The organism is Microbacterium sp. NPDC086615 (genome assembly GCF_040686055.1).
In the GTDB taxonomy this organism is placed as follows: Bacteria; Actinomycetota; Actinomycetes; order Actinomycetales; family Microbacteriaceae; genus Microbacterium.
The window spans coordinates 52,441-167,783 of record NZ_JBFBJJ010000002.1 but is presented as its reverse complement, the minus strand read 5'-3'; the positions used below and the strand labels follow the sequence as shown (position 1 = coordinate 167,783).

The 115,343-nt window shown below is 69.9% G+C and carries 98 protein-coding genes and 1 pseudogene (2 of these 99 only partly in view); 64 read left to right on the top strand and 35 right to left on the bottom strand.

Annotated elements, in window-relative coordinates:
- Positions 1-1,283, bottom strand: the 5' portion of a protein-coding gene (locus AB0O24_RS03040) for a LuxR C-terminal-related transcriptional regulator (RefSeq protein WP_363372479.1). It extends 952 nt beyond the left edge of the window; only the first 1,283 of its 2,235 coding nucleotides appear in the window; its start codon is at positions 1,281-1,283; the stop codon falls past the left edge of the window.
- A gap of 185 nt (positions 1,284-1,468) precedes the next feature.
- Here AB0O24_RS03040 and AB0O24_RS03035 point away from each other — a divergent pair, with 185 nt between their 5' ends.
- From AB0O24_RS03035 to AB0O24_RS03015, 5 genes are all read left to right on the top strand, one after another.
- Complete coding sequence (locus AB0O24_RS03035) at positions 1,469-2,665, top strand: ABC transporter substrate-binding protein (RefSeq protein WP_363372477.1); 1,197 nt, start codon at positions 1,469-1,471, stop codon at positions 2,663-2,665.
- Positions 2,662-3,501, top strand: coding sequence for an ABC transporter ATP-binding protein (locus AB0O24_RS03030; protein ID WP_363372475.1), 840 nt, complete (start codon positions 2,662-2,664; stop codon positions 3,499-3,501). Before AB0O24_RS03035 ends, AB0O24_RS03030 begins: the two co-directional genes overlap by 4 nt.
- Entirely contained in the window at positions 3,498-4,175 is a 678-nt protein-coding gene (locus AB0O24_RS03025; RefSeq protein WP_363372472.1) for an ABC transporter ATP-binding protein, read from the top strand. The genes AB0O24_RS03030 and AB0O24_RS03025 overlap by 4 nt, the downstream gene beginning before the upstream one ends.
- Positions 4,176-4,251: 76 nt before the next feature.
- On the top strand, positions 4,252-5,106 hold the full coding sequence (locus AB0O24_RS03020) for a branched-chain amino acid ABC transporter permease (RefSeq protein ID WP_058594834.1): 855 nt from the start codon (positions 4,252-4,254) through the stop codon (positions 5,104-5,106).
- Positions 5,103-6,134: a branched-chain amino acid ABC transporter permease gene (locus tag AB0O24_RS03015; protein WP_275800133.1), complete on the top strand. Its 1,032-nt coding sequence runs from the start codon at positions 5,103-5,105 to the stop codon at positions 6,132-6,134. The genes AB0O24_RS03020 and AB0O24_RS03015 overlap by 4 nt, the downstream gene beginning before the upstream one ends.
- Here the strand turns inward: AB0O24_RS03015 and AB0O24_RS03010 are convergent.
- The 4 genes from AB0O24_RS03010 to AB0O24_RS02995 form a co-directional block, all read right to left on the bottom strand.
- Positions 6,076-7,023 carry a hypothetical protein gene (locus AB0O24_RS03010; RefSeq protein WP_363372468.1) on the bottom strand — a complete coding sequence of 316 codons (948 nt, stop codon included), beginning with the start codon at positions 7,021-7,023 and terminating at the stop codon, positions 6,076-6,078. The genes AB0O24_RS03015 and AB0O24_RS03010 overlap by 59 nt on opposite strands.
- 79 nt (positions 7,024-7,102) lie before the next feature.
- Positions 7,103-8,149, bottom strand: a complete 1,047-nt coding sequence (locus tag AB0O24_RS03005) for an alpha/beta hydrolase (RefSeq protein ID WP_275800135.1) — start codon at positions 8,147-8,149, stop codon at positions 7,103-7,105.
- A gap of 366 nt (positions 8,150-8,515) precedes the next feature.
- The gene (locus AB0O24_RS03000; protein WP_275800136.1) at positions 8,516-10,276 is read right to left on the bottom strand and encodes a Na+/H+ antiporter; all 1,761 of its coding nucleotides are present in this window, start codon (positions 10,274-10,276) and stop codon (positions 8,516-8,518) included.
- A gap of 213 nt (positions 10,277-10,489) precedes the next feature.
- Positions 10,490-11,953, bottom strand: coding sequence for a PLP-dependent aminotransferase family protein (locus AB0O24_RS02995; RefSeq protein WP_363372463.1), 1,464 nt, complete (start codon positions 11,951-11,953; stop codon positions 10,490-10,492).
- Positions 11,954-11,972: 19 nt separating this feature from the next.
- Between AB0O24_RS02995 and AB0O24_RS02990 the strand changes: the two genes are divergently transcribed.
- Positions 11,973-12,296, top strand: coding sequence for a hypothetical protein (locus AB0O24_RS02990; protein WP_363372460.1), 324 nt, complete (start codon positions 11,973-11,975; stop codon positions 12,294-12,296).
- Positions 12,297-12,330: 34 nt separating this feature from the next.
- On the opposite strand, the gene AB0O24_RS02985 is transcribed toward AB0O24_RS02990, so the two are convergent.
- Entirely contained in the window at positions 12,331-12,723 is a 393-nt protein-coding gene (locus tag AB0O24_RS02985; RefSeq protein ID WP_363372458.1) for a DUF3021 domain-containing protein, read from the bottom strand.
- A 259-nt stretch (positions 12,724-12,982) separates the two neighbouring features.
- Here AB0O24_RS02985 and AB0O24_RS02980 point away from each other — a divergent pair, with 259 nt between their 5' ends.
- Positions 12,983-14,803 (top strand): DUF222 domain-containing protein, encoded by a 1,821-nt coding sequence (locus AB0O24_RS02980; protein ID WP_363372456.1) that lies wholly within the window; start codon positions 12,983-12,985, stop codon positions 14,801-14,803.
- 362 nt (positions 14,804-15,165) lie between these two features.
- On the opposite strand, the gene AB0O24_RS02975 is transcribed toward AB0O24_RS02980, so the two are convergent.
- The 4 genes from AB0O24_RS02975 to AB0O24_RS02960 are packed head-to-tail and all read right to left on the bottom strand — an operon-like array spanning position 15,166 to position 21,783.
- Positions 15,166-16,299 carry a Wadjet anti-phage system protein JetD domain-containing protein gene (locus tag AB0O24_RS02975; protein ID WP_275800145.1) on the bottom strand — a complete coding sequence of 378 codons (1,134 nt, stop codon included), beginning with the start codon at positions 16,297-16,299 and terminating at the stop codon, positions 15,166-15,168.
- The gene (locus AB0O24_RS02970) at positions 16,296-19,637 is read right to left on the bottom strand and encodes an SbcC/MukB-like Walker B domain-containing protein (protein WP_307387177.1); all 3,342 of its coding nucleotides are present in this window, start codon (positions 19,635-19,637) and stop codon (positions 16,296-16,298) included. The genes AB0O24_RS02975 and AB0O24_RS02970 overlap by 4 nt, the downstream gene beginning before the upstream one ends.
- Before the next feature lie 5 nt (positions 19,638-19,642).
- On the bottom strand, positions 19,643-20,335 hold the full coding sequence (locus AB0O24_RS02965; protein WP_275800147.1) for a DUF4194 domain-containing protein: 693 nt from the start codon (positions 20,333-20,335) through the stop codon (positions 19,643-19,645).
- On the bottom strand, positions 20,332-21,783 hold the full coding sequence (locus tag AB0O24_RS02960) for a DUF3375 domain-containing protein (protein ID WP_275800149.1): 1,452 nt from the start codon (positions 21,781-21,783) through the stop codon (positions 20,332-20,334). Before AB0O24_RS02960 ends, AB0O24_RS02965 begins: the two co-directional genes overlap by 4 nt.
- Positions 21,784-21,861: 78 nt before the next feature.
- On the opposite strand from AB0O24_RS02960, the gene AB0O24_RS02955 reads away from it, so the two are divergent.
- Entirely contained in the window at positions 21,862-22,548 is a 687-nt protein-coding gene (locus tag AB0O24_RS02955) for a hypothetical protein (RefSeq protein WP_363372452.1), read from the top strand.
- 52 nt (positions 22,549-22,600) lie between these two features.
- On the opposite strand, the gene AB0O24_RS02950 is transcribed toward AB0O24_RS02955, so the two are convergent.
- From AB0O24_RS02950 to AB0O24_RS02930, 5 genes are all read right to left on the bottom strand, one after another.
- Positions 22,601-25,951 carry an SbcC/MukB-like Walker B domain-containing protein gene (locus AB0O24_RS02950; RefSeq protein ID WP_363372451.1) on the bottom strand — a complete coding sequence of 1,117 codons (3,351 nt, stop codon included), beginning with the start codon at positions 25,949-25,951 and terminating at the stop codon, positions 22,601-22,603.
- The gene (locus tag AB0O24_RS02945; RefSeq protein ID WP_363372448.1) at positions 25,948-26,655 is read right to left on the bottom strand and encodes a DUF4194 domain-containing protein; all 708 of its coding nucleotides are present in this window, start codon (positions 26,653-26,655) and stop codon (positions 25,948-25,950) included. Before AB0O24_RS02945 ends, AB0O24_RS02950 begins: the two co-directional genes overlap by 4 nt.
- Positions 26,648-28,123, bottom strand: coding sequence for a DUF3375 domain-containing protein (locus tag AB0O24_RS02940; RefSeq protein WP_363372445.1), 1,476 nt, complete (start codon positions 28,121-28,123; stop codon positions 26,648-26,650). The genes AB0O24_RS02945 and AB0O24_RS02940 overlap by 8 nt, the downstream gene beginning before the upstream one ends.
- Before the next feature lie 52 nt (positions 28,124-28,175).
- Entirely contained in the window at positions 28,176-30,152 is a 1,977-nt protein-coding gene (locus AB0O24_RS02935; protein WP_363372442.1) for a glycosyltransferase family 39 protein, read from the bottom strand.
- A gap of 99 nt (positions 30,153-30,251) precedes the next feature.
- Positions 30,252-30,875 carry a DUF1028 domain-containing protein gene (locus tag AB0O24_RS02930; protein WP_363372440.1) on the bottom strand — a complete coding sequence of 208 codons (624 nt, stop codon included), beginning with the start codon at positions 30,873-30,875 and terminating at the stop codon, positions 30,252-30,254.
- A 160-nt stretch (positions 30,876-31,035) separates the two neighbouring features.
- Here AB0O24_RS02930 and AB0O24_RS02925 point away from each other — a divergent pair, with 160 nt between their 5' ends.
- From AB0O24_RS02925 to AB0O24_RS02905, 5 genes are all read left to right on the top strand, one after another.
- Positions 31,036-32,565: an ABC transporter substrate-binding protein gene (locus AB0O24_RS02925; RefSeq protein WP_363372437.1), complete on the top strand. Its 1,530-nt coding sequence runs from the start codon at positions 31,036-31,038 to the stop codon at positions 32,563-32,565.
- A gap of 88 nt (positions 32,566-32,653) precedes the next feature.
- Positions 32,654-33,619 carry an ABC transporter permease gene (locus AB0O24_RS02920; RefSeq protein WP_363372435.1) on the top strand — a complete coding sequence of 322 codons (966 nt, stop codon included), beginning with the start codon at positions 32,654-32,656 and terminating at the stop codon, positions 33,617-33,619.
- Positions 33,616-34,575: an ABC transporter permease gene (locus tag AB0O24_RS02915; RefSeq protein WP_363372432.1), complete on the top strand. Its 960-nt coding sequence runs from the start codon at positions 33,616-33,618 to the stop codon at positions 34,573-34,575. The genes AB0O24_RS02920 and AB0O24_RS02915 overlap by 4 nt, the downstream gene beginning before the upstream one ends.
- A complete protein-coding gene (locus tag AB0O24_RS02910) occupies positions 34,572-36,197 on the top strand; it encodes an ABC transporter ATP-binding protein (RefSeq protein WP_275800163.1) in 1,626 nt (541 codons plus the stop codon). The genes AB0O24_RS02915 and AB0O24_RS02910 overlap by 4 nt, the downstream gene beginning before the upstream one ends.
- A gap of 61 nt (positions 36,198-36,258) precedes the next feature.
- Positions 36,259-36,852, top strand: a complete 594-nt coding sequence (locus AB0O24_RS02905) for an XRE family transcriptional regulator (RefSeq protein WP_275800165.1) — start codon at positions 36,259-36,261, stop codon at positions 36,850-36,852.
- Between the two features lie 91 nt (positions 36,853-36,943).
- Here the strand turns inward: AB0O24_RS02905 and AB0O24_RS02900 are convergent, their stop codons facing one another.
- The 7 genes and pseudogenes from AB0O24_RS02900 to AB0O24_RS02870 form a co-directional block, all read right to left on the bottom strand.
- Positions 36,944-37,480 carry a hypothetical protein gene (locus tag AB0O24_RS02900; protein WP_363372428.1) on the bottom strand — a complete coding sequence of 179 codons (537 nt, stop codon included), beginning with the start codon at positions 37,478-37,480 and terminating at the stop codon, positions 36,944-36,946.
- Between the two features lie 219 nt (positions 37,481-37,699).
- Positions 37,700-39,055, bottom strand: a pseudogene (locus AB0O24_RS02895) (APC family permease); the annotation flags it as partial.
- A 280-nt stretch (positions 39,056-39,335) separates the two neighbouring features.
- Positions 39,336-40,730 (bottom strand): aspartate aminotransferase family protein, encoded by a 1,395-nt coding sequence (locus tag AB0O24_RS02890; RefSeq protein WP_363372425.1) that lies wholly within the window; start codon positions 40,728-40,730, stop codon positions 39,336-39,338.
- Positions 40,727-41,197, bottom strand: coding sequence for an Lrp/AsnC family transcriptional regulator (locus AB0O24_RS02885; RefSeq protein WP_363372423.1), 471 nt, complete (start codon positions 41,195-41,197; stop codon positions 40,727-40,729). Before AB0O24_RS02885 ends, AB0O24_RS02890 begins: the two co-directional genes overlap by 4 nt.
- 150 nt (positions 41,198-41,347) lie before the next feature.
- On the bottom strand, positions 41,348-42,772 hold the full coding sequence (locus AB0O24_RS02880) for a gamma-aminobutyraldehyde dehydrogenase (protein ID WP_363372421.1): 1,425 nt from the start codon (positions 42,770-42,772) through the stop codon (positions 41,348-41,350).
- Positions 42,769-44,130, bottom strand: coding sequence for an aspartate aminotransferase family protein (locus AB0O24_RS02875; protein ID WP_363372418.1), 1,362 nt, complete (start codon positions 44,128-44,130; stop codon positions 42,769-42,771). The genes AB0O24_RS02880 and AB0O24_RS02875 overlap by 4 nt, the downstream gene beginning before the upstream one ends.
- 18 nt (positions 44,131-44,148) lie before the next feature.
- Entirely contained in the window at positions 44,149-45,636 is a 1,488-nt protein-coding gene (locus AB0O24_RS02870) for a CoA-acylating methylmalonate-semialdehyde dehydrogenase (RefSeq protein ID WP_275798167.1), read from the bottom strand.
- Positions 45,637-45,732: 96 nt separating this feature from the next.
- On the opposite strand from AB0O24_RS02870, the gene AB0O24_RS02865 reads away from it, so the two are divergent.
- The 3 genes from AB0O24_RS02865 to AB0O24_RS02855 all read left to right on the top strand — a co-directional run bounded on the left by AB0O24_RS02865 (position 45,733) and on the right by AB0O24_RS02855 (position 51,283).
- Positions 45,733-47,352: a PucR family transcriptional regulator gene (locus AB0O24_RS02865; protein ID WP_363372415.1), complete on the top strand. Its 1,620-nt coding sequence runs from the start codon at positions 45,733-45,735 to the stop codon at positions 47,350-47,352.
- Positions 47,353-47,465: 113 nt separating this feature from the next.
- Positions 47,466-49,070, top strand: a complete 1,605-nt coding sequence (locus tag AB0O24_RS02860; protein ID WP_363372740.1) for a cellulase family glycosylhydrolase — start codon at positions 47,466-47,468, stop codon at positions 49,068-49,070.
- 152 nt (positions 49,071-49,222) lie between these two features.
- Positions 49,223-51,283, top strand: coding sequence for a glycosyltransferase family 39 protein (locus tag AB0O24_RS02855; protein WP_363372414.1), 2,061 nt, complete (start codon positions 49,223-49,225; stop codon positions 51,281-51,283).
- A 69-nt stretch (positions 51,284-51,352) separates the two neighbouring features.
- On the opposite strand, the gene AB0O24_RS02850 is transcribed toward AB0O24_RS02855, so the two are convergent.
- Entirely contained in the window at positions 51,353-52,150 is a 798-nt protein-coding gene (locus AB0O24_RS02850; RefSeq protein WP_363372411.1) for an alpha/beta hydrolase, read from the bottom strand.
- Between the two features lie 57 nt (positions 52,151-52,207).
- Between AB0O24_RS02850 and AB0O24_RS02845 the strand changes: the two genes are divergently transcribed.
- The 6 genes from AB0O24_RS02845 to AB0O24_RS02820 all read left to right on the top strand — a co-directional run bounded on the left by AB0O24_RS02845 (position 52,208) and on the right by AB0O24_RS02820 (position 55,851).
- Entirely contained in the window at positions 52,208-52,774 is a 567-nt protein-coding gene (locus AB0O24_RS02845; RefSeq protein WP_363372409.1) for a mismatch-specific DNA-glycosylase, read from the top strand.
- Positions 52,771-53,193, top strand: a complete 423-nt coding sequence (locus tag AB0O24_RS02840) for a DUF2809 domain-containing protein (RefSeq protein WP_363372407.1) — start codon at positions 52,771-52,773, stop codon at positions 53,191-53,193. The genes AB0O24_RS02845 and AB0O24_RS02840 overlap by 4 nt, the downstream gene beginning before the upstream one ends.
- Positions 53,194-53,220: 27 nt before the next feature.
- Positions 53,221-53,517, top strand: a complete 297-nt coding sequence (locus tag AB0O24_RS02835) for a DUF1905 domain-containing protein (protein ID WP_275798179.1) — start codon at positions 53,221-53,223, stop codon at positions 53,515-53,517.
- Between the two features lie 8 nt (positions 53,518-53,525).
- Positions 53,526-53,984 (top strand): A24 family peptidase, encoded by a 459-nt coding sequence (locus tag AB0O24_RS02830; protein ID WP_275798180.1) that lies wholly within the window; start codon positions 53,526-53,528, stop codon positions 53,982-53,984.
- Between the two features lie 96 nt (positions 53,985-54,080).
- The gene (locus AB0O24_RS02825) at positions 54,081-55,145 is read left to right on the top strand and encodes a YhjD/YihY/BrkB family envelope integrity protein (RefSeq protein ID WP_275798182.1); all 1,065 of its coding nucleotides are present in this window, start codon (positions 54,081-54,083) and stop codon (positions 55,143-55,145) included.
- Positions 55,138-55,851, top strand: a complete 714-nt coding sequence (locus AB0O24_RS02820; protein WP_363372403.1) for an NAD(P)H-hydrate epimerase — start codon at positions 55,138-55,140, stop codon at positions 55,849-55,851. The genes AB0O24_RS02825 and AB0O24_RS02820 overlap by 8 nt, the downstream gene beginning before the upstream one ends.
- 167 nt (positions 55,852-56,018) lie before the next feature.
- Here the strand turns inward: AB0O24_RS02820 and AB0O24_RS02815 are convergent, their stop codons facing one another.
- The gene (locus AB0O24_RS02815) at positions 56,019-56,774 is read right to left on the bottom strand and encodes a glutamine amidotransferase (RefSeq protein ID WP_363372401.1); all 756 of its coding nucleotides are present in this window, start codon (positions 56,772-56,774) and stop codon (positions 56,019-56,021) included.
- A gap of 68 nt (positions 56,775-56,842) precedes the next feature.
- Here AB0O24_RS02815 and AB0O24_RS02810 point away from each other — a divergent pair, with 68 nt between their 5' ends.
- The gene (locus AB0O24_RS02810) at positions 56,843-57,070 is read left to right on the top strand and encodes a hypothetical protein (RefSeq protein ID WP_058596033.1); all 228 of its coding nucleotides are present in this window, start codon (positions 56,843-56,845) and stop codon (positions 57,068-57,070) included.
- Complete coding sequence (locus AB0O24_RS02805) at positions 57,067-57,711, top strand: CYTH domain-containing protein (protein ID WP_275798189.1); 645 nt, start codon at positions 57,067-57,069, stop codon at positions 57,709-57,711. Before AB0O24_RS02810 ends, AB0O24_RS02805 begins: the two co-directional genes overlap by 4 nt.
- Before the next feature lie 78 nt (positions 57,712-57,789).
- On the opposite strand, the gene lpdA is transcribed toward AB0O24_RS02805, so the two are convergent.
- Together lpdA and AB0O24_RS02795 are read right to left on the bottom strand one after the other, a co-directional pair.
- Positions 57,790-59,187, bottom strand: a complete 1,398-nt coding sequence (lpdA, locus tag AB0O24_RS02800) for a dihydrolipoyl dehydrogenase (RefSeq protein WP_275798191.1) — start codon at positions 59,185-59,187, stop codon at positions 57,790-57,792.
- A gap of 9 nt (positions 59,188-59,196) precedes the next feature.
- Complete coding sequence (locus AB0O24_RS02795; RefSeq protein ID WP_363372397.1) at positions 59,197-59,844, bottom strand: copper resistance CopC family protein; 648 nt, start codon at positions 59,842-59,844, stop codon at positions 59,197-59,199.
- A 356-nt stretch (positions 59,845-60,200) separates the two neighbouring features.
- Here AB0O24_RS02795 and AB0O24_RS02790 point away from each other — a divergent pair, with 356 nt between their 5' ends.
- From AB0O24_RS02790 to AB0O24_RS02780, 3 genes are all read left to right on the top strand, one after another.
- Complete coding sequence (locus AB0O24_RS02790; RefSeq protein ID WP_058596047.1) at positions 60,201-60,695, top strand: FHA domain-containing protein; 495 nt, start codon at positions 60,201-60,203, stop codon at positions 60,693-60,695.
- Positions 60,695-61,381 (top strand): MerR family transcriptional regulator, encoded by a 687-nt coding sequence (locus tag AB0O24_RS02785; RefSeq protein WP_275798195.1) that lies wholly within the window; start codon positions 60,695-60,697, stop codon positions 61,379-61,381. Before AB0O24_RS02790 ends, AB0O24_RS02785 begins: the two co-directional genes overlap by 1 nt.
- Positions 61,382-61,477: 96 nt before the next feature.
- On the top strand, positions 61,478-62,023 hold the full coding sequence (locus AB0O24_RS02780) for a MerR family transcriptional regulator (protein ID WP_013583216.1): 546 nt from the start codon (positions 61,478-61,480) through the stop codon (positions 62,021-62,023).
- A 285-nt stretch (positions 62,024-62,308) separates the two neighbouring features.
- On the opposite strand, the gene AB0O24_RS02775 is transcribed toward AB0O24_RS02780, so the two are convergent.
- Complete coding sequence (locus AB0O24_RS02775; protein ID WP_275798199.1) at positions 62,309-63,121, bottom strand: ParA family protein; 813 nt, start codon at positions 63,119-63,121, stop codon at positions 62,309-62,311.
- Positions 63,122-63,189: 68 nt separating this feature from the next.
- On the opposite strand from AB0O24_RS02775, the gene AB0O24_RS02770 reads away from it, so the two are divergent.
- From AB0O24_RS02770 to AB0O24_RS02760, 3 genes are read left to right on the top strand one after another with little or no spacing between them, the layout of a single operon-like run.
- Complete coding sequence (locus tag AB0O24_RS02770; protein WP_363372395.1) at positions 63,190-66,597, top strand: pyruvate carboxylase; 3,408 nt, start codon at positions 63,190-63,192, stop codon at positions 66,595-66,597.
- A gap of 46 nt (positions 66,598-66,643) precedes the next feature.
- Positions 66,644-69,220 (top strand): MinD/ParA family protein, encoded by a 2,577-nt coding sequence (locus AB0O24_RS02765; RefSeq protein WP_363372394.1) that lies wholly within the window; start codon positions 66,644-66,646, stop codon positions 69,218-69,220.
- Entirely contained in the window at positions 69,217-69,708 is a 492-nt protein-coding gene (locus AB0O24_RS02760) for a peptide deformylase (protein WP_275798201.1), read from the top strand. Before AB0O24_RS02765 ends, AB0O24_RS02760 begins: the two co-directional genes overlap by 4 nt.
- 143 nt (positions 69,709-69,851) lie before the next feature.
- On the opposite strand, the gene AB0O24_RS02755 is transcribed toward AB0O24_RS02760, so the two are convergent.
- Positions 69,852-71,678: an AMP-dependent synthetase/ligase gene (locus AB0O24_RS02755; protein WP_363372391.1), complete on the bottom strand. Its 1,827-nt coding sequence runs from the start codon at positions 71,676-71,678 to the stop codon at positions 69,852-69,854.
- A gap of 155 nt (positions 71,679-71,833) precedes the next feature.
- Between AB0O24_RS02755 and AB0O24_RS02750 the strand changes: the two genes are divergently transcribed.
- From AB0O24_RS02750 to AB0O24_RS02740, 3 genes are read left to right on the top strand one after another with little or no spacing between them, the layout of a single operon-like run.
- Positions 71,834-72,769: an ROK family glucokinase gene (locus AB0O24_RS02750; RefSeq protein WP_363372389.1), complete on the top strand. Its 936-nt coding sequence runs from the start codon at positions 71,834-71,836 to the stop codon at positions 72,767-72,769.
- A gap of 2 nt (positions 72,770-72,771) precedes the next feature.
- Positions 72,772-73,485, top strand: a complete 714-nt coding sequence (locus AB0O24_RS02745) for a lysophospholipid acyltransferase family protein (RefSeq protein ID WP_275801824.1) — start codon at positions 72,772-72,774, stop codon at positions 73,483-73,485.
- A 9-nt stretch (positions 73,486-73,494) separates the two neighbouring features.
- A complete protein-coding gene (locus AB0O24_RS02740; RefSeq protein WP_058596021.1) occupies positions 73,495-74,832 on the top strand; it encodes a class II 3-deoxy-7-phosphoheptulonate synthase in 1,338 nt (445 codons plus the stop codon).
- 209 nt (positions 74,833-75,041) lie between these two features.
- Here AB0O24_RS02740 and pknB read toward each other — a convergent pair whose 3' ends face one another.
- Positions 75,042-76,991, bottom strand: coding sequence for a Stk1 family PASTA domain-containing Ser/Thr kinase (gene pknB / locus AB0O24_RS02735; protein ID WP_363372387.1), 1,950 nt, complete (start codon positions 76,989-76,991; stop codon positions 75,042-75,044).
- A gap of 54 nt (positions 76,992-77,045) precedes the next feature.
- Complete coding sequence (locus tag AB0O24_RS02730) at positions 77,046-78,020, bottom strand: LysM peptidoglycan-binding domain-containing protein (RefSeq protein WP_363372384.1); 975 nt, start codon at positions 78,018-78,020, stop codon at positions 77,046-77,048.
- Positions 78,021-78,179: 159 nt separating this feature from the next.
- Here AB0O24_RS02730 and AB0O24_RS02725 point away from each other — a divergent pair, with 159 nt between their 5' ends.
- A complete protein-coding gene (locus AB0O24_RS02725; protein WP_058596018.1) occupies positions 78,180-78,524 on the top strand; it encodes an Rv2175c family DNA-binding protein in 345 nt (114 codons plus the stop codon).
- A gap of 42 nt (positions 78,525-78,566) precedes the next feature.
- Here AB0O24_RS02725 and AB0O24_RS02720 read toward each other — a convergent pair whose 3' ends face one another.
- A complete protein-coding gene (locus AB0O24_RS02720; RefSeq protein ID WP_275800854.1) occupies positions 78,567-79,658 on the bottom strand; it encodes a polyprenyl synthetase family protein in 1,092 nt (363 codons plus the stop codon).
- 64 nt (positions 79,659-79,722) lie between these two features.
- On the opposite strand from AB0O24_RS02720, the gene AB0O24_RS02715 reads away from it, so the two are divergent.
- From AB0O24_RS02715 to AB0O24_RS02625, 19 genes are all read left to right on the top strand, one after another.
- Positions 79,723-80,106 carry a DUF3040 domain-containing protein gene (locus AB0O24_RS02715; protein WP_058596016.1) on the top strand — a complete coding sequence of 128 codons (384 nt, stop codon included), beginning with the start codon at positions 79,723-79,725 and terminating at the stop codon, positions 80,104-80,106.
- Positions 80,107-80,651: 545 nt separating this feature from the next.
- A complete protein-coding gene (gene mraZ / locus AB0O24_RS02710) occupies positions 80,652-81,083 on the top strand; it encodes a division/cell wall cluster transcriptional repressor MraZ (protein ID WP_058596015.1) in 432 nt (143 codons plus the stop codon).
- Between the two features lie 98 nt (positions 81,084-81,181).
- Entirely contained in the window at positions 81,182-82,135 is a 954-nt protein-coding gene (gene rsmH / locus AB0O24_RS02705) for a 16S rRNA (cytosine(1402)-N(4))-methyltransferase RsmH (protein ID WP_363372738.1), read from the top strand.
- Positions 82,132-82,767, top strand: coding sequence for a hypothetical protein (locus AB0O24_RS02700; protein ID WP_363372382.1), 636 nt, complete (start codon positions 82,132-82,134; stop codon positions 82,765-82,767). Before rsmH ends, AB0O24_RS02700 begins: the two co-directional genes overlap by 4 nt.
- Positions 82,768-82,771: 4 nt before the next feature.
- On the top strand, positions 82,772-84,568 hold the full coding sequence (locus AB0O24_RS02695) for a penicillin-binding protein 2 (protein WP_363372380.1): 1,797 nt from the start codon (positions 82,772-82,774) through the stop codon (positions 84,566-84,568).
- Between the two features lie 64 nt (positions 84,569-84,632).
- Positions 84,633-86,045 (top strand): UDP-N-acetylmuramoyl-tripeptide--D-alanyl-D-alanine ligase, encoded by a 1,413-nt coding sequence (gene murF / locus AB0O24_RS02690; RefSeq protein WP_363372377.1) that lies wholly within the window; start codon positions 84,633-84,635, stop codon positions 86,043-86,045.
- Positions 86,042-87,148, top strand: a complete 1,107-nt coding sequence (gene mraY / locus AB0O24_RS02685; protein WP_058614029.1) for a phospho-N-acetylmuramoyl-pentapeptide-transferase — start codon at positions 86,042-86,044, stop codon at positions 87,146-87,148. Before murF ends, mraY begins: the two co-directional genes overlap by 4 nt.
- Positions 87,145-88,659 carry a UDP-N-acetylmuramoyl-L-alanine--D-glutamate ligase gene (gene murD, locus AB0O24_RS02680; RefSeq protein WP_363372375.1) on the top strand — a complete coding sequence of 505 codons (1,515 nt, stop codon included), beginning with the start codon at positions 87,145-87,147 and terminating at the stop codon, positions 88,657-88,659. Before mraY ends, murD begins: the two co-directional genes overlap by 4 nt.
- 5 nt (positions 88,660-88,664) lie before the next feature.
- The gene (gene ftsW, locus AB0O24_RS02675) at positions 88,665-89,903 is read left to right on the top strand and encodes a putative lipid II flippase FtsW (protein ID WP_363372372.1); all 1,239 of its coding nucleotides are present in this window, start codon (positions 88,665-88,667) and stop codon (positions 89,901-89,903) included.
- A 17-nt stretch (positions 89,904-89,920) separates the two neighbouring features.
- Positions 89,921-90,994 (top strand): UDP-N-acetylglucosamine--N-acetylmuramyl-(pentapeptide) pyrophosphoryl-undecaprenol N-acetylglucosamine transferase, encoded by a 1,074-nt coding sequence (locus AB0O24_RS02670; RefSeq protein ID WP_363372369.1) that lies wholly within the window; start codon positions 89,921-89,923, stop codon positions 90,992-90,994.
- Positions 90,995-91,046: 52 nt separating this feature from the next.
- Positions 91,047-92,453 carry a UDP-N-acetylmuramate--L-alanine ligase gene (gene murC / locus AB0O24_RS02665; RefSeq protein ID WP_275796436.1) on the top strand — a complete coding sequence of 469 codons (1,407 nt, stop codon included), beginning with the start codon at positions 91,047-91,049 and terminating at the stop codon, positions 92,451-92,453.
- An 86-nt stretch (positions 92,454-92,539) separates the two neighbouring features.
- Positions 92,540-93,409, top strand: a complete 870-nt coding sequence (locus AB0O24_RS02660) for an FtsQ-type POTRA domain-containing protein (protein ID WP_275796438.1) — start codon at positions 92,540-92,542, stop codon at positions 93,407-93,409.
- A gap of 151 nt (positions 93,410-93,560) precedes the next feature.
- On the top strand, positions 93,561-94,748 hold the full coding sequence (gene ftsZ / locus AB0O24_RS02655) for a cell division protein FtsZ (protein ID WP_058596004.1): 1,188 nt from the start codon (positions 93,561-93,563) through the stop codon (positions 94,746-94,748).
- Positions 94,749-94,812: 64 nt separating this feature from the next.
- Complete coding sequence (locus AB0O24_RS02650; RefSeq protein ID WP_363372364.1) at positions 94,813-95,496, top strand: YggS family pyridoxal phosphate-dependent enzyme; 684 nt, start codon at positions 94,813-94,815, stop codon at positions 95,494-95,496.
- Positions 95,497-95,527: 31 nt separating this feature from the next.
- Entirely contained in the window at positions 95,528-96,001 is a 474-nt protein-coding gene (locus AB0O24_RS02645) for a cell division protein SepF (RefSeq protein WP_058596002.1), read from the top strand.
- 6 nt (positions 96,002-96,007) lie between these two features.
- Complete coding sequence (locus tag AB0O24_RS02640) at positions 96,008-96,310, top strand: YggT family protein (protein WP_058596001.1); 303 nt, start codon at positions 96,008-96,010, stop codon at positions 96,308-96,310.
- 120 nt (positions 96,311-96,430) lie between these two features.
- Entirely contained in the window at positions 96,431-97,051 is a 621-nt protein-coding gene (locus AB0O24_RS02635) for a DivIVA domain-containing protein (RefSeq protein ID WP_058596000.1), read from the top strand.
- A gap of 9 nt (positions 97,052-97,060) precedes the next feature.
- Positions 97,061-97,648, top strand: coding sequence for a signal peptidase II (lspA, locus tag AB0O24_RS02630; protein ID WP_363372362.1), 588 nt, complete (start codon positions 97,061-97,063; stop codon positions 97,646-97,648).
- A 1-nt stretch (position 97,649) separates the two neighbouring features.
- Positions 97,650-98,573, top strand: a complete 924-nt coding sequence (locus tag AB0O24_RS02625; RefSeq protein ID WP_363372359.1) for an RluA family pseudouridine synthase — start codon at positions 97,650-97,652, stop codon at positions 98,571-98,573.
- 6 nt (positions 98,574-98,579) lie between these two features.
- Here AB0O24_RS02625 and AB0O24_RS02620 read toward each other — a convergent pair whose 3' ends face one another.
- Positions 98,580-99,062, bottom strand: a complete 483-nt coding sequence (locus tag AB0O24_RS02620; protein WP_363372356.1) for an NUDIX domain-containing protein — start codon at positions 99,060-99,062, stop codon at positions 98,580-98,582.
- Between the two features lie 133 nt (positions 99,063-99,195).
- Between AB0O24_RS02620 and dnaE the strand changes: the two genes are divergently transcribed.
- From dnaE to AB0O24_RS02595, 5 genes are all read left to right on the top strand, one after another.
- Positions 99,196-102,708, top strand: a complete 3,513-nt coding sequence (gene dnaE / locus AB0O24_RS02615; RefSeq protein WP_363372353.1) for a DNA polymerase III subunit alpha — start codon at positions 99,196-99,198, stop codon at positions 102,706-102,708.
- A 94-nt stretch (positions 102,709-102,802) separates the two neighbouring features.
- Positions 102,803-104,164 carry a hypothetical protein gene (locus AB0O24_RS02610; protein WP_363372351.1) on the top strand — a complete coding sequence of 454 codons (1,362 nt, stop codon included), beginning with the start codon at positions 102,803-102,805 and terminating at the stop codon, positions 104,162-104,164.
- Between the two features lie 71 nt (positions 104,165-104,235).
- Entirely contained in the window at positions 104,236-105,537 is a 1,302-nt protein-coding gene (gene hisD / locus AB0O24_RS02605; RefSeq protein ID WP_363372348.1) for a histidinol dehydrogenase, read from the top strand.
- A gap of 12 nt (positions 105,538-105,549) precedes the next feature.
- On the top strand, positions 105,550-106,041 hold the full coding sequence (nrdR, locus tag AB0O24_RS02600; protein ID WP_058595995.1) for a transcriptional regulator NrdR: 492 nt from the start codon (positions 105,550-105,552) through the stop codon (positions 106,039-106,041).
- A gap of 10 nt (positions 106,042-106,051) precedes the next feature.
- On the top strand, positions 106,052-107,077 hold the full coding sequence (locus AB0O24_RS02595) for a quinone-dependent dihydroorotate dehydrogenase (RefSeq protein ID WP_363372346.1): 1,026 nt from the start codon (positions 106,052-106,054) through the stop codon (positions 107,075-107,077).
- A 107-nt stretch (positions 107,078-107,184) separates the two neighbouring features.
- Here AB0O24_RS02595 and AB0O24_RS02590 read toward each other — a convergent pair whose 3' ends face one another.
- On the bottom strand, positions 107,185-107,757 hold the full coding sequence (locus AB0O24_RS02590) for a DUF3043 domain-containing protein (RefSeq protein WP_363372343.1): 573 nt from the start codon (positions 107,755-107,757) through the stop codon (positions 107,185-107,187).
- Between the two features lie 46 nt (positions 107,758-107,803).
- Between AB0O24_RS02590 and AB0O24_RS02585 the strand changes: the two genes are divergently transcribed.
- From AB0O24_RS02585 to AB0O24_RS02560, 6 genes are all read left to right on the top strand, one after another.
- A complete protein-coding gene (locus AB0O24_RS02585; protein WP_363372341.1) occupies positions 107,804-109,198 on the top strand; it encodes a dipeptidase in 1,395 nt (464 codons plus the stop codon).
- A 71-nt stretch (positions 109,199-109,269) separates the two neighbouring features.
- The gene (locus AB0O24_RS02580; RefSeq protein ID WP_275796952.1) at positions 109,270-109,635 is read left to right on the top strand and encodes an iron-sulfur cluster assembly accessory protein; all 366 of its coding nucleotides are present in this window, start codon (positions 109,270-109,272) and stop codon (positions 109,633-109,635) included.
- 165 nt (positions 109,636-109,800) lie between these two features.
- Complete coding sequence (gene coxB / locus AB0O24_RS02575; RefSeq protein ID WP_275796954.1) at positions 109,801-110,682, top strand: cytochrome c oxidase subunit II; 882 nt, start codon at positions 109,801-109,803, stop codon at positions 110,680-110,682.
- A gap of 2 nt (positions 110,683-110,684) precedes the next feature.
- Positions 110,685-112,448 (top strand): cytochrome c oxidase subunit I, encoded by a 1,764-nt coding sequence (ctaD, locus tag AB0O24_RS02570; RefSeq protein WP_363372338.1) that lies wholly within the window; start codon positions 110,685-110,687, stop codon positions 112,446-112,448.
- Positions 112,449-112,451: 3 nt separating this feature from the next.
- The gene (locus AB0O24_RS02565) at positions 112,452-112,868 is read left to right on the top strand and encodes a cytochrome c oxidase subunit 4 (RefSeq protein WP_275796958.1); all 417 of its coding nucleotides are present in this window, start codon (positions 112,452-112,454) and stop codon (positions 112,866-112,868) included.
- Between the two features lie 4 nt (positions 112,869-112,872).
- Positions 112,873-113,664 (top strand): protein phosphatase 2C domain-containing protein, encoded by a 792-nt coding sequence (locus AB0O24_RS02560; protein ID WP_275796960.1) that lies wholly within the window; start codon positions 112,873-112,875, stop codon positions 113,662-113,664.
- Positions 113,665-114,039: 375 nt separating this feature from the next.
- Here the strand turns inward: AB0O24_RS02560 and AB0O24_RS02555 are convergent, their stop codons facing one another.
- Positions 114,040-114,450 carry a rhodanese-like domain-containing protein gene (locus AB0O24_RS02555; RefSeq protein WP_363372334.1) on the bottom strand — a complete coding sequence of 137 codons (411 nt, stop codon included), beginning with the start codon at positions 114,448-114,450 and terminating at the stop codon, positions 114,040-114,042.
- A gap of 204 nt (positions 114,451-114,654) precedes the next feature.
- Positions 114,655-115,343, bottom strand: the end of a protein-coding gene (locus tag AB0O24_RS02550) for a cytochrome bc complex cytochrome b subunit (protein WP_363372331.1). 1,150 nt of this gene lie beyond the right edge of the window; only the last 689 of its 1,839 coding nucleotides appear in the window; its start codon lies beyond the right edge, outside the window; its stop codon occupies positions 114,655-114,657.

Below are 115,343 nucleotides of genomic sequence, written 5' to 3'. Positions count from 1 at the left end.
GGCGTCCGCCGCGACGCAGAGCCGCCGGCCAGACGCAGGAGGCGGCGGGTCCATCGCCGCCCCTCCGAGAGGAATCCCCCCACCGCCCAGTGGTAGCGGAGGTCGGAAAAGAACTCGAGCGCGATGTCGGTGTCGCTCGCCGCGGCCGTGCGCAGGGCGGCATCCAGTTCGGCGCGGTCGGCACGTTGACCGGCCAGGATCCGCCGCTGAGCCGGCCCGTACCAGTGCGTGCGCGCGAGGCGCGCGAGCCCGCGGTAGTACTCGAGGTGCCGGCGCACGAGATCGGGTTGTTCCCCCGACTCCTCGGCGCGGTCGCGCCCGTAGCCGCGGATCGTCTCGAGGAGGTGGAACCGGCCGGTCTCACGGTCGGCTTCGACGAGCGACTGGTCGATCAACTGCTCGAGGGTCTCGACGGTCGCGGCTTCGTCGCCGCCCGCGACGGCCGCCGCCGCGGGGAGGTCGAAGGGGCCGGCGAACACGCTGAGCGCCGCCCAGAGCGCGCGCTCGGGCGGTGTGCACAGCTCGTGGCTCCAGTCGACGACCGCGCGGAGGGTCCGTTGACGCGAGACCGGGGCCCGGGACCCCGCCCGCAAGAGGGTGAAACGCTGCGACAGGCGACGCGCGAGATCCGCGACCGAGAGGGTGCGCAGGCGCCCGGCGGCGAGCTCGATCGCGAGCGGCAGCCCGTCGAGCGCGCGGCACAGCTGGGCGGCGACGGCGTGGTCGGCGGGGGAGAGCTCGAACCCCGCGTCGGCGGCGCGGGCGCGCGCCACCAGAAGCTCCACGGCTTCGGCGGGCTCGTCTCCCGCGGTCTCCGTCCCCAGCGGGGGTACGGGGAAGACCTGCTCCCCGTCCACGTCGAGACGGCGTCGGCTGGTGGCCACGACCGTCAGGGACGGCAGGGCGTCGAGCAGCTCGTCGACCACGGAGGCGGCGGCGTCGATGACGTGCTCGCAGTTGTCGAGCACGAGGAGGGCGGTCTCATCGCTCAGCACGTCGACCACGAACTCGAGCGGTTCGCGGGCCGACAGGTCGCCGAAGGGGAGCGACTGCGCGATCGCGGCGACAACGCGACGTGGATCGCTCACGGCGTCGAGACCGACGAAGTAGACGTTCGTCGATGTGCGTCGCGCGTGGGCGTTGGCGAGACGCACCGCGAGACGCGTCTTCCCCACACCGCCGACGCCGGTGAGCGTGATGAGGCGGCTCCGTTCGAGCGCGTCGGCGAGGGCGTCCAATTCGCGCCGACGCCCGACGAATTCGCTGCGCGGCTCTCTGATCACGGGGGAGCTTCCTTGCGTCCGGGAATTCTCATTATCGGTCGGCGGTCGATTCACCGGAATGCTTTCCGCGCGGATTACGTGATTTCACGGATAGACGGGACCGTCGTCGTCCCCCGAACAATGGCGCCGGGCCCATCGGGTCCTCTCGTCCAACGATGTGTTCAACGACGAACCAGGAGAAGTCCATGCGCAGAACCGTCCCCGTGGTCGCCACAGCCGCTCTCGTCCTCGCCCTCACCGCCTGTTCGGGAGGGGGCTCCACCGCCTCGGGCAACGGGTCCGGACCCGTCAAGATCGGCATGGTCGTGCCGCTCACCGGCTTCCTCTCGGCCCTCGGTCAGGGCGACAAGGAAGCGGCCGAGCGCGTCGTCGCCGATCTCAACGCCGCCGGCGGCATCGACGGACGCCAGGTCGAGCTGACGGTCGTCGACGACAAGGCCGACGTGACCGAATCGGTCAAGCAGTTCAACCAGTTGGCATCCGATCCCTCGTACTCGGCGATGCTCGCGAGCAGCTTCGTCTCGGCCGCGACCGCCGTGGGCAGCACCGCGCAGTCCGCGAAGATCCCGACGATCGCCCTCGGACCGGTCGACGCCTTCGCCGACGGCAGCAACCCGTACGCGTTCACGTCGCCGCCCATCCCGGCGGTGTACGCGCGGGCGCTCGTCGACTACTGGCTCAGCCAGGGGGTGAAGACCCTCGCGATCGGCTACACCGGCGGCGACCTCTACGGAGGCAACGGCGACAAGGCCACGGCGGAGTACGCGAAAGAGGCCGGGATCGACGTCGTACTCGACGAGTCGTATGACCAGACCGCGACCGACTTCACCCCGCTCATCACGAAGGTCGTCTCGGCGAAGCCCGACGCGTTCGTCGTCTGGGGCGCGGGCCCCGCTCCCGTGATCATCACGAAGCAGATCGCGGGCAAGGGCATCGCGACCTACTTCACCGGCGCCGAGGCATCGGACCTGTACCTCCAGCCCGCGGGAGACGCCGCCGAAGGCGTGAAGGCCGCGGCGACCATCGCCCTGGGCGGCGACGCGTTGCCCGAGGGCGCGTACAAGACCAAGGTCATGGCGGTCGCGAAGCCCTGGATGGATGCCAACAACGGGGCGTACCCGCCCGAGTTCGCGTTCGGCGGGGCATCGGGTGTCGAGCTGCTCGCCGCCGCGATCGACGCGGCCGACTCGACCGATCGGCAGAAGATCCGCGACGCCCTCGAGAAGACCGACCTGCTGACCTCGAACGGGCGCTACACGTACAGCCCCACCGATCACATGGGACTCGATGCGACCTCGCTCGCGATCTTCGAAGCGAAGGACGGAACCTGGGTCCCGACCGAAGCCGCGACGAAGCAGTTCGCGACCGAGCTCCCGCAGTGAGCACGCCCACACCCGGGGTCGGCTCGGCGGCGCACGGGTCCGCCGAGAACTCCTCGGCCGAGAACTCCTCTGCCGGACTCGAGCTGGCGGGCCTGTCCCGCCGGTTCGGCGGGGTCTACGCCAACCGCGACATCTCGTTCCGGGTCGCGCCGGGCGAGCTGCGTGGCGTGATCGGGCCGAACGGGGCCGGCAAGTCCACCCTGTTCGGTCTGATCAGCGGACACGTCCGCGCTCAGGAGGGCGTCATCCGCCTCGACGGTCAGCGCATCGATCGCCTGCCTCCGCACCGCCGCGCCCGGCGCGGTGTCGCGATCGTCTTCCAGGGCGCGCGCCTGTTCCCGGGCATGACCGTGCTCGAGAACGTCGCCGTCGGAGCGCACGCCCGCACCCGTTCGGGGGCTCTCGACGCCGCCGTGCGTTCGCCCCGTCACCGCCGCGAGGAGAGGGAGATCAGGGCGGATGCCGAGGAGGCCCTCGCCCGCGTCGGACTCGCCGACTGGGCGGGTCGGGGCGCTGAGCAGCTCCCGCTCGGGCAGCAGCGTCGGCTGCAGGTCGCGAGAGCTCTGACCGCCCGCCCCCGGGTGCTCCTCCTGGACGAGCCGGCGTCGGGCCTGCGCGCAGACGAGCGCGACGATCTGCGCGGTCTCATCCGCGAGCTGCACGACGACGGCACGACGATCCTGCTCATCGAGCACGACGTGGCGATGGTGACGGCCCTGGCCGACCGGATCTCCGTGCTCGATCTCGGCCGGCTCATCGCCGACGGGACGCCCGAGGAGATCCGCCGCGACCCCGCGGTGATCGCCGCGTATCTCGGAAGCGAGGCCGCCGCATGATGCTCGAGGTCGATGACCTGGTCGTGCGCTATGGCTCGGCGACGGCCCTCGACGGCGTCTCGTTGCGGGTCGATCCGGGCGAGCTCGTCGCGCTCGTCGGACCCAATGGCGCCGGCAAGACCTCGCTCGTCAACGCCGTCAGCGGTCTCGTGCGTCCGGCATCCGGAACCGTCCGTGTCGACGGCACGGTCGCCCAGGTTCCCGAGGGACGTCAGATGTTCGGAGACCTCAGCGTCGACGACAACCTGCGCCTCGGCGCCTGGCGGCGGCGATCTCGGCGGACGGATGCCGTGTACGAGCTGCTGCCCGACCTGCAGCGCCTCCGTCGTCAGCGTGCGGACACGCTCTCGGGCGGTCAGCAGCAGATGGTCGCCGTGGGGCGGGCGCTCATGGCCGAACCCGACCTTCTCGTCGTCGACGAGCTGTCGCTCGGGCTCGCGCCGCTGATCGCCGCCGACCTCGTGCGCCACCTCGCCGCCCTCAACGCCGACCGCGCCACCGCGGTGCTGCTCATCGAGCAGGAGGTGGGCCTTGCGTTCGGCCTCTGCTCTCGCGCGTACGTGCTGGATGCCGGGCGCATCGTCGCCGAAGGGCCGACGGCGCAGCTCGCCGCCGCCCCCGCCGTGCGCGCCGCGTATCTCGGCGGCTTCGACGAACAGGAGAACCTCTCGTGAATCACCCGCCCAGCACGGGGGAGCGGGCCGTCCCCGCCCCGTTCTCCTCCCCGATCACACGTCAGGATGTGATCTCGTGAGCGATCTCGCCACCTACCTGCTCAGCGGTCTCGCCCTCGCGGGGTCGTTCGCTCTCGTCGGCAGCGGCATCGTCGTCGTCTACCGCGTGACCCACGTGCTGAACTTCGCGCAGGGCTCGTTCGTCGTCTTCGGTGCGTTCCTCTCGCAGACCTTCCGTCAGCTCGGGCTCCCGCCCGGACTCTCCGAGCTCGCGGCGGTGGTCGTCGTCGGTCTCATCGGCTTCGTCGTGGGGGCCGTCGCGATCGGCAAGCCCGGCACGCACCCGATGACGTCGCTGCTGATCACGCTGGGGATGTCGCTGGTCGCCGCTGCCGTCATCATCGCCGTCTGGGGGCAGAACCCCGTCTCGCCCGCGGGGATCTCGGGCACTGTCCGGCTGTTCGGTGCCGAGATCGAGACGCAGCGGCTGCTGACCCTCGCGGTGGCCGTCGTGACGCTCGCCGCGATGAGTCTGCTGTTCACGCGCACCGACATCGGTCGCGCGCTCACGGCCGCGGCATCCAATCCCCGGGCGGCCCGACTCGTCGGGATCGACACCCGCGTGATGGGCCTGCTGTCGTTCACGATCGCGGGAGTGCTCGGCGGTCTCGCCGGGGTGCTGATCGCGCCCACCACGGCGGTGTCGGTGACCTCCGACCTGCCGTTCGTGCTCAGCGCGCTCGCCGCCGCCGTGTTCGGGGGGCTCCGGAGCCCGTGGATGACGTTCGTCGGCGCCCTCGTCCTGGGGGTGACCGGGCAGCTCGTCGCGGGCTACGCGAACGGCTCGTACCAGACCCAGATCGCGCTCATCATGATGCTCGTCATCATGATCGCGCGGTCGCGTTCCTTCACCGCCGAGGAGGCGAAATGACCCGCATCGTCATCGCGATGGCCGCGATCGCCGCCGCCATCGCCCCGCTGCTGCTGACCGACCAGACGTTCTTCGTGCAGACCGCGCTGACCGCGCTCGTCGTCACGGGGCTGTCTCTGTTCATGGGCTACGCCGGTCAGGCCTCGCTCGGCCAGGGCGCTTTCGTCGCCGTGGGCGGACTCACCGTCGCGGTCGGGACGGTGACCCTCGGCATCCCGCCCCTCGTCGCGCTCGTCGCCGCTCCCGTGCTCGGGGCGCTCGTCGCCGCTCTCGTGGGCTGGCCACTGCTGCGGTTGCGCGGGCACTACCTCGCGTTCGGCTCGCTCGCGGTGCTGCTGATCATCCAGACGGTCATGGCCACAGCGCCCCTGTTCGGCGCGGGCGTCGGGATCTTCGGCATCCCTCCGCTCTCGGTCGGGGGTCTCGTCGTCACCGATCAGCGCGTGTACTCGTACGTCGCGCTGGCCGCGCTCGCCGCGGCGCTGCTGGTCTGCCACAACCTCGTCCGGTCGCGCTTCGGTCGGGGGATCCGTGCGCTCGCCGGGAGCGAGTCGGCGGCCGCGTCGAGCGGGGTGCCGATCCTGCGCAGCAAGCTCACCGTGTTCGCGGTGGCGGGCGGATTCGCGGGGTTCGCGGGGGCGCTGGGAGCGTTCTTCACCCCGTACGTCAGCCAGGACACCTACCCGCCGTTCGTCTCGTTCGGGTACGTCGTGATGGCGGTCGTGGGAGGTCTCGGGTCGGTGTGGGGCGGGGTCGTGGGGACCCTCGCGCTGAGTCTGTGGCTGCAGGTGCTGAGCGCGCTGAGCGCGACGCCCGGGATGCCGGCGGCGGCCGGGCCGATCCTGCAGTACGCCGGGTACGGGATCGTGCTGGTGGTCTTCCTGCTGTTCGTGCCGCGGGGGATCGTGCCGACGCTCGCGGGGCTGCGGGCGCGGCGCCACGGGGTACCGGCGGGAGCGCGGGCTCCCCTCACCCCAACCGCTGTAGCATCCGCGCCGCGAGGAACCGCGCACGACCGCGCGGGGTGAGCGGGTCGTAGCCGAGCTGCCGGGTCCAGCTCTCGTGCCGGGACTGCAGGCTGCTGTGGTGCAGCGAGAGCCGGGTCGCCGCGGCGCGGATGCTCTCGCTGTCGACGACCACATCGAGCGCCTCGAGCGTCCGGGCGTCGAGGGCGTCGAGCGCGGCGAGATCCGGATGCCGTGGACCCGACGGATAGAACGCGCGGGCGAGCTCGACGAGAACGCCGAGCTCGCCCGCATCGACCACGCGATGCCTGTCGTCGGCCAGCCGCAGGGCGAGGCGGGCGTCGGCGCAGGCGCGGGGGAGGTCGTCGAGATCGCGCGCGACACTCGTGCCCACGGGCCCCTCGGGCGGGACGACCTCGCCGAGGCCGATCCAGACCGCGCCCTCCGCGGTGGCGAGCACGGTGGAGGCCGTGGTCACGTGCCGCGAGTGGGGCGGCGCGGCCACGACGCGGACCTCCCCGTCGAGGCGGAGGCGATGCGCGGCCGCTTCGCGATCCACGCGCGAGACGGCGGCGTCGATCACACGCTCGACCGCGCCGGTGGTCGGGTCGGCGCGGGCGGTGATGATCGCGAGGGCGACCTGCGCGCGATCGACGATCATCGCGTCGTTGACGGCCGACCCGGTGTCGCGCTGGAGCCAGACGCACGGGGCGTCCGTGTCCGACAGGGACGCGGGCGGGGTCGGGGTGATCCGCGCGCCGTCGGCGTCGATGCCGAGCAGGCGACCGCGCACGCGGGCTCCCGCGGTCGTCCCGCCGAGGATCGCGGCCGCCCGGACCACCGACTCCACGCCCGCGCCGCCGGCGATGAGGGAGTCGAAGTAGTCGATGATCTTCACCGACTCGCTCGCCGCGGGATCGAGGACTCTCAGGCGTCCCGCGAGTTCCTGCATGGCGTCACTCCTTCGTCCCGCGCGGCCGTGTCGCACACAGCATAGGGCGGGGGATCGCCCCGCCGCCCGCGCGTCCGCCTCACCCCAGCAGCCGACGGATCCACCGGTCCCGCGCCTCGACGGCGTCGTGGGAGAGGGCCGCCTGCGGGGCGAATCCCTCGAAGGCGTGGAAGCCCCCGGGCCAGACGTGCAGTTCGGCCCGGCCTCCCGCCGCCCAGATGGCCGACGCATAGGCGACGTCCTCGTCGCGGAACACCTCCGCGCTGCCGCAGTCGATGAACGCGGGAGGGAGGTCCGACAGGTCGGTCGCCCGTGCGGGAGCCGCGTAGATCGACACCCCGTCGGTGCCGCGACGCTCGCCGAGGAGCGCGTTCCACCCGAGCAGGTTGCTCGCGCGATCCCACACGCCCACGCCCTGGATCTGATGCGTCGAGACGGTCGCGTCGCGGTCGTCGAGCATCGGATACATCAGCATCTGGCCGATGAGGTGGGGTCCCCGCCGGTCGCGCGCGAGCAGGGCGACCCCCGCTGCGAGCCCGCCGCCGGCGCTGCCGCCCGCGATGAGGAGCCGCTCGTGCTCGATGCCGAGCTCCTCCGCGTGCGCGGCCGTCCAGACGAGTCCCGCATAGCAGTCCTCGACCGGATACGGGTCGGGGAACTCGGGTGCCAGTCGGTACTCGACGGTCACCATGACGGCGTTGTAGCGGTGCAGCCATTCGGCGAAGCCCTCGACGCCGGTGAAACGATCGCCGAAGATCATGCCGCCGCCGTGCGTGTGGAAGATCCCGGGGCCGTGTCCGGTGCGTCCTTTCGCCTCGACGATCGAGACGACGATCTCCGCGCCCTCGTAGCCGGGGATAGTCACGTCGCGGGACTGCAGGTCGGCGGTGTCGAGGATCTCGTCGCGGGTCGGCATCCCCGGCACGCTCGCCGAGCGCATCACCGGCACCATCTCGGCGGTCAGCGTCGGGGGCACCATCTGCGAGATCACCCCCAGCATCGTCTCGAGTTCGGGATCGAAGGGAGGGCGGTTCGGGATGCCGTCGACGGCGAGGGTGGCCAGGTGGCCGTCGGTGGCAGTGATGACGCCGGCAGCCGATTCCTCGGGATGCGATTCGCGGGTCATGATGACTCCTTCGTCGGGGACGCCTCGTCGCGTCCGTCTCGATTGTGCGCGCGGCGGTGCGCCCGGTGCCCCGCCACGCGGCGGAAGATCACCGGGGGCGGGCCGACAGGTGGCGGGTATGCGGGTGTCCGGATGCCGAGCGCCGCCGGTGAGTCCCCGGCCCGCCCGTACGCGCCCCGCCCGCACGCGCCCCGCCCGTACGCGCCCCGCCCGTACGCGCCCCGCCCGTACGCGCCCCGCCCGCACGCGCCCCGCCCGTACGCGCCCCGGCCGCACGTGCCGTCCCGGCCCGCCCGCACGCCCCGCCCCGATGCGCCCCCGGGGCGCCCGCGATCACCGGCGGACTCCCGACCCACGGCATCCCGCTCAGTCGCTCGCCTTCTCGATCCCGCGCGTGCGGATCTCTTCGAGGTCGAGGTTGGCGAGGATCTTCCGCGCGACGAGGTCGTCGATCGTGCCTTCGCGTCGCAGCCGCAGGAGCACCTCTCGCTTGCGGTCGAGGATCGCCAGGCGCAGCCGGGTCGCCTCCTTGTGCCGGATGAGCGGGGAGCGCTGGGTCACGTCGATGTCGTCGCTCACGGCGATCATCTCGAGCCCGCCGAGGGTGCGTCGCCCTTCGTCGTCGGTGCCGGCGGGAGGAACCGGTCCCATCGTCGACGAGGTCGAACCGCCGCCGTCGTCGTCGACCGAGGAGTCGAGAGAGGCGTCGAGCTCGGCCAGATCGCGCTCCTCGATCGCGCGCTGGCGGGCGACGGCGCGGGCGTTGGCGAGCTCGAGGCGCTCGTATCCCTCGCGGCGAGCGCGGTCACGCACCCGATCGCTGATGCCGTGCTCGACGGCGAGGTCGTCGAGGGCGGCGAGCGCCGCTCCCGAGATCGCGCGCTCGGCGAGCTCGTACTCTTCGATCGCGGCATCGTCGTTCGGGAGCTTCGCCCAGCGGATGACCACGGGAAGCAGGGGCCCCTGCACAAGGAGTGTGAGGACGATGACCCCCGCCGTGACGAACACCACCGCGTCGCGTCCGGCGACCGGCGCGCCGCTCTCGGTCGTGATGGGCACCGAGAGTGCGATCGCGAGCGAGACGGCGCCACGGAAGCCGGCGACGGTGCTGACCATCCGGGAACGGTGTCGGAGCGAACGCGTCGACCCGGCCGCGGGGCGCGAGAAGGGGCTGAACAGCCACTGGAACAGATAGCGCACGAGGAAGAGCGCGATCCAGGCCGCCACCGTGATCAGCGACAGGATGCCGATCTCGGAGGGCGAGATCTCGTGCAGGACGAGCTGGACCTCGAGGCCGATCAACACGAACAGCGCACCGTTGAGCAGGTAGACGCCGAAGGGCCACGTGGCATCCGCGGCTCGACGAGACATCGCCGTGGTGATCCGGGGCGAGACCCAGGCCACGATGAGGCCCGCGAAGACGACCGCGAGCACCCCGGACGCGTCGATCAGCTCCGCGACCAGGAACGACACGAACGGCACGAGCAGCATCGTGAGGTTGATGGTGAGAGTGGACTGCATGCGCCGCAGGGCGAAGTAGGCCAGAGCGGCGACGGCGATGCCCGCGGCCGCGCCGCCGAGGTACGACAGCAGCACCATTCCGGTGATCGACCACGGGGTGACCTGGCCGCCGAGCAGCAGTGACACCGCGATCGCGTACAGGACGAGGGCCGTGCCGTCATTGGTGAGGCTCTCGGCCTTCAGCTTCATGAAGGTCTTCTGAGGGAGCAGCCGCCCGAGGGCGGCGACCGCCGTCGCGTCGGGCGGCGCGACCGCCGCGCCGATGACGAGCGCGGCCTCCCACGGCACGCCCATCCAGGTCGCGACACCCGCGACGGCGAAGGCGGATGCCACCACCAGCAGCGTGCTCATCGGGATGATGTACCGCAACGATCGGCGAACCGAGCGCAGTGACGTGGTCCACGCCTCGCGGAACAGCATGACGGGAAGGAAGAGCAGCAGCACGGTCTCGGGCGGGAGCTCGATCGCGCGCAGCTCGGGGATGAACCCCAGCGCGAGCCCGATGACGAGGAGGACGAGCGGCGTCGCCACCCGTAGACGCGGCGCGAGGATCGTCCCCACCAGCATCGCGAGTCCGAGCAGGACCGTGACCTCGAGTCCTTGCATTGTTACCGCCTTCCGCCGTGCCCTTCAGCAGACAGCGTAGAGAGGGGCCAGGACATTCCCGTCGCTCTTTTCGCGAGCTGCGGACAGCATCGCGTCCGGGCCTCCTGTGCAGGACGGGACGGGGCCCGCGTGCAGAAGATTTCCCGTCACCGCCCACGAAGGCGTTCTCCCCGCGGACGCTCGGTGACGTCCACGGCCGTTTCGGAGACGCCCTCAGGAGACCTCCCGCGACAGCGACGCCCCGTACGCCCGCCATGCCTCGCCGAGCCGTTGCAGGCCGGCCTCGAGCACGTGCGCTTCCGGGGTCACCGGGAGGCGGATGTGGTCGTCGGCATCCATATCCGAGGTGAACTGCGCCGATCCCGCGACCGAGACCCCGAACCCGGCCGCGTGGCGGGAGAAGGCCGCCGCGGAGCCCGCGGGCAGCTGCGCCCAGATGCACAGTCCGCCGCGCGGAGGTCGCCACCGCCAGTCGGGGAGATGCGCCTGGAGCAGCCGCCCCGTCGTGACGGCGGCGTCACGGTGCACCGTCGCGACGTCGCGGCGCAGGGCGGGAGCCTCGGCGAGCAGGTCGAGGGCCAGCATCTGCGCGGGAACACTGGTCGAGAGATCGGTGCTCTGGCGGAGGCCGCGCAGTCGCCGCACGAGCACCGGGTCTGCGCGCAGCCATCCGACCCGCAGCCCCTCCCACGCCCACTTCGACAGTGATTCGACGACGATGATCGGTGCGTCGGGCCGGAGGGCCGCCAGCGACGGCGGCGTGATGCCGTCGAACGACACGTGCGCGAGCACCCGGTCCTCGACCACGGTCACGCCGTGATCGGCGGCGAGGTCGGCGATCCGCTGACGGACGGCCGGACTCGTCTGCATCCCGGTCGGGTTGTGGTTGTGGGGGTTCAGGGCGATGAGCACGGGGCGACGCACCACGATCGCCATCTCGAGCGCCTCGACGTCGATCCCGTCGGGAGTGAGCCGGATGCCGTGGACGTGGCCGCCGCGTCGGCGCACGGCATCCGTGAGTCCGGGCCAGGCGACCTCCTCGGTGAGCACGGTGTCGCCGGGGGAGACGACCTCGTCGACGAGCAGGCTGAGGGCCTGTTGTCCCCCGTGCGTCACGAGCACCTGCGCCGGCGTCGTCGGGGTTCCGTCCTCGGTCATCGCGAGGGCCATCGCGGCGCGAAGATCCGGGAGTCCCGCGGGGTCGGCCTCGACGGTCGTGGCGTCGAGCACGGGTCGATGACGCTGGACGATGCCGACCGCGCGCGGCGAGATCGCGGGCACCGCACGCAGCAGGTTGATACTCGACGGCAGGGTCGCGTAGAGCGCCTCGCCGCGCCCGGCTGCTTGGCGCGCGGCGAGGGGAGCGGCGCCGGCGACGCGCGTTCCGCTGCCCTGGCGACGATCGAGGATGCCCTCGTCGTACAGGCGCGCGTACGCACTGACCACGGTTCCGCGTGAGACGGCGACGGTGGCGGCGAGCGTCCGCTCGGACGGAAGGCGGTCGCCGCCGCGCAGCTCTCCCTCGCGGACCAGACGGGCGATCGCCTCGGCGAGGCTGGCGCTCAGGGTCGCGTCGGTCGTCGCCCAGCGCCCGAGCCGAACCGCCAGGCGCTCCGCCGAGACGATGGCTGTGCGATGGTCCACCAGACCGGAAGTGGCTCTGTCAACGAGGGTCATGAACCCCGATTGTGGTCCAATGACCCGCTTCGACTCTCCCGAATCCGCATTTGTCAGTCCACTGACCCCGGATTGGACCATCGCCGACGTGCTCGAGTGGATCGCCGCGTCGGACGACCGGTGCCACGACGAGCGTCTCCTCGGGATTCTGGATGCCGTGGACCGCGCGCTTCACCCCTCTTCGGCTCGCGCGGCGACTCGCGTCGTCGTGCACGTGCGGGCGCTGGCCGCGCGGGTGGCGGCGGACCCGAGCGTGGGGGAGCGGGTGCTGGGCGAGCTCGTCCCGGTTCGCGACCGTGAGACGTCTGCCGTGGCCGAGGGGGAGGTTCTCGTTCCCGCGTGAGGCGCGCGGGCGAAGCGCCGGCACGGGCTCCCGTCTAGGTGGCCGCAGGCGGGGTGCGGCGCCTCGGCAGGATCTTCGTGAAAAGCACGAAGAAGAACGCCCAGAGCAGGATGCCGGTCCCGAGGAACACCGCGACCACGCCGAGGTAGTGCCACCCGGTGTCGAGCGGGAACCACCCGCTCAGCAGCAGCGCGGGCAGCACCGTCACGGTCATGACCAGGAAATGCACGAGGGTCTGCGTGCGCATGCTCCACGTCTCGACCTGGTAGATCACGGACGCCCCCGACACGGCGGCCGCGATGACGCCGACCGCGAGCGTCGCGCGTCCGTCGTCGGGCTTCCCCTGGGCGAGGAGTGCGATGCCGATCGTGGTCATGGTGACGAGGGGGATACCCGCTCGGAAGAGCACAGCGCCGAGCAGTTTCATGGGGCCAGCTGAGGGAACGAGGGATCCGGCCCCGCGGTGGGAGCCCCGCGCGGCGCGGTGTGACCGGGGTGGGGTGTGTCAGCGGCATCGATGTTCGGTGTTGGTGCGGCGTGGGTGGTGGGGTTTGGCTTGTTGTCGGCATCCGCTTCGTGCGTGATGCTCGGAGCGCGAGCCGTCGGCATCCGCTCCTTCGACGACCTCGGGCGCGCTCGAATCCGGGCGCCCGGCCGATGTCGGACCCCCTCGCTAGCGTTGCATCATGGACGTCACGGCACCCGCAAACGACCGGCCGAGCTCGGTCGTCTCGCCGTGGGGCGTGCCGTGGCCGAGCGACGACGACCTGCTCGCCGACGCTCACTCCGCGTGGGCGATCGACCGGGGTCTTCTCGACCTGGATCCTTTTTCCGATGTGGTTCCGGCGACGGACTCGGATGACTTCGACGAACGCGGATCTCATGCGGGGCGGGGCGCCCTCAGCCCCGACGCGCTCCTCGACGAGCTGTCGCTCCAGGTCCGCGCACGCCACCGCGCCACGGCGGCCGAGTACGGTCTGATCGCCACGCTCTCGCGAGCGGCGCGGCAAGATCCGGTTCCGTGGGTCGGTCCCGACCCGACGCTCGACCTCGAGTGGAGCGACCCCCGGCGGCGCTCGGTCGCCGCCGTGCGTCGCGACCGGCGCGACATGGCAGAGCGTGCCGTCGTCGCCGAGATCGCGACGCGCCTCCGGTTGTCCGAGCAGACCGTTCGCACGCGAGCGGCCCACGCCGAAATGCTGAAGACCCGGTGCCCCGAGGTGTGGAGCGCCTTTTCAGACGGCCTGCTTTCCGAGCGACACGCGGTTGAGGCGGCCCGGTTGGCGACGTCGCTGCCCGCAGAACCCTGCGACGCGTCGTCGACCGGCGCTGATGTGCAGGTTCCGGATGCCGAGGGCCCGGGCGATCCGTTGCACCAAGGCGACCGTTTCTCCAGCGACGGTGCACCCCCTGGCGGAGATCCTGGTGACGGAGGTGCAGGTGACGGGCTCCTCGAAGGCGTCACGATGCTCCCCGACGAGACCGCGGACGCGGCCGACGGCACCACGTCGACCCCGCCCGAGCATCACGAATCGTGGCGCGCGTTCGACGAGGGCGCTCTCGATCGTGCGCTCCGGCTTCCGCCCGCGCGCTTCACGGCTGCGGCTCGAGCGCTTCGAGAGCGGGTGCACAGCGAGTCGATCGAGGCCCGTCATCGCCGGGCGGCTCGCGATCGCGGGGTGTGGGTGAGCCCCGAGCTCGACGGTATGGCGACCTTGACCGCTCTTCTTCCCGCGGATCGTGCCTACGACGCTCTGACGCGTGTCGACCGTATCGCGCGTCACCTTCGCGTCGCGCCCGACGAAGAGCGCACTCTCGCGCAGCTGCGCGCGGACGCTGTCGCGGATCTGCTCACGGCCGGTGCCCCGACCACGGCGGGTGCCCCGTCTGCCGGTGGTTCTCTGTCCGCCGGTGGTTCTGCGCCTGCCGCGGACGCTCCCACGGTCTCCCGCATCTCGACACCCAGCGCAGTTCGCTCCGCGTCCGTCCACGGCTCACCGACGACGACGTTCCCACCCATCGCGCGCCCGGATCGTCGGCCCGGCGTCGTCGTGACCGTTCCCGCGCTCACGCTGCTCGGCGCGGGCGCCGAGCCCGCGACGCTCGACGGCTACGGCCCGATCGACCTCGACACCGCTCGTCGCCTCGCCGGCGAGGCGAGCTCGTGGGTACGCGTTCTCACCCACCCGCTCACGGGTGCACCGGTCGCGCTCGACCGATCGACGTATCGCGTTCCCACCGCGTTGCGGAGATGGTTGGGCGTCACCTCGCCGACGTGTGTGTTCCCCGGGTGCGGTCGGCCCGCTCGCGACTGCGACCTCGATCACCTGACCGCGTGGAGCGAGGGCGGCGCGACCGACGACGAGAATCTCGCCCCCGAGTGCCGACATCACCATCGTCTGCGGCACGAGTCGCGGTGGGCCCCGTCCCGCGACCCCGACACGGGCGAGATGCGGTGGACGTCTCCGCTGGGTGCCGAGGTCGCCGAAGACCCGCCGCCCTTCTGATGGTCCGATGCGTGCAAGTGGGCCGACGGCATCCCGTAGGACGAGGGCTGGTTCTGAGGTCCTTCGCCTTGCCACCCGGCGGCGAGAGAACAGTAATTCGGACCTTAAATCACCACGTTTGCTCGCCTCGTCGACTCCTCAGCGCGCTGACGTTCCACGCGGCGGTATCACGCCGACGCGTGCCCGGTTGCCGGTCGACATAGAGAACGCCGTCATTCCTCGCTTGTTGATGCGGGAGCGAGCGAGTCAGGCCTCGCCGTCACGCACATGACTGCAGCCATCGGGTGCCTTCCGTCGCCCGAGGGTGGAGCCTCCAGAAAGACGAAGCCAAACCCGTTCGCTCAGGCTCTCCCAAATGCTTGTTACGAACGTGACGGGCCGTTGGTCAGGGCCTCAATGGCGTAGTCCCAGGGGATTCTCTCTTGCTCGAGTCGGACGTTGCCGGCGCTGCTGAGAATGCGTAGTGTCGAGCTCTCGTCGGGGGTAAGGAGCGAGAGAACCGAGACGTTCGGTTCGGCATCGGAACCCCACATGTCCTGGTGAGCCAGCAGGGTGTCGGTGTCCATCAGTATCGACGTCGCTGTCACCCCGTGCGCACGTAGCCGATGCAAAATGGCGAACCCGTGCGAATCGAGGTCACCCCAGTACGTCACCGTGCGAGCCCACGGTAGGTGGGCGACGGGCTCGACACGGTGGCCCCCGCCGTGAAGGACGACCGCGCCGGCGACGGGCGGCATCGCCAGCACCGTCGCCAGGTTCTCGAACACGAAGATCCGTTCGGGCCGGAGATCGAGCTTGGCGAGATCACTGACCGGAGCCGAGACATCGGTGAGTCCGCCAACGGCGAGCGTGGGGTCGAGAACTCTCATGCGCACGAGTGGCTCCGGCTCGTGCAGACCGAGTCCGCTCTCCCCGGTTCCGGAGCGGTGGAGCGCTTCGAGAAGCGATCGGCGCCTCTCGATCCATTTCGTATGAATGCCTCGGATCGGCAGTTCCCGTACGCGTCGTCCGGACACGGGATGCAGGCGCAGCCACGTCACGACATCCGTCAACCGCGCGAAGTCTGCGTCGTCCAGCGAATCGATGTCGCGTGCGTGTGACCTGAGTGTCGAGGCGGACGCGGATCCGACGAGATCACGCAGTACTCCGAGACGCCCGGACAGTCGTGTCCAGTCGCTCTTCCTCCCAGCGAACATCGCGATCGCGCTCGGTCCTTCGACCCGAAGCCGATCAGGAACCGACTGTGAGCCCACGCGCGACCATACGCGCGTGCTCCACGACACGGTGACCGTCGACGACCTCTCGCATTGCCGCCAGTCGTCAACCCAGAGCCGCGCTGAATCGAGATCGGCGAGCGCGGCCCGCTCGGTCGGCGGATGCAACGGCATGTCGAGAACGACGTCGGCGCGCCCGGTCGCTGCCCAGTCGCGCGCGTCACGGTCGTACAGTCGGCGAGCTCGATCGCGGGCACCGGATACCGACACGGGAGAGGTCATGGCCGGTCACCCTCTTCGGCGATGGCCGTCCCGCCCTGGGGGGCCTCGTTGAAGACGACATTCGCCAGGCGTGTGCTGTTGCGTTCCGGATTCGAGACGGCGGTGATCGCCCCGACGTATGGTTCGAGCGTCTGCAGAAGCTTCTGCGGAGTCGCGAGAATCATATGGAAGCCGAACGCGCGGAAAACATTCATCGCATTGCGGGTGTACCGGCTGTCGGCTTTGTCGAAGGCCTCATCGAGAACGATCGAGCCGAATCGCGGAACATCGGACTCGTCGTCCGTGAGCTGATACCGAAGGGCCGCAGCGAGGCAGAAGATGACGAGCTTCTGCCTCTGCCCGCCGGAGAGCCCCTCCGCAGAGTCGTACACACGAACGACGCGACCAGTCGGATCTTTCTCGCGGGCGAGGAAGGAGACGTGCAACCGGGTGTCCAGCACCCGGGCACGCCAGTCGAGGTCCACGCGGTCCTTGGAACCGAGGCGACCGATCACACGCTGCAGAACGGCGAATCGCTCCTCGGCTCCCGTGGTCGACTCGTCGGCCCAGTTGCCCTCGACGACGCGGCGAAGATCGGCGAGGAACTCCTCGACCTCGGGTGTGCGACTCGTTCGCACGTCGATCTCGAGAAAACGGTCGGTTCCCTCGAAGGGAGAGCGTCCGAGGGAGGCATTGACGGGGAGGGTCCGCTCCCGCACGAGTCCCGGCGCATCGCGGAGATCAGCGAGAAGGTGAGCGACGACATCACGGGTTCTCTCGCGGAGCAGACGCCGGAACTCGCCTTCCTTCTCGGGCAGTCCGCGGGCGAGAATCCCTTCCAGAAGTTCCCGGTAGCCGTACCGATCACCGATCTCGGTCGTGAGCTCCGCGGCCGCTGCAGCCCACTTCGCGTGAAACTGGGCCGCCCGCCCGGCGAAGGATGCCGCCGCATCGCTCTCGCGTCGCGTCGCGGCGTCCTTCTCTCGAGCGAGTGCGGTCTGCACAGCGCGGGCGACCTCATCAATCGTGTCCAGCGTGAGCGATCGCCGCGCCGCTCGAAACCGCTCGTCGAGAACGCCGGTTGACTTCTCGTCTACGGGTGGAGGAGACGAGCGTTCGAGATCGGCGAGCTGGCCCTCCAGCCGATCGAGCGCATCGCGCGCGCTGCCCTCGGCGCGGAGCAGCCTTTCGAACTCGGCCGTCGCCGTCTCGAGTCGCGCCGCTTCTCGATCTCGCGTCTCCTGCGCCGCGCTCAGCGAGGACGAGGCCGCCGTCAGGGCGTCGAGCTCCGCCCGGCGAGCAGCCGCGAGCGCGGCAGCTCCCGCGACATCGATGTGTTCCCACGCGTGGCCGCTCACTCGGCGGAAGACCTCGCGTCGAGCGAGAGCGGCCTCACGCGCGGCGTCGGCGCGAGCGTCTGCGGCTGTCGCCGTCTTCATCGCCTCTGTCGCGTCGCGGCGCTGGCTCAGCAGCGCATCGAGCCGTGCCTCGGTGTCTCCGCCGAGCACCCAGCGCGCGGGATCGTCGACGGAGGAGCGATCGTCTTTCTCATACCGACGAGACGAGCGTTTGAGTAGACCGACGATGGTCACACCGAGCTGCACGCCGTCGAGATCGTCGGGGTGGTCGACGCACGCGTAGTCGAAGTCGGTGACGATGCGGCGGAGCACGAAGGTGCGAAACGCGGTGTCAGCGACGACGACTCGGTGGACGAGCGACCTCGGTTCCCGCGGACGGCGGGGTTCCTCGACGGACGGCGGTACGGCTTCGATGACGAGACGCACGCCGAGGTACCTCGTGTTCACCGCTCGTCGCACCTCGGCCAGCCGTTCGTCGCCGACGAGCATCGTGGTCGCAACTGGCGCCAGGGCGCGTTCGATGGCGCCGCGCCAGGCCGCGTGCTCGGGCGCCACTGACACGAGCTCAGCCACGAACGGCAGACTCGACTCGGGCACCCCGAGCGTGTGCGCGAGATATCTGCGCGCGCCGAGAAGCCGGGGGTCGATATTGCTGCGATTCTCGCGGAGTGCGGCGAGCTGGTCGTCGATCCGGGCGAGCGCTTTACGTGCCTCGCTGGCGGCATCCCGAACCTCGTGCGCGACCGCGGGGATGTTGTGATCGGCTTCGCTCGCGGCGACCGAGATCAGTTCGGCGAACTGCCCCGCGTCTTCGGGAACCGGAGCGCCGATCTGCGCGAGGTCGCTTTCGAGGAGCGAACGTTGACGCTCCACGGTTCGTTCGTGGTGAATCGCAGCGTCAAGGCGCATCTGAAGCACCTCGACCCGAGTCCCCCCTTCCTCGCGCACACGTGCGTCAGCGGAAGCCAGGGCATCGGCCGCGAGGTCGCGCTCCCTCTTGGCGTCCCCGAGGGATGCAACGACACGCGCCAGACCCGCGCGCGCGGGTCCCAGAGCCTCGCGAGCAAGCCGGAGCTTGAGCGCGGAGGTGTGCGGTTCGACGGCGTCGAGCAGACCCACCGCGCGGGCGACCTCCGCCGATGCGGAGTCGTACGCGGTGATGGTCTCGTCAATGCGGCGCAGTGCATCCGCCTGTCGGCGAAGATCGACGACGTGCGCGTGCGCTCGATCAAGTTCGACGAACTGTTCGACCGCATTGTCGGCGCGAGCGAATGTCTCTGGCGCATCCAACATGAATCCGCGGAAGAGGGCATCCAGCGTGCCGAGGTTCTTGGCTGACTGGGTCTTGTGGAGAAGGTGCAACGTGGCGTCGCTGCGAAAGCCGAACTGCCGCACGATGCGATCGTGGAAGCGCCCATGCCGCCCACCCGTCGTGATGAGCGCTTCGGGGAACGCTTTCGCCATGCGTCGTGCATCGATTCCTGCTTCGACGTGCGGCTTCAGCGCCATGAGGTCGACATCGTCACGTATGAAGAGTCGAGCGTCTTTGAGAGCCCCCGCTTCAATTCTCGCACCCGGCGCGTGGAACACACGTGCGAGGGTGACAGGGTCGCTGGCGGGGTTCTCGTATCGGAGCAGGATGCCGCTCCAGGTGGCGCGCGGCCGGAGGTAGGTGGTGGTGGCGCGATCCGCGCTGTCGTGTGCTTCCTTCGTCCACGCTCCGCGAACGTAGCTCATGAGACTGCGGTCGCTCAGACGAGAGTTCCCGTCTTGGGCGGCAGCGTTCAGCCGGAGCCATTTGTCGGGGGTGAGCACGGTGGCAATGGCATCCAGCAACGACGACTTTCCCGATCCTGACGCGCCGGTGAAGAGATGTCCTCGGCGCGCGACGTCGATCGTGACGAATCCGCGAAGGGTGCCCCAGTTGACGAGTTCGACGCGTGACAAGCGCCATTGATCGGTCGGTTCCGTATCTTCGGCTATCTCGTCGGGGAAGGTCATCGTCGTCACTCGTCTGTCTCCTCAGCCTCATCGACAGCGTCGCCGGACTCGATGTCGTCCCGGTCGGGTTGGCTGATGGTTGAGCCGTCTTCGTCCGCGATCCGTTGGTACTCTGCCGTGATGGCGCGAACCTGATCGGCATCGACGATCAGTCGGAGCACCGGTGAGATCTCGGCTCGGTCGGTGCCGACCGGATGCAGCACGCGCAGCTTGTTCTGCATCTTGTGCCACGACGAGTTGAGTCGGCTGAGGAAGTCTTTCTCGTCCCGGTCGGGTGTGCGATACACCGTCAACTGTTCGAAGATCTCGCTCTGCCCGACGATGACTCGTCCTCGGCCCTCTTCGCTCAGCAGCGTTTGTCGGAGTATCAGCAGCATCGCCGTGTCGAGAAAGGTGAGCCGCTCCGACCGGACGGCCTTCGGAGCGTCTTCGGCGGGTGCGTTGCGCACGAAGGCGAACTCGTTGTCGCGGTCGATGACGAGTTCGAGGAACAGTTCGGCAACGCGAGAACGCAACACGCTCTCATCGCTGAGAAGGACGGACCAGAGCTGCGGTTCTCGGGCGCCGGAGAGGTACGGGCCGCGGATCAGCCGAAGGAGCACCCGCCGGGTGCGCTCGGGCAACTCACCGGGGTCGCCTGGCCACACCTCCACGGACGGCGCCGTCTCGGCGGCGTCCTCGATGTCCGTTGTGCTCATACGAGCCTCCCTGTGAATCGATGCGTCGCGACGACGGCTGTGCGGTCCACTCCGTCGAGGCCGCGCCACGTGAGCGCCTCATAGGTCTTGTCGACGGTTCCCTGCTCGGCGGCGAGAGAAAGGAGGCCGACCACGCTCCCGACGCCTTGCGAGGCGGGAAAGCGCGCGAGAACCTGGGCGACGGTGCAGGAATCGCTCTCTGCCAGCACGTCGTTGACGTGACGTGTCAGCTCGTCGAAGTCGATCTCGGTCTCGCGGGCGAGCGCGCGCAACTCCTCGAGGTCGGCGATCTCGGCCGAGTGGTGCTCGATGACGTCGATGGCAGTGAACTCGGCCGGATCGTGAAGATCGACGGTCGCGGCGCTCGACAGCGTGACGGCCGACAGATCGAGGTGCAAGCGCGTGTGATGCCACGGCTTGATCCCAGCGGACGCGGCGACGCCGGCGTGCATCGCCTCTCGAAGCATCCCTCGCAGCACGCGGTCGCGCTGGTAGTCCTGTGACTGGACGTATCGTCTGAGCGCACGAGCGAACAGCGTGATGACGTCGTGGATCTCGGCGCTACGCGCTTTCAGCGTCGTGAGGAAAGTGCGAAGGGTGTGCCGCTCGTCGCGGGTGAGCTGTTGCGCGAAGTCGCGCTCCAGGACGCGGCGGATGTCGGATTCGAACGCGGCGCTCAACGCGGGGTCGAGCACGAGACGCGAGAAGGCGGCGAAACTGCGCCCGGCGTCGGAGTCGGCAATGTGGTCGATGCCGAGAAAGACCTCGTCGATCACGGCCGCCTGTGAACCGTCGGATTCGACGACCCGTGCCCGAAGAGATGTGTTGAGCGTCTCGAACTCAGTGCGCACACGGGCGAAGTCGTCGGGCACGTCGGCCGCCTGCGCCAACAGGTCGCGGGTGCGCTCGAGCGCACGGTCGGTATCGAGGGTGCTGTCGTCGCCGGAGCGCAGGGCGGCGATGCGCCGGTCGATCGCGTCCTTCTCATCTTCGAGCAGCGAAATACGTGCAGCCGCGTCGGGATCGGTGTCGATGGCAAGACGGCGAACTTGCGCGGCGATGCTCGCCAGCCGTGACTCCGTTGCGGCGGATCGGGGAGCAGCGCGTCCCTGAAGGAAGCGCACCGCCGCAATGGCATCGGGTGACAGCTCGAGGGTCTCGCCGCGCGCATCGACTGCGGGGCGACGAAGGAGAAAACCGGCGGCTCGCCACTGCGCGCAATACCCCTGTCCGCTGAGCGGCAGGCTCAGGCCGTGCATACGCAGCTGTTCGAGATCGTCGTCGAGCCGCTCGTAGAGCTCTTCGGCGTCGACCCGGCGCGTCTGTCCTCCGAGATGGGTGCCGAGCAGGCCGGCGATCACGGGCGCGAGGTCGGCGCGGATGAGTTGCCACGCCACGTCGCGCTTCATCAATGGCGCGAGCTCGAGGGTTGAGACGACGGCGGACATGAGGACATTCTTCATCAGACCGCCGACATGGCTCTTCCCACGAGGTTGCCCTCGAGAGCAACTGGCTACCCTTTCCCTATGAGCTTCGAGCGCGACACCCAGCGCGCGGCACATCCTTCCGGCCATTCCCGCCCCGCCCGCACCGGGGCCATCGGACCCGACCAGCTCCCGGGCCGCACCCGGCTGCTCATCACCCTCCTCGTGGTCTTCATCGGCATCCCGGCCGCACTGTTCGCGTGGATCGGCGGCGTCTTCCTCGTCGACGCGTGGGGGTTCGAGATGTCGTCGACCCAGGTGCTGGCGTGGATCCTCGCCGCGATCACCGGCGTCATCGTGTGGCCCCTTGCCCTTCGACGGCTCCGGCGCGAGCTGTGGAGCCGTCAGGGCGGGGGTGCTTCCCCCGCGCCGACGGCTGGGGAGGCGGTCGTCCGTTCCGTGATCGTCGTCGTCGGCGCCATCGGCATCATCGCCCTGAGCGGCCCCCTCGATATCGTGAGCGCCGTCGCATCGGCCGGAGCGAGCGTCGCAATCGGTCCGCGCGAGAACGGGCTTCTTCTCCAGCTCATCGCGACGGTCGTGATCCTCGCGCTTGCGGCCCCCGCGTTCATCGTCACCCAGCGAGCGCTTCGGAGTTTGCCCGCGGACGACCCGCGCCGTCTCGAAATGCAGGAACGCCAGAACTGGCACTTCGCGGCCGCGACGGCGTGGGCGGTCTCGCTGCTCGTGGGGTATCTGCTCTCGCTGGCGACGCTCATGACGATGTGAGCACGCCGGCAGACCCGCGTTCTCGGCCGCGACCGCAGGCCCGGCCCGAGCGTCACGCGTCCGCCGCGACCCCCACCTTCGCCTTCGCCCACGACCGCCCCCGCGTGTCCTTGAGGATGTCGTACTCGACGTCCACGTGCGGCTCGATCGCGCTGTACTTGTCGTTGGGCGCGCCGATGACGAGCTGGAACCCGAGGCCCCGCCACGCGCCGATCGCGCGCTTGGTGAAGTGGGCGTCGGCCTTGATGAGCGCTTCGTCGAGGAACACCGGGGCATACCGCGGGCGCTCGGCCCCGGCATCCCCGAGCTGGTACCGCAGGGCCGCGCCGACGATGAACGCGATGAGCTCCTGCGACTCCCCACCGGACTTCTCGCCGATGTGGTCGTACAGGGCGACGTGCTCGCCCGTGTCGGCGCGGAAGCGTTCGGCGCTCACCCGCACGTGGTTCCGCACGTCGACGAGGTCGGCGAAATCGGGAGCCGTGGGCCGGATGCGGTTGATCAGTCGCGCCATCCGCCCGTACACGGCCTCACGCTCCTCGTCCGATGACGCGGCGTCGATCGCGGCCCGCACGTCGCGCAGCTCGCGACGGAACCGGCGACGGACTTCCGACTGGTTCTCGCGCGGCACGATCTGCAGCCGGTGCTCGTCGTCGTAGAACGGCAGGTCCTGCATGATGTCGTTGATCGGGGCGATGCGTTCGCGGATCTCGCGCAGGGCGCGCGTCAGCGCCGAATCGAGGTTCGTCAGGTCGTTGCCCGACAGGCGCAGCAGCGAATCCCGCCACTCCGCCTCGAGCTCGTGCAGGCCGCTCGCCTCGAGATCGGCGAGGATCCGCTCGAAATCGCCGAGCGACTCGTCGGGATCGGCGAGCAGGTTGGGACTCGGCCACCGGTCGGTGAACGCGGTGAGAGTGCGTCGGAGGCTCTCGCGCTGATCCGCGAGGGTCTCCTGCGAGGTGTGCTGTTCTTCGAGGAGACGCTTCGACGCGGACTCCAGTGCGGCGTCGAAGCGCGCGAGCAGTTGCGACGGCGAGGCGTCACCCGACGGCGCGACGAAAAGCCCGTCAAGGTACGCGGCTTCGTCCACCGACAACACCATCTCGGCGTCCTCGGCCCGTTCCAGACGCTCGTTCGCGCTGTCCACATCGTCGGTGATCTCGGCCCATCGCGCCGCGAGCGCCTGCTGCTCGGTCTTGGCCCCGCCGATCTCCTCCCGCAGCCGCGCGACGCGGGCTCTCGCGCCCGAGATCTGCTCCTGCAGCTCGGCGATGCGCGGGTTTCCGGCGGTGATCTCGACGATCGTCTCGTTCCAGCGTTCCAGATCGCGCTCGACGGATGCCACGTCCACCTGGTCCCACGACAGGTCCGCGATCTTTTCGAGAGCGCTCCGCCGCTCGTCGAACGCATCGAGCGCCGCGGCGGCTTCGTCGACCGCGGCCTTCGCCGTCGCGAGGTCGCGACGCACGGCGACGATCTGCTCGCCCAGCTCGGTGAGGCGCACGCGGCTCGAGAACCCGAGGATGCTGTGGCGAGAAGACCCACCGTGAGCCCCGCGCGCGCCCTGGCTCGTCTGCCCCGAGATCGTCAACGCCATGCGATGCCCGGTGAGCTCGGAGGCGCTGTCCACGCACACGAATGCGAACTGCTGTTCGAGTCGGTCCTGCAGCCAGCCCGTGAAGGGCGAGCGGCGGTACTCCAGGCGCCCGGGGAGCGTCGCGGGGTCGAGACCCGTGCGCTCGGGCATCCCGGTCGACACGCCCTCGAACCGCAGACGCTCCGAGAGGCGCACGCCGTCGATCGCGGCGCGGAAGGATGCCAGGTGCTCGGCATCCACGAGAAGGGTCGTCGCGAAACCGCCGAGGGCCAGCGTGAACGCCCCGCGCCACGGCTCGAACTCGGTGCGGACGTCGACGAGCTCGGCGACGAAGGGCAGTTCGGCCGCGGTGAGACCCGCCGCCTCCGCGAGCGCCTCGCGCGCCTCGTGCAGTCGCGGGGGGATGTTGTCGTCGCGGGTCTGCGTGCGCCGGTGGTCGGCCTCGATGGTCGAGAGCTGCTGGCGCAGGTCGGTGTGCCGGCTGCTCGCGGCGACGAACGCGTCGCGCACAGCGCTCTTCGCATCCGCGTCTCCGAGGGTGCGGCGCGCTTCGTCGACGAGGGCGGTGAACTGCTTCTCGGTCGTGACCTCGACCGACAGCACGGCGAGCGCTGCCTCGAACCGCTCGCGATCGCGCTGCATCCCGGCGAGGCGTCGCTCGAGTCCCCGGAGCTCGCGCTGCGCGACGTCCAGTCGGTCGCCGCCTGCGGCACGGAGCACGTCGCCGAGTCCCTCGCGCTCGGCCTCGGCCGCGTCGGCCAGCGCCTGCCGCTCGCGGACGAGGGCGTCGGTCGCGTGCGTGCGCTCGCGCAGTTCGTCTTCGACCGCGCCGAGCAGGTCGACCCGACGCTGCGCCCGCCACAGCGACGCGCGCGACTCGGGGTCGCTGAACCTCCCGAGCGCCTCGATGAGCCGCAACCGCTCCGCCGCCTCGTCGATGCGAGTCTTCATCCCGCGGATCGGCTGCAGCGCGCGCACCTGCTGGCGTGCCTCGAGCATGCGGGTGCGCGTCGACTCGAGTCCGTCGAAGTGCGACACGACCGCCTCGGCGACCGCGAGGGTCTCGGGCTCTTCGAGTACCATGCGCTTGTACAGGTCGTCGACGGTGGTGATCTGCTGCCCCGCCTGAATACGCGCGAGCAGGCTCATCGCCTTCGTCCCCGCGCCGGCCGCGCCGATCCCGAGCACGGCGTGCAACCGCGCCGAGAACTCGCGGTCGGTCGCGAGGGTGTCGAGTCCCGTCGCCCGCACCGCGGCATCCGACAGGTGGCTCTGCGCCGCTCGCTCGAGCTGACGCAGGTCGAAAGCGCCGTGCACGGTCGCGCGCACCTTCACGGCGTCGTCGAGCGTCCGCGCCGCCGCCGGGATGTACCACGCGCGAACCGCCGTGAACCGGGCGCCGTCGTGGTCGGCCCACGTCATCGCGATCGCGGTCCACGTGTCGACGCCGTCACCGCGCAGCACCCGCACCTTCGTGCCCTCGTCGGTGCGCGACTCGTCGAGCTTGCCCCGCCCGTACGACAGGATGTTGCGCTGTTCCTGCCCGCGCGGACGCCCCACGACCGCGCCGTTGGAGGCGCCGTTGAAGGGGGTCGTGTGCGGCATCATCAGCGCGACGTACGCGTCCATGAGCGTCGACTTGCCCGACCCCGACCCGCCGCACAGCAGCGTCGCGGTCGGCGCGAAGCGCACCCGGTGCGTGCCGTCGTAGCCGCCCCAGTTGATCAGCTGCAGGTCTTCGGCGACCCACTGCTGACCGCGGGACGCAGCCGGGATGAGTCCGAAGAGGGTCTCGAGCATGGTCACAGTGAGTCTCCTTCGGAAGCCCCGGATGCCACGACCTCGCGCTCGCGCACCGCCGGTGCCTCGGCATCCTGAGTTTGCTCGTCGAGCCAGCGCTGAAGCTCCCGCAAGACCTCTGCGCTCAGCACCACCTCAATAAGAGATCCGATGCGGTAGCGCCCCTCGGACTCCTCCTCGATGATCCCCTCGCGATCCAGGCGCGCGATCGCCGTGCGCACCGCGCGCTGCTGGCTCGCGCGGGTGCCGTCGGTCTCGCTGAAGTACGTGAGCACGGTCTGTTCGACCTCTTCGACATCGACGCGGGCGGATGCCGTGCCCGCGGTCGTCTCGCGCTGGAACACCGTCCGCAGGTACACGAGCACGAGCGTCTCGGCGCGCGAGTAGGCCTCGTCCTTCAGCAGGATCGGCACGTCGACCTCGTCGCTGCGCACCTGCTCCTTGTACGCCACGCCGCGCGCGTGGTCGACGACCAGCCGCACGAACAGGTCGTTCAGGCGCGACTCGATCATCTGCTGGTGCTCGAGCAGCAGCTTCCACTCGGTGGGCGAGCTCTCGGCGAGCAGGAACCGGCGCTGCAGGATCCGCACGAGCACGCGCCGCACGTCGGCGTCGAGTGTGCCCCGGTCGCCGGCGAAGAGCGCGTCGGGGTCGTTCTCCATCGCCACGGGGGCGATGAAGGCGGGGGTGTCGTCGGGGGCCTCAGTCATCGAGAGTGCTTTCCGTGAGATGTGCTGCTCGGACCGCCCCGAACGCGAAACGCCGGGTCGTTCCGTCGGGGCGCACGGCCTCGACGATCGAGACGTCGTCGGTCTCGGTCAGACCACGGCGGTGCACGATCTCGAGCAGACCCACGAGGTCGACGGGGCGCCGGGTCTCGGCATCCGCTCCCTCGAAGGCGTCGGCGAGGTCGAAGCCGTCGCCCAGGCGCGCGACGTACTCCTCGAGCTCGGCGTAGTGCGGCCCGCCCCACGCACGCGTGTCGGCGTCGACGAACTCGACATCGGGGGTCTCGGATGCCAGGGGCTCGGGCGCCCCGGGAGGCCGGACGTCGCTGATCGACTGGCGCAGATGCCCGACGTCGGCGAGCGGGAGGGTCCGGACCGGCTCGACGCGGCCGGGGGAGCGGGTCTGGCTCCAGCGGTGCAGCCCCGCCATCACGCCGCGCAGCAGGTCGTCGACCTGGCGGTCGCGGATCGGGTCGTGGGTGCGCACCTGGGCGGTGATGACGTGCGAGGCGCGCCGTTGCGCCGTGAGCACCTCCTGCACACCCGCTTCGACGCGGCGGGCGATGGCATCCAGTTCTCCGCGCTGTTCCGGGGTCATGAGCCGCGAGAAGGGCTGCGCGAGCACGGCGTGGAGCTGGTCGGTCAGGTCGTCGATGTTCTCGGGGTCGCCGATCAGGCGGAGCGCGCCCTGGAACGCGCGGCCCTCGGGGGTCGCCTGCATCACCTGCCGGCCGCGTTCCAGGTACTCCCGCAGCACCTCACCCGTCGGGCGCACGTCGCGGCGGAGTTCGGCGACGACGTCGCGCTGCATCGCGGCGATCGACTCCGCGACGCGCGAGAAGTCCGCGGGGAGCTCGCGCGCGAGGTGGATGACGTTCTCGGCTTCTTCGAGCAGATGGTCGTCGTCGAGCGGTTCGACGATGCCCTCGTCGAGGGCGGCGATCTCGGCATCCAGGGCCGCCCGCTCTTCGAGCAGGGCTTCGCGGCGGCGAGCGGGATCGCTCTCGGCGTCGCGCGCGAGCCGCTCGACCGCGTCGAGCAGGGTGCGCACGCGCGAGCGCGACACCCGCGCCCGGCCGCCGCCCGCGCGCCCGGCGATCTCGAGCGCCCCGACCGCGTGCGCCGAGAGGCGGTAGACCTCGACGTCGTCCTCGATCTGCAGCCCCAGCCACCCCACGCGCACCCACCCGCGACAGATGTCGCGCGCCGACCCGGCGGGGATGCGGCGGTCGTCGTCGGTGTCGTATCCCGCGGCGCGCAACTCGTCGATGGCCTCGGCGACCTCGACGTGCGCGTCGGCGACGGCGACGGCCGGACGATCGGGGGTGAAGACGACCGACAGGACGGCGACGACGAACGGCGCGAAACGCCCGTGCAAGAGGTCGAGCGTCGGGTTCTTGAACGCCGTCACCGAGCGCAGGTACGCGGCTTCGGTGCGGGTGGTGGTCACTGAGGGGAGTCTACCGGCGCGGAGACTCGGGACCGATCCCGCCCGCGAGGGCTCACGTCGCCCCGCCCCCGCAGGAATACAGCGCGACGCTCCCCGGCTTGCTCGACCCGTGCGCGGTGTCTCCCGCCTTGCCCGGGTCGCCCAGCTGCCACGCCTTGACCTCGTGGCATCCGGGCTCCGTCGCCACCTCGCGGACCGGATCCGTCTTCGACGCCCCCGACGACACGGCGAACAGGTGGACGCGCCCCGACCGCTCCATCGACTGGAGAGCGGATGCCGTGAACACGGGCACGCGACCGGAGTATCCGCCGTCGGTCAGAACGCTGGCACCCGTGGCGTCGATGATCTGCGCCGACACGGACCAGCTGTCGCTCACGAGGAGCGGCGCGCCGTCGGCGCCGCCGCCGTCCGCGCGCGCGGCGGCAGCGAGCTGCGCCACCCCCGACGAGATCTGCGGGGTGCCGCCCCAGAACGCCGGCGGTGAGATCGCGAACGGCTCCGTGGCGTGCGCGGAGCGCGGGGCGATCCCGACGTACGCGTCGCCGCCGCTCCCGTCGCGGTTCGCATCGAGCACCTGCAGGCTCGCCGCGACCGGGGCGCAGAGCAGAGCCAGGGCGAGGACGGCGGGAAGCGCGCGCGCGAGCGCCGGACGGGTGCGACGCGGCCACGCGCCGATCATGCCCAGCACCACGCCGGCGACGAGGACGACGCCCGCGCCCGTCGCGAAGGCCTCGGGGAGCTGCGCCTCGCGGGCCAGCACGCTCCACCAGGCGCCCTGTGCGACGAGGAGCGCGGGAAGCACCAGTCGATCCCGGCGCCGCGGCGAGCGGAGCAGGCGGCCGCCCTCGCTCCACGCCATCGCGGTCAGCAGCACGAGCGGCACGCCGAGGGCCGCGACGTAGGCGGTGTGCGGCACCTTCGTGGCCGACAGGACCACCGCCGAGGTGGTCAGCCACAGACCCGCGACGACGGCCAGCGCGAAGCGCGCTCGATCCCCGGGGCGCGCGCGCCGCGGCCAGAATCGCCAGAGAGCGAGAGCCAGACCGACCAGGGCCGCGGGATACAGCCAGCCGATCTGCGTCACCAGCGGCATCTCGAGCAGCTTCGTGGGAGACGATCCCCCGTCGGCGGCGCCCGCGTGCGCGCTGACCGCGCGACCGAGCGCGCTGAGACCCTCGCCGAGCCCGCCCCCGGTCGGGCCGCCGACCGAGCCCGGCACGGCACCCGGAACGAAGCGGTCGAGGCCGTTATAGCCGAAGACCATCGCGAAGACGTCGTTGTCGGTCGAGCCGTCGATGTAGGGGCGTGCTCCGGCCGGGGTGAGGGCGATCGCGGCGATCCACGCGATCGACGCCACCACGCTCGCCCCGACCAGCGCCGCGGCGCGGGCCAGTCCCCGCCGGATCGCGGGCGTCGCGATGACGGTCCCCACCGCGAGGGCGGGGAGCACGAACCAGGCCGACATCATCTTGGCCTGGAACCCCACCCCGATGAAGACCGCCGCCATCACGAGCGGCCACCACCGCGCGGTGAGCATCGCGCGCTGCCACCACACCAGGGCCACCGCGAGCGCCATCGTGAGCAGGCCGTCCTCCATCGGGTGGCCGAACATCGACACGAAGATCGGCGTCGACGCGGCCGCGAGAGCGGCGACGAGTCCCGCTCCCGTCCCTCCCCCGCGCAGGCCCACCACCGCGCAGGCCATCACGGTGACCAGACCCTCGATCACCTGCGGCAGCGCGACGGCCGAGGTCGACATGCCGAAGAGGTGGATCGCGATGGCCTGGGGGACGGCGAAGCCCGCGAGCTTGTCGAGGGTGACCGTCCCGGCCGGGTCGAAAGCGCCGAACAGCAGGGCGCGCCACGACTCCGACATCGATCGGGCCGCGGCCTCGTAGAAGGCGAAGTCGCCGCCGCGGGCGAGGTTCCAGGTCATCAACAGGGCACTGCCGGCGAGGATCGCGGCCAGCACGCCCTTCGCCCAGAGGGGTTCGCGCCACCAGCGCGCGAGCGGGAGGGGTTCGGTCACGCCCCACAGCATCGCCCCGCGTATCCGTGCCGTCATAGCAGCGGGCTATGAGCTCGCCGTGATGTGCGGGTGGAGATGTCCAGGTCCGCGTGATCCCGCTCAGCGGGCAGCGCTCGGAATTTCGACGGGGATCATCGACAGGGTCCGCAGCCGCGCCAGCTCGGCGAGCGGTTCGTCGTGGTCGTCGACGCGGAGGTCGAGGACGGTGTCCTCGGGCGATGCGATCAGGAGCGCGCAGCTCTGCCGGCCGCGCGCGTCGCCACCGGCGGCCTCCCCGGCCCGGAGCACCTCGATCAGTCGGTCCGCGAAGTCGCCCTCACCACGGACCCAGGCATCGTTCATCGCCTCGAGCACCTCGGGTCCGGTCAGCAGGTTGCCGACGAACACGGCATCCGTCGCCGTCGCCTGCCCCGCCCAGGCCGTGATCGACTCACCCGAGCGAGCCGCCCCGGGCGCGTCCCACGCGAGAGCCGCGACCTGTCGGAGGGCGTGCCCGTCATCCCAGGAGGGGACGGATGCCACGGCTTCGGCGGCCGTGCGCCCCTCGCTCATCGCGGTCAGCAGGCGCCCCCGCAGCGAGCGGTTGGTCCACGCCTGACTGGCCGCGACGCCGACGGCGGGATCCACGGCGATCACCGACGCCCCCACGGCGAGGGAGCGACTGGCCGTCGCGGCACCGATCAGGCCGCGACGGGTGTCACGGGCGAGGACGGTGAAGGTCATGGGCGCTCCCGGGGGTCGACGAAGGGCGGGCGGTCGGGTCGGAGCGGCTTTGTGACGATCGTGTTTCGAGGCCGCCCCGGGCTTGTGCCCGCCCCCATGCTTGCACATACTGATCGAAACATCATCTAAATGATGACCCGCCCACCCGATTGGCAATCACATGACATCGCGCACCACTCTCGGCATCGCCGGCGCGCTCGCCGCGGTCCTCGCCCTCGCCGGTTGTTCCGCGGGCCAGAGCGTCGACCTCGGCGACTCCGGTTCCGCATCCGGTCAGACCCTCGTCGCCGCGATCGGTGGCGAGCCCGACCAGCTCGACCCCCAGAAGACGACGTCGTACTTCGCGTTCGAGGTGCTCGAGAACGTCTACGACACGCTCGTCCAGCCCGACGCCAACCTCGAGATGCAGCCCGCGCTCGCCGAGAGCTGGGAGACCAGCGACGACCAGCTCACCTGGACGTTCACCCTGCGCGACGGCGTGAAGTTCCAGGACGGCTCGGACCTCACCAGCGAAGACGTCGTGTACTCGTACCGCCGCATCATCGACGAGAAGCTCGCCAACGCGTGGAAGTTCTCGACCGTCAGCGACGTCAGCGCCCCCGACGACAAGACGGTCGTGATCACCGTCTCGCAGCCCACCCCGAACCTGCTGTCGAACCTCGGCGGCTTCAAGGGAATGGCGATCGTCGAGAAGAGCAACGTCGAATCCGGCGACATCACCACCAAGCCCGTCGGAACCGGACCGTTCTCGGTCAGCGACTACGTCGCCGGCGACCACATCATCCTGAAGGCCAACCCCGACTACTGGGGCGGCGCGCCGAAGCTCGGGGGAGTGGAGTACCGCTTCATCTCCGAGCCCGCCACGGCCCTGGCATCGCTGAAGGCCGGCGACATCGACTGTACCGACGTCGTGCCCCCGCAGCAGGTCGAGCAGCTCTCGAGCGACAGCTCTGTCACCCTCGGTCAGACGCCGTCGAGCGACTACTGGTACCTCGCGCTCAACGAGGCCAAGGCCCCGTGGAACGACGTCCGAGTGCGCCAGGCGATCGCGTATGCGATCGACCGGGATGCCATCGTCCAGGCCGTCAGCTACGGCACCGCCGAGAAGAACCAGCTCGCCATCCCGAAGCAGAGCTTCTGGTACACCGAGTACGACCAGTACTCCACCGACGTCGACAAAGCGAAGGCGCTGATGGCGGAGGCCGGCTTCACCGGGGGCACCCTCGACCTGCTCGCCACCAGCGACTACCCCGAGACGGTCACGGCCGCGCAGATCATCGCCGCGAACCTCGAGCCGCTCGGCATCCAGGTCTCGATCCGCCAGCCCGACTTCTCGACCTGGCTCGACGAGCAGAACTCCGGCAACTTCGACATGCTCATGATGGGCTGGCTCGGCAACATCGACCCCGACGACTTCTACTACTCGCAGCACCACACCGACGGTGCCAGCAACGCCCAGAAGTTCTCGGACCCCGAGGTCGACAAGCTGCTCGACGCGGGCCGCGTCGAGACCGACAAGGACAAGCGCAAGGACCTCTACGCGCAGGCCGCGACGATCATCGCCGACAAGGCCAGCTACATCTACCTCTACAACCCCTCGGTGACGCAGCTGTGGTCGCCGAAGGTGTCGGGGTACGAGACCCGCGCCGACCGGGCGATCCGCTTCGCCGGCACGAGCATCGACAAGTGATGCGCGCCGCGGGGGTGCCGGATGCCGGTGCCCCCGCGGTCACGCCCCAGACCGCCGTCGCCGCCCGGCGCCGAGCAAGGAGGTTTTCATGAGGGTCGCCCCCGCCCAGCTGGTGCGCTTCCTCGGCGCACGTCTGCTCTCGTCGGCCATCGTGCTGCTCGGCGTCCTCATCGTCGTTTTCGCGCTCGTGCACCTCGTTCCCGGCGACCCCGTGCGTCTCGCCCTCGGCACCCGCTACACGCCCGAGGCGTACGAGGCGCTGCGCGCCGCCTCGGGGTTGGATCGTTCGCTCCCCGAGCAGTTCTTCTCCTATCTCGCGCACGCCGTCACGGGCGACCTCGGTGTGAGCTTCCGCAACGGGCAGCCCGTGACGACGACGCTCCTGCAGCGCCTCCCGGCGACGATCTCCCTCGCGCTCGTCGGACTCGTCGTCGCCCTGATCATCTCGATCCCGGCGGGGATCTACTCCGCGCTCCGCGAGGGACGGGTGAGCGACGTCATCGTGCGCCTCAGCAGCCAGTTCGGCGTCTCGATCCCCGACTTCTGGCTCGGGATGCTGCTCATCTCGCTGTTCTCCGTCACGCTGGGCCTGCTCCCCGCCAGCGGCTACGTGGCTTTCGCGGACGACCCGGCCGGGTGGCTCCGGCAGGTGACCCTGCCGGGCGTCACCGTCGGCCTCGTCGCGGGCGCCATCATGACGCGCTACATCCGCGCGGCCGTGATCGACGTCGCCTCCTCGGGCTACATCCGCACCGCGGTCTCGAAGGGACTCCCGCGTCGGGTCGTCGTCTCGCGCCACATCGTGCGCGGGGCCCTCGTCCCGGTGCTCACCATCGCCGGCATCCAGCTCGCGACCATCCTCGGCGGCGTCATCGTGGTCGAGGTCGTCTTCGCGTGGCCCGGTCTCGGCCGGCTCGTGTACGACGCCGTCGCCGCGCGCGACTACCCGCTCATCCAGGGCGCGGTGCTCCTCGTGGCCGTCATGTTCATCGTCGTCAACCTGATCGTGGACGTGCTCTACGCCGTCGTCGACCCGAGGATCCGAGCCGCATGAGTGTCACCGAACCCCCCGTCGCCCCCGCCGTCGGGCGCCCGCGCGTCCGCTCGTGGCGCCTTCTGGCATCCAATCCGCTCACCGTGGCCGCCGCGGTCGTGCTGACCGTCGTGGTCGCGGCGTCCGTGCTCGCCCCGTGGATCGCGCCGTACGGCGTCAACCAGATCGACGTGGCGAACGCCCTGACCCCGCCGAGCGCCGCCCACTGGTTCGGCACCGACGAGCTCGGCCGCGACGTCTTCTCGCGCGTGCTGCTCGCGGGGTCCACCTCGCTCACGATCGCGGCGATCGCGGTGGTCATCGCTCTCGTGCTCGGTCTCGCGCTCGGTGTCGTGGCCGGTTACGCCGGCGGCTGGGTCGACGCGACCCTCATGCGCGTGGTCGACGTGATGTTCGCCTTCCCGGTGCTGCTCCTGGCCCTCGCGATCATCGCGATCTTCGAGCCGGGCATGCTCACGACGACCATCGCGATCGGTGTCGTCTACACGCCGATCTTCGCGCGCGTCGCCCGCGCGAGCACGCTGTCGTTGCGGACCTCGCCGTTCGTCCAGGTGTCGCGCACGATGGGCACCCCGGCTCCCGTCATCCTCGTCCGCCATGTGCTGCCGAACATCGGCGGGCCGATCGTGGTGCAGACCTCGCTCTCCCTGGCGTTCGCGATCCTGTCCGAGGCCGCCCTGTCGTTCCTCGGGCTCGGCATCCAGCCGCCGGCGCCGTCGTGGGGAGGGATGCTGTTCACCGCGCAGGGCTTCCTCTCGCAGGCGTGGTGGATGAGCGTGTTCCCGGGTGCGGCGATCTTCGTGACGGCCCTGGCCTTCAACCTGCTCGGCGACGGGCTGCGCGACGGCCTCGACCCGCGCCAGCGCACGATCATCGAGGCGCGCCACGGGGAGCGGCGGCGCAGGAAACTCGCTCTCGCCGACCCGGCCCCGACCACTCAGGAGATCCCGCGATGACCGTTCTGAATGTGCGTGATCTGCGGGTCGCGATCGGCGAGAACCCCATCGTCCGGGGACTCGACTTCTCCGTCGAGCGCGAGCAGACGCTCGGCATCGTGGGGGAGTCCGGCTCGGGCAAGTCCATGACCGTCCTCGCCGCGACCGGTCTCATCGACGCCCCGGGGCGCCGCGTGTCCGGCTCGAGCATTTTGCGGACGAGTCCGGATGCCGCCGGCGTCGAGCTCGTCGGAGCGACCGACCGCACGCTCCGGTCGGTGCACGGCGACGCCGTCGGCTTCGTCTTCCAAGACCCCTCGACGTCGTTGAACCCTTTCCTCACCGCGGGGCGGCAGATCGCGGAGTCCCTCGAGGCGCATCGCGGACTCACCCGCCGGGCCGCGCACACCCGGGCGATCTCGCTGCTCGAGGCCGTCGGCATCCCGGATCCGGCGTCGCGGGTGGAGGCGTATCCCCACCAGTTCTCGGGCGGGCAGCGCCAGCGCGTCATGATCGCGATCGCGCTCGCGTGCGACCCCGCCCTGCTGGTCGCCGACGAGCCCACGACGGCTCTCGACGTGACCACGCAGGCGCAGATCATCGACCTCGTGCAGCAGTTGCAGCGCGATCGCGGCACCGCGGTCGTGTGGATCAGCCACGACCTCGGGGTGATCGGGCAGGTCGCCGACGACGTGATCGTGCTGCGCCACGGCGAGGCCGTCGAGCAGCGCCCCCTCGCCGACGTGTACGCCGATCCGCAGCACGCCTACACGCGAGAGCTGCTCGCGGCACGACCCCGCGTGGTCGCCGGTGCGGGACCCGCGCCCGAGCCCTCGGCGCGGCCGCTCCTCGCCGTCGAGAATCTCGACGTGCGCTTCGCGGTGCAGACCCCCGCGGGCCGCCGCACGGTTCACGCGGTCGACGACGTCTCGTTCACCGTGCGCCGCGGGACGACCCTCGCGCTCGTGGGCGAGTCGGGCTCGGGCAAGTCGACGATCGCGAACGCGCTCACCGGACTCGTCGCCCCCCACGCGGGGACGGCGACCCTGGCGGATGCCACCGGCGAGGGCGTGCGCGACGCGCTGCGCGCCCCGCGTCGCGAGCGTCGGCGCATCGCGATGGTCTTCCAGGACCCCTTCGCCTCGATCGATCCGCGTCGCACGATCGCCGACGCGATCGCGGAACCCCTGCGCGTGCATCGCCTCGGCGGAGGGACGGCCGCGTCGCGCTCCGCGCGCGTGCGAGAGCTGCTCGAGCTCGTCGACCTCGATCCCGCCTTCGCGGCGCGCTTCCCGCACGAGCTGTCCGGCGGGCAGCGTCAGCGCGTGTCCATCGCGCGCGCTCTCGCGCTCGAGCCCGAGCTGGTCATCCTCGACGAGGCGACGGCATCCCTCGATGTGTCGGTGCAGGCGCGCGTGCTCGCGCTCCTGCGGCGGCTGCAGGTCGAGCAGGGGCTGACGTATCTCTTCATCGCGCACGACCTCGCGATCGTGCAGCAGATGAGTCACGACGTCGTGGTGCTGCGCGGCGGCCGGGTCGTCGAAGCGGCGCCCGCGCCCGAGCTGTTCGCGCACCCCCGTGAGGAGTACACGCGCGCGCTCCTCGCCGCGGTGCCGCCGGACGGCCCGAGGGCGCACGCGTGACGCGCGGGAGACCCGAGGGTACGGCGCCGATCAGCCCTGATCTCGATACGCTGACACGGTCATGACCAGAGCCACGGATGCCGATGAGCAGCGCACCGTCGAGACCCTCGGGGCCGCGGTGCGAGATGCCCGCAAGCGCCTCGGCCTGAGCGTTCAGGCTCTGTCCGAGAAGGCCGGCGTGAGCTTCGGCCTGGTCAGCCAGCTCGAGCGCGGACTCGGCAACCCCTCGCTGCAGTCGCTTCAACGGCTCGCCGGAGCTCTCGGCATCCCGGTCGCCCAGCTTCTCGACGAACCGGCCGTGCCGCTGGCTGTGGTCACCCGCGCGAAGCGGCACGTCATGCCGGTCGCCGTCGACGCCCCCGCCTCGCAGCGCGCCGTCCGCGAGCTCCTGACGCCCCGCGGGGAGTCGATGCTGCAGCTGATCCGCTCGACGCTTCCCGTCGGGTTCTCGAACGAGGCGAGTCCGTTCCGTCACATCGGCACCGAGACCGTCACGGTCGAGTCCGGCGTGCTCGTGGTCTGCCAAGCCGATCGCCGGGTCGAACTCCACGCGGGCGACACCGTCACCTACGGCTGCTCCGAACCGCACTGGTGGGCGAACGGCCACGACGCCGAGACCGTGGTGCTGGGCGCGGTCACCCCGTTCGAGCGGTGAGCGCGGGCGCCGGCTCTCGCGCGTGAATCTCCTGAGATATCGTGCGCGCTGCCCTCTCCACGGGCTCCGGCGCCCGGCTCAGGCACAGAACTCAGGAGTTCGGCCCGCAGGTAGGAGCCCGGAACGCGAAGCGATCGTCCGGCGACAGCACGTGCTCGTCGTCACAGCGGTACCCCCGCAGCCACGGCACGCCGTCGATGACGCGCAGGTAGAAGCCCTTGGGGTACTCGTGGTCGGCGCGCAGCACGGGGGAGGCGACGTTCACGGAACCCGTCGGTGCGCGCCCGGTGCTCAGGATGCTGTCGGGAGCGCTCGCCTGATCGAGCGTGGCCAGGCGCAGGTACGGCGCGGTGACCGGCGGGCAGAGCCCGAGACCGTGCCGGGCGGCGGCGTCGAAGACGCGAAGCAGGGTCGCGCCGTCGAGAAATCCGAGGTCGGCCACGGATCTCTCGACCACCGTCACGGTCTCGTGCGCGGCGTCGTCGAAGACGGCATCCGCGAGGAGGGTTTTCGCAAAGGGATTGCGATGGATGCCGTGGGCATCGAGTCGCTCGATCAAAGCGTCACGGCTGAGCCCGCCGACGTCGATGGTCCACATGGTCCGTTCGGAGCCGTCGATCACGCGCATCGATGCAGACTACCCGCGGACGCAGGCAGACCCCGCGAGCGCGGGTCCCTCGCTCCCGTCCCGCGCTCCGGAGTCGTCTCTCGTGTCGACCGTGCTGCGGCGCGCACCGCGCCTCAGGCGGGCGGGATGTCCGGAGCGCGGAACAGCGTCGGCCGCGACACCCCGTGTGAGGGATGCCGCGGCCGACGCGGTTGCCAGCGTGGTTGTCAGGCCCTGGCTTCAGATCTCCGAACGCGGACCGGGAAGCGTCTTGTTGACCCCGGTGACCGGCTGGTTCTCGTCGAACGAGGCGATCGGACGACGGAAGCCGCGCGTGAGGATCACGAGGTACACGACGCCGAGAGCGGTCCAGATGAGACCGCCGATGAGGGCATGCATGTCCAGGTTCACCCACAGCAGGGCCGTCAGCAGCAGACCGATACCGGGCATCACGATGTAGCGGATGACGTCGCCCGGCGTCTTGTGGAGACCCTTGCGGATGGCGAACCACGCGATGACCGAGATGTTCACGAACGAGAACGCGACCAGGGCGCCGTAGTTGATGTACGCCGCGATCTGCTCGAGGGTAAACGCGATCGCCAGCAGGCTCACGACGCCCACGATGACGATCGAGACCGTCGGGGTGTGCGTCTTGGGGTTGATGAACCCGAAGATCCGGCGGGGGAGCACGTTGTTGCGGCCCATCACCATGAGCATGCGCGAGACCGACGCGTGCGAGGCCAGCCACGACGCGAGCGTCGCGGCGAACCCGGCCGCGGTGAGCACGGCCTGCAGCACGGGCCCACCGACCTGCACGCCGATCTCGGGCAGGGTGCTGTCCTCGATCGCCTCCTGCGGGAAAGCGGTCGAGTCGGGGAAGCGCAGCTGGGTGAAGTACGCCGCGACGAGGAAGATGACGCCACCCGCGATGAGCGTGAGCAGGATCGCGCGGGGCATGATCCTCGGCGTCTTCGCCTCCTCCGAATACATCGACACCGCGTCGAACCCGATGAACGAGAAGCAGACGACGGTCGCTCCGGCCAGGACTGCGCCGAACTGCACCTCGCTGTGGGCGAAGGGGGCGAGCGACACCGCGGTGCCGGCTCCCGCGCCGCCGACGAGCTGCACGAACACCATGACCACGAAGACCGTCATCACGAGGATCGAGAACACCAGCAGGATCATGTTGACGTTCGAGGTGCCGCGCATCGTGAGGTAGATGACGCCGGTCACGCCGGCGGTGAACACGACGACCCAGATCCAGCCCGGGACGTCGGGGAACAGCGCCTCCATGTAACTGCGCAGGATCAGCGCGTTCACCATGGGCAGCAGCATGTAGTCGATGAGCGCGGTCCAGCCGACGACGAAGCCGACGCCGGGGTGGATCGACTCGCGCGCATAGGTGTACGCGGACCCCGCACTGGGGATGACGCGGACCATCTTGCCGTAGCTGATCGCGGTGAACACGAGCACGACGAGCGCGACGGCGTACGCGGCGGGCACGACGTTGTTCGTCTTCTCGGCGACGAGACCGAAGGTGTCGAAGACGACAGTCGGGGTCATGTAGCCCAGGCCCAGGCCGACGATCGACCAGAGACCGAGGGTGCGGGCGAGCTTCGCGCCCGAGTTCGCGGGTGCCGTGGCGGCACCGAGATGATCGTTCGTGGCTCCTCCAAGAGGGTGCGGGTCATGACGCGGTCGTGACCGGAGATGGTGTCGGGTACAGCATCGGGAGCACCGCTCGGGGTGGGAGCGGGAGTGTCGGCGGGGTGGTGCCGGGAGAGCGTGGGGTCGGTGTCGTGATCGGGTGCGGCGGGGTGCTGCCGCGGGAGCGGGTGGGATGCCGACAGGGGTGGCGTCGGCATCCCTGTCGGGGTCAGAGGCGGTTCGACGCCTCGGTGAGGACCGAACGGAGGATCTGCTCGATCTCGGTGAACTCGGCGGGGCCGAGGGTCAGGGGAGGGGCGAGCTGGATGACGGGGTCGCCCCGGTCGTCGGCGCGGCAGTACAGGCCCGCGTCGAACAGGGCCTTCGACAGGAAGCCGCGCAGCAGTCGCTCGGACTCGTCGTCGTCGAAGGTCTCCTTCGTCGCCTTGTCCTTGACGAGCTCGATGCCGAAGAAGTACCCGTCGCCGCGCACGTCGCCGACGATCGGGAGGTCGAGGAGCTTCTCGAGCGTCGAGCGGAAGACGGGGGAGTTCGTGCGGACGTTCTCGAGCAGCCCCTCCTCCTCGAACACGTCGAGGTTCTCGAGCGCGACCGCGGCCGAGACGGGGTGTCCGCCGAAGGTGTAGCCGTGCGGGAACGAAGCGTCGCCGTGGGCGAACGGCTCGTAGATCCGGTCGCTGATGATCGTGCCGCCGAGCGGCGAGTACCCGCTCGTGACCGCCTTGGCGAACGTGATCATGTCGGGCTGGTAGTCGTATGCCGAGGCGCCGAAGTAGTGACCCAGGCGACCGAAGGCGCAGATGACCTCGTCGGAGACGAGCAGCACGTCGTATCTGTCGCAGATCTCGCGCACGCGCTGGAAGTAGCCGGCCGGGGCGGGGAAGCATCCGCCCGCGTTCTGCACGGGCTCGAGGAAGACCGCGGCGACGGTCTCGGGCCCCTCGAACTGGATCATCTGCTCGATGCGGTCCGCGGCCCACAGGCCGAACTCCTCGGGGGTCCCGCCGCCGAAACCCGATTCCTCGGCGCGGTAGTAGTTCGTGTTCGGCACCCGGAAGCCGCCGGGGGTGACGGGCTCGAACATGTGCTTCATCACCGGCAGTCCGGTGATCGCGAGGGCTCCCTGCGTGGTGCCGTGGTAGGCGATCGCGCGCGAGATGACCTTGTGCTTGGTGGGCTTGCCCTGCGTCTTCCAGTACTGCTTGGCGAGCTTGAACGCGGTCTCGACCGCCTCGCCGCCGCCGGTGGAGAAGAAGACGTGGTTGAGGTCGCCCGGGGCGAGGTTCGCCAGTCGCTCGGCGAGCTCGATCGCGGCGGGGTGCGCGTACGACCAGAGCGGGAAGAACGCGAGCTGCTCGGCCTGCTTCGCCGCCGCCTGCGCGATGCGGCGGCGTCCGTGCCCGGCGTTGACGACGAACAGGCCCGCGAGCCCGTCGATGTAGCGCTTGCCGGTGGAGTCGAAGATGTGGTGACCCTCGCCCTTGACGATGATCGGCACGCCGGGCCCGTCGGTCATGACCGACTGACGGGAGAAGTGCATCCAGAGGTGGTCGCGGGCCTTCGCCTGGAGGGCCGCGTCGTGGTCGGTGTCGTGCAGGGTCATCGTGTCCCCCAGTTGTAGAGCTGTCGGTGGAGCTTGAGATAGACGAACGTCTCGGTCGAGACGACGTCGGGGAGGGCGCGAACGCGATCGTTGAGCAGGTCGATGAGGTCGTCGTCGCTCTCGCAGACGACCTCGACGAGCAGATCGAACGATCCCGCCGTGGAGACCACGTAGGTCACGCCCGGGAGTTCCGCCATCTCGGCCGCGACGACCCGCGTGTCTCCCGACACGCGGACGCCGATCATCGCCTGACGCGCGAAGCCGAGCTGGAGCGGATCGGTGACGGCGACGATCTGGAGGATGCCGGCATCCTGCAGCTTCTGCACGCGCTGACGCGTGGCCGTCTCGCTGAGACCGACGGCCTTGCCGATCTCGGCGTACGACCGCCGGCCGTCTTCCTGCAACTGCTCGACGATCGCCTTCGACACGCGGTCGAGCGAGACGCTGCGATCAGTCACGGAACTCATGATGGGCGACGGTATCAGCGGAACAAAGGGGATATCAATGATGAATCCGGAATTTAAAGTGCCGAAACACAGCGGAAACCGTCGCGCAAGCGTGGGAGCGGAGCCCGGGCACGCAAAAGGGGCCGGGGTTTCCCCCGACCCCTCTCGCGGTTACGCGAGGCTCGCCATCACGTGCTTGAGGCGCGTGTAGTCCTCGAAGCCGTAGATCGACAGGTCCTTGCCGTACCCGGAGTGCTTGAACCCGCCGTGCGGCATGTCCGAGACGAACGGGATGTGCGCGTTGATCCAGACGCACCCGAAGTCGAGGTCGCGACTCAACCGCAGCGAACGGCCGTTGTCGCGCGTCCAGACCGAGGCGGCGAGTGCGTACGGCACGCCGTTCGCGAGCTCGAGAGCCTCCTCCTCGGTCTCGAACGACTGCACCGCGAGGACAGGCCCGAACACCTCCTGCTGCACCAGCTCATCGTCCTGGCGCAGTCCCGTGACGATCGTCGGCGCGAAGAAGCATCCGGTGTCGCCCACGCGCGTACCGCCGGTCGCGACCCGCGCGTGCGCGGGGAGTCGATCGATGAAGCCCTCCACGCGCGCCAGCTGGTCGGGGTTGTTCACCGGCCCGAAGAACGCGTCCGGATCGTCCGGGGCTCCGACGCGGACGTTTTGCTCGACATACGCGACGAGGCGCTCCACGAACGCATCGTGCAGCGACGAGTGCACGAGCAGGCGCGTGGCCGCCGTGCAGTCCTGTCCGGCGTTGAAGAACGCGGCCTCGGCGATTCCGGATGCCGCGGCCTCGAGGTCGGCGTCCGGAAAGACGATCGCGGGCGCCTTGCCGCCGAGCTCGAGGTGCACGCGCTTGAGGCCCTGTGCGGCCGAGGCCGCGACCTGCATCCCGGCGCGGACGGACCCGGTGATCGCGACGAGCTGCGGGGTGGGATGCTCGACGAGCGCCCGACCGGTGTCGCGGTCGCCGAGGACGACGTTGAAGACCCCCGGCGGCAGGATCTCCGCGGCGATCTCGGCCAGCAGCACCGTGGTCTGCGGGGTCGTCTCGCTGGGCTTGAGCACCACGGTGTTGCCGGCGGCGATCGCGGGGCCGATCTTCCACACCGCCATGTTCAGCGGATAGTTCCACGGCGTCACCTGAGCCACGACGCCGATGGGCTCGCGACGCACGTACGAGGTGAACCCCTCCGCGTACTCCGCCGCGGCGCGACCGTTCAGCTCGCGCGCCGCCCCGGCGAAGAACCGCAGCTGATCGACCGACTGCGCGATCTCGTCGGCGACGAGCGTGGCGCGCGGCTTCCCCGTGTCCTCCGACTCGAGGTCGGCGAACTCCTCCGCCCGCGCTTCGAGCGCGTCCGCGAGACGGAACAGCGCGAGCTGGCGCTCCGCCGGCGTCGCGCGCTTCCACGCCGGGAACGCGGCCGCGGCGGCCGCGACGGCGGCATCCACCTCCTCGTCCGTCGAGACCGGGGCCTGCGCGTAGACCTCGCCCGTCACGGGGCTGACGAGGTCGAGCAGGGTGCCCTCGGAGGCGACCGACGCGCCGGCGACGACGTTGTGGAGCACTCTCACGATGCCGCTGCCTCGTCGGCGACCGTGAGCGCCTCGTCGATGATGTCGAGACCGCGGACCAGCTCCTCCTCCGTGATGACGAGGGGAGGGGCGACGTGCACGCGATTGAAGTGCGTGAAGGGCCAGAGGCCCGCCTTCTTGCACGCCGCCGCGAACGCCGTCATGGGCGCCGCCGAAGGCCCCGCCGCGTTGAAGGGGACGAGCGGCTCACGCGTCTCGCGATCGCGCACGAGCTCGATCGCCCAGAACAGCCCGCGCCCGCGCACCTCGCCGACGGACGGATGCCGCTCGGCCATCGCCCGCAACCGGGGCTCGACGACGCGCTCGCCGAGGTCGCGCACGCGCTCGAGGATCCCGTCGCGCTCGAACACCTCGAAGGTGGCCACGCCGGGCGCGCACGCGAGCGGGTGGCCCGAGTAGGTGAGGCCGCCGGGGAACGCCACGGTGTCGAAGTGCGCGGCGATCGCGTCGGAGATGACGACACCACCGAGTGGGACGTAGCCCGAGTTCACGCCCTTGGCGAAGGTGATGAGGTCGGGGACCACGTCGAACGCGTCGACCGCGAACCACTCGCCGATGCGCCCGAAGCCGACCATGACCTCGTCGGCGATGTAGACGATGCCGTACTTGTCGCACAGGGCACGCACCCCGGGGAGGTAACCCGGCGGCGGCACGAGCACGCCGTTCGTGCCGACCACGGTCTCGAGGATGATCGCGCCGATCGTCGACGCCCCCTCGAGGATGATCGTCTGCTCGAGGTGCTCGAGCGCCCGGGCGGTCTCCTCTTCATCGGACGAGGAGTGGAACGCCGAGCGATACGCGTACGGGCCGAAGAAGTGCACGACCGAGGCGTCGGCGGGCTCGTTCGCCCAGCGGCGCGGGTCACCGGTCAGCGTGATGGCGGTGGAGGTGTTGCCGTGGTAGCTGCGGTACATCGCGAGCACCTTGCGCTTGCCCGTGACGAGGCGCGCCATGCGGACCGCGTTCTCGTTGGCATCCGCCCCGCCGTTGGTGAAGAAGACCTTCGACATGCCGTCGGGGGCGACCTCGGCGATGCGCCGGGCGAGTTCGCCGCGCACGTCGTTGGCCATCGCGGGCTGGACGGTGGCGAGCTCGCCCGCCTGCCGCTGGATCGCGGCGACGAGATCGGGATGCTGGTGCCCGAGGTTGAGGTTCACCAGCTGCGACGAGAAGTCGAGGTAGCTGTTGCCGGCGTAGTCCCAGAACGTCGCGCCCGAACCTCCCGCGACCGGCAGCGGGTCGATGAGCGCCTGGGCGCTCCAGGAGTGGAAGACGTGGCCGCGGTCGTTCGCGCGGACGCGGGCGTCGGTGTCGAGGTCGGGGGAGGTGAGGGTCATGGCTGTACCTTTCCGCACTCAGTGGTTGCTCGGGAAGCCGAGGCTGATCTGGCTCTCGCTGGGGTCGGGCCAGCGGGTGGTGACGACCTTGCTGCGCGTGTAGAAGTGGATCGACTCGGGGCCGTAGATGTGCGAGTCGCCGAACAGCGAGTTGCGCCAGCCGCCGAACGAGAACGCCCCCACGGGGACCGGGATCGGCACGTTGACGCCGACCATGCCCACCTCGATGTCGAACTCGAATTGGCGCGCCGTGCCGCCGTCGCGCGTGAAGACGGCGGTGCCGTTGGCGAAGGGGCTGGAGTTGATGAGCTCCACGGCCTCGTCGTACGTCTTGACGCGCACCACCGAGAGCACGGGTCCAAAGATCTCGTCGTCGTACACCTTCATGCCGGGGGCCACGCGGTCCACGAGCGAGACGCCGATGAAGAAGCCGTCGCCCTCGAACTGCTGCGTCGTGCCGTCGACGACGACCTCGGCGCCCTCGGCCGCCGCTCCCGTGACGTACGAGGCGACCTTGTCGCGCTGCTCGCGCGTGATGAGCGGACCCATCTCGCTCGCGGCATCCGTCCCGGGTCCGATCTTGAGGCCCTCGATGCGGGATGCCACCTTCTCCACCAGCGAGTCGGCGACGTCGTCGCCCACCGCGACCAGCACCGACACGGCCATGCAGCGCTCGCCGGCGGAGCCGTAGGCGGCCGAGACGGCGGCGTCGGCGGCGGAGTCGAGGTCGGCGTCGGGCATGACGACCATGTGGTTCTTCGCGCCGCCGAGGGCCTGCACGCGCTTGCCGTTCTCGGCGGCGCGCGAGTAGATGGACTTCGCGATCGGCGTGGAGCCGACGAAGCTCACGGCGCGGACGTCGGGGGAGTCCAGGAGCGCGTCGACGGCGACCTTGTCGCCGTGCACGACGTTCAGCACACCGGCGGGAAGCCCGGCCTCCTCGAACAGCTTCGCGAGGAACAGCGACGCCGACGGGTCCTTCTCGCTCGGCTTCAGCACGACCGTGTTGCCGCAGGCGATGGCGGATGCCGTCATCCACAGCGGCACCATGACCGGGAAGTTGAACGGGGTGATGGCCGCCACCACGCCCACCGGCTGCTTCACCGAGTGCACGTCGACGCCGCGGCTGACCTGCTCGGCGTGCTCGCCCTTGAGCAGGTGCACGAGACCGGCGGCGAACTCGACGTTCTCGATGCCGCGGCTGATCTCGCCCTTGGCATCCGAGAGCACTTTGCCGTGTTCGGCGGTGATGATCGCCGCGAGCTCGTCGGTGCGCTCGACGAGGAGGTGGCGGAGGCGGAAGAACACGTCGGCGCGCTTGATCAGACTCGTCGCCCGCCACGCGGGGAGCGCCGCCTTCGCGGCGGCGATGGCCTCGTCGACCTCGGCGGTGGTGGCGAACGCGACGCGCGCCTGCACCTGACCGGTCGCGGGGTCGAAGACGTTTCCCGTCCGTGCGTCGGTACCGTGCGCGGCTCCGGCGATGTGGTGGCGGATCAGGGTCATGCGTGTCCTCCTCGGCTGAGCGATCCCGGACACTCCGACCGGGCGCGCATTAGGGTGTGTGAGATTGATTCTTCGGGTGCTGTGGAGGGAACGCACGTGTCTGATCGTCGCGAATCCGAGATCCATCGGACAAATCGTCCGGTCGTCGAGGACTCCGGTCTCCCGACGCTCGCCGAGGCTCTGGACATGCCGGGTCTCGCCCAGGGGATGCCGGAGGTGCTGGCCGGAGAAGAGGCCCTCGGCTCACGGGTCCGCTGGGTGCACGTCTCGGACAGCCCCGGAGTCGGTCGCCTGCTGGACGGGGGAGAGCTGCTGCTCACCACGGCCTCCGCGTGGCCCGAGCACCCCGACGACCTGCGCGCCCTCGTCGCGGATTTCGCGGCGGCAGGGTTGGTGGGCATCGTCATCGAGTTGGGGGCGCACTATCGCTACGTGCCGGCGGTCGTCGTGGACGCGGCGCGCTCCGCCGGTCTCGTGCTCATCGCCCTGCACCGCGAGGTCAAGTTCGTCGCCGTCACCGAGCAGGTGCACCGACGGATCATCGACGATCAGACGGCGGCCCTCCGCGCTCGCGACGAGGTGCGGAGCCTGTTCACCGACCTCGCCCTCCGCGGTGCGCCCGCCGATTACGTGGTGGAGCGCCTCGCGCGCACCCTGCGCGCTCCGGTGATCCTCGAGTCGCTCGCGCACGAGGTGGTCGTCGCCGACCTCGCGGGCGCCGACCACGTCGTTCTCGAGGGGTGGCAGGAACGCTCGCGGCTGTCCGGACGCGTTCCCGACGATTCCCGCACCATCGTCCCCGTGCAGGCGCGCGGCACGCGCTGGGGCTCGCTCGTCGCTCTGGCGGGTCCCGCCCACCCGGCCGGACGCCTCGCGGTGCTCGAGCAGGGGGCCACCGCTCTCGCTCTGGGGCGGCTCGCCGACCCCACGGGCGAGGACTGGGTGCATCTCGGGCGCCGCCGCCTCGTCGACGATCTCGTCGCCGACCGCTACGGATCCCTCCCCGAAGCCGCGGTGCGACTCTCGGCTGCCGGGCTGCTGTCGGACGGGATGGCGGTGCTGGGCCTCGCCGTGAGCGGAGCCGGCGCCGCCACCATCGAAGCCGCGGCGGCGGAGGTCGGCGCGCGCGCACTCTGCGGCACCCCGCGCCGCGCCGACGAGCCGGCCGAGGGATGGATGCCGGTGCTCCTGGCCCTCCCGTCCACGACCACTCTCGCGGGGGCGACGGTCGACCGCTTCCTCGCGGCACTGCGCACCGGCGGTCGGGTGCGCCTGGTCGTGGGACCGCGGGTCGATCCGGCCGCCCCCGAGGACATGCTCGTCCGGACGCTCGATTCGGCGCACGAAGCCCTCGACCTCGCCGAGTCGGGGGAGATGGGCGAGTCGGGCGTGATGTGGGTGCGGCGGCATCCGCTTCGACGGTTCGTGGCGGCGCTGCGGGGCGACCATCGCCTGCTCGCCCACGCCGAGTCGATGCTCGCGCCCGTCCTCGACCTTCCCGCCGCGCGACGGGACGATCTCCTCGACGCCCTCGCCGCGGTGGTGGCCCACCCCGGCAATCGCACGGCGGCGGCGACCGCGGCGCACGTGTCGCGGTCGGTCTTCTATCAGCGTCTCGACGCCCTCGAGGAGATCCTCGGAGTGCGCCTCGACGACGGTGAGGTGCTCGCCGCCCTCCACCTCGCCGTGGCCGTGCATCGCGCGCACGCCTCGTGACGCTCCGGACGACATAGGATGTGCCGGAAAGGCGGGGGCCAAGGGTGCGGAAGACGACCATGCGGTGGCGGCGCGCGGGTGCGCGACTCGCCGCCGTCGCGGCGGCGGCGACGATGATGATCGCGGGTGCCGTCGTGCCGTCGGCGACCGCGGCGTCGGTGCCGGGTTGGCTGTCGACGAAGGGGTCGACGATCGTCACGGCCTCCGGTTCGCCCCACGTGATCAAGGCGACGGCGTGGTTCGGGATGGAGACGTCCACCTGCGCCCCGCACGGGCTCTGGTCGATCTCGCTCGACGAGGGGCTGGATGCCATCGCGGCCATGGGCTTCAACACCATCCGGCTGCCCTTCTCGAACGAGTGCCTCGCGGCGAAGAGCTCGAACTCCATCAACGCGGCGGTCAATCCCGGACTGGTCTCGCTGTCGCCGTTGAAGCTCATGGACACCGTCATCGCCCGGGCGAAGGCGCACGGCCTGTCGGTGATCCTCGATCGTCACCGCCCCGACTCGGGCGGACAGAGCGAGCTCTGGTACACCTCTCAGTACAGCGAGAAGCGCTGGATCGACGACTGGAAGATGCTCGCGGCGCGCTACAAGAACGAGCCCGCCGTGATCGGCGCCGACCTGCACAACGAGCCGCACGGTCCGGCCTGCTGGAACTGCGGCGACGCGTCCCGCGACTGGCGCGCCGCGGCCACGCGGGCCGGCAACGCCGTCCTGTCGGTCAACCCGAAGCTGTTGATCATCGTGGAGGGCGTCGAGAACCAGGGCGACGGCACGGCGACCTGGTGGGGCGGCGGTCTCAAGGACGTCCGCTCGGCCCCGGTCACGCTCTCGGTGAAGAACCGCGTCGTGTACTCCCCGCACGACTACCCGGCCACGGTGCACCAGCAGCCGTGGTTCTCGGCACCGAACTACCCCGACAATCTCGAGGGGATCTGGGATGCCAACTGGGGTTACCTCGTGCGCCAGAACATCGCGCCGGTGCTGCTCGGTGAGTTCGGCACCAAACTCGAGACCGAGAGCGATCGGGCCTGGCTGAAGACCCTCGTCGCTTATCTCGCCAAGACGAAGATGAGCTACGCCTACTGGTCGTTCAACCCGAACAGCGGCGACACCGGCGGCCTCGTTACCGACGACTGGCGGACGTGGCAGACGGCCAAGCTCGCCGCACTCCGGCCCATTCTGACCCCGTCGCCCGCGTCCACCCCGAAACCGACGTCGACGCCGAAGCCGACGGTCACGCCGAAGCCGACGTCGACCCCGAAGCCGACCGCGACGCCGAAGCCGACTGCGACGCCGAAGCCGACGGTCACGCCGAAGCCGACGTCGACCCCGAAGCCGACCGCGACGCCGAAGCCCACGGCCACGCCGAAGCCGACCTCGAGCCCCCAGCCTCCGGCATCCGCCTCGCCCCGGCCGGCACGCATCACGGCGTCGTGGCTCCCGCAGAGCGCGTGGGGCGAGGGCTACGTCGCCGAGGTCGAGGTGACGGCGACGGGCCCCGTCTCGCGCTGGCAGGTCTCGTTCGAGGCTCCCGGGACGACCTCGGTGTCGAACGCCTGGGGCATGAGCTGCCGCCTCTCCGGCACGACGGTCACGTGCCAGAGTGCCGACTGGGCGTCGACCCTCGCGCCGGGGCAGACGGTGCGCGTGGGGCTTCAGGCCGTGGCGACGAAAGCGCCGTCGTCGCCGAAGCTGTCGGTCGCCGCTTCGTGACCGTCCCCGTCCGGCGGCGCGTCGCGCACGGACGGGCGTGCGGACGGGCGCACGGAGACGGCGACGCCGGTTCAGCCGCCGCGGCCTGATACACGCCTGGCTCATAGGTGCGCTGAAGCAACCGTGAGTGAACGCCTGCCTACCATCCCGGCATGACCGCCACCCTCGACTCGATCTCTGCCCCGCCCCGCGAGGCCGAGGCTCCGCCCGCCCCTCGCCGGCGGACCTGGATGTGGGGCGTGATCGGGGTCGGGGCCCTCGCACTCTTCCTCAGCGGATGGCAGGTCTGGGCGGGTGCACCCTCCGAGTACTACGCGTCGATCGCGCTGTCGATGAGCCGGTCGTGGTCGAACTTCTTCTTCGGCGCTATGGACCCCGCGGGCACGGTCACCCTCGACAAGATCCCCGGCTCGTTCTGGATCCCCGCGCTGTTCGTGCGGGTCTTCGGGTACTCGGCGTGGACGGTCATCCTGCCCAACGCGCTCGCCGCCACGGCCGCCGCGCTCATCACCGCCGTCACGGCCAGGCGCCTCGCGGGGATCCGCGCGGGTCTTCTCGCCGGGGCGATCGTCGCCGTCACCCCGATCCTCGTCGCCGTCTCGCGGTCCAATCAGCCCGAGTCGTTCTTCGTCCTCGGCCTGTCGTTGACGGCGTGGGCGTCGGTGCGGGCGGTCCAGACGAAGAGCGTCGGGTGGCTGGTCGCTGCGGGAGCCTTCATCGGCCTGTCGTTCCAGTTCTACATGCTCGAGGCGTGGGCGGTCTGGCCCGCGCTCGCGGCGGCCTACCTCTGCACCCGTCAGGCGTGGGGGCGGCGCCTCGTGCACCTCGTCGTCGCGGGAGCGGTCAGCCTCGCGACGTCGCTCTGGTGGGTGGCCATCGTCTCGCTCATCCCCTCGGGCAGCCGGCCCTACATCGGCAGCACGATCGGCGACAACCCGTGGGAGATGGTCTTCGGGTACAACGGCCTGGGGCGCTTCGGTGCGACGGCCGACAGCACGACCTACGAGTCCTTCACACCTCCCTTCTCCGGCGACCCCGGGATCCTGCGCCTGTTCAACGCGCAATTGGCCGGGCAGATCGCCTGGTTGATCCCGGCAGCGCTGATCGGCGTCGTGGTGCTCTGGATCCTCCGCCTCCCGCGGCCGCTCAGCGTCCTGCTGACGGTCTGGACGCTCACCTTCGCGGCGATGTTCTCGACCGTGGCCGGGATGCACCAGTTCTACACGGCGGCTCTCGCGATCCCGCTCGCCCTCGTCGTCGCCGTCGCGCTCACCGCCGCACATCGGGCGGGCATGGTCTGGCCGCAGATCGCGATCGTCGGTGTCGCGGGGCTCACCGCGGTGATCGTCGGCTTCTCGTACGGCGGTTACAGCATCCCCGTGTCGCTGGCTCAGGCCGCGGCCGCCGTCGTGGCGGTCGCGCTGCTCCTCTCGCGCCACCGCGCGCGCATGATGACCACGGTCGCGATGGTCGTGGGGCTCCTGCTCACGCCGACCGTGTGGTCCGCGGTCACCATCGCGCACCCGAGTTCGATCAACCCCGTCGCCGGCGGGGTATCCGAGATGTCGGCCGGGGGCTTCGGCGGAACGGGTCGGGGACCCGGCGGACAGGGAACGGGCACCCGCACCGACGGCGGCTCGTTCCCGGGCGGTGCGCAGGCCGGCGGTCAGGGCGCTGGTCAGAGCGGTCCCCGCTCCGGCTTCGCTCCGGGTGGCGCGGGGACGGCGCCGGGGAGCGGACGAAACGGCACCATGCCCGGCGCCGGCGGCCGGCAGGGCATTGCCCAAGGCGCCGACAGCGAGCTCGTCGCGTGGCTGGAGGCGCGCGACACGGGGTCGACCTACGTCGCGGCCACCTTCGGTGCCCAGCAGGCGGCATCCCTCATCCTCGCGACCGACGGTGCGTCGATCCTTCCGATCGGGGGGTTCAACGGTAGCGACGACGTCCCGACGCTCGACAGGTTCATCTCGCTCGTTCAGTCCGGTGAGCTGCGCTACGTCATCGGCGGCGAGGACCGCGGGGCGGGCGGCGGCGCGACGGGATTCGGGGGGACAGGCTTCGGCGGAACGGGAGGCGCCGCCGCCGGCGGAGGCGCGGCCGGCTCCGCCCGCTCGTCGAGCAGCGACACGGCCTCGGCGCAGATCCGCCAGTGGGTCGAGCAGAACTGCACGGTCGACGCGTCCGCACCCGGCACGGTGTACGACTGCGGGTGATGAGCGGGCACGCTCCTGCTGGGGCGACCGGGGACGGTCGCTCTCGCGCTTCGCGGGCGTGACCGCGCGTCAGCTTTCGCGCGAGAGGAACTCCACCCCGGCCTCGCGGAAGGTCCGTGCCCCCGGCGCATTCACGTGATGACGGCCGGGGATGTCGGCGAACTCGCCGTGCGGCAGGAGGGAGGCGAGGTGCTGCGACTGATCGTGGATCGGATCCTCGGTGCCGGTCGCGATGAGCATCGGTTGCTGCGGCGGCGACGCGGGGTCGGGGTCGGTCTCGCCGAGCCGCATCCCCTCCGCGATCGCGACGAGGGCCCGCAGGTCGTTGCCGGGTACGCGTTCGGCGAGCGAGACGTAGCGCAGGGTGGTGGCATCCTCGACGGGCGTGCCGTGGTCCAGGAACGCGCGTGCCTGGTCGACCTTGAGCCGCGCCAACGGACGACCGTCCGGGATGCCACCGAGCACCGCCCGCTCGACGTGCTCGGGCGCGTCGACGGCCAACTGCCACCCCACGCGCCCGCCGAGCGAGTAGCCCAGGTAGCGCACGGAATCGAGCAGATACGTGTCGAGGACCGCGACGAGGTCGCTCACGAGCGTGGGCATCGTGTACGACGCCGCGTCGTGCGGCTTGTCGCTCGCGCCATGGCCGCGCTGATCCACGGCGACGACACGGAATCCGGCGCGCAAGAGGTCGCGCACCCACCCCGTGTTGACCCAGTTGTCGCGCGTGCTCGACCCGAAGCCGTGGACGCACAGCACGGCGTCCGCGTCGGGGTCGCCCCACGTGTACGTCGCCAGCCGGACGTTGTCGCCGACGATGACGAACTGCGGCGCGGGGACCTCGGTGAGCGCGGGCACGGCATCCATTCCTCCGATCCTGGCAGATGAGCCGGTCGTGACCGAAGTAGTGGTCATAGTGGTCTCATGGGGTACACGCGCGCCGAGCTGGAGTCGTTCCGGGATGCCACGATCCCCGACCTCGTCGAGCCCGGGGTCCGGCTGCTCTTCGTCGGGATCAACCCAGGCCTGTGGACGGCGGCGACCGGAACACCCTTCTCGCGGCCGGGCAATCGCTTCTGGCCGGCGCTCGTCGAGGCGGGGATCCTGCCGCGCCTCCCGCGGTACGCGGAGCCGTTGAGCGACGAGGACCGGCGCATGATCGTCGGCGCGGGGATCGGCGTGTCGAACCTCGTCGCGCGGGCGACGGCGCGTGCCGACGAACTCTCGCGTGAGGAGCTGCGGACGGGGGCCCTGGCGCTGACCGAGCGCGTGGCGGCATGGCGCCCGCGCGCGATCGCGGTGGTCGGGCTGACGGCGTACCGCGAGGGCTTCCAGCGCCCGAGAGCCGTCGCGGGGCGGCAGGACGACGAGATCGCCGGGGTTCCCACGTGGGTCCTGCCCAACCCGAGCGGTCTGAATGCCCATGACACCGTGGCGTCCCTCGCGCGCGCCTACGCCGAGCCCGCGCGCGCGGCGGGGGTTCTCGCGTGACACTCGGGCGACGACGGTCCGCGGCGGCGGTGGCGCTCGTCGTGGTCGTCGCCCTGGGGCTGGTGGTCGCGCGCGGAATTCCCGACTCCGCCGCGACCGACATCGCCGGAGACGCGCTGTACACCGTCGCCGTCTACGCCGGGTTGGTGCTGGTGTGGCCCGGCGCCCGTCGAAGCCTCCTCGGGGCGGTGGCGGCCGCCTGGAGCGTGGGCGTCGAGCTCCTCCAGCTCACCGGGGTGCCGGCGGAGGTCGCCGCGCGATTCCCGCCCGCGGCGCTCGTCCTCGGGAGCGGCTTCGACCCTCGCGACCTGGCGGTGTACCTGCTCGCCGCCGCCATCGCGCTGACGATCGACGCGGGCGCGAGCGCACTCCTCCTGCACAGGGGAGACCGCCGAGCCGGCGTCGGAGGTTCCCCGTAGGGTGACCAGCGACGGAAGGAGAACCACATGATCGTGCGTTTCGAGGGCGATGTCTACCGGTGGGAGGCCCGCACCGACAGCGACTGGTACTTCGTGGCCCTTCCGCCCGACCTGAGCGACGACATCCGCGAGACGCAGACCTTCCGCCGAGGCTTCGGCGGTGTCCGCGTCGACGCGACGATCGGCGACTCGGTCTTCCGCACGTCGATCTTCCCCCAGGCCGACGGGGTCTACGTGCTTCCCCTCAAACGCGCCGTGCGCGACGCCGAGGGCATCTCTCCCGGCGACATCGTCCTCGTCGACCTTCTCGTGCTCGACGCCTGAGGCACCGGATGCCATGGCCTCTGGTCGCCGCTCTGTCGGTGTTCGCCGGTCTCAGCGTGGTGCTCGCGATGGTCGACGCGCGGACCCGACGCCTCCCCGACGCGATCCTGGTGCCGGGCGGCGCCGCGGTGGTGGTGTTGCTGGGCGGGGCCGCGGTCGCGATCGGCGAGCCCGCACGACTTGTGGGGATCGCCGCCGGCGCCCTCAGCGCGTTCGCGGGATGTCTCGCGATGCACCTCGCGCGGCCGGCGGCATTCGGCGGGGGAGACGTCAAGCTGGCGGCCCTCTGCGGGGCGGTGCTCGGATGGCACGGCCTCGAGGCCGTGGCATCCGGAATCGCCCTCGCCTTCCTCGCGGGTGGGATCGGCGCCGCCGGAGTTCTCCTCGCCGGAGCGCGAGGTCGGTCGATCGCGTTCGGGCCGTTCCTGCTGTTCGGCGCGTGGTGGCGGGTGATCGCGGGGCTGTGAGGGCGAAGATCGGCGGGCGGGAGCGAGGTTTGTCGGCGTCGGGCGCGGCGGTCAACCCCCGATGAGCAAGGTGGTTCGCCTCGTTACGCTGGGGCCATGGCCGACCTCATCCGTCGCGTCACCGCGTGGGCTCTGTCGCTCCGCCTCGTGCGCGCCTTCCTCGTCTATTCGGGCGCGCGGGGGCCCACGCTCGCCGACAGCGTCACCTATCGCACCCTCTTCAGCCTGTTCGCCGCGGTGTTGCTCGGCTTCTCGGCCGCCGCGATCTGGCTCTCGGGGAACCCCGAGGGCCTCGCGGCGCTCGAGCGGTCGGTGAACAACGTCGTGCCCGGGCTGGTGGGCACCGACGGGCTGCTCGACGTCAGCGCGATCAAAGCGCCGACGGAGTTCACCATCGCGGGTGTGATCGCGACGATCGGTCTGCTCGGCGCGGCGATCGGCGCGATCGGCTCCCTGCGCACGGCCCTCCGCCAGATCGCGGGAGTGACCACCGATGACACTCTGCCCGTCCTCGTCATCGTGCGTAATCTCGCCGTCGCCGTCGGCATCGGCATCGCGCTCGTGGGGGCCGCCCTCGTGACGTTCCTCGCGACGGCCGGTCTCACCTTCGTGCGCGGCCTCCTCGGCATCTCCGCCGACTCGTGGGTGACCGCCGTGTTGACGTGGGCGCTCTCGACGATCGTCGTCTTGGCGCTCGACACCGCCGCGGTGGCGGTCGCTTTCGCCGTGCTGGCGGGCGTGAAGACCCGTCGCCGCACGCTGTGGCGAGGGGCGCTGCTCGGAGGCGTCGGCCTGGTCGTGCTGCAGCAGCTGTCGGGTCTGTTCGTCGGCGGGGCGGGCAACAACCCGCTGCTGACCACGTTCGCCTCGCTCATCGCGCTCCTGCTGTGGCTCAACCTCTCGAGTCAGGTCATCCTCATCGCCGGAGCCTGGATCACCGTCGCCACCGAAGAAGACCACGACCGGGTCCGAGCGAAGTACGGCGCGACCACGTTGATCCAGTTCCGCGTCCGCCGAGCCGAGAAAGCGGTGCAGGCCGCCACGGGCGAGCTGGAGGCCGCCCGCGAGGCGGAAGCCAAGGAACGCGAGACGCTCGCGAAGAACGACCCCGCCGCGGCGGATCGTGAAGACGACGCCGAGCGGGCGGCATCCCGTGGCTGAGTCCGCGCCCGCGCGGGTCGCGGCTTACACCGCCGACGCCGTCCGTGCTGCCGAGGCCCCTCTTCTGGCTGAGGGACGTCCCCTCATGCGCTGGGCGGCGCGCGCCCTGGCCGACGTCGTGGTCGCCGAGTTGCGTGTGGAGCCCGGTGCGGTCCTCGTCCTCGCGGGTGCGGGAGACAACGGGGGTGATGCGCTCTTCGCCGCCGCTGACCTCCTTCAGGCGGCGGACCGCGTCGACGTCGTCCTCGTCCGCAACCGCGTCCACCGCGAAGCACTCGACACGGCGGTGGCCGCCGGGGCGCGCGTCGTCTCCGTGTCGGAGGCCTCCACCCACGTGGATGAGTACGCCCTCGTGCTCGACGGCATCCTGGGCATCGGACGCCTCACCGACCGCCGACTGCGGGGGAGCGCCCGCGCCCTCGTCGAGCGCCTCCTGGCGCTTCCCGACCGCCCGCGGGTCGTCGCCGTGGACGTGCCGAGCGGCCTCGAGCCCGACGACGGGACCGCGGATGCCATCGTCCTCCCCGCCGATGTCACGGTCACGTTCGGTGCCCTCAAGGCCGGCCTCGTGCGCGGGCGCGGACCCGGGCTCGCTGGGCGCGTGCACCTCGTCGACCTCGGTCTCGAGCCCTATCTGCGGCGTGCGCACCCCGCCGTGACCGCCGCGATCGAGGTGGTCCGGGAGGACCCGCGCACGCGGGCCTGACGCGCGCCCGGCGCTCACTCCACGCCGCGAGACTGCACGCAGCTGACATCTCGGCGACATCGTGCAGGGGGGGGTGTCAGCGCGATGCAGTCTCATGGCCCCTGACTGGCCGTCCTGCCACCGCACCCGGTGAGAACATCCTCCCGGGACCACCACCCGGACGCCCGTCAGCGCGCGTAGCGCTCCACGAACGTGCGGAGCAGGCGCGAGGGAACGTGGACGGGAGCGCGCCGCACCGCCGCGAGCGTGAGGTCGAGCTCGTCGGCGGCGAAGTATCCGAACGCGGCGTACGCGTGGATGCGCGTGACGATCCCGTCGACGTCGAGCTCGGGGTGGAACTGCGTCGCGTAGACGTTCTCGCCCACCCGGAACATCTGCACCGGGCACGTCGGCGACGATGCCAGCAGGGTCGCCCGCGACGGCAGCGTCGTGATGGCTTCCTTGTGGCCGACGAACGCCGCGAAGGTCCGGGGCATCCCGGCGGCGAGGGGATCCGCGCGACCGGCGTCGGTCAAGGTCACGTCGACCACGCTGATCGGCTCCGCGTAGGTGCCGTCGATCTCGGCATCCAGGTAGGTCCCCAGCGTCCCCACGCCGTAGCACGCGCCCAGGAAGGGGAGATCGCGCGCGACCACGTCGTCGACGAGCGCGGCCATCTCGGCCTCGACCCGACGTTGGACCGCCGACTTCTTCTCGAGAGGGTCCGACGCGTTGAACGGGCTGCCGCCGACGAGGATGCCCGAGATCTCGTCGAGGTCGAGGTCGGGCATGGCGTCGCGCTCCAGACGGACGCGCAGCAGCCGCTCGGGCGGGAGACCGGTGTAGCGCAGGAAGAGGGCGTACTCCTCGTCGGCCGGGCGGTCTTCGGCGCGGGTGGCGAGCAGGACGAACGGTCGCTCCCCGGGCAGGTCCGTCGTCGTCACCCGAGCGATTCTAGGCCAGCCCTGTCAAGGTGCCCGGCGGTGTCGGAGGGGCGGTCTACGCTGACGACATGGCTATTGCACGACTGACCGGAGGCCCGCTCGACGGGCAGGTGCTCCCGCTCGAGAACGAGTCCGACGACACGCTGATCATGCCCTACAGCGAGGGCCAGCTGGTCTACCGCCGCGAGGGTGGCCTCGAGCACACGGGCGAGTCCGACGGTCCCACCCAGGCCGTCTTCGCCTTCGTCGAAGAGACCGAAGACATCAACCCCGACGTCGACGGGCGCGACGATTGAGCGCAGGCTCCCACGGGGCCTCGAGCGTCGAGGTCGAGTCGAAGTACGACGTCGACGAGACCACCCCGCTTCCCGACTGGTCGGAGCTTCCCGGCGTCGCGCGCGTCGGCGAGCCCGAGCCGCGTGACCTCGACGCGCGGTATCTCGACACCCCCGCGGCCGATCTCGCTCGCGCGGGCGTCGCGGTGCGGCGGCGCTTCGGAGGTCCCGACGCTGGGTGGCACGTGAAGGGTCCCGCGCGGGCAGGGGGACGCACCGAGACGCAGTGGCCCCTCGGTGCCGACGTCGATCCCGACGCCGAGCCGGTCGTGCCTCCGGCGGTTCAGGATGCCGTCGCCTCGATCGCCGCGCCGCCGTTCACGCCGCTCGCGCGGGTGCGGAATCACCGCACGGCGTATGCGCTCCTCGACGCCGACGGGGGAGAGGTCGCCGAGTTCGTCGATGATCGCGTCCGTGCGACGGACGAGCGTCGTGGCGTCGAATCCGCGTGGCGTGAGTGGGAGGTCGAGCTCGGCCCCGCCGGGCCGTCCGACGACGACGGTCGCGCGGCGTTCTTCGCCGCGGTCGATGCGGCGGTGTTCGCCGCGGGCGGCCGCCCTGCGGCATCCGGATCCAAGTTGGCGCGCACGCTCGGCCACTGAGAACCCGAGCCCCCATCCGGGGCAACGAAAACGAAAAGGCCCGCCGGGAGAACCGGACGGGCCTTTTCGTGTCGGCGATCAGAGGTTGATCATGTGCCCCACGAGACCGTGGAACGCCTCCTGCAGACCCTCCGACAGCGTCGGGTGGGTGTGCACGTTGCGGGCCGCCTCGAGAGCGGTGAGGTCCCACTTCTGCGCGAGGGTCAGCTCGGGCAGGAGCTCGGAGACATCCGGACCGATGAGGTGGCCGCCGATGAGCTCGAGCGTCTCGGCGTCGGCGATGAGCTTGACGAAGCCCACGGGCTCGCCGAGGCCGTTCGCCTTGCCGTTCGCCGAGAAGGGGAACTTCGCGACCTTGATGTCGTGGCCGGCGTCGCGCGCCTGCTGCTCCGTGAGGCCGAAGGAGGCGACCTGCGGGTTGCAGAAGGTGGCGCGCGGCATGTTGCGGTAGTCGCCGAGGGTCTGGGTCTCGGCACCCGCGATGGTCTCGGCGGCCACGACGCCCTGCGCCTCGGCCACGTGGGCGAGCTGCAGCTTCGCGGTGACGTCACCGATCGAGTAGATGTGCGGCACGTTGGTGCGCATGTGGTCGTCGATGTCGATCGCGCCGCGCTCGGTGAGCTTCACACCCGTGTTCTCGAGACCGAAGCCCTCGACCTTGGGGGCGAAGCCGATCGACATGAGCACGCGGTCGGCGTCGATGGAGCCCTGCGAGCCGTCCTTCGCGGTGTACGCGACGGTGACCTTGTCGCCGTGGTCGGTGACCGACTCGACCTTGGTCGAGGTGAGGATGTCGACGCCGTAGCCCTTGTACTGCTTCTGGATCTCTTTCGAGACCTCGGCGTCCTCGTTGGGGAGGGCGCGGTCGAGGAACTCGATGATCGTGACCTTCACGCCGTAGTTCGTCATGACGTAGGCGAACTCCATGCCGATCGCGCCGGCACCGACGATGACGATCGAGGCGGGGAGCTCGCGGTTGAGGATCTGCTCCTCGTAGGTCACGACGTTCTCGCTCAGGGTGACGCCGGGCAGCAGGCGGACGGTCGAACCGGTCGCGATGATGACGTTGTCGAAGGTGACCTGCTCCTTGGAGCCGTCGGTCAGGGTCACGTCGAGCGTGTGGTCGTCGGCGAAGTACCCGCGGCCCTCGTACTCGGTGACCTTGTTCTTCTTCATCAGGTAGTGGATGCCCTTGACGTGGCCCGCCGCCACCGACCGCGAGCGGTCGAAGGCCTTGCCGAAGTCGAAGTGCACGTCACCCGAGATGCCGAACAGATCGGCCTTGGCGTGGAAGGTGTGCGCGAGGTCGGCGTTGCGCAGCAGCGCCTTCGAGGGGATGCAGCCCACGTTGAGGCACACACCGCCCCAGTACTTCTCTTCGACGATCGCGACCGACAGGCCGAGCTGCGCTCCGCGCACCGCAGCCACGTACCCGCCGGGACCCGCACCAAGAATGACCAGATCGTAATGAGGCATGAGGAAATCCTATCGTCCGGCGGTGCCCGTGGAACCGCCTCCCGACGACCCGCCCCGCCCTCTCGCGACGAAGAGCCACACGATCGCTCCGGCGACGATCACGAGCGCCACCACGAGGAGGATCCACGGCAGGGGAGACGCGCTCGACGTGGTCTCGGACGGTGTCGCCGTGGCATCCGGGGTCGCCGTCGTCGGGGCCGTCGTCGCCGACTCGGTCGGGGTCGCGGTGGGCGTCGACGCGGTCGCCGTCGGTGTCGGGGTCGCCGCGTTCACTGTGAACGAGAAGGTGCCGTCGATCGGGTGGCCGTCGCTCGAGACGACGCGCCACTTCACCGTGACGGCACCGGATGCCGAGCCCGCCAGCGTCTGCGTCACGTCGGTGCCCGAGACGACCGGCGTGCCCTCCGTGAGCGAGGCGCCGGAGGCGTCGGTGACCTCGACGACGGCCGTGCCCTGTTCGGCGAGGATGTCGGCGCTGTAGGTGAACGTGATCTGTTCCGGAAGCGCGTCGAGCACCGCGTCGGCGGGCGGGTCGGTCGACACCAGCTCGTCGTGGGCGAACGCGGGGCTCGCCGGGAGCACGAGAAGGGCGACGAGAGCGACCAGCAGGCTCGCGAAGAAGGCGGACACGCGATGGCGGGGTGCGGAAGATGTCACTCTTCGACCCTAACGACAGGCAAGACACGGGGCTCGCGCGCGTTCCCAGACGTGACGGACGCGCGGGGGACGACGAGAGGGTGGCGAGGTGAAAGAATTGGTGTTGTTCGACTGTCCGCGTTCAGCCTCGGCGCGCATCGTTTCACGGTGCGTCAGGGCGGAGCGGGGCAACGGACTCGACACGGCGGACGTGTGATCGGTAGGTTCGAGTGTCCCGTCGGGCGATCGGCACAACCCGAACAGCGATGCTCGGTGTCGAGACAACAGCACAGACGAAGCCCCCACCACGACCGCGCGAGGTCGATTCGACCGTTCACGTCGGATCGATCGGTGATGGTGAAGAAGAAGGAGAAGCCGTGGACGAGACACGCAGATTCGAGCGCGACGACATCCGTCGCGCGGCCGACGCCCCCGCGTCGGAGCGGTCGCACGACACGACGCAGACGTTCGGCCACGACGCCGATCTGTCCTTCGTCCCCTTCGGTGCCGACCTCAACGAGGCCGAACTGGAGGCGATCGACGCCCTGCCGTCGCGCGTCGCTCTCCTCATCGTCCGCTCGGGCCCGACGACCGGTGCACGCTACCTGCTCGACACCGACGTCACGACGGTCGGGCGTCACCCCGAGGCCGACATCTTCTTCGACGACGTCACGGTCTCGCGCCGTCACGCCGAGATCACGCGTTCGGGCACCTCGTTCGAGATCGTCGACCAGCGGTCGCTGAACGGCAGCTACGTCAACGGTGAGCGCGTCGACCGCTCGGTGCTCGCCAACGGCGCCGAGGTGCGCATCGGCAAGTTCCGTCTCAACTTCTTCGTCTCGCCCGTCGATCTGCCGCCGGCAGACAACTGATGGCGGCAGCCCCCGCCCGCGGTCGTCCGGCGGCCTCGGGGCTGCTGAGCATCGGCCAGGTGCTGGCGCGCCTCACGCCGGACTTCCCGGCGCTCACCTCGAGCAAGCTGCGCTTCCTCGAGGTGCAGGGCATCGTGTCGCCCACGCGGACCGAGTCGGGCTATCGCAAGTTCTCCGCGGCCGACCTCGAGCGGCTCCGCATGGCGCTGACGCTCCAGCGCGATCACTACCTTCCCCTCGCGGTGATCCGCGACTATCTCGCCGACCTCGACGCCGGGCGAAACCCCGCGCCGCCGACCTCGATGCCGTCGATGACCGCGACGCCCCGCCGCTATCGCCGCGACGAGCTGCTCGCGACGGCAGGAGCCGGCCCGCAGCTTCTCAACGACGCGATCAGCACCGGCGTGATCACGGCCGCCGAGTCGTATCCCGAGCAGACGGTCTCGCTCCTGCGTACCCTCGTCGCGCTCGATCGGCACGGCATCGAGCCGCGCCACGTGCGTTCTCTGCGCCAGAGCGCCGAGCGTGAGGCCGCCCTCGTCGAGTCCGCGCTGTCCGCGCTCCTGCGACGCCCCGACGCGGCATCCCGGGCCCGTGCGAGCGAACTCGCGCCCGAACTCGCCGCGCGTCTCGACGAGGTGCGGAGCCTCTTCGTGCGCGACGCGATCGACCGGATGCTGTCCTGAGCGCGACACGCCGAAGCGCTCCGACCGGATGTCATTGCCGCGGGCGCATGGCTGATCTAGCGTGGGGATATCGAGCCGATGAGGAGGGACGCGAGCATGACCGCTGGCGACACAGTCGGTGAACCCCGGTTCGCCACCGAGCTCCTCTTCACCGACGGTCTGCCCGAGATGGACGACGACACCGGATACCGCGGAGCGGTCGCTGCTCGCGCCGCCGGCATCACGTACCGTCAGCTCGACTACTGGGCTCGCACCGAGCTCGTCGTCCCCACCGTCCGCGGAGCGAGCGGTTCCGGCTCGCAGCGTCTCTACGGTTTCCGCGACATCCTCGTGCTCAAGCTCGTCAAGCGTCTCCTCGACACCGGCATCTCGCTCCAGCAGATCCGTACGGCCGTCGACCAGCTCCGCGCGGCGGGCATCCGCGATCTCGCCGGAACGACGCTCATGAGCGACGGCGCCTCGGTGTACCTGTGCACCTCGAACGACGAGGTCATCGACCTCGTCAGCCGCGGTCAGGGCGTCTTCGGTATCGCCGTCGGCAAGGTCCTGCGCGAGGTCGAGTCGACTCTCGTCGACTTCGAGGCCGCGTCCGCCGACACGGTCGACGAACTCGCCGCGCGTCGCGCCGCGCGCACGGCCTGACACCGACGATTTCTCGAACCCCGGGTGCCGTGGCATCCGGGGTTCTCCTTTGTGAAGCGTCCCGGGGTGGGGGAGCGGAGGTGGCTGAGCTTGTCGAAGCCACCGGTACCGCGACGGGCCTCGGGCCCTTCGACAGGCTCAGGGACCTGGGTCTGCCGCGCGCTTGAAACGGATGGCGGCCCTTCGACAGGCTCAGGGACCCGGGCCCGCGCCAGGGTCTCGGGCGCGAACGGGAGATGCCGCCCGACTGCGTGGCAGCGGGGCGGCGTCTGGGAGAAGCGTGAGTCAGGCCTGCGAGGCGTCGCCCTCGACCGGGATGCGACCGGTGCGGACGATCCGGTCCAGCAGTGCGTCGAAGTCGGCGGCGAGCTCCTGCGCCGAGTCTCCGGGCCACACGTGAAGCGGCTTCGCGGCACCCTGCGCCTGCTGGAGCGAGGTTCGCTCGGGCAGCTGCGGGTTGAGCACCAGCGGGCCGAACATGTCGCGCAGCTCCTTGATGCGGAACTGGTGCTCGATCGACTGCGGGCGCACGCGGTTGACGACCACGCCGAGGGGCTGCAGGCGGGGCGAGAGGCCGCGACGGATCTCTTCGATCGCGCGCAGGGCGCGGTCGGCGGCGGCGACGGAGAACAGACCCGGTTCGGTCACGACGATGACGCGGTCGCTCGCCGCCCACGCGGTGCGCGTGAGGGCATTGAGGGAGGGAGCGCAGTCGATGAGGACGAGGTCGTACTCGCTCTCGATGGTGGCGAGGGCCTCCTCGAGCTTCCACACGTCGCGGACGCTCGGATGCGGGCCGTCGAAGTTGATCGCCGAGGGGCTGCCGATGAGAACGTCGATCGTGCCCGGGTGGACCTTCGCCCACCCGCTGGTGGTGATGGCCTGGCGGACGACCTTCTCTTTCGGGTTCGCCAAGACATCGGCGATGTTGAGCCGGCCGGCGACCGAGATGTCCATGCCGGTCGACACGTCGGACTGGGGGTCGAGGTCGACGACAAGAGTGCGAACGCCACGTGCGAAGGCGGCGGAAGCCAGCCCGAGCGTCACGGTCGTCTTGCCGACCCCGCCTTTCAAAGAGCTGACGGAGAGTACGTGCACGAGGGTCTACGTTACCGTCCCCTAGGCTGTGAGCACATTCAGCTCCCCCAGCTTGACGTGAGGTGCGCATGTTCTCGAAGATCCTGGTCGCCAATCGCGGGGAGATCGCGATCCGCGCGTTCCGCGCCGCCTACGAGGTCGGTGCGCGCACGGTCGCGGTCTATCCGTACGAGGATCGCGCCTCGCTGCACCGCCTGAAGGCCGACGAGGCCTACCAGATCGGTGAGCGCGGTCACCCCGTCCGCGCGTACCTCGACGTCGACGAGATCATCCGGGTCGCTCGGGAGTGCGGAGCGGATGCCATCTACCCCGGCTACGGCTTCCTGTCCGAGAACCCGGAGCTCGCCGAGAAGGCGGCCGCGCACGGCATCACGTTCATCGGCCCACCGGCGAAGGTGCTCTCCATGGCGGGCAACAAGGTCACCGCGAAGGAGCACGCGATCGCCGCGGGCGTCCCGGTGCTCCGCTCGACGCCGGCCTCCGACGACATCGACGCGCTGCTGGCGCAGGCGGAAGAGATCGGGTTCCCGCTCTTCGCCAAGGCCGTCGCCGGCGGGGGAGGACGCGGCATGCGTCGCGTCGAGACGCTCGGCGAACTCGCCCCGGCCCTCGCCGAGGCGATGCGTGAGGCCCAGAGCGCGTTCGGCGACCCGCGCATGTTCCTCGAGCAGGCCGTGCAGCGCCCGCGTCACGTCGAGGTGCAGATCCTCGCGGATGCCACGGGCGAGACGGTCCACCTCTTCGAGCGCGACTGCTCGGTGCAGCGGCGCCACCAGAAGGTCATCGAGATCGCGCCGGCTCCGAACCTCGACGACGCGATCCGTCAGGATCTGCACCGCTACGCGGTCGCCTTCGCGCGGTCGATCGGCTACCAGAACGCGGGAACGGTCGAGTTCCTCCTCGAGACCGCGGGACCCCGAGCGGGAGAGGTGGTCTTCATCGAGATGAACCCCCGCATCCAGGTCGAGCACACGGTGACCGAGGAGGTTACCGACGTCGACCTCGTGCAGTCGCAGATGCGCATCGCCGCGGGGGCGACGCTCGCCGACCTGCACCTCGAGCAGGGCGACATCCACCTGCGTGGCGCTGCCCTCCAATGCCGCATCACGACGGAGGACCCGACGCAGGGCTTCCGCCCCGACACGGGCAAGATCACCACGTACCGCTCGCCCGGTGGTGCCGGCATCCGCCTCGACGGCGGCACGACGGCCGCGGGCTCGCAGGTCAGCCCGCACTTCGATTCGATGCTGTCGAAGCTGTCGTGCCGTGGGCGCGACTTCCCCGCGGCGGTCGCCCGAGCCCGCCGCGCGCTGGCGGAGTTCCGGATCCGCGGCGTCTCGACGAACATCCCGTTCCTGCAGGCCGTCCTCGACGATCCGGCCTTCGTCGCCGGCGACCTCAGCACCTCGTTCATCGACGAGCGTCCCGAGCTGCTGCGCGGGCGCGAGTCGAAGGACCGCGGCACCAAGATCCTGTCGTGGCTCGTCGACACGACCGTCAACCGTCCGAACGGTGAGAACCCGCTCTCCGTCGACCCGGGTGCCAAGCTCCCCGCGATCGACCTCGTGGCTCCGGCCCCCGCGGGATCGCGCCAGCGCCTGCAGGAGCTCGGTCCTGCGGGCTTCGCGAAGGCCCTGCGCGAGCAGACCGCCCTCGCGGTCACCGAGACCACCTTCCGCGACGCCCACCAGTCGCTGCTCGCGACCCGCGTCCGTACCCGCGATCTCGTGCGCGTGGCGCCGTACGTCGCCCGCATGACACCCGGTCTGCTCTCGGTCGAGGCGTGGGGAGGGGCGACCTACGACGTCGCTCTGCGCTTCCTCGGCGAAGACCCGTGGGAGCGGCTCGACGCGCTGCGCGAAGCCCTGCCGAACGTCGCGCTCCAGATGCTCCTCCGCGGCCGCAACACGGTCGGCTACACCCCGTACCCGACGGAGGTGACGGATGCCTTCGTTGCCGAGGCGGCGGCATCCGGAGTCGACATCTTTCGCATCTTCGACGCCCTCAACGACGTCTCGCAGATGCGTCCCGCGATCGACGCGGTGCTGAACACCGGCACCGCGGTCGCCGAGGTGGCCGTCTGCTACACCGGCGACCTGCTCGATCCGGCCGAGAAGCTGTACACGCTCGACTACTACCTGGCCCTGGCCGAGCAGATCGTCGACGCGGGAGCGCACATCCTCGCGATCAAAGACATGGCGGGTCTGCTCCGCCCGGCCGCGGCGGCGAAGCTCGTGTCGGCGCTGCGCGAGCGCTTCGACCTGCCGGTACACGTGCACACGCACGACACCGCGGGAGGACAGCTCGCGACCCTGCTGGCCGCCTCGGCGGCGGGGGCGGATGCCGTCGACGCGGCCGCCGCACCCATGGCGGGCACGACGAGTCAACCGTCGCTGTCCGCCCTCGTCGCGGCGCTCGCGCACACCGAGCGCGACACCGGTCTCGACCTGTCCGCGGTCAGCGACCTCGAGCCGTACTGGGAGGCCGTCCGCCACCTGTACCGTCCGTTCGAGTCGGGCCTCGCGGGTCCCACCGGTCGCGTGTACCGGCACGAGATCCCGGGCGGGCAGTTGTCGAACCTGCGGCAGCAGGCGATCGCCCTCGGCTTGGCCGACGACTTCGAACTCATCGAGGACATGTACGCGGCCGCCGACCGCATCCTCGGGAGGGTGCCCAAGGTCACTCCGTCGTCGAAGGTGGTGGGCGACCTCGCTCTGCATCTCGCGGCGGTCAAGGCCGACCCGGCGGACTTCGAGCAGAACCCGCAGAAGTACGACGTGCCCGACTCGGTCGTGTCGTTCATGGCGGGGGAGTTGGGCGACCTCCCCGGGGGCTGGCCCGAGCCGTTCCGCTCGAAGGTGCTCGCCGGGCGAGACGCGAAGATCGGGGTGACCCCGCTCACCGACGACGACGCGACGGCCCTGGCGGGGGAGTCCGCCGAGCGGCGCGCGCGCCTGAACCGGCTCCTGTTCCCGGGGCCCACCCGCACGTTCGAGGAAACCCGCGACGCCTACGGCGACCTCAGCGTGCTCGACACCGCCGACTACCTCTACGGACTGCGTGCGGGCGGCGAGCACACGGTCGAGATCGAGCGCGGCGTCCAGCTGTTCGTGGGGCTCGAGGCGGTGGGCGAAGCCGACGACAAGGGCATGCGCACCGTCATGACGACCCTGAACGGACAGCTCCGCCCCGTGTTCGTCCGGGACCGATCAATCGACGTCGAGGCCCGTCAGGCCGAGAAGGCCGACACCTCCAAGCCCGGTCAGGTCGCCGCCCCGTTCTCGGGCGTGGTGACGCTGAAGGCGGCTCCGGGCGACCGGGTCGCGGCCGGTCAGGCCGTGGCATCCATCGAGGCGATGAAGATGGAGGCGGCGATCACGTCGCCCGTCGACGGGGTCGTCGAGCGGGTTGCGATCGCTAGCACACAGCAGGTGGAAGCGGGAGACCTTTTGCTGGTAATCCGCCCCGCGCAGTAACCTGGGAGGGGGCGCTTTCGCGCCCTCTTCCCGTTTGGAGACTGCAGTGACCCCCGACCGCACCGACGCGAACCCCGACGAGAACGCCGAGCACGGCGTCCTCGACGAGAGCGGGAATCTCGACACAGCCAGCATCACCATCCTCGGCGGACACATCGCGCAGGTCAGCGTCGACCTGCCCGTGACATCCGACGAAGACGACATCGACGACGATGTGGTCGAAGACGAGGTGCCGGTCGACGAAGCCGAGATCCGCATGTTCGAGAACATCGGCTCCCCGTTCACCCTCGACAGCGGAGCCGAGGCGCCCGCTCTCACCCACGTTCCCGAGCCGCAGGTCGACCCGCGGCCGTCGGAGCACGACGACGCGCACGTGGAGCATCTCGCGACCGGCGACATCATCCTCGAACCCCATGACGACGCGGATGCCGAGAACGACGACGACCTCGAGGTGCACGACGCCGAGATCGTCGGCGAGGCGCCGGTGGACGAGTCGAGCGAGTCCGCCGCTCGTGACGAGGTGTTCGTCCCGACGTTCGGCGACGAGCGCGGGGAGCCGCAAGTGATCCTGTCGACGGACGAGTTCGAGGCCGCGCCGGACCCCCAGCAGCTCGTGCTGTCGACCGACGTGTTCGAGCCGGAGGACGTGGGATCTCAGCCCGAGGGGGAGATCACCCCGGAGGACGCCTCCGACGACCTCGCCTCCGACGATCTCGCCTCGGACGACCTCTCCGTCGATGACCTCGCCGTCGAGGATGCCACCGTCGAAGAGCTCGCCGAGGATCTCGCTGATGATCTCGCCGCCGAGGACTCTTCCGACGAGGAGTTCGTCGCGCGGGAGCCCGCCGAGCAGAAGCCGGCCGAGTCGGAGGCACCAGGGGCGGAGAACTCCGACAGCACGGAGACCGATCGCGCGGAGACCGAGCCGGCAGGGGTGGAGTTCGCGGAGGCGGAGTCCATCGAGGCCGCCCACGCCGACCGCTTCAACGCCGGGGACGAGGACGACCTCGAACCCGAGCACCTCGAACCGGAGCACCTCGAACACGAGCACCTCGAACACGAGCACTCGGACCTCGATCCGGCTGAGCCGGAGCGGGGTGAACGTGAGCACGACGACGCGGAGGTCGTCGACGTCGAGCCAGCGGCGGATGAGCTCGAGAACCCCGAGCTCGAGAACCCCGAGCTCGAGAACCCCGATTTCGAGAACCCCGAGCTCGAGACCGCCGAGTCCGAGACTGACGAACCCGCCACGGATGAGCCCGAACGGAACGAGGTCGACATGAGCGAGTCCGACGCGAGCCCAACCGAGGCGAACGCGGTTCCGGAGGCCGACGCGGCGCGAGCGGTCGCGGCCGACTCCCCGGAGCGCGATGATCTCGACGCCGAGCAGGCTTCCGGTGCCGTCCCGAGCGCGGAGACCGCGCCCGCCGCGGCTCCGGCCACCGGTGCGACCCCCACGACCAGCGCGGTCCCGATCACGACCGGCTCCGTCCCCCGCACCCGTGCGGAGCGCGCGGCGACGGGAACTATCGGCACCGTGCCCCTCACCCGGCGTGAGATCCACCAGGCAGACGAGGCGGCCCGCGTCGACCGCGCGCACGCGACCGAGCGCGTCCGGACCCCGGGTTCCGACCTGACGCTCGCGTCGAAGCGGCTGAGCTCGATCGACGATGCGCGCGAGAGCCCCGATCTGCTCACCGCCGACCGTCTCCTCGACCCGCGTCAGGTCGCCCGGCCCGAGCCCGAGGGGTTGTGGCAGCAACTCGTGTATTCGATGTCCGGTCACCGCATCAACCTCGGTGACGGCCGCCGCGCCCGCGAGCGCAAAGAGCTCGACCGTCGCATCGCCGCACCGCTTGCGGGAGGCGCCCGCTTCGTTCCGGTCCTCTCCCGCAAGGGCGGCGTGGGCAAGACCACGGTCACCTCGCTCCTGGGAATGGCGCTCGCCGACGCGAGAGACGACCGTGTCATCGCCGTCGACGCCAACCCCGACCGCGGGACGCTCGCGGACCGCGTGGGCCGACCGAACGGCCGCACGGTGCGAGATCTCGTGCGCGCGCACGACGAGGTCGACGGCTACCACGACGTGTCGTCGATCGTGGCTCGGGATGCCACGCGCCTCGACGTCCTGGCATCCGATTCCGATCCTCGGGTGTCCGAGGCTTTCAGCGACGACGACTACCGTCAGGTCGCCGACGTCGCCGCGCACTACTACTCGATCGTGCTGACCGACACCGGCACGGGCATCGTCCACTCGGTGATGGAGGCGACGCTCGAGCGCGCGGACTCCCTCGTCGTCGTGGCCGGACTGTCGGTCGACGAGGCGCGGCTGGCCTCCGAGACCCTGACCTGGCTCGAGACCAACGGCTACGCGGATCGCGTGCGCTCGGCCGTCGTGGTCCTGAACTCCGCTCGACCCGGCACGCCGCTCGTGCGCGAGAGCGAGCTCGAAGCGCACTTCCGCACGCGCGTGCAGACGGTCATCCGGATGCCGTACGACCCCCGGATCGCGGCCGGCAGTGCGATCTCGTTCCGCGATCTTCAGCCCGAGACCCGTCTGGCCGCCCGCGAACTGGCCGCGGCCGTCGTGGAGGGCCTGCGCGCCCCGGTGGCGGCAGCATGACCGTTCGGCCCATCCGCCTGTTCGGCGATCCGGTCCTGCGCGCGCCGAGCGCGACGATCGAGACGATCGACGACGGCATCCATGCGCTCGTCCGCGACCTCCTCGACACCGTCGAGCCCCCTGGGCGCGCCGGGGTCGCCGCCCCACAGATCGGTGTGGGGCTGCGCGCGTTCAGCTACAACATCGACGGCGACATCGGTTACGTGCTGAACCCCGTGCTGGTCGAGACCCGCGGCGAGCCGCAGCTCGTGGGGGAGGGATGCCTCTCCGTCCCGGGGCTCTGGCACGAGGCGACGCGCTACCCGTGGGCGAAGGTCGTCGGAATCGATCTCGACGGCAGCGAGGTCGTGCTCGAGGGCGAGGGCTTGCTGGCGCAAGCGCTCCAGCACGAGACCGACCACCTCGACGGCATGCTGTACCTCTCGCGTCTTCCCGCCGAGACACGGCGTGAAGCCATGCGCCAGATCCGCGAGAGCGACTGGTTCTGACCGGTCGACCCTGTCATGAGAGCAGGGGATGCCACGGGGACAGGCCGTTTCGTCGCGGATTCCCCTGTTCCCGCGGCATCCCCTGTTCTCGGCGCAGCGAAACGGCCCGGCCCCACGTGGGGACCGGGCCGTTCGTCGTCGCCTCAGGGCAGCGAGACGTTCGTGGTGTTGATCGGCACCGCGTAGATGTCCTCGATCGCGTCGGCGTAATCCTTCACGATGACATTGCGCTTGATGCTCATCTTGGGGGTGAGATGCCCGCTGGCTTCGGTCCACTCGGAGGGCAGGATCGTGAACTTGCGGATCGACTCCGCGCGCGAGACGCGCGTGTTCGCGCGGTCGATCGCGCCCTGCACCTCGGCGCGCACCTTCTCGTTGGTCGCCGCGTCCGCGAGTGACATGTCGGCCGGCAGCCCGTTGTTCGCGAGCCACGTCGGCAGCATCTCGGGGTCGAGCGTCACCAGGGCCGAGATGAACGGCTTGTGGTCGCCGACCACGACGACCTGACCGACGATCGGGTTGGCGCGGATGGGGTCCTCGAGGGCCGCGGGGGCGACGTTCTTGCCGCCGGCGGTGACGATGATCTCCTTCTTGCGTCCGGTGATGGCGAGGAAGCCGTCGCTGTCGAACGCACCGATGTCGCCCGTCTTGAACCATTCGCCGTCGAAGGCCTCGGCCGTGGCTTCGGGGTTCTGCCAGTACTCGCGGAACACGTTCACCCCGCGCACCTGGATCTCGCCGTCGTCGGCGAGACGGATGCCGACACCCGGCAGGACGGGACCGACGGTGCCGATCTTCGATTTGGTGGCGAGGTTGACCGTCGCTGGGGCCGTCGTCTCGGTGAGGCCGTACCCCTCGAGGATCACGACGCCGAGGCTGCGGAAGAAGTGACCGAGACGGGGCCCCAGAGGAGCCGACCCCGACACCGCGTACACGACGCGTCCGCCCATGGCATCCCGAAGCTTCGAGTAGACGAGCTTGTCGAACAGGGCGAACTTGATCTTGAGCAGCAGCGGGATGGACTTCCCGTCCTGCAGACGTTGCGAATGCTCGATCGCGGCGTCGGCGGCGGCGCGGAAGATCTTGCCCTTGCCGCCTGCTTCGGCCTTCTGCTCGGCCGAGTTGTACACCTTCTCGAAGACGCGCGGGACGGCGAGGAGGAACGTGGGCTTGAACGTGCCGAGCGCGGGAAGGAGCTGCTTCGTGTCGGGCTGATGCCCGGTCTTGACACCCGCGTGCACGTTCAGCAGCGAGATGAAGCGCGCGAACACGTGCGCGGTCGTGATGAACAGCAGGGTCGAGGCCCCGGGCGTCTCGACGACCTCGTGCAGGGCCTTGGCCGAGTTGCGCGCGAGCTCCACGAAGTTGCTGTGCACGAGGACGCAGCCCTTGGGGCGACCGGTCGATCCGGAGGTGTAGATCAAAGTCGCCACGTCGGACGCCTTGGCGAGGTGGCGGCGGCGCTCGATCTCTTCGTCGGTGATGTGGGTGCCGTTGGCGACCAGGGCGTCGAGCGCACCCGTGTGCATCTCCCAGACCTCGCGCACGAGCGGGAGGTCGCTGCGCACCTCGTCGAGCCGTGCGGCGTGCTCGGCCGACTCCACCACGGCGGCGATCGCTCCGGAGTCGGAGACGATCCACGAGATCTGCGACGGCGAGCTCGTCTCGTACACCGGCACCATGATCGCTCCGGCGTAGAACAGGGCGAAGTCGACGAGCGTCCAGTCGTACGTGGTGCGCGCGATGAACGCCACTTTCTCGCCGGGCTGGATCCCCGCCGCGACGAACCCCTTCGCGAGCGCGATCACCTGGCGCTCGAACTTGGCAGCGGTGACGTCACGCCACCCCTGCGCATCGGGGACGGCGAACAGCGGTCGGTCGGGGGTCGCCCGGACGCGGTCTGCCAACAGGTCGGACGCGTTGGCGTCCGGGTCGGCTTCGACGAGGGGGGGAAGGTCGAACTGGATCACGGCAACTCCTTCGGTACCGGAAAAATGTCGATCGGTGCATCGAGTCTATCCGGACGGTTTCGCCGGTCCGCGGCAGACGCCCGGTCCGGCATGTGTTCCACGGGGTGGCTAGACTTCTCCGGGCCGCGCCGGGTGGCAGGCCGGAGGGGAGCACGGTGCAGAACGTCGGCATCGACATCGGGGGCACGAAGATCGCGGGCGGCGTCGTCGCCGAAGACGGCACGATCGTCGAGAAACTCCGCGTGGACACCCCGATCGATCCCGCGGCGCTCGTGGATGCCGTCGTCGACATGGCCGATCACCTGCGCCGCGCGCACGAGATCCATGCGATCGGCGTCGCCGCGGCGGGGTTCATCAGCTCCGATCGCAGCACCGTGATCTACGCCCCCAACATCGACTGGCGCAACGAACCGCTCCGCGCCCGTCTCGAAGACCGCCTCCACGCTCCGGTCACGATCGAGAACGACGCCAACGCGGCCGGGTGGGGCGAGTACCGCTTCGGGGCCGGTCAAGGCGTCCGCGACATGGTCATGCTGACCATGGGCACCGGCGTCGGCGGTGCGGTCGTCACCGACGGCGAACTGTTCCGCGGGGGTCACGGCATCGGAGCCGAGCTCGGCCACATGCGCTTCGTCCGCGGGGGGCACCCGTGCGGGTGCGGACAGAACGGATGCCTCGAGCAGTACGCGTCCGGCCGCGCCCTGCAGCGTGAGGCCAACACCCTCGCCGACGAGGGGGGCATCGGTGCCGCCCTCGCCGCGGTGCGCGACGAGAAGGGGGCCATTCCCGGCACCGCCATCTCGCGGTTGGTGCTCGCGGGCGACCCCGGCGCCGTCGAAGCCCTGCGCCGTGTCGCCACCGCGCTCGGCGAAGCGTGCGGCGGATTCCAGGCCGTCCTCGACCCGGAACTGTTCGTGATCGGCGGGGGTGTGGCGCAGCTCGGCGCGGATCTGCTCGCCCCCGTGAAGCTCGCGTACGAGACCTCGCTCCCGGGGTACGGTGAACGTCCGGTGGCCGAGTTCACGATCGCGCGACTGGGCAACGACGCCGGCCTCATCGGCGTCGCGGATCTGGCGGGCAAGGAGCGCTGACGATGTTCTACTGGCTCATGAAGTACGTCGTGATCGGACCGGTCATCAAGGCCGTGTTCCGTCCGTGGCTCGTGGGTCGGCGGAACATCCCGCGCGAAGGCGCGGCGATCCTGGCGAGCAACCACCTGTCGTTCTCCGACTCGATCTTCCTGCCCCTGATGATCGACCGGCGGATGGCGTTCCTGGCCAAGAGCGACTACTTCACGGGCAAGGGTCTGAAGGGCTGGGCCACGCGCCTGTTCTTCACGGCCACCGGTCAACTGCCGATCGATCGTTCCGGTGGCAAGGCGTCCGAGGCGTCGCTGAACACGGGCCTCGGGGTCCTCGGCCGCGGGGAGCTCCTGGGCATCTACCCCGAGGGCACGCGCAGCCCCGACGGCACGCTGTACCGCGGTCGTACGGGCATCGCGCGCATGGCTCTGGAAGCGCGGGTCCCGGTGATCCCCGTGGTCATGGTCGATACGGGTGCGGTCATGCCCATCGGCCAGCGTCTGCCCCGCGTGGGCCGCGTCGGCATCATCATCGGGGAGCCCCTCGACTTCTCTCGATTCGACGGCATGGAGGGGGACCGCTACATTCTGCGATCCGTCACCGACGAGATCATGGTGGCCCTTCAACGCCTCGGCGAGCAGCGGTACGAAGACGTCTACGCCTCGACGGTGAAGGACCGTCTGGCCACTGCCCAGGCGGCGAAGGCGCCCGCGTCGCGCCACTAGACTTCAGGGGTGAATCAGCAGCTCCACGACCTCGACCACTGGCGGACCTTGCCCATCAAGCAGCAGCCGCAGTGGTATGACGAGGGCGCGGTGGCCGCGGCATCCGCAGAATTGGCGACCCTCCCGCCGCTGGTCTTCGCCGGCGAAGTCGACATCCTGCGCGATCGTCTCGCTCGTGCCGCCGCCGGTCAGGCCTTCCTTCTGCAGGGCGGTGACTGCGCCGAGACGTTCGCCGGCGCGACCGCCGAGCAGATCCGCAACCGCATCAAGACGGTTCTCCAGATGGCCGTCGTGTTGACCTATGGCGCGTCGATGCCCGTGGTGAAGATGGGTCGCATGGCGGGCCAGTTCGCGAAGCCCCGTTCGAGCGACGTCGAGACCCGCGGGGGAGTCACGCTCCCCGCCTACCGCGGCGACATCGTCAACGGGTACGACTTCACCGAGGAGTCGCGCAAGGCCGATCCCGCCCGCCTCCTCAAGGGCTACCACACGGCCGCGTCGACGCTGAACCTCATCCGCGCCTTCACGCAGGGTGGCTTCGCCGACCTGCGCGAGGTGCACAGCTGGAACAAGGGCTTCGCCTCGACCCCCGCCAATCAGGCGTACGAGAGCATGGCGACCGAGATCGACCGGGCGATCAAGTTCATGGAGGCGGCCGGCGCCGACTTCGACGAGCTGACGCGCGTCGAGTTCTACACCGGCCACGAGGGTCTGCTCATGGACTACGAGCGCCCCATGACCCGCATCGACTCGCGCACCGGCCTGCCCTACAACACCTCGTCGCACTTCCAGTGGATCGGTGAGCGCACCCGCGAGCTCGACGGGGCGCACGTCGACTACTTCTCGAAAATCCGCAACCCCATCGGCGTGAAGCTCGGCCCCACCACGACGGCCGAGACGGCGCTCGCGCTGATCGACAAGCTCGACCCCGAGCGCGAGCCCGGTCGCCTGACGTTCATCACGCGCATGGGCGCCGGCAAGATCCGCGACGCGCTGCCCCCGCTGCTCGAGGCCGTCCGCGACTCGGGCGCCACGCCGCTCTGGGTCACCGACCCGATGCACGGCAACGGCATCACGACGCCCACCGGGTACAAGACGCGTCGCTTCGACGACGTCGTCGACGAGGTGCGCGGCTTCTTCGAGGCCCACCGCGCCGTGGGAACCCACCCCGGCGGCATCCACGTCGAGCTCACCGGCGACGACGTCACCGAGTGCCTGGGCGGGTCGGAGCAGATCGACGAGGCCACCCTCGCGACGCGCTACGAGAGCCTGTGCGACCCCCGTCTGAACCACCGTCAGAGCCTCGAGCTTGCGTTCCTCGTGGCCGAGGAGCTCGAGAAGCGCTGAGGCCGTTCGCCCGTCCGACGCCCCCGATCCGTTGCGGTCGGGGGCGTCGTTGTCTTCGGGGTGGTCCCTTCGACAGGCTCAGGGACCTTCAACAGGCTCAGGGACCTTCGACAGGCTCAGGGACCTTCGGCGCGCCCGCGGGCCGCGGGGGCAAGCGGCCGCGAGGTGGCTGAGCTCGTCGAAGCCACGCCCCGGCCCATGGCGCTGTCCTACAGCGTCGGCGTCAACGTCACCGTGCTGCCCTGCGGCGCGGTCGTGCCCGCCTTGGGATTGCTCGAGCGCACCTTGTAGATGTCCCAGTACTTGAACCCCAGCGGCAGCGTGCCGTCGTCGATGCCGGCATTCACCTCGAAGCCGAGATTCTCGAGCGTAGACACCGCCTCTCGGATCGTCATGCCGACGATGTTCTCGGGGATCATGACGGGTTTCGGCCCGATCGAGACGCGGAGCGTGACGGTGTCGCCGGGGCGCCAGTTGCCGCCTCCGTCGCGATCGCCGATCGCGATCACGGTGCCCGAGGCGACGGAGTTGCTGTACTCCTCGCTCGTCGTCGTCTTCAGTCCGACCGACTGGAGCTTGCTCTCGGCATCGGCGGTCTTGAGGCCCGCGACGTCCGGGACCGGTCCGAGCGATGTCGTCAGCGACGCGGCGTCGCCCTCGTAGATCGTGCAGCCCCCGGTGCAGTCGATCGCGTCGCCGCCGGAGCGGGGAGTGATGGATGCCGAGAGCACGGTGTCTGGCCCCGCCTCGGTGAACTCTTGCGCGACGCTCGTCACACCCACGTAGACGCTCTCCAGGATCCCCTGGACCTCGTTGAGGCTTCTGCCCTGGAGCTCGGGAATCTGGTGGGTGGCGGGACCGGCTGAGACGAAGACCGTGACGACCGTGTCCTTGTCGAGGCGCGACCCCGCGGGCGGGTCGGAGCCGACCGTCGTCCCCGCCGGGATCTCCCGGTCGTTGACGTCCTGGGACTGCGCGAGCAACTGGTTCTGCGCGAGGAGGGCCTCGGCATCCGCGTAGCTCCGTTGAGAGACGTCGGGCACCTCGACGAGTGAGCCGGGCCCCGAGCCGAAGTACCACCCGGCGGTCGCGGACCCGCCCGCGAGCACGAGGACGAGCAGCAGCAACCAGATGCCCCGAGCGGTCCGCCGGCGCGTCTTCGCACGCAACCGGGTCGCGTTGTCGGCGTCCTCGGTCGGTGCGTCGGGGATCGTGGCGGTCTGGGGGAGCACCTTCGTCAGCTCGCGCGACTCGGCCGCGGTGGCCGGGCCGACGGTTCCCACCGAGACGGCTCGCGCGACCTGGGGGGCGAGGCCGAGTTCTTTCTCGACCTCCCGCAGACGTTGGAGTATCACGCCCGCATCGACGGGACGATCGTCGGGCTCGCGTTCGGTCGACCAGAGCACGAGCTCGTCGAGCTGCTCGGGGACGGCGGGGTTCTTCGCGCTCGGGCGCGGGACCGAGTCGGTCGCGTGCTGGTAAGCGATCTGCATCGGCTGCTCGCCCTTGTAGGGCTGCTCGCCGGCGAGCATCTCGTACAGCATGATGCCGAGCGAGTAGATGTCGCTGCGGGCGTCGGCGGTGCCGCGCGTCACCAGCTCGGGCGCGAGGTACGCGATCGTCCCCATCAGCTGCGCGCCGCTGGCGGTGTTGGCGGTGGTCGCACGGGCGAGGCCGAAGTCGCCGATCTTGATGCGCCCGTCCTCGGCGAGGAGCACGTTCTCGGGTTTGACGTCGCGGTGGACGATCCCGGCGCGGTGCGCGGCCGCGAGGCCCGAGAGGATGGCATCCATGATCGTCAGGGTCTGATCGACCGTCAGGCGCTTGTGCTCGCGCAGGAGTTCTCGAAGGGTGATGCCGGGCAGGTACTCCATGACCAGGTAGGCCATCTCGCCGTCTTGCCCCTGGTCGAACACGTTCACCACGTGCGGGTCGCTCAGTCTCGCGGCCGAGCGGGCCTCCTGGATGAACCGGCTCTGGAACACGGTGTCGTCGCTGAGGTGCCCGTGCATGACCTTCAGCGCCACGCGGCGTTCGAGCCGCAGGTCGGTCGCCACGTACACGGTCGCCATGCCGCCGCGCGCAATGCGCGCGCGAACCCGGTACCGGCCGTCGACGAGACGGCCGATCAGCGGGTCGGCCTGCTGACTCGTGCTCACGTGTCGAGTCTACGGAGCGCCCCCTGGGAGCCCGGGGAGCGGCTCACCCCTACCTCAGCCCAGAACGGCGAGCCACGTGGTCGCGGGCTGCTCCCATTGGGCGTATCGGTCGGGGTAGGCCGAGATCTGCACCGCCTGCGCGGCGTCGGCGTACGGCAGGCCCTCCCACCCGGGGACGTCGAGGAGCCCGCGCGTGTCGGAGCCGTTGGGGTCTGCCGGTCCGCCGTAGAACACGCGGATCGATCGCTCTCGATCGAGGATCTGTTCGGGCGTGCCCCAGCCCGTGCTCGGGCGCTGCTGGAACAGGCCGAGGGAATCGCGATCGCCCCAGTCGAGGTTTCGCAGCCACGACTCCTGCATCGCTGTGCCGAGGGCGATCAGGATGCCGCGGTCGGACACGCCGAGCTCGCGCCCGATGCGGATGATGAGTCGGGCGTTCTCGGACTGTTCCGCATCGAGACCGGGCGCGAGCGCCGGGCCCGCGGATGCCGGGCCGGGTGCAGCCGCGGACGGAATCTGCAGCACTTCGCCGGGGTAGATGATCGAGTCGCGGGTCAGCCCGTTGGCGGACAGGACGGCGTCGGTCGAGATGCCGTGGGCCGAGGCGATCGCCGAGACGGTGTCGCCCGCGGTCACTTCGTACGTGACCTGGGCGGGTTCGGGGGCGGGAGCGACGGGTTGGGGTGCCGCGCCGCCGAGGATGAGCACCTGACCGGGGCGGATGACGCTGTCGGCGGCGAGACCGTTGGCCGCTTGGAGAGCGGCGACATCGAGGCCGTACCGCTGCGCGATGTCCCAGACGGTATCTCCGGGTTCGACGGTGTGCGTCGCGGGCGTGCTCGTGGCGACGGCGAGCACCGGGATCTGTCCGAGGGGTGCGGGAGCCGGGGGGAGCGCCGCGAGAGGCGCCGGCGGTGCCGCGTGGGCAGTGCCCTCGCCGGTGAGGGCGAGGGCGATCGTGCCGACGACCGCTGCGGGCCAGATCACGGTGGCGCGCGCGGGCAGCGTGGGGGAGGGGAGTCGTCGCATGGTGGGGGATTCCGTTCTTCCGACTGCCCAAAACGCTCGCACGGCCTGGGAAGGATGTCAACGCGTGAGGTCTGTGTGACGGATGTGACGAAGACGGTGCCGGATGACGGAGGGGATGACGGATGGTCGCCGTGCCGTCGCCGATGAGAGGATGGGGCCGTGAGCGATACACCCCGTTACGAAACCGCGTGGCTGACCATCCCCGATCTCGTCGAGGTGCTGGGCGAATCGCACGGACGCGTCCGTCGTCTGCTCGACGAGCACTACCTCGTCGGTTCGCGTCGCGACGGCGTGCTGCGCATCCCCTCGGTCTTCGTCGTCGACGGCCGTCCCCTGCCGGCGCTGCGGGGGACGATCATCGTCCTGCACGATGCCGGTTTCGACGAGGACGAGACCATCGACTGGCTGCTCACGCCCGAAGACACCATCGGCGTCGCCCCGATCGAAGCGCTCCTGGCGGGGCGTAAGAGCGAGGTGCGACGGGTCGCAGCGACCCTCGCCTGATTCCGCCCGCCGCCGGGCTTCCGCCCGGCGCAGCCCCGCGGCTCAGGACGAGCGCTGCGTGGCAGCCTGGGCGAGATCGCGAAGCTCGCCGACCGCGGCGTTGCCGAGCCGGGCGCCGGACAGGGCCCGGTCTGCGCGTCGTGAGTAGTCGGCGATCAGTTCCTCGGTGCGGGCGAGCGCGCCCGTGTCGACGATCGTGTTCTGCAGAGCGCTGATCTGCGCCGCATCCAGCTCGGCGTCGCCGAGGAGCTCGTCCACGGTCCGTCGGGCCGGGGCGGGCAGTGCCTCGCGGGCGAAAGCGACGAGCACGGTCCGTTTCCCCTCTCGGAGGTCGTCTCCGACGGGCTTGCCGGTCACGGCCGTGTCGCCGAAGACCCCGAGCACGTCGTCGCGCAGCTGGAACGCCATCCCGACGTCGTGTCCGAAGCGCCCGAGCGCATCGAGCTGCTCGTCGTCCGCGCCGGCGAAGGCGGCGCCGATCTCGAGCGGCTTCTGAATGCTGTACCGCGCCGACTTGTAGGACGCCACGCGCAGCGCGCGTTCGGCGTGCTCCTCATCGGGATACACGGCGTATGCCGACTCCTCCGCGACGTCGAGGAACTGACCGATCGTGACGTCGCGGCGCATGTGCGCGTAGAACCGTCGCGTCGCCGCAGCCGTGGACTGATCCGCGAGGGCCTCCTCGAGCAGGTCGTCGCTCCACGCCACCAACAGGTCGCCGAGCAGCACCGCGCCGGAGCGTCCGAACATCGCGGCGTCGCCGGTCCATCCCGCCGCCGCGTGCGCCGCTTCGAGCGCGCGGTGCGCGGCGGGCTGTCCGCGCCGGGTGTCGGAGTTGTCGATGATGTCGTCGTGGACGAGCGCCGCCGCCTGGAAGATCTCGAGGGCCGCGGCGACCGAGACCGCCGCGGGGGTGGGGCTCGTGTCGCGCGACCCCGACGACTCGATGACCGCGCGCCAGCCGGTGAGACAGAATCGGGCCCTCAGGCGCTTGCCGCCGCGCAGCGATGCCGCGCCGGCGCGGCTCATCGTCTCCGCCTCCGGCCCCAGCGAGGAGGCGTACGATAGCTGGTCAGAAAGGAACTTGTCGAGTCGCTGGGAAACAGCTTCGATCGGTTCCGGGGAGGTCACCACGGGCCTAGCCTAGTGATCCACGCCCCGCGTAGAATCGTCCGTACTTAGCAACAGAGGGGGATGCATGCCACTCTCCGAACAGGAGCAGCGTCTGCTAGACGAGATGGAGCGCCATCTCATGAGTCACGACGCCGATGTCGTCACCGCCCCCGGACGCGCCCTCAGTTACCGCAACATCGTCTACGGTTCCATCCTGGTGCTGGCCGGCCTCGGTGCTCTTGTCGCGGGCGTCTCGATCGGTTTCAATACGGGGTTCCTCGGTATCGCGATCGGTGTCCTCGGGTTCATCCTCATGGTCAGCGGGGTCGTCCTCGCTGTCACGCCGATGAAGGGCTCCCACCGCGCGGCCTCAGCGTCTCCCTCCGCGACCCGCGCCCCGCGCGCATCCGGCGCCTCCTTCATGGATCGCATGAACGATCGGTGGGACCGCCGCAACGAGGAGCGCTAAGCCCTTCCGTCCTCGATAAGCACCGGCTCTTCGGAGCCGGTGCTTTTTCGTGCGCCCGGCAGGTTTCGTGCGCCCGGCAGGTTTCGTGCGTCCTGCGGGTTCTGCCGGCTGCGGTCCTGGCATCCCCCCATAAACGCTGTTCGCTCGCATAAACGCGATCTCCTCGTGTTTCTGTGAGCGAACAGCGTTTATGCGTCGCGAGGAGCGCGGCCCGACGCCTCCCGCGGCCCCGCCGCGTCACTGCCGCGAGTGATCGGCGACGTTGCGCCGCGATCGCCCCGGCCCGGCGTCGCGGGCTTCCGTCTCCACGCGCCGCGCCGCTGTCGCGGCATCCCTCCCTTTTCCTCCACCCGCGTCGTCGGATCGCGGCCGCGCGGGCGGCTTCCGCGCCGTTCCGCGGTTGCACGCGCCCTGCGCGCGTGGCGAGCGGACTGTACACGAGGGGGCGTCCACCCAGAAGAGGGCGCGAATCGATAGCCAAGTGGAGGGCAGTGGAGTAAAGTGGGGGAAACTTCGCAGGCCGGACGAAGGGGGTGGACACCCGAATGCTGCTCGGTACGCACACCCCCAAGCTCGACGACAAGGGTCGGGTCATCCTGCCGGCGAAGTTCCGTGATGATCTCGGCGCCGGAGTGGTGATCACCCGGGGGCAGGACCGCTGCCTCTACGTGTTCAGCACCGAGGAGTTCGAGCGCGTGCACGAGCGGATCCGCGAGGCTCCGCTGAGCAACAAGCAGGCCCGCGACTTCCTGCGCATGTTCCTCTCGGGGGCCAGTGCCGAGAAGCCCGACAGCCAGAACCGCATCACCGTGCCCCCGGCTCTCCGCGCCTATGCCGGTCTCGGTCGCGAACTGGTCGTCACGGGCGTCGGCGCCCACGCCGAGATCTGGGACGCCGAGGCGTGGAACTCCTACGCCGAGAGCAACGAAGAGACGTACGCCGAGATGGAGCAGGAGGTGATCCCGGGACTCTTCTGATCCTCGGCTGTGACTCCCAGCCGCATGCCCTGACGCACTTCCCCGGCGCCAGGTCGATGCGGATGGGGATCAGAGCCGAGGAGAACCCCCGACATCTCATGGACATCCGCGACATCCACACCCCCGTCCTCCTCGAGCGGTGCGCCGAGCTGTTGGCTCCGGCCCTCCAGCGACCGGATGCCGTCTTCGTCGACGGCACGCTCGGCATGGGCGGGCACTCCGAGGCGTTCCTCGAGCGCTTCCCGACCGCCCGTCTCATCGGCCTGGACCGCGACACCGACGCCCTGCGCATCGCGGGGGAGCGTCTCGCGCGCTTCGGCGACCGCGTCACCCTCGTCCACACCGTGTACGACGGGATCGCGGAAGCCGTGGCATCGGCCGGCGTCGACAAGGTCGACGGCATTCTGTTCGACCTCGGCGTGTCCTCGCTCCAGCTCGACGAGGCCTCGCGCGGTTTCGCGTACGCGCAGGACGCCCCGCTCGACATGCGGATGGACCAGACGACGGGCGTCACCGCCGCCGAAGTGCTCGCGACCTACGGCGAGGGCGATCTGCGCCGGATCTTCGAGCGCTACGGCGAGGAGAAGCTCGCCGGACGCTACGCGCGCGCCATCATCGCCGCGCGTGCGAAAGCCCCGCTCGAGCGATCGGGTCAGCTGGTCGACGTGCTGCAGGCGGCCACCCCCGCCGCCGTCCTGCGCGAGCGCCACCCGGCCAAGCGCGTCTTCCAGGCGCTGCGCATCGAGGTCAACGCCGAGCTGTCGGTGCTCGAGCGCACCATCCCCGCCGCCCTGAAGGTGCTGGGCGTGGGCGGGCGCATCGTCGTGCTGTCGTACCAGTCGCTCGAGGACCGGCTGGTCAAGCGCGTGTTCGCCGAGGCCACGGCATCCACGGCCCCCCGGGGTCTTCCGGTCGAGCTCCCCGAGCACGCGCCCAAGTTCCGCCTCCTCGTGCGCGGAGCCGAACTCGCCAGTGACGAAGAACGCGCGGCCAACCCCCGTGCCACCCCCGTGCGTCTGCGTGCGGCCGAGAGAATCCAGGAGGACGCATGAGCGCACCCCAGGCCATCGATCTCCGGGCTGTCCACACCGGACTCGAGCCGGAGTTCCCCACGCCGATCCGCGAGCCCCGGCGCCTGCAGGCCGTTCCCACGCCCGCGCGTCGCCGCGTGCCGCGCCGCGCCTTCGGGGTGATCGCCGTCGCCGGCGCGGTGCTCATCGCGCTCGTGCAGATGGGGCTGTCGATCCTCACGACGCAGAGCTCCTTCGAGATCGCCGCGCTCACGCAGCAGCAGCGCGACCTGACGTACCAGAAGCAGATCCTCAACGACGACGTGGCCGGTCTCAGCTCGCCGCAGTACCTCGCGGCGAACGCGGCCGCCCTCGGAATGGTCATCGACGAGTCGCCGACCTACCTCCGTTTCAGCGACGGCGCCGTGATCGGGTCGGGGAAGCCCGCTGAGAACGTGTCGTCCGTCGACGCGCTCGGCCGCGGGTCGGTGCGCAACGCTCTCATCTCGGGCGTTCCGCTCGCCACCAAGCCGCAGACGCCGGCGGAGCCGGCCGCGAACGCGCCCGCCGAGGCGATGTCCGGCACGGCGACCCCCGATCAGACGGCTCCGCCCGCTGGTTCTGCGACACCCCCGCCGATCAGCGACGGTCTGCCGACGCCCGCGACACGATAAGCACATGACGACTTCCCTCACCCGTTCTCCGCGGCGACGCACGGTGATCGCCCTGGGCGTCGTCCTGGTGGTGCTGATCGCCTTCGTCGTCCGTCTCGTCGACATCCAGGTCGTGAACGCCCGTGAACACGTGGACGACTCGCTGGCCATGGGCATGCAGGACTCGCGCACGATCTACGGCTCCCGCGGATCGATCGTCGATGAGAACGGCGTGACTCTGGCGGCGAGCGTGAATCGCTACGACGTCGACATCGACCCCAAGCTCGCGGCCCAGGGCCTGACCGACCGCGACGACTCCGGGAACGTCGAGGTCACCCAGACGTGGAGCCAGATCGCGGCGCAGATCGCGGGGATCACGGGTCAGGACCCGGCCGACGTCGAGAAGATCGTGACCGACGCTGTCGCGGCGAACCCCGACTCCCGCTGGGCGAATGTGGCGAAGCGCGTCTCGACCGAGCAGTACCGCGCTCTCGCGGCGCTGGGTCTGCCGTTCCTCAGCTTCCCGCCGCAGGCGGGCCGCATCTACCCCGACGGCGCCGTCGCGGGAAACCTCGTCGGCTTCGTCGGCAGCGACGGCGAACCGCTCGCGGGGCTCGAATCCGCCGACAACGCGTGCCTCGCCTCCCAGAACGGCAAGGTCGTCTTCCAGCAGGGCCGTGACGGAAACGTGCTGCCCGGGACCGAGGTCGAGACCGAGCCGGCCGTCGACGGCGGAACCCTCAAGCTCACGATCGACCGCGATCTGCAGTGGTACCTCAGCCAGCTGATCGCCGAGCAGGTGCAGAACACCGGCTCGCTGCGCGGCACGATCACGGTCGTCGAGGCCAAGACCGGCAAGATCCGCGCCCTCGCCGAGTACCCGACGGTCGACCCCAACGACCCGACGTCGACGCCGGCGGACGACCGGGGGAGTGCGGCCTTCGGCAACCCGAACGAGCCCGGGTCGACGATGAAGGCGATCACCGCGGCCATCGGCCTGGACTCGGGCGCTTTCACCGCGGACACGACGGTCACCGCATCCGGAAGCGAGACGCTCCCCGGTGATGCGCGCGTGTCCGACTCGTTCTCGCACGGGGCGAACAACTACACGCTGACGGGCGTGCTCATCGACTCGTCGAACGTCGGCATCTCAAAGTTCGGTGAGATGATCCCGCTCGACACCCGCGTCTCGTACCTCGAGAAGTTCGGACTCACCCAGCAGACGGGGGTCGACTTCCCGGGCGAGTCGTCCGGCATCATGCGCGACCCCGCGCAGTGGGACAAGCAGACCTTCTACAACACGACGTTCGGCCAGGGCATCTCCGTGACGGTGCCGCAGCTCGCGGGCGCGTACCAGACGATCGCGAACGGGGGAGTGCGGATGCCGCTCTCTCTCGTGGAGGGCTGCACCGCCGCCGACGGCACGGTCACCGACGTCCCCGACGCGCAGGGCACGCGCGTGGTCTCCGAGGCCGCCGCGCGGCAGGTCTCGCTCATGCTCGAGAACGTCGCCACGCAGGGCACGCTCGCCAAGCAGGTCGAGATCCCCGGCTACCGTGTCGCGATCAAGACGGGTACCGGTGAGAAGACCGATCCGCAGACCGGCGCCTACAAGGGCGACGCGTACTTCACCACCATGATCGGTTTCGCCCCCGCGGACGACCCCCAGTACGTCGTCGAGGTCAACCTGGACGAGCCGCGGACGGTAAAATCGTCCGCGGCAACCGCCCCCGCGTTCCAGAAGGCCCTCACGCAGGTTCTCAAGACCTATCGCGTGATCCCGTCCGGAACCACGACCCCCGAACTGCCCAAGTTCGGCTGAGACGCCGCCGACGCCGGTCTCGTCTCGGTAACGAATGCGACACGGAAAGGGCGTTCGCACAGCAATGATCTCCACGAGCCTCTCCCATCTCGCCGACGCCGTCGGTGGGCGTCTCGTCCTCCGCGCGGGCGACACTCCCGACACCCTCGTCGCGGGTCTCGTCGACACCGACTCGCGTCTCATCGAGCCGGGCGATATCTTCGTCGCCAAACCCGGTGAGACCACCGACGGGCACCTCTTCGTCGGCACCGCGGTCGAGCGCGGTGCGGTCCTCGCGATCGTCGAGCGAGAGGTCGACGACGAGGTGACCCAGATCGTCGTCCCGGATGCCGTGGCCGCGCTGTCCGACCTCGCCCGCGACGTGGTGGCCCGGGTTCGGCGGAACGGCGATCTGCGCATCATCGGGATCACCGGCTCGAACGGCAAGACCACGACGAAGAACCTCCTCGCCCGCATCCTCAGCGACGAGGGCGAGACCGTGTCGCCGCGCGCGTCGTTCAACAACGAGGTCGGCGCGCCGCTCACGATGCTCCGCGTGACCGAGAAGACCCGCTACCTCGTGAGCGAGTTCGGTGCCAGCGCGCCGGGAGCCATCGCGCACCTGGCCGGTCTCGTCACCCCCGACGTCGGCGTCGTCCTCATGGTGGGCATGGCGCACGCGGGCGGATTCGGCGGGATCGAGTCCACCTTCCACGCCAAGAGCGAGCTCGTGCACGCCACGCGAGAGGGCGGGCTCGCCGTGCTCAACGCCGACGATCCGCGCGTCGCCGCCATGGAGCCGTTCGCGCGCGACCGCGGGCAGGACGTCCGCTGGTTCGGCCGGGGGGAGCGCGCGGCCGTCCGCGCCGTCGACGTCGAGGTCTCGGCATCCGGGACCCGCGCCGATCTGATCGTCGACGGAGAGCCGCACACCCTCACCCTGCGCGTGCTCGGAGAGCACCACGTCATGAACGCCCTCGCCGCGCTGGCGACCGCCACCGCGCTCGGCGTGCCCGCTGCCGACGCGATCGCGCGCCTCGAGACCGTCGAGATCGCCGAGCGCTGGCGCATGCAGCCGCTGGGCTCCGACCGCGTCCGTGTCATCAACGACGCCTACAACGCCAGCCCCGACTCGATGGCTGCGGCGCTTCGCACCCTCGCGCAGATCACCGGCCCCGGGGAGCGGACGGTCGCCGTCCTGGGCGCGATGAGCGAGCTGGGGGAGTACGCCGACGAGGAGCACGACCGCGTCGGCCTGCTGGCGGTGCGCCTTCGTATCCAACGCATCGTCGTGATCGGGCCCGAGGCGCGGCGCATGTACCTCGAGGCGATCGCCCAGGGATCGTGGGACGGCGAGGCGGTCTTCTTCGCCGATGCCGACGCCGCGTACGACTACCTGTCCACCGAACTCCGTGACGGTGACCGGGTGCTCGTGAAGTCGTCGAACTCCGCCGGCCTGCGCTTCCTCGGCGACCGTCTGGGAGAGTTGTTCGCGTGAGATCACTACTGACATCGGCGGGGATCTCGCTGGCCTTCACCCTGTTCCTCACGCCGGTCTTCCTGCGATGGTTCCGGCGGTGGGGCTGGGGTCAGGTCATCCGTACCCCCGAGAACGTGCACAACCCCTCCCACGGGGCCAAGCGCGGAACGCCCACGATGGGCGGCACGATCTTCATCCTGGGCACGATCATCGGGTACTTCATCGGCTCCTACGCCGGAAACAACCCTCCGACGATCTCCGGACTCCTGGTCCTGTGGCTCATGCTCGGCTTCGGTGTCGTGGGCTTCATCGACGACTACATGAAGGTGCGCCTGCAGAACAGCCTCGGACTGTCGGGGTGGCGCAAGATCGCGGGCCAGGTCATCGTGACGGTACCGTTCGCCGTCGTCGCGCTGAACTTCCCCAACGCCTTCGGTCAGACGCCGGCGTCGGGATACATCTCGATCTTCCGCGACATCCAGGTCCTGTCGCTGTTCGCGCTCGGTCCGATCGTCGGATGGCTGCTGTACCTCGCGTGGATCTCGCTGATCGGCACCGCGGCATCCAATTCGGTCAACGTCGCCGACGGTCTCGACGGACTCGCCGCGGGCTCCGGCATCTTCGTGATCGGCGCCTACAGTCTGATGGCGTTCTGGCAGAACAAGCAGATGTGCGCGGACGTCCTCGATCCCACGGTGCAGGCCGGATGCTATGCGGTGCGCGATCCGTTCGATCTGGCGATCGTGTCGGCGTCGTTCGTCGGCGCTCTCGTCGGGTTCCTCTGGTGGAACGCCCCGAAGGCCAAGGTCTTCATGGGCGACTGCGGATCGATGGCGATCGGTGGCGTGATCGCGGCCATGGCGATCCTCACCCGTACCGAACTCCTGCTGATCCTCATCGCCGGCGTGTACGTGATCGCCTCCGGGTCCGTCATCCTGCAGCGCGCGTACTTCAAGATCACGCGGGGTAAACGTCTGTTCCTCATGAGCCCTCTGCACCACCACCTCGAGATGAGGGGATGGCCCGAGGTGACCATCGTCGTACGCATGTGGATCATCGCGGGTCTGCTCGCGGTGTCCGGCGTCGGCTTCTTCTACGTCGAATGGCTCTCCCGCGTATGAGCGATCTCTCCACCCTCACGAGCTGGTACGCCGATTGGAAGGGCCTGCGCGTCGCGGTGCTCGGTCTGTCGGTCACCGGGTTCTCCGCCGCCGACACGCTCGCCGAGCTCGGCGCCGAGGTTCTCGTGGTCACCGAGAAGGCCGACGAGGAGTACGCGCGCCTGCTGCCCGTCATCGGGGCGCGGCTCCACGTCGGACCGCTCGCGGAACCGCCGGCCGAACTGGTCGACTTCGCGCCCGAGGTCGTGCTCGCGTCCCCGGGGTTCCCCCCATCGCACCCCGTCATCCGGTGGGCGATCGAGAACGCCGTCCCGCTCTGGGGAGACGTCGAGCTCGCGTGGCGGGTGCGTGACAAGGTCGTGCGTCCCGACGGCTCGCCGGCCGACTGGATCCTCATCACCGGCACGAACGGCAAGACCACCACGACGCGCCTCACCGCGGAGATGCTCGTCGCGGGCGGACTGCGCGCCGCCCCGGTGGGCAACATCGGGACCCCCGTGCTCGACGCCGTCCGCGACCCGAACGGCTTCGACGCCCTCGTCGTCGAACTGTCGAGCCACCAGCTCTGGTACCTCAACCGGCAGACCGGGCCCGAGGCTCTGTCCCCGCATGCCGCGGTCTGCCTCAACCTCGCCGACGACCACCTCGAATGGCACGGCAGCGCCGCGGCCTATCGTGACGCGAAGGCGGGGGTCTACGCCCGGACGCGCGTGGCGTGCGTCTACAACAAGGCCGACGTCGCCACGCGCGAGATGGTCGAGGACGCTGAGGTCGAGGAGGGGGCTCGAGCGATCGGCTTCGACCTGGGAGTGCCCGGGCCGAGCGACTTCGGTGTGGTCGACGGCATCCTGGTCGATCGGGCGTTCCTCGAGGAGCGTGCCACGTCCGCCCTCGAGCTGACGACGGTGGCCGACCTGGCCGAGGTCGGGCTCGCCGCGCCGCACGTGGTGGCGAACATCCTCGCCGCGAGCGCCCTCGCTCGCTCGCTCGGCGTGTCTCCGGCCGACATCCACGACGCTCTCGAGCGCTTCCGCCTCGACCCGCACCGCATCCAGGTCGTCGCCGCGCACGCGGGTGTCACGTGGGTCGACGACTCCAAGGCGACCAACCCGCACGCGGCGGCGTCGTCGCTCGCCGCGTACCCCGGCGCGGTGTGGATCGTGGGCGGCCTGCTGAAGGGCGTCGACCTCAGCGATCTCGTCCGTTCGCGCGGTGTTCGCGCCCGAGCGGTGATCGTCATCGGCACGGAGCGGACGGCCGTCGTGACGGCGTTCGAGCGACACGCCCCCGAGGTGCCGGTTTTCGAGGTCGACCACACCGAGACTGAGGACGTCATGACACGCGTCGTCGAACTGGCGGCGGGCGTCGCCCAGGACGGGGACACCGTGCTCCTCGCCCCGGCGGCGGCGTCCTTCGATCAGTTCGCGTCGTACTCCGACCGCGGTGAGCGATTCGCCGACGCGGTGCGGGCATGGCTCGCGAACGAAGACGGAACGACCCGACAGCTCTGAGGGGGATGCGAGTGACCACGACGGCCCCGCCGCCCCGGCAGACACCCGACGAGCCCTCCACCCCCGGCCTCGCGGCACGGGTCTCCCTGGGCCGAGCTTTCCGCCCGGTCTCGACCGAGTTCCTGCTGATCACGTCGGCGGCCCTCCTGCTCACGGGTTTCGGGCTCGTGATGGTGCTGTCGGCGACCTCGGCTCTCGACGGCGGCCAGAACCCCTTCGATCACGTCCTGAAACAGGGCGTCTTCGCCGTGGTCGGCATCCCGCTGATGTTCGCCCTGAGCCGCGCACCGATGGCGTTCTGGAAGAAGATCGCCTGGCCGGTCCTGATCTTCGCGACGCTGTTCCAGCTTCTCGTCTACGTGCCGGGCCTCGGCATCGAGTCGTACGGAAACCGCAACTGGGTGCAGATCGCCGGGTTCCAGTTCCAGCCCGCCGAGTTCCTGAAGCTCGCGCTCGCCCTGTGGATGGGCGCGGTGCTCTACCGCAAACGCCGTCTGCTGACCGCGTGGAAGCACGTGTTCATCCCGGTCGTGCCGGTGGCCGTCCTCGTCATCGGGACCGTGCTCGGGGGAAAAGACCTCGGCACGGTGATGATCCTCGTCCTCGTGGTGCTCGGCGCCCTGTTCTTCGCCGGGATCAAGCTCCGCATGTTCATCGTCCCCGCGGTGCTGTCGGTGGGGGTGGTCCTCGCCTCGGCGGTCGGCAGCGAGAACCGCATGGCGCGTATCACGAGCCTGTTCAATCCCGACGACGCCTCCTGCTACTACACCTCCTGCTACCAGTCCCTGCACGGGGTCTGGGGTCTCGCGAGCGGAGGGCTCCTGGGGCTCGGTCTCGGCAACTCGAAAGAGAAGTACGACTGGCTCCCGGCGGCCGCGAACGACTACATCTTCGCGATCATCGGCGAAGAGCTCGGTCTGATCGGATGCCTCGTGGTCCTGCTGCTGTTCGCGCTGTTCGCGGTCGGCGCGTTCCACATCATCCGTCGCACCGATGACACCTTCGTGCGGATCGTCGCCGGCGCGATCACCCTCTGGATCGTCGGGCAGGCGCTCGTGAACATCGGCGTCGTCCTGCGCATCTTCCCGGTGCTCGGCGTCCCGCTGCCGTTCATGTCGCAGGGCGGCACGTCGCTGCTGTCGGTGCTCATCGCGTGCGGTGTCCTGCTGTCGTGCGCGCGGACGCTGCCCGACCGCCGCTCCAAGACGCCCGCGGCTCCCGCGCGCACGGCTCGACGCCGCTGACGTTTAGGCTCGAACGAGTGACGACCACTCTTCTGGCCGGCGGCGGCACCGCCGGGCACGTGAACCCCCTGCTCGCCGTCGCCGACGGATTGCGCGCTCGCGACGCCTCCGACGAGGTGCTCGTCCTCGGGACGCGCGAGGGCCTCGAGGCCCGTCTCGTGCCGTTGCGCGGCTACGAGCTCCTGTTCGTCGACAAGGTTCCCTTCCCGCGTCGCCCGAACGGCGCCGCGGCGCGGTTCCCCGCTCGGTTCCTCCGTGCGGTCGCCGACGTCCGGCGGATGATCCGCGAGCGCCGGGTCGACGTCGTCGTCGGCTTCGGGGGATACGCCGCCGCCCCCGCGTACGTGGCCGCGCGCCGTGAGCGAATTCCCTTCGTCGTCCACGAGGCCAACGCCAAGCCGGGGCTCGCGAACGTCCTGGGCGCCCGCGGCGCCTCCGGGGTGGGTGTGGCGTTCGAGGGCACGCCCCTGCGCGGTTCGCGGGTCGTCGGCATGCCGTTGCGGCGCGAAATCGTCGACCTCGACGCGCACGCTCTCCGCGACGAGGCGGCTCGTCATTTCAATCTGGATGCCACCCGCCCCACTCTCCTCGTCTTCGGCGGCTCGCTCGGGGCGTTGCGCCTGAACACGGCGTTCGGCGGAGCCTGGCGCGACGTGCTCGACGCGGGCTGGCAGCTCCTGCACGTGACGGGGCAGAACTCCGACCTGCCCGACCCCGGTGCCGCCGGGTACGCGGTCGTCCGCTACGTCGATCGGATGGATCTGGCCTTCGCGCTCGCGGACTTCATCGTCTCGCGCTCGGGTGCCGCGACCGTCAGCGAGATCAGTGCGCTGGGTATCCCGGCGGTGTACGTGCCATACGCCGTGGGCAACGGCGAGCAGAGCCTGAACGCCGCCGCAGCCGTGCGTGCGGGAGCGGCTCGCCTGATTCCCGATGCCGAGTTCACCCCCGATCGCGTCCGTTCCGAGATCGTGCCGCTGCTGCGCGACGACGCGGGACGCGACGCCATGCGCGCCGCAGCCGCCCGCGCCGGCACTCGCGCCGGCACCGAGAACGTCATCGCGATGATCGACGAGGCCCTGACGCGCTGACGGGCGCGCCGGGGCTCGCACGCAGGATCCGCGACGTAAACTCGCAGACGCCATGATCAGACCCGACCTGAGCCTCCCCATCCCCGAGACCATCACCTCCGCGCACTTCATCGGCGTGGGCGGTTCGGGCATGTCCGGGCTCGCCCGCATGTTCCTCGACCGCGGCATCCGGGTCTCCGGTTCCGACCGCGCCGACAGCGCCGCCTTGCGGGACCTCGCCGCTCGCGGTGCGACCGTGTACGTCGGTCACGACGCCGCGCACCTGGGAGACGCCGACACGGTCGTTCACACGGGTGCGATCTGGCCCGAGAACCCCGAGTTCGTCACCGCCAAGGAGCGCGGGCTGCACGTCATCCACCGCTCGCAGGCGCTGCACTGGCTCATCGGCGGCCGCCGCCTCGTCTCGGTCGCCGGGGCGCACGGCAAGACGACATCGACCGGCATGATCGTCACGGCGCTGCGCGCGCTCGAGGTCGACCCCACTTTCGTCAACGGTGGCGTGATCGCCGACCTCGGTGCCTCGAGCGGCACGGGCTCCGACGACCTCGTCGTCATCGAGGCGGACGAGTCCGACGGCACCTTCGAGCTCTACGACACCGCCGTCGCACTCATCACGAACGTCGACCCCGATCACCTCGACCACTACGGCTCGCGCGACGCGTTCGACGCCGCGTTCGCCCGATTCGCGGATGCCGCGAGCGAAGCCGTTGTGATCTCCGCCGACGACGCGGGTGCCCGCGACGTGCGGGAGCGCATCACGCACGTGAACGTCGTGACCTTCGGCGAGGACGCGACCGCCGACGTCCGGCTGAGCGGCATCCGGACCGACGGTCCCGTCGCCTTCACGCTGACAGCCGACGGCGAGAGCGTCGACGTGCAGCTGCGGGTCCCGGGGGCGCACAACGCCGTCAACGCGGCCGGTGCCGTCGCGGTCCTGCGCGTGCTCGGACACTCGCTCACCGATGCCGCCCGCGCGGTCGCGGGCTTCGGCGGGACGGTCCGGCGCTTCGAGCTGCACGGCGTCGCGCAGGGCGTCAGCGTCTACGACGACTACGCACACCACCCCACGGAGGTCGCCGCAGCCCTCTCGGCCGCGCGCACGGTCGTGGGGGAGGGACGCATCATCGCGATCCAGCAGCCGCACACGTACTCGCGTACGCAGGAGATGTACCGCGAGTTCGCGGAGGTCCTCGAGACCCACGCCGACCACACGGTCATGCTCGACGTCTACGGTGCGCGAGAGGATCCGGTGCCCGGAGTCACCGGCGAGCTCGTCAGCGGGGCTTTCACCGATCCCGAGCACGTGCACTACGTCCCCGACTGGCAGGCGGCCGCCGACTACACGGCCCGCATCGCCCGGCCCGGAGATTACGTCATCACGCTGGGCTGCGGGAACGTGTATCAGATCATCCCGCAGGTGCTCGAAGCGCTCTCGCGCACCGAGGCCGCGGCGGTCTGAGCGTGGAGCGGCCCTCGCCCCTGCCCTCGCCGCCGGAGCGGCGCGCCCGCCCGGCCGAGGTGCCCACGGCGCGCGTCGAGCCGGCCTTGCCCGATGCGGACGGGGCGACCGCGCCTGTCGTCCCCTTGATCGCCCCGGTCGGGCGAGGAGACGAGACGATCCCGGATGCCGCGCCCCCGGCGGAGGAGACCGGGACCGGCCTCCGCGATGTCTGGCGCGCCTCGCGCGCACGGCGCCGCGCGCTGCGAGCCGAGGTCCGCCGGTTCACGGTGCGTCAGCGCCGTCGTCGACGGATCTGGATCGGGGTCGGCGTCTCCGTCGCGGTGATGGTCGTGGCGACCGTGGGGGCCGCCTACAGCCCGCTGTTCGCCCTCGAGCGCGTCGACGTGGTGGGAACGTCGCAGCTCGACGCGGCCGCGGTCACCGAAGCGCTCAGCGATCAGGTCGGGACTCCGCTCGCTCTCATCGACGACAGCAAGATCAAGGCCGCCCTGGTGCGCTTCCCCCTCGTGGAGTCGTACACGCTCGAGGCGCAGCCCCCGCACGACCTCGTCGTCCGCATCGTGGAGCGCACGCCCATCGGCGTCGTGCAGACCGCGGCCGGCTTCACCGTCGTCGATGCGGCGGGCGTCGTCCTCTCCACGACTCCCCAGGCGCCGGCCGGGCAGCCGGTGCTCGACATTCCGGCCGGCACATCGTCCGAGCCGTTCCGCGCGGCCGGACGCGTGATGCGGGCCCTCCCCGACGGCATCCGTTCGCAGGTCACCGCGGTGTCCGCGACGACACCGGACGACGTGACCCTCACCCTCGGTGCGACCGGCACCCGCGTGATGTGGGGGAGCGCCGACCGCTCGCCCGAGAAGGCCCGGGTTCTCGACCTGCTGATGCAGAAGAGCCCGCCCGACAGCACCCGCGAGTACGACGTGACGTCGCCCGAAGCCGGCGTCATCCGCTGATCTCGGGAGCGATCCTCGGACACGCCGCGTGTCGACCGGGCGGCGACGACAACGCCGCCTACTTTCGAGTCAAGGAATTGCATACCGGGCAATTCTTTAACCCTCAACATGAGGTTTAGAGTTTCGGGTTCGGGGACAAACGGAGGCCGGCATGAGCCACAACCAGAACTACCTCGCCGTGATCAAGGTCGTCGGTGTGGGCGGGGGCGGCGTCAACGCCGTCAACCGCATGATCGAGCTCGGCCTGCGCGGCGTGGAGTTCATCGCGATCAACACCGACGCGCAGGCGCTGCTCATGAGCGACGCCGACGTCAAGCTCGACGTCGGCCGCGAACTGACGCGCGGCCTGGGCGCGGGTGCGGATCCCGAGGTGGGCCGTCGCGCCGCCGAGGACCACGCCGAAGAGATCGAGGAGGCGCTCCGCGGTGCCGACATGGTCTTCGTGACGGCGGGCGAGGGCGGCGGCACCGGAACCGGTGGCGCTCCCGTCGTCGCCAAGATCGCCAAGTCGATCGGCGCCCTCACCATCGGTGTCGTGACCAAGCCCTTCTCATTCGAGGGTCGTCGCCGCCAGAGCCAGGCCGAGGGCGGTGTCCAGCGCCTGAAGGAAGAGGTCGACACCCTCATCGTCGTCCCCAACGACCGTCTCCTCGAGATCAGCGACCGCGGCATCTCGATGATCGAGGCCTTCGCCACGGCCGATCAGGTGCTGCTCGCCGGTGTCCAGGGCATCACCGACCTCATCACGACCCCGGGTCTGATCAACCTCGACTTCGCTGACGTCAAGAGCGTCATGCAGGGAGCGGGGTCGGCCCTCATGGGCATCGGCTCGGCGCGGGGGGCGGATCGCGCCATCAAGGCCGCCGAGCTCGCCGTCGAATCGCCCCTGCTCGAGGCGTCGATCGAAGGGGCGCACGGCGTCCTGCTGTCGATCCAGGGCGGATCGAACCTCGGCATCTTCGAGATCAACGACGCCGCGCAGCTCGTCAAGGAAGCGGCGCACCCCGAGGCGAACATCATCTTCGGTACGGTCATCGACGACACGCTCGGCGACGAGGTCCGCGTCACGGTCATCGCCGCCGGCTTCGACGGGGGAGAACCGTCGTTGCGCATCGACGCGGTGGGCGCCCAGCGCTCCGTCTCGGCACCCGTCGTCCCCGTCATCCCCGCCGACGACGTGGCGCGCGACCTGCACGCGGCTGAGGAGCAGAAGGCTTCGACCGAGCGCGCCCCCGAGCGCAAGCCCGAGCCCGCGCCCGTCGCGGCCCACGTCCCCGAGTCGTCGTACGACGGTGGATTCGCCGACGACGACCTCGACGTGCCGGACTTCCTCAAGTAAGCACGAGTGAGCAGTGCAGCGGGTCCGGTCTTCACCGGGCCCGCTCTCGTCGTGAAGGAGACCCATGTCCAGCGCCCTCGCCGATCGCCTCGCCGACGTCGATGCACGCATCGCGGATGCCGCCCGCGCGGCGGGCCGTGATCTCGCCGGCATCACGCGCATCGTCGTGACGAAATTCCACCCGGCCTCCCTCGTTCGCGACCTGCACGCGCTGGGCGTCCGCGACGTCGGCGAGAATCGACAGCAGGAGCTGACGGTCAAACGCGATGAGCTGGCGAGTCTCTCCGACCTCCGCTGGCACTTCATCGGGCAGGCCCAGACGAACAAGGCGCGGGCCGTCCGCGCCGCAGCCGACGTGGTCCACTCCGTCGATCGTTCGCGCATCGCCGATGCTCTGGATGCCGCGGGCTCGGGCGATCCGCTCGACGTGCTGCTGCAGGTGAACCTCACGGACGACGCCGGGCGCGGGGGAGTCGCTCCGGGTGACGTGGAAGCCCTTGCTGCCCACGTCGCGGGACGGGCGTCGCTGCGTGTCCGGGGCGTGATGGCGGTGGCACCGCTCGACGAAGACCCCGCTCACGCCTTCGAGCGTCTTCGTCGGAGCGCGGACGTCGTGCGCACGGTCGTCCCGGAAGCGACGTGGATCTCGGCGGGGATGACCGGCGACTTCCCCGAAGCGATCGCAATGGGTGCGACACACCTACGGATCGGATCGGCAATCACGGGTCCGAGGCCCGTGCGCGGATAGCCTCGACACAGACGAGCGAACGGAGGATGCGATGTCGAACCCGCTCAAGAAGACGATGGTTTACCTGGGACTCGCCGATGAGGAGGAGACCTATGACGAGCCTGCGCCGCAGCCGGCCGCGCGCAAGCAGCAGCCGCAGCAGACCGCGCCGATCGAGAAGGCTGCTCCCGTGACCCCCCTGCATCGGCCCGCCGTAGTGCGTCAGCCCGCTGCCGGTCCGGTCAGTGAGATCCTGACGGTGCACCCCAAGCAGTACCGCGATGCGCAGACGATCGCCGAGAACTTCCGCGAGGGGATTCCGGTCATCATCAACCTGTCGCAGATGAGCGACGCCGACGCGCGCCGTCTGATCGACTTCGCGAGCGGTCTGTCGCTCGGTCTCTACGGACGCATCGAACGGGTCACGAGCAAGGTCTTCCTGCTCTCGCCCGAGAACATCGCCGTCTCCGGAGACGGGGCGATCGCGCAGGCCGACCCCGAGGTCGCGCCCTTCGCGCCTCAGTAAGCGATCGTGGCCGTCCTGAGCCTGGTCGGCTCGATCCTCAGTGCGCTCCTCTTCATCTACATCGTGCTGCTGCTCGCGCGCCTCGTGCTCGAGTACATCCCGATGTTCAACCGGGAGTGGCGCCCTCGCGGCGCCGTTCTCGTGATCGCCGAGATCGTGTACACGGTGACCGATCCTCCGATCAGACTGATCCGTCGCTTCATCCCGCCCCTGCGCATCGGGGGGATCGCGTTCGATTTCGGATTCGCGATCACCATGTTCCTGTGCTTCCTGCTGCTGAGCGTCACGCGGTCCCTCTCGGCCTTGTGACCTCGATCGCCGCCGCCTTCGACACCGGTCGAGGGCGGCGGCTATGCTGTTCCGAAGCGGTACGCCCCGGTGCGACACCCCCAACAGTTCCAACTCAGAGCTCTCGAAAGAGGAAACACCATGGCACTGACCCCCGATGACGTCGTCACCAAGCAGTTCCAGCACGTGCGCTTCAAGGAGGGTTTCGACCCCGATGAGGTCGACGACTTCCTCGACGAGATCGTCGTCGAGTGGCGCAAGACGATCGCCGAGAACGAAGAGCTGAAGGCGAAGCTCGCCGCGTTCGAGTCCGGCGAGGCGGCCCCGGTGGCCGCGGCCCCCGCGGCCGAGGCGCCCAAGGTCGAAGAGCCGGTCGTCGCCGAGGCGCCTGCAGCGGCTCCGGAGGCCCCCGCGGTCGAGGCCGACGCTGCTCCCGCCGCGCAGAGCGCCGGCATCATCGAGCTGGCCCAGCGCCTGCACGACGAGCACGTCGCCGAGGGTAAGGCCCAGCGCGACCAGCTCATCAGCGAGGCTCAGGCGCAGGCGGCGTCCATCGTCGCCGAGGCCGAGCAGAAGGGTCGCGAAGAGCGCGCCCGTCTCGAGAAGGAGCGCGTCACCCTCGAGGGCCGTATCACCGAGCTGCGCAACTTCGAGCGCGACTACCGCTCGCAGCTCCGCTCCTACATCGAGGGTCAGCTCCGCGACCTCGACACCACCGCGTCGTCCTCTGGCTCGACGCCCGTGTCGGCGATCGGTCTGTAGGCCGACTCTTTGCGCAGTCGACCTCCCCTGCGTTCGGCGGCGGCCAGCATCCTCATCGCGATCCTCGCGGTGGTGGTGCTGGCCGCCGACCAGTTGGCGAAGATGATCGCCATCGAGAACCTCCCTCCCGAGCGCGTCGTCCCCGTCATCGGCGAGGCGCTCCAGCTGTACCTCGTGCGGAACCCCGGGGCGGCTTTCTCGCTCGGCGAGGGTGTCACCTGGATCTTCACGATCGCCCTGGCGGTCGTGGCGTGCGTCATCCTCTTCCTCGCGGTCACGCGGGTCCGCTCGCGGCTGTGGGCGGTCGTGCTGGGTCTCCTGCTCGGCGGAGTGCTGGGCAACCTGAGCGACAGGCTCTTCCGCGAACCGGGCTTCCCCGTCGGCCACGTCGTCGACTTCATCTCGACCCCGTGGATGATGCCGGCGATCTACAACGTCGCCGATGTGTTCATCGTCTCGATGATGATCTCCGTCGCGCTGCTGGTGCTCTTCGGCCTCCGTCTCGACGGAACGCGCGAGACGCGGGCATCCCGCGCCGCCGATGCCGCCGCGCCCGACGACAGCGTCGACGCCGCGACCGACCCCGGTTCTCGCTGACATGGAGTCGCGACACCTTCCCGTTCCCGACGGGCTCGATGGAACGCGCGTCGACCAGGCGCTGGCCAAGATGCTCGGATTCTCGCGGACCTTCGCTGCCGAGATCGCCGACGCGGGCGGGGTGAGCGTCGACGGGCGCTCCGTCGCTCGCTCCGACCGTCTCCGCGGCGGCGGGTGGTTGAGCGTGGAGTGGGAACCGAAGCGCGAGCCCGAGATCGTGCCCGTCGAAGTCGCCGACCTCGGCATCGTCTGGGACGACGATGACATCGTCGTCGTCGACAAGCCCGCGGGTGTGGCCGCTCATCCCTCCGTGGGATGGGAGGGGCCGACCGTGCTCGGAGCCCTCGCCGCGGCGGGGTTCCGCATCGCCACGAGCGGGCCGGCCGAGCGCCGCGGCGTGGTCCACCGGCTCGATGCCGGGACGAGCGGTCTGATGGTCGTGGCCAAGACCGAACGCGCCTACACGCTCCTGAAGAGCGCGTTCAAGGAGCGCGAAGTCGACAAGATCTATCACGCGGTCGTTCAGGGGCACACCGATCCGCTGTCGGGAACCATCGACGCACCGATCGGGCGTCATCCGCACCACTCGTGGAAGTTCGCGGTCGTTCCCGACGGGAAGGACTCGGTGACCCACTACGAGACGCTCGAGGCGTTCCCTCGCGCGTCGCTCCTCGAGATCCATCTCGAGACCGGGCGCACGCATCAGATCCGCGTGCACATGGCGGCTCATCGGCATCCCTGTGTCGGCGACCCCCTGTATGGCGCCGACCCCACGCTCTCCGTCCGTCTGGGACTCGAGCGTCAGTGGCTCCACGCCCACCGGCTCGCCTTCACCCACCCGGCGACGGGGGAGTGGGTCAGCTTCGAGTCGGCGTACCCCGCCGACCTTGCGCACGCGCTCGAGATCCTCCGCGACGGATTCTGACTCCGGTCACGCGGGCGAGGAGTTCTGCTCGAATCGCGCCGGCCCGCCGGTGAGGCCCGCGCGGACGCGAGCGTGCATCTCGTCGTCCAGAAGCTCGTCGAGGCCGGCGATCGGATGCCATCCGACCTCGGTCATCTCGCCGTCGACGGGCTCGGGCTCACCGGATAGCCACGTGCAGGCGAAGACGAGGTCGAGGTAGTCGCTCTGGTCGCCGTTGGCGTAGGTCACGCGGGGAATCTGGTGCACCCAGGCGAGTCGGTCGGCACGGATGCGCACACCGGCTTCCTCCGCGGCCTCGCGGACAGCGGCATCCGCGGGCTCTTCTCCGGGGTCGACGATCCCGGTGATCGGGGTCAGGCGGCCGTTGTCACTGCGCCGTCCGAGCAGGACGACGTCGTCGCGCACGACCACGGCGGTCACGCCGACCAGCGGCAGGGGGCGGGTGCCGACGAGGCGGCGGAGTTCGAGGACGAAGTCTGGCGTGGGCACGCGCCCACCGTAGCCGAGTCGATTCGACCTCGGCAGTGAGCGTGAGCGTCACGTGCGCGACGCGCGGGTGGCACCTGGGGGTCCGCTCTGAACTTCCGGACGCGATGTCGGAGGCCGAACGTAGACTCGTCACGTGGCAGCAGACTCCTTCGTTCACCTTCACGTGCACAGCGAGTATTCGATGCTCGACGGAGCCGCGCGCATCGGTCCGATGGTGCAAGAGGCCGTCAAACAGGGCATGCCCGCGATCGCCGTCACCGACCACGGCAACACCTTCGCCGCGTTCGAGTTCTACAAGACCGCGAGAGACGCGGGCATCAAGCCGATCATCGGTATCGAGGCCTACGTCACGCCGGGAACACACCGCTCCGACAAGACGCGCGTGCGCTGGGGCACGCCCGAGCAGCAGAGCGACGACGTCTCGGGTTCGGGTGCATACACGCACATGACCCTGCTGTCCGAGACGACCGAGGGAATGCACAATCTCTTCCGGCTTTCGTCCAAGGCGAGCATGGAGGGCTACTACTTCAAGCCGCGCATGGACCGCGAGCTGCTGCAGACCTACAGCAAGGGACTGATCGCGACGACCGGGTGTCCGTCCGGAGAGGTGCAGACGCGTCTGCGCCTGGGCCAGTACGAGGCGGCCCGTGCCGCGGCGGCAGAGTTCCAAGACATCTTCGGCAAAGACAACTACTTCGCCGAGATCATGGACCACGGGTTGTCGATCGAGCGCCGGGTCATGGGCGACCTGTTGAAGATCTCGAAAGACCTCGGCATCCCCCTCGTCGGTACCAACGACCTGCACTACACGCACCAGCACGACGCGACGAGCCATGCCGCCCTCCTCTGCGTGCAGTCGGGCTCGACGCTCGACGACCCCAAGCGCTTCAGGTTCGACGGCGACGGCTACTACGTCAAGTCGCCCGCCGAGATGCGCCAGGTCTTCCGCGACCACCCCGAGGCGTGCGACAGCACGCTGCTCATCGCGGAGCGGTGCAACGTCGAGTTCGACACTTCGGCCAACTACATGCCGCGCTTCCCGGTGCCGCCCGGCGAGACCGAGGGCAGTTGGATGATCAAAGAGGTCGAGAACGGCCTGCAGGACCGCTACCCGGGCGGCATTCCCGACGCGGTGCGCAAGCAGGCCGAGTACGAGACCGACGTCATCCTGCAGATGGGGTTCCCCGGCTACTTCCTCGTCGTCGCCGACTTCATCAACTGGGCCAAGAACAACGGCATCCGCGTCGGTCCCGGTCGCGGTTCGGGCGCCGGCTCGATGGTCGCCTACGCGATGAAGATCACCGATCTCGATCCGCTGCAGCACGGCCTCATCTTCGAGCGGTTCCTCAACCCCGACCGCGTCTCGATGCCCGACTTCGACGTCGACTTCGACGACCGTCGCCGTGGCGAGGTCATCCAGTACGTGACCGAGAAGTACGGCGACGAGCGCGTCGCGCAGATCGTCACGTACGGCACGATCAAGGCCAAGCAGGCGCTGAAAGACGCCGGGCGTGTGCTCGGTTTCCCCTTCAGCATGGGCGACAAGCTCACGAAGGCCATGCCCCCCGCCGTGATGGGCAAAGACATGCCGCTGGACGGCATGTTCAACCCCGAGCACCCGCGCTACAAAGAGGCGAGCGAGTTCCGCACCCTCATCGAGACCGACGCCGAGGCGAAGACCGTGTTCGACACGGCCCTCGGGCTCGAGAACCTCAAGCGCCAGTGGGGCGTGCACGCGGCCGGTGTGATCATGTCGAGCGAGCCGCTCATCGACATCATCCCGATCATGCGTCGCGAGCAGGACGGCCAGATCGTCACGCAGTTCGACTACCCCGCGTGCGAGTCGCTCGGCCTGATCAAGATGGACTTCCTGGGGCTGCGCAACCTCACGATCATCAACGACGCGCTCGACAACATCGAGGCCAACCGGGGTCATCCACTCGTGCTGGAAGACCTCGAGCTCGACGATGCGGCATCCTACGAGCTGCTCGCGCGGGGCGACACGCTCGGCGTGTTCCAGCTCGACGGCGGGCCCATGCGCTCTCTGCTGCGCCTCATGCGCCCCGACAACTTCGAGGACATCTCGGCCGTGCTGGCCCTTTATCGCCCGGGTCCGATGGGCGTGAACTCGCACATCAACTACGCACTGCGAAAGAACAAGCAGCAGGAGATCGAGCCGATCCATCCCGAGCTCGAAGAGCCGCTGGCCGACATCCTCGACACCACCTACGGCCTGATCGTCTATCAGGAGCAGGTGATGGCCGTCGCCCAGCGCGTCGCCGGGTACACGCTCGGTCAGGCCGACCTGCTGCGCCGTGCGATGGGCAAGAAGAAGAAGAGCGAGCTCGACAAGCAGAAAGAGATCTTCTTCGGCGGGATGACCGAGCGCGGCTACGGCGAGGTCGCTCAGCAGACGCTGTGGAAAGTGCTCGAGTCGTTCGCCGACTACGCGTTCAACAAGGCGCACACAGCCGCCTACGGGCTCGTGTCGTACTGGACGGCGTACCTCAAGGCGCACTATCCCGCCGAATACATGGCCGCACTGCTGACGAGCGTCGGCGACTCCAAAGACAAGATGGCCGTCTACCTCAACGAGTGCCGCCGCATGGGCATCAGGGTGCTGCCCCCCGACGTCAACGAGTCGATCCGTTTCTTCGCCGCCGTCGGCGAAGACATCCGCTTCGGCCTCGGAGCGGTGCGCAACGTCGGCGCCAACGTCGTTGACGGGATCGTCGCAGCCCGGCAGGATGCCAAGTACGCCTCGTTCCACGACTTCCTCGCGAAGGTGCCCATGCACGTCGCCAACAAGCGCACGGTCGAGTCGCTGATCAAGGCCGGCGCCTTCGACTCGCTCGGCTCCACTCGTCGGGCACTCCTCGAGATCCACGAGGACGCGTGCGAAGGGGCCGTGAGCGACAAGAGGCGCGAAGCCAACGGCGAGGTGGGTTTCGACTTCGACTCGCTGTGGGACGAGCCGCAGCAGGTGTCGAAGGTCCCGGACCGGCCCGAATGGACGAAGAAGGACAAGCTCGCGTTCGAGCGCGAGATGTTGGGGCTCTACGTCTCGGATCATCCTCTGGCGGGCCTCGAGGTCCCGCTCGCGAAGCACGCGTCGACCTCGATCCACGATCTGCTCTCGTCGGAAGACGTGCAGGACGGCGATCAGGTGACGGTCGCGGGTCTGCTGACCAGCGTGCAGCACCGCGTGGCCAAACAGAGCGGAAATCCCTACGGCATGGTGACCGTCGAGGATTTCAACGGCGAGGTCACCGTGATGTTCATGGGCAAGACCTACGCCGAGTTCGCTCCGATCCTCCAGGGCGACTCGATCCTCGTCGTGCGCGGCCGCGTGTCCCGCCGAGACGACGGGCTGAACCTGCACGCGCAGTCCGCCTTCGCCCCCGACCTCGAGGGAATGGACGCGGCGAGCGGCCTGACGCTCGTCGTCCCGGAGCAGCGCGCCAACGAAGCCCTGATCGGGGAGCTCGCTCAGACGCTGCAGCGGCATGCGGGCGATACGGAGGTGCTTCTCAAGCTTCACAAAGGTGGGACGGCAAAGGTCTTCGAGGTGCCTTTGCCCGTTCGCGTGACCGCCGACCTCTTCGGTGAGTTGAAGGGACTGCTCGGGCCCAACTGCCTGGGCTGACACGCGCGAGGTCGCGCACCGGTGTCCGTGAGGTGCCGGCGCGACACGCTCGAAAACCGTACGGGGCGCTCTCGTGCCCTCGGAAAGGAAGATCGTGACCGACCGCACTGACGAATCCGTCGCGCACATGGGCCCCTCGGGCGACGAACCGCAATCGGCCGGTGCCCGGGAGGTGTCCGGTCCGCGCCTCGCGCGCTCGTCCATGGCATCCCCCTCCTCCGCCGTCGACGAGGGAGAGACCGACACGCCCGTATCCGATGGGCCCACCGGGGACGTCCCGGACGTGAACGACCGCGCGGACTCGCGTGACGTCGACGACGAGGACGCCGACCTGGGCGACGACACCGGTCACCGCGAAGCGGGCCACGGCGATGCCGCCGGACAGATGTCGGCGCGTTCGCACGTCAACACGCACAACGTGTCACTGCCGTCCACGTCCTCCACGTCCGGCGCCGCACGGGGTGCGGTGTCGTACGCGGTGGGCCCTTTCTCGGTCCGCGAGGTCTCGCTCCTGGGGATCTGGGCCGTCGCGTTCTTCGTGTCCTTCTTCCCCGACAACAACGTCACCGGAGCCGCTCGACTGCTCGTCGGCGGCAGCAATGTCTGGCTCTCGGGACTCTGGTGGATTCCCGCCGTGGCGTTGCCGACGCTCGCCGTGGGACTTCTCGTCCTCCGTCGGTTGTCGCCGCAGGGAATCCGCCGTGTCGGCTCCCTCGGGATCGACCAGTTCGCGTCCGTCGCCTTCTCCGTGGCGGCGTTGGTGTGGGTTGCGTGGCTCTGGGAGACGGTGTCGATCGCGATCGACACCGGCGGATGGGTTCGTTCCTGGGTCGTGTGGGTCGAGGCGGTGCTGATGGTCGCCGGTGTCGTGCTGACCGTCGCCGCTCCGTTCCTTCCTCCCTTCGCCGGTGACTTCGCCGATCGCGAGGAGGTGCCCGCCCATCGGAACGCGCGCCCCGTTCGTCCCGTCGTCCCGCGGCCGGCCACGGCGCGCCCGGCTCGCCGTTCGACCGTTCGTCGGGCGCCCGACGCCGCGTCGGCCCCGCACGCGGAGGCCGCTGCCACCCCCGGCGACTATGTGCGATCGACCGAAGGGCCCCACCCCGCGCCGACTGATCCGCCCACCTCGGTCCTGCCGGCCGTGGACCACTCCCACGAGGGAGAGGATGCCGCGGTCGCTTCGGATCACGCGAACCCGTCCGACGACCACCCGACCGATGTGATCACCGGCATCCACGACTCGCCCGCCGAATCCGCGCACCCGGCGACCCAGGCTTTCTGGGCCCTCGCGCCCGTCGAACGCGAGGTCGTGGACGACTACGGCACGCCGATCTTCCGTATCGGACCGTCCGCGTGGGCACTCGTGATCGAGGATCGCGGCGAGACGTTCGTGATCCGCCACGACGACGGCCGGATCGGCTACCTGCACGACGTGTCGGGCATCACCCGCGGCTGAAAGCCTGACGACAGTCTGAGAGCGCCCCCTCTCGCGGAAGGGGGCTCCCAGGCGGCCGGTAGCCTGGTCTCATGCTCCGTACCATCGATCTCCGTGGCCGTGTTCTCTCGCCCGCCGAGCTCCTCGCGGTCGTTCCGCGCGCCGACAGCGCGCGTGACGAAGCTCTCGTCATCGCGGCCCGCATCGTCGACGACGTCGCCGTTCGCGGTGAAGAGGCCCTGCGCGAGCAGGCGGCGCAGTTCGACCACGTGACCGACCACGCGATCGCCGTCCCCGCGGCGCACCTCGACGAAGCCCTCGACTCCCTCGACCCGGGCGTGCGCGCGGCCCTCGAAGAAGCGATCACGCGCGTGCGCGCGGCCTCGGCCGCTCAGGTCCCGGCGCCCGTGGTGACCGAGCTCGGTCCCGGAGCGCGCGTCACCCAGCGCTGGCAGCCCGTGCGCCGCGTCGGGCTCTACGTCCCGGGCGGCAAGGCGGTCTACCCCTCGAGCGTCGTGATGAACACCGTCCCGGCCCAGGTGGCGGGGGTCCGAGAGATCGCTCTGGCCTCCCCGCCGCAGCGCGAGTTCGGGGGGCGTGTGCACCCCGTGATCCTCGCGGCGGCCCGCCTGCTCGGCGTCACCGAGGTCTACGCGATGGGCGGTGCCGGAGCGATCGGCGCCTTCGCCTCCGGCGTGGCCAGCCTCGGTCTCGACCCGGTCGACGTCGTCACCGGTCCCGGGAACAACTTCGTCGCCTCGGCGAAGCGTGCCGTCGCCGGACGCGTGGGCACCGACTCCGAGGCCGGCGCGACCGAGATCCTGGTGGTCGCCGACTCCGGTGCGGACCCCGTGCTCGTGGCGGCCGACCTCGTGAGCCAGGCCGAGCACGACGAGCAGGCCTCGGCCGTGCTGGTCACCGACTCGACCGCTCTCGCCGACGCCGTCCGCGCGGCCCTTCCCGAACGCGTCGCCGCGACCCGGCACAGCGAGCGGGTCGCCGCCGCGTTCGAGGGGCCGCAGTCCGCGGTCGTGCTCGTCGACGACCTCGCGCAGGCGACCGCCTTCAGCAACGCGTACGCCCCGGAGCACCTCGAACTCCACCTCGCCGATCCCCGGCCGCAGGACTTCGTCAACGCCGGTGCGGTGTTCGTCGGCCCCTACACCCCGGTCAGCCTGGGTGACTATCTGGCGGGAAGCAACCACGTGCTTCCGACGGGCGGGCAGTCGCGCTACGGCGCGGGGCTGTCGGCCGCGACATTCCTCCGCCCGCAGCAGGTGATCGAGTACGACCGCGAAGCGCTCCGCTCGGTGCACGACGCGATCGTCACCCTCGCGGAGGCCGAGGCTCTGCCCGCACACGGCGAGGCCGTCACGGCCCGCTTCCCCGCATAGATCGGCGAGAGCATGCACTGTCCTTTCTGTCGGAACCCCGATTCTCGCGTCATCGACTCGCGCACGAGCGATGACGGTCTCAGCATCCGCCGTCGTCGGCAATGCCCGAAGTGCGGCGGGCGCTTCTCGACCGTCGAGACCGCGAGCCTCAACGTCATCAAGCGTTCGGGGGTCGTCGAGCCGTTCAGCCGCGAAAAAGTGATGTCGGGGGTGCGCAAGGCCTGCCAGGGACGACCCGTCACCGACGCCGACCTCGCCGTGCTCGCGCAGCAGGTCGAGGAGGCCATTCGGCAGACCGGGTCGTCGCAGATCGACGCGAACGAGATCGGGCTGTCGATCCTCGGTCCGCTCCGCGAGCTCGACGAGGTCGCCTACCTTCGGTTCGCGAGCGTCTACCAGGCGTTCGAGTCTCTCGAGGACTTCGACGCCGCCATCGCGCAGCTGCGCGCCGACCACGCCCACCGTCAGGTCTCTGCGAGCAGTACCACGGACGACGTCCAGTAGCCTGGCGGGGATGTATCCCCTTCTCTTCCGCACGGTCCTCACGCGTCTCGACCCCGAGTTCGCCCATCACCTCGCTGCGCTCGTGATCCGTGTCGCGGGCGTCGAGCCCGTGGCATCCGTCGTCCGTCGTGTGACCGCGCCGGCGCCCGACCAGGGGGTCGATGCGCTCGGACTTCACTTCGACTCGTCGTTCGGCGTGGCGGCGGGGTTCGACAAGAACGTCACCATGGTCCGCGGGCTCGGTGCGCTCGGCTTCGGGCACGTCGAGGTGGGGACGGTCACGGCGCTCGCTCAGCCGGGCAACCCCAAGCCGCGTCTGTTCCGCCTCGTGGCCGATCGCGCGGTCATCAACCGCATGGGCTTCAACAACGACGGCGCCGCTGCGGCGGCCGCGAAGCTCCGGCGATTGCGCCGGGCTCGGCGACGCCCCGTCATCGGCGTCAACATCGGCAAGAGCCGCGTCGTGGCCGTCGAAGACGCGACCACCGACTACGTGCGCAGCGCACGCCTGCTCGCGCCGCTGGCCGACTACCTCGTCGTCAACGTCTCATCGCCGAACACCCCGGGGCTGCGCGGTCTGCAGGCCGTCGAAACGCTGCGGCCGTTGCTGACGGCGGTTCGGGATGCCGCGGGCTCGACGCCTCTCCTGGTGAAGATCGCCCCCGATCTCGATGACGACGAGGTGCAGGACATCGCCCGACTCGCGGTCGACGCGGGCCTGGCCGGCCTCATCGCGACGAACACGACGATCGCGCGGATCGGACTCTCGACGGATGCCGCCACGGTCGAGGCCGCGGGAGCGGGTGGCCTCTCGGGCGCCCCGCTGAAGGCGCGCGCCGCCGAGGTGCTGCGCCTGGTGCGAGCGGCCGTCCCCGCCGAGTTCGTCGTGATCTCGGCCGGGGGAGTGGAAACCGCCGAAGACGTGCGCGAGCGCCTCGCGGCCGGCGCGAACCTCGTCCAGGGCTATACGGGCTTCCTCTACCGGGGTCCTCTGTGGGGCCGGCAGATCAACCGCGGTCTCACGCGCCACCGCTGACCGTCGATCTCGCTCCGGCTTCCGAGGCCGCGGCGGGAACGACGTCGCGGCGGGAACGACGAAGCGGCGCGCCCGAGGGCACGCCGCTTCGTGAAGAATCCCGCGTGTCAGGCGGGGTACTGCCCGCGCTTGACCTGGGCCTTGGGCAGGCGCATGAAGCGCATCTGCACGGTGCGCATCGCCGCGTACCATCCGAGGCCCTTCTCGAGCTTGCTCTCGCCGAACTTGTCCTTCGCGGCGCGCTTCACGCGGATCGACGTGATGATCATGTCGCCGATGACGAAGAGGATGAAGATCCAAAGGGCGACGAACGCCCAGTACTGGAAGAACTGCACCGGAAGCACCGTCAGCAGGATGACGATGAGCATGAACGGCATGACGCCCTCGCCGAGGTGCCAGCCGGCATCCACGAAATCGCGCGCGAAGCGGCGCTGCGGCCCCTTGTCGCGGACGGGGAGGTAGCGCTCCTCACCGGCGGCCATGCCGACACGGGCCTTCTCGCGCTGAGCGGCCAGCTCGGCGCGGGCGCGAGCCTTGGCCTCTTTGGTGTCGGGGACGAGCGGGCGCTTGCGCGCGGCTTCCTGCTCTGCCCGCGAGGGCGTCGCGCGCCCCTTGCCCGAACCGGTCTCCGTCGGGTCGACGGGGGTGTCGTTGGGGGCGGGGGCGGGGGACTTTGCCACGGAAAACCTCGAGAGCTCGCTGATCGGGAGATTTAAGATTACCCGCATGACCCCCGACCTGTCCTTGCAGAATGCCGTGCGCGACGCCGCGGCCGCCGGCATCCCTTCCGCCCTCGCCGATCTGGGAGCCCTCGTGCGCATCCCCTCGATCGCCTGGCCGGCTTTCGATCAGTCCGCCCTCGAGAAGAGCGCGGATGCCGTGGCCGACCTGTTCCGCGGAACGGGCATGTTCGATCGGGTCGAGGTGAAGCGTGCCGCGATCCCGGGCACCGACGAACTCGGCCAGCCCGCGGTGCTCGCCTCTCGTCCGGCGAGGAACGGCCGCCCGACGGTGCTGCTGTACGCGCACCACGACGTGCAGCCCCCCGGTGACGACGCGCTGTGGGATTCGCCGCCCTTCGAGCCGACCGTGCGCGACGGACGTCTGTACGGTCGAGGCGCGGCGGACGACAAGGCCGGCGTCATGGCCCACGTCGCCGCCATCCGCGCGCTGGCCGACGTGGTCGGCGACGACCTCGACCTTGGGATCGCCGTCTTCATCGAGGGCGAGGAGGAGTACGGGTCCCGCTCCTTCGCCCAGTTCCTGGCCGACAACGCCGACGTGCTGCGCTCCGACGTCATCGTCGTCGCCGACTCGGGCAACTGGGACGACCGCACGCCCGGCCTCACCGTGTCGCTCCGCGGCAACGCCCGTTTCACGCTGACGGTGCGGACCCTGGAGCACGCCTCCCACTCGGGGATGCTCGGGGGAGCGGTCCCGGATGCCATGCTCGCCACCGTGAAGCTCCTGGCGACGCTCTGGGACGACGACGGTGCCGTCGCGGTCGAGGGCCTCCACGTCCGCGAGGCGGAGACCCCTGCGTACGACGAGTCCACCCTACGCGCGGAGTCGGGCCTGCTCGAGGGAGTCAGCCCCATCGGGCGCGACTCGATCCTGAGCCGCATCTGGAACAAGCCCTCGGTGACGATCACCGGATGGGATGCCACGCCCGTGGCGTCGGCGTCGAACACCCTGGCACCCGCGACGAGCGTCGTGATCAGCGCTCGCGTCGCTCCCGGCCAGAGCGCCGAGGACGCCTACGCCGCGATCGAAGCGCACCTCCGCGCGCATGCGCCGTTCGGTGCCCACCTGGAGTTCAGCGACGTCGACTGCGGCGACGCGTTCCTCGTCGACACGAGCGGCTGGGCCGTTGAGGACGCCCGCGCGTCGTTCGCCGAGGGGTACGGCGTCGAGTCCGTCGATGTCGGGATCGGGGGCTCGATTCCCTTCATCGCCGACCTCGTCCGAGAGTTCCCCGCGGCGCAGATCCTCGTCACGGGGGTGGAGGACCCGCACGCCCGCGCGCACAGCCCCAACGAGTCGTTGCACCTGGACACGTTCCGCAACGCGGTGGTGTCGGAAGCGCTCCTGTTGACGCGCCTGAACGCGCGCACCGTCTGAACGAGGCCGCGGGGGCGTGACGGGCGTAGAATCGTCTCGTCCCCGCGACCGATCAACCGAAGGGCATCGCCATGACCGACACCACACTGTCGTCCGCCGCCGACACCCGCGAGCACGGCGTGGGCCTGACCGCGGCCGCCTCCGACAAGGTCAAGAGCCTGCTGTCGCAGGAAGGCCGCGACGACCTGCGTCTCCGTGTCGCCGTTCAGCCGGGCGGTTGCTCCGGCCTCATCTACCAGCTCTACTTCGACGAGCGTTACCTCGACGGCGACAAGGTCGTCGACTTCGGCGGTGTCGAGGTCATCGTCGACGACATGAGCGTGCCGTATCTCGACGGCGCGAGCATCGACTTCAAGGACACGATCTCGGAGCAGGGCTTCACGATCGACAACCCCAATGCGCAGGGCTCCTGCGCGTGCGGCGACAGCTTCCACTGAGCTCGGCGCGCCGTCCGCGAGCGTCTTTCGAGGACCCCCGGAACCACGGATCACACCGTGGAATCCGGGGGTTCTCGATGTCTCGGCACTGGACGAATGGCCTGAGAACGGTGAGAGGTTGCCGTAGACTGTCAAAGCTTCATCCACGACCCGGAAAGGTGCACTGTGCCCTCCAAACGTCGCCTCCGCTGGGCTGCGCTTCCCCTCGGGATCGCGTCCGTCGCGCTTCTGTCCGGTTGCACCACGACCCAGCTGCACGGTTTCCTCCCCGGCTTCGTCGATGACGGCACGCCTGCCACCAACCACACCGACATGGTCGCCGGTCTGTGGGTCAACTCCTGGATCGTGCTGCTCGCAGTCGGCGTGATCACGTGGGGTCTCATGCTCTGGGCGGTCATCGCCTACCGCCGCCGCAAGGGGCAGTCGGGCCTCCCGGTGCAGCTGCGCTACAACATGCCGGTCGAGATCTTCTACACGATCGTCCCGCTGATCCTCGTCGTCGGCTTCTTCGCCTTCACGGCGCGTGACCAGAACACGCTCGAGACGCAGTACGACGACCCCGACGTCTCGATCACCGCGTACGGCAAGCAGTGGGCCTGGGACTTCCAGTACAACGGCACGAAGGAAGACAACTCCGACGCCGTGTACTCGATGGGCGTCCAGGCGAAGGCCACGGCCGACGGTTATGACCTCGAGGACGTGCCGACGCTCTACCTCCCGGTGAACAAGAAGGTCAAGATCGACCTCCGCTCGCGCGACGTGATCCACTCGTTCTGGATCATCGACTTCCTGTACAAGAAAGACATGTACATCGGCCGCGACAACGAGTGGTCCTTCACCCCGACCCGCGAGGGCACGTACGAAGGCAAGTGCGCCGAGCTGTGCGGTGAGTACCACTCCGCCATGCTCTTCAACGTCAAGGTCGTCAGCGACGCGGAGTACGAGGACTACCTCGCCTCGCTCCGCAGCGCCGGTGACGTCGGCGACATCAGTGATCTGTCGCGCCTGCAGAACCTCACGACGGCCGGCGCCGAAGGGAACAAGTGATCATGGCCACGACGCTTCCGCTTCAGGAGGAGGGCGCTTCCCGCCCGACGACTCTCCCTCCGCGTCAAGCCGCTCTGCTCAGCACCTCGCGTGTCGAGCAGAAGGGCAACCTGGTCGTCAAGTGGATCACCTCCACCGACCACAAGACCATCGGCTACATGTACCTGATCGCCTCGGTGATCTTCTTCATGCTCGGTGGCGTGATGGCGCTGATCATTCGTGCGGAGCTCTTCGAGCCCGGCATGCAGATCATCCCGACCAAAGAGCAGTACAACCAGCTGTTCACCATGCACGGCACGATCATGCTGCTCATGTTCGCGACGCCGCTGTTCGCGGGCTTCGCCAACGCTCTTCTGCCGCTGCAGATCGGCGCGCCCGACGTGGCCTTCCCGCGTCTGAACGCCTTCGCCTTCTGGCTGTTCCTCTTCGGCTCCACGATTGCCGTCTCCGGCTTCCTCACCCCGCAGGGTGCGGCCGGGTTCGGCTGGTTCGCCTATCAGCCGCTCGCCAACGCGAGTTTCTCGCCGGGTGTCGGCGGTAACCTCTGGATGCTGGGCCTCGGCATCAGCGGCTTCGGCACGATCCTCGGTGCGGTCAACTTCATCACCACGATCCTGACGATGCGCGCCCCCGGTATGACCATGTGGCGCATGCCGATCTTCTCGTGGAACACGCTGATCACGAGCATCCTGATCCTTCTCGCGTTCCCCGTGCTCGCAGCGGCCATCTTCGCCGCCGCCGCCGACCGCGTGCTCGGTGCTCACATCTACAGCCCCGAGAACGGCGGCGTGCTCCTGTGGCAGCACCTCTTCTGGTTCTTCGGTCACCCCGAGGTGTACATCATCGCGCTGCCGTTCTTCGGCATCGTGTCCGAGATCTTCCCGGTCTTCAGCCGCAAGCCGATCTTCGGATACAAGACCCTCGTGTACGCGACGATCGCGATCGCCGCTCTTTCGGTGGCCGTGTGGGCGCACCACATGTACGTCACGGGTGGCGTGCTCCTGCCCTTCTTCGCCTTGATGACCATGCTGATCGCGGTGCCGACCGGCGTGAAGATCTTCAACTGGATCGGCACGCTCTGGCGAGGGTCCGTCACATTCGAGACACCGATGGTGTTCGCGCTCGGCTTCCTGGTGTCGTTCGTCTTCGGTGGTCTGACCGGTGTCATCCTCGCGTCGCCCCCGCTCGACTTCCACCTCTCCGACTCGTACTTCGTCGTGGCGCACTTCCACTACGTCGTCTTCGGCACGGTCGTCTTCGCGATGTTCGCGGGCTTCTACTTCTGGTGGCCCAAGTGGACCGGCAAGATGCTCAACGAGCGTCTCGGCATGGTGCACTTCTGGATGCTGTTCATCGGTTTCCACATGACCTTCCTCATCCAGCACTGGCTGGGCGTCGACGGCATGGTGCGTCGCTACGCGGACTACGCCGCGGCCGACGGGTGGACCTGGGAGAACCAGCTCTCGACCATCGGCTCGATGATCCTCGGTGCGTCGATGATCCCGTTCCTGCTGAACGTCTGGATCACGGCCCGCAAGGCTCCTCGCGTGACGGTTGACGACCCCTGGGGTTACGGCGCTTCGCTCGAGTGGGCGACGTCGTGCCCGCCGCCGCGTCACAACTTCACCTCGATCCCGCGCATCCGTAGCGAGCGCCCCGCCTTCGACCTGAACCACCCCGAGGCCGGCATCCCGGTCGGCGTGGGCCCGGCGAAGGACGCCCCCGACACGCCCGTCGTCGACGCGGCGGCTGGAGAGGTCAAGTAAACGATGCGTACCAATGTCGGACTCTGGTGGCTCCTCGCGGGCTTCGGATTCTTCATCGCCGCGGTCTACACCGCTTGGAGCCTCATTCAGCACGGCGGCGTCGAGTGGGTCGGAACTGTCGCGCTCGTCTTCCTCGGCCTCATGTCGTCGATGGTCGCGTTCTACATCGGTCGCGTTCTCAAGGCGCAGAACGGTGAGTTGCCAGAAGACACCCTGACCGCCGACATTGACGACGGTGACCCCGAGCTGGGCGAGTTCAGCCCCTGGTCGTGGTGGCCCATCGTTCTCGCTGCATCGGCAGCCATCGCCGTCATCGGTCTTGCCGTCGGCAGCTGGCTCGTGCCGATCGGTTTCCTCGTGTTCGCTGTCGCCATCGTCGGCTGGGTGTACGAGTACTACCGCGGGTACTTCGCTCGCTGATCCTGTGCCCCTTCGGCTGAACACCGCCGCCGTCTCCGACCCCGGCGCCCACCGCCCCACCAACCAGGACGCCGCGTTCGTGGCGTCCTGGGGTGCGGCGGTTGCTGACGGAGTCGGCGGTGGCCCTTCGGGCGACCTCGCCTCGGCGGCGCTCATCCATCGCCTAGTGGCGACGCGGGGAAGCGCGATCGACGCGGACGGGCTCCTCGTACGGATACGCGAGGCGAACTGGGACATCCGCGCTCACGTCGAACGCGACCCGGCGCTGCGCGGCATGGCGACGACCTTCACCGGCTTGTTCCTTGGTGCCGATGGTCAGCTCCTCCTCGCCCACACCGGTGATTCCCGCGCCTACCTGTTGCGCGACGGTGAGTTCACACGTGAGACGCGCGACGACTCCTACGTGCAGGCGTTGGTCGACCACGGGATCATCCCACCCGAGGCGGCAGCCGCTCATCCTCGCCGCAACATCATCACCGCCTCGCTGGGTGGAGCCGAGGGTGACGTCGTATCGGTCGCCGAGCGGCCGCCGGTGGTCGGAGATCGCTGGGTTCTCTGCAGCGACGGCCTCACTGACTACGTCCCCGAGGCCGATGTCGCGCGTCTGATCGCGGAGGCGGCTGATCCGCGCTCCGCAGCAGCAGCCGCCGTGGCGCTCGCGCTCGAGGCGGGAACGCGCGACAACGTGACGGTCGTCGTCTGCGATGTCGTCGATGACGAGCAGCCCATTGCGAGCGAGCCGGTGTTCTCGGGGTCTGCGGCGCGGTGGTTCGCCGAGGACGTCGAGACGGCCTGAGATCTGAGCTGCTGGGCGTGCTGGAGAGCTTGACACTTCGCGCGGCAGAGCCCCGTCTCGTGCTCGACCGCCGACTCTTCCGAGGTCATCGATGGCCATTCCTCGCGGCCCATGGCCGCGCCAGACGGTCCTCCGCGGTGCCAGCGTCGAGGGTTCGGAAGAGGCTGGGCCGCTCGGCATCCTGATGTCGGGGTTACGACGCTGGGCTGGGCGTTTCCCGAGACGGCATCTCGCCGGCAACTCCCGTGCGCGCTGCTACAGATTCGTCAGCCGCATGCAGTCTCGGCGCGGCGAGCCGGGGGAGTGGGGCACGCGGCCCCCGGACGGGCTCGTCGATGCTCAGGACGGCGCGGGCTGCCACACGGCTCGCGCCGCTCAGTTCGCGCGTACGACCATGACTGTGGGATCGAACACCCGCTCGCAGGGCCCCTCGTCGTTCTCGAAGGGCTGGCCCTCGCGGACCCAGTACTCGTAGCCCCCGATCATCTCGCGAACGGTGTAGCCGAGTGACGCGAACGCGAGCGCCCCCTTCTGGCCCGCGTTGCATCCGGGGCTCCAGCAGTACACGACGACGGGCATGTCGAGCGGGATCTCCGAGGGCGCGCGGTCGGCGATGTCGCGGTAGGGGAGGTGCACGGCCCCGGTGACGCGTCCCTGCCGCCATGCATCCTCGCCGCGGACGTCGACGAGGACGAAACGATCTCCGGCCTTCTGCGCCGCGTATACGTCGGAGGGGTCGGTCTCCGCGGCGAGCCGGGCGGCGAAATACTCCTGGATGCTGGTCATACGCACACGGTACGACGGCGGGCCCGCACGCCGAGAGGGGTGGGATGCCACTCACCCATGGCATCCTGCCATTGCGCTCACCCGCGGGCAGCGCCTCGGTCCTCCGAGGTGCGTCAGACGCTCGTACGCAGCGCCGAAGGGAGCCTGTCTGCCAGAGAAACGACGAAACCCCGGTGCCGAAGCACCGGGGTTTCGCGGGGGAGATTACTCGCTCTTGTCGTCGTGAGGGCGGTTCTTCTCCTCGAGACCCTTCGGAGCGGGGAGCTCGACTTCGGCGCGCTCACCGATCGCCATGTGCGGACGACCATCCTCGTCGGCCCGGGCGTTCGCACCTGCGATCTCGTCGGCCTCTTCGTGGTCGATGTGGTCGAGCTCGTGGTGCTGGTGTGCCACCGCCGCGTCGACCTCGGCCTGCGTCAGCGGAGCGAGACGGTCCTCGAAGAACCAGCGCGAGACGCCGGCACGGAAGTTCGAGTACCAGGGGATCTCGCCCTTGTCGTTGGGCCGGACCACGAGCGGCTCGTAGGTCTCGTTGTCGATCAGCTTCCAGCGCTCGTACTCGTCGACGGGCTGGTGGACCTCGATGTACTCGCCGCCGGGGAGACGGACGATGCGACCCGACTCGTACCCGTGCAGCGCGATCTCGCGGTCCTTCTTCTGCAGAGCGATGCACATGCGCTTGGTGACGAAGTAGGCCAGGATCGGGCCGAGGATGAGCAGCGCTTGGAGCGCGTGGATGACGCCTTCCATCGTGAGGTGGAAGTGCGTGGCCATGATGTCGGACGAAGCTGCCGCCCACATGACCGCGTAGAACGTGACCCCAGCGGCGCCGATGGCCGTACGTGTCGCCGCGTTGCGGGGGCGCTGTGCGATGTGGTGCTCGCGGGTGTCGC

Coding starts and splice junctions, on each gene's coding strand:
- AB0O24_RS02960 (WP_275800149.1), bottom strand. CDS start 21,783: ATGTCCGCCGTCGTCTCAACCCTCGAGCTCGCGCCATTGATGAAGCGC.
- AB0O24_RS02835 (WP_275798179.1), top strand. CDS start 53,221: ATGATCGTGCGTTTCGAGGGCGATGTCTACCGGTGGGAGGCCCGCACC.
- AB0O24_RS02885 (WP_363372423.1), bottom strand. CDS start 41,197: ATGAGTTCCGTGACTGATCGCAGCGTCTCGCTCGACCGCGTGTCGAAG.
- ftsW (WP_363372372.1), top strand. CDS start 88,665: ATGCGAGTGACCACGACGGCCCCGCCGCCCCGGCAGACACCCGACGAG.
- murF (WP_363372377.1), top strand. CDS start 84,633: ATGATCTCCACGAGCCTCTCCCATCTCGCCGACGCCGTCGGTGGGCGT.
- AB0O24_RS02645 (WP_058596002.1), top strand. CDS start 95,528: ATGTCGAACCCGCTCAAGAAGACGATGGTTTACCTGGGACTCGCCGAT.
- AB0O24_RS02745 (WP_275801824.1), top strand. CDS start 72,772: ATGTTCTACTGGCTCATGAAGTACGTCGTGATCGGACCGGTCATCAAG.
- AB0O24_RS03035 (WP_363372477.1), top strand. CDS start 1,469: ATGCGCAGAACCGTCCCCGTGGTCGCCACAGCCGCTCTCGTCCTCGCC.
- AB0O24_RS02970 (WP_307387177.1), bottom strand. CDS start 19,637: ATGACCTTCCCCGACGAGATAGCCGAAGATACGGAACCGACCGATCAA.
- AB0O24_RS02920 (WP_363372435.1), top strand. CDS start 32,654: ATGAGGGTCGCCCCCGCCCAGCTGGTGCGCTTCCTCGGCGCACGTCTG.
- AB0O24_RS02955 (WP_363372452.1), top strand. CDS start 21,862: ATGAGCTTCGAGCGCGACACCCAGCGCGCGGCACATCCTTCCGGCCAT.
- AB0O24_RS02875 (WP_363372418.1), bottom strand. CDS start 44,130: ATGACCCTCACCTCCCCCGACCTCGACACCGACGCCCGCGTCCGCGCG.
- AB0O24_RS02860 (WP_363372740.1), top strand. CDS start 47,466: ATGATGATCGCGGGTGCCGTCGTGCCGTCGGCGACCGCGGCGTCGGTG.
- ctaD (WP_363372338.1), top strand. CDS start 110,685: ATGGCCACGACGCTTCCGCTTCAGGAGGAGGGCGCTTCCCGCCCGACG.
- AB0O24_RS02845 (WP_363372409.1), top strand. CDS start 52,208: ATGGGGTACACGCGCGCCGAGCTGGAGTCGTTCCGGGATGCCACGATC.
- nrdR (WP_058595995.1), top strand. CDS start 105,550: ATGCACTGTCCTTTCTGTCGGAACCCCGATTCTCGCGTCATCGACTCG.
- AB0O24_RS02770 (WP_363372395.1), top strand. CDS start 63,190: ATGTTCTCGAAGATCCTGGTCGCCAATCGCGGGGAGATCGCGATCCGC.
- AB0O24_RS02785 (WP_275798195.1), top strand. CDS start 60,695: ATGGCGGCAGCCCCCGCCCGCGGTCGTCCGGCGGCCTCGGGGCTGCTG.
- AB0O24_RS02810 (WP_058596033.1), top strand. CDS start 56,843: ATGGCTATTGCACGACTGACCGGAGGCCCGCTCGACGGGCAGGTGCTC.
- AB0O24_RS02915 (WP_363372432.1), top strand. CDS start 33,616: ATGAGTGTCACCGAACCCCCCGTCGCCCCCGCCGTCGGGCGCCCGCGC.
- AB0O24_RS02730 (WP_363372384.1), bottom strand. CDS start 78,020: ATGCGACGACTCCCCTCCCCCACGCTGCCCGCGCGCGCCACCGTGATC.
- AB0O24_RS02945 (WP_363372448.1), bottom strand. CDS start 26,655: ATGACTGAGGCCCCCGACGACACCCCCGCCTTCATCGCCCCCGTGGCG.
- AB0O24_RS02565 (WP_275796958.1), top strand. CDS start 112,452: ATGCGTACCAATGTCGGACTCTGGTGGCTCCTCGCGGGCTTCGGATTC.
- AB0O24_RS02900 (WP_363372428.1), bottom strand. CDS start 37,480: ATGCGCGTGATCGACGGCTCCGAACGGACCATGTGGACCATCGACGTC.
- hisD (WP_363372348.1), top strand. CDS start 104,236: ATGCTCCGTACCATCGATCTCCGTGGCCGTGTTCTCTCGCCCGCCGAG.
- rsmH (WP_363372738.1), top strand. CDS start 81,182: ATGGACATCCGCGACATCCACACCCCCGTCCTCCTCGAGCGGTGCGCC.
- AB0O24_RS02715 (WP_058596016.1), top strand. CDS start 79,723: ATGCCACTCTCCGAACAGGAGCAGCGTCTGCTAGACGAGATGGAGCGC.
- AB0O24_RS03005 (WP_275800135.1), bottom strand. CDS start 8,149: ATGACCCGCGAATCGCATCCCGAGGAATCGGCTGCCGGCGTCATCACT.
- AB0O24_RS02635 (WP_058596000.1), top strand. CDS start 96,431: ATGGCACTGACCCCCGATGACGTCGTCACCAAGCAGTTCCAGCACGTG.
- AB0O24_RS02585 (WP_363372341.1), top strand. CDS start 107,804: ATGACCCCCGACCTGTCCTTGCAGAATGCCGTGCGCGACGCCGCGGCC.
- AB0O24_RS02825 (WP_275798182.1), top strand. CDS start 54,081: ATGGCCGACCTCATCCGTCGCGTCACCGCGTGGGCTCTGTCGCTCCGC.
- AB0O24_RS02910 (WP_275800163.1), top strand. CDS start 34,572: ATGACCGTTCTGAATGTGCGTGATCTGCGGGTCGCGATCGGCGAGAAC.
- AB0O24_RS02625 (WP_363372359.1), top strand. CDS start 97,650: ATGGAGTCGCGACACCTTCCCGTTCCCGACGGGCTCGATGGAACGCGC.
- AB0O24_RS02595 (WP_363372346.1), top strand. CDS start 106,052: ATGTATCCCCTTCTCTTCCGCACGGTCCTCACGCGTCTCGACCCCGAG.
- lpdA (WP_275798191.1), bottom strand. CDS start 59,187: ATGCCTCATTACGATCTGGTCATTCTTGGTGCGGGTCCCGGCGGGTAC.
- AB0O24_RS02925 (WP_363372437.1), top strand. CDS start 31,036: ATGACATCGCGCACCACTCTCGGCATCGCCGGCGCGCTCGCCGCGGTC.
- AB0O24_RS02580 (WP_275796952.1), top strand. CDS start 109,270: ATGACCGACACCACACTGTCGTCCGCCGCCGACACCCGCGAGCACGGC.
- AB0O24_RS02780 (WP_013583216.1), top strand. CDS start 61,478: ATGACCGCTGGCGACACAGTCGGTGAACCCCGGTTCGCCACCGAGCTC.
- AB0O24_RS02695 (WP_363372380.1), top strand. CDS start 82,772: ATGACGACTTCCCTCACCCGTTCTCCGCGGCGACGCACGGTGATCGCC.
- AB0O24_RS02890 (WP_363372425.1), bottom strand. CDS start 40,730: ATGACCCTGCACGACACCGACCACGACGCGGCCCTCCAGGCGAAGGCC.
- AB0O24_RS02965 (WP_275800147.1), bottom strand. CDS start 20,335: ATGAGCACAACGGACATCGAGGACGCCGCCGAGACGGCGCCGTCCGTG.
- AB0O24_RS02555 (WP_363372334.1), bottom strand. CDS start 114,450: ATGACCAGCATCCAGGAGTATTTCGCCGCCCGGCTCGCCGCGGAGACC.
- AB0O24_RS02985 (WP_363372458.1), bottom strand. CDS start 12,723: ATGAAACTGCTCGGCGCTGTGCTCTTCCGAGCGGGTATCCCCCTCGTC.
- AB0O24_RS02700 (WP_363372382.1), top strand. CDS start 82,132: ATGAGCGCACCCCAGGCCATCGATCTCCGGGCTGTCCACACCGGACTC.
- AB0O24_RS02870 (WP_275798167.1), bottom strand. CDS start 45,636: ATGACCCTGATCCGCCACCACATCGCCGGAGCCGCGCACGGTACCGAC.
- AB0O24_RS02975 (WP_275800145.1), bottom strand. CDS start 16,299: ATGACCTCTCCCGTGTCGGTATCCGGTGCCCGCGATCGAGCTCGCCGA.
- AB0O24_RS02760 (WP_275798201.1), top strand. CDS start 69,217: ATGACCGTTCGGCCCATCCGCCTGTTCGGCGATCCGGTCCTGCGCGCG.
- murD (WP_363372375.1), top strand. CDS start 87,145: ATGAGCGATCTCTCCACCCTCACGAGCTGGTACGCCGATTGGAAGGGC.
- AB0O24_RS02830 (WP_275798180.1), top strand. CDS start 53,526: ATGCCATGGCCTCTGGTCGCCGCTCTGTCGGTGTTCGCCGGTCTCAGC.
- AB0O24_RS02855 (WP_363372414.1), top strand. CDS start 49,223: ATGACCGCCACCCTCGACTCGATCTCTGCCCCGCCCCGCGAGGCCGAG.
- AB0O24_RS02980 (WP_363372456.1), top strand. CDS start 12,983: ATGGACGTCACGGCACCCGCAAACGACCGGCCGAGCTCGGTCGTCTCG.
- AB0O24_RS02990 (WP_363372460.1), top strand. CDS start 11,973: ATGACCCGCTTCGACTCTCCCGAATCCGCATTTGTCAGTCCACTGACC.
- AB0O24_RS02930 (WP_363372440.1), bottom strand. CDS start 30,875: ATGACCTTCACCGTCCTCGCCCGTGACACCCGTCGCGGCCTGATCGGT.
- AB0O24_RS02850 (WP_363372411.1), bottom strand. CDS start 52,150: ATGGATGCCGTGCCCGCGCTCACCGAGGTCCCCGCGCCGCAGTTCGTC.
- AB0O24_RS02995 (WP_363372463.1), bottom strand. CDS start 11,953: ATGACCCTCGTTGACAGAGCCACTTCCGGTCTGGTGGACCATCGCACA.
- AB0O24_RS02650 (WP_363372364.1), top strand. CDS start 94,813: ATGTCCAGCGCCCTCGCCGATCGCCTCGCCGACGTCGATGCACGCATC.
- murC (WP_275796436.1), top strand. CDS start 91,047: ATGATCAGACCCGACCTGAGCCTCCCCATCCCCGAGACCATCACCTCC.
- AB0O24_RS02905 (WP_275800165.1), top strand. CDS start 36,259: ATGACCAGAGCCACGGATGCCGATGAGCAGCGCACCGTCGAGACCCTC.
- ftsZ (WP_058596004.1), top strand. CDS start 93,561: ATGAGCCACAACCAGAACTACCTCGCCGTGATCAAGGTCGTCGGTGTG.
- mraZ (WP_058596015.1), top strand. CDS start 80,652: ATGCTGCTCGGTACGCACACCCCCAAGCTCGACGACAAGGGTCGGGTC.
- AB0O24_RS03025 (WP_363372472.1), top strand. CDS start 3,498: ATGATGCTCGAGGTCGATGACCTGGTCGTGCGCTATGGCTCGGCGACG.
- AB0O24_RS03015 (WP_275800133.1), top strand. CDS start 5,103: ATGACCCGCATCGTCATCGCGATGGCCGCGATCGCCGCCGCCATCGCC.
- AB0O24_RS03010 (WP_363372468.1), bottom strand. CDS start 7,023: ATGCAGGAACTCGCGGGACGCCTGAGAGTCCTCGATCCCGCGGCGAGC.
- AB0O24_RS03000 (WP_275800136.1), bottom strand. CDS start 10,276: ATGCAAGGACTCGAGGTCACGGTCCTGCTCGGACTCGCGATGCTGGTG.